Source organism: Vibrio sp. J383 (assembly GCF_023503985.1).
GTDB lineage: Bacteria > Pseudomonadota > Gammaproteobacteria > Enterobacterales > Vibrionaceae > Vibrio > Vibrio splendidus.
On the sequence record NZ_CP097293.1, the window covers coordinates 865,070 to 980,412 of the forward strand.

Here is a 115,343-nt window from a genome sequence, read left to right on the forward strand (position 1 = left end):
ACAAATGTATGTTGATGTACCAATGCTGAGATACAGTAAAGCCCATCACAGAGGACTAATGCCGATCGTTTAAGAAGACTTGAACGATCTTGCAGTTAGCAGATAATCCCCATCAACAACGTTGATGGGGATTTTTTATGCTTGAACAAGAATTAGCAATGGCACACGAGACCATTGAAGATGCCGACAATTATGAATCTGTCGTCGACGCCATTCAGATTGAGTGGATAGAACAAGCTCTTCTTGAAACCAATAAAGCGAGCATAAGACGACGTCGGCTTCCCGCTCAGCAAGCTGTCTGGTTAGTTATTTGGATGGGGCTGCAACGCAACATGTCTATCAAAGAGGTATGCAGTTCATTAGACATTGCGCTTCAGCCTAAACCTGAAGATAGCTGGTCTCGTGTTGCACCTAGTGTCCTAACTGATTCACGCCGACGTCTAGATGAGAGTCCATTAGCGGCTTTGTTTCACACAACGGTAAAGGCTTGGAATGGAGATATCCTTCAACAAGATAAAGACTTAGAGCTTAATGTTCTTGCTGTGGATGGAACTACATTTAGGTGCCAAGATTCCCCAGAGAACGCTGAAGAATTTGGGTTCATCTCTAAAAAATTGAAACCTTACCCTCAACTTCGTTTAGTCGCTTTGATGTCAACAGAAACTCGAATGATTATGGGGGCGGCTTTTGATGGCTGTCATGTCGGTGAAACGACCTTAGCTAAGCGTCTATTCAATGATATCCCCGCACATTCATTGACCTTATTTGATCGTTGTTATTTCTCGGCAGACCTTTTGTTGTCGTGGCAAGAGAGTGCGGAAAATGCTCACTGGTTAATGCCTGCAAAACGTAAGCTACGCTATGAAGTGTTGGAGAAATATGCGGAGAACGACATGCTCATCTCAATGCCCATCTCTCCTCAAGCTCAACGGCAGAATCCGAATTTACCCGCACGTTGGGAAGCCAGATTAGTCCTATATCAAGAGCCAAAAGGTGAGATAAAAGGTTTTATTACTTCACTTACAGACCCTAGTAGATACTCGCTAGAAAGCCTGCTGCGTATTTATTGGCAACGCTGGGAGATAGAAGAAGGTTATGGTGAAATTAAACAGACTCAACTGCAAAGTCACGTCACTTTACGAAGTCGTTTTTCTGCCGGTGTGAAGCAAGAGCTTTGGGGCGTATTACTTGCCTATAACTTAGTGCGATTAGAGATGGTTAAGATAGCTTCAGAAGCCGGGGTTCGAGCGACTAGGGTCAGTTTTACCGCCGCAATTAACCTTATTGATGCGCAATTACGTTGGTTAGCTTTAAGTCCAGACGGAACTCTACCTGTAAAACTGAAAAGGATGAGAGACAGTTTGAGTCACTTCATTCTTCCAGATAAAAGAAAGGACCGAACGTTTCCACGTTCAGTCCTCTTTGTCCCAGCCAAATATCCGTTCAGGTTCAAGCAATAATGCTTATCCGAACGGCATTAATCACAGAGGACGGGCTTTAGTCTTAATTTCCACGAATCACTGGGTGATTACGGGAGCAAGCGAAGTGTGTTTGGCTTGTTCTTTTGTCTCTCTATGAAGACGTGTCTCTTGTTATCAAGAGTCTGAAAGAACTAGGCGGTTTTGGTGACGCCTTTTGCTTCTTTTTCTTCTTCATCAGCAAGGTCGATATCGCCTTTGCCTTTTGAAATTTTGATAACGTAAGCCGCAATTCCGAATGCACTCACTACGCCGATGATGGTTGAAAGCTGCATTGGTAGACCGAAGCCCAGCTGGCTGTTGTTCAGGATGAATGTGATACATACAGATGTCATGAACACAGCTGGAACCGTTGTTACCCAGTGCAGTTTATTGTGACGAAGTAGGTAAGCCGAAGCTGTCCATAGCATCATGACTGCTGTTGATTGGTTAGCAAAACCGAAGTAGCGCCAGATGATGCCGAAGTCTACTTGAGTCAGGATGCCACCGATAACGAACAGTGGTAAAGCCATCAGTAGGCGGTTACGCAGTGTCTTCTGTTCCATGTTGAAGTATTCAGCAAGGATAAGACGGCTTGAACGGAACGCTGTATCACCAGAAGTGATAGGTAGGATAACCACGCCAAGGAAAGCAAGGATACCGCCAAATACACCCAGTAGGCCAAATGAAGCGCTGTATACCACGTTACCAGGGCCGCCGTTTGCAATCGCGTCAGACAAAGACTCAACTGAACCGAAGAATGACAGAGCAAGCGCACACCAGATTAGAGCGATGATGCCTTCACCAATCATTGCACCGTAGAATACGAAGCGACCATTTTTCTCGTTTTCCATGCAACGCGCCATTAGTGGAGACTGAGTTGCGTGGAAGCCAGAGATAGCACCACAAGCGATGGTAATAAATAGAGCAGGCCAAAGCGGTAGATCGTTAGGGTTCATGTTGGTGAACATGTCTTTCATCTCGAAGCCACCCATGATTTGGTGCTCGTCAGATAGACCAATCGCAGTGATTAGGCCAACAGACATAAAGATAAGCAGTGCACCGAACAGTGGGTAGAAGCGACCAATGATTTTATCGACAGGGACAATCGTTGCGATGATGTAGTAAGCAAAGATGATGACAACCATGGTGCTCGTCGACATTACGAAATCAGTTTGGTCGTTCACTAGGTTAGTGATCATGCCTGCTGGAGCAGAAACGAATACCACACCAACAAGAAGCAGTAGAACAATGGCAAAGATGTTCATAAAGTGTTTTGCGCCATTGCCTAGGTAACGTCCAGTGATAGTTGGAACCGAAGCACCACCATTGCGGATAGATAACATACCTGAGAAGTAGTCGTGTACGGCACCTGCGAAGATACAACCTAGCACGATCCAAAGCATTGCTGCTGGGCCGTAAAGGGCACCCATGATAGGGCCGAAGATTGGACCTACACCTGCAATGTTAAGCAGTTGAACTAGGTAAACCTTTGGCGTCGACATTGGAACGAAGTCCACGCCGTCTTGCTTGGTGTGAGCGGGTGTTTGACGCTTTTCATTGATACCGAAAATCTTCTCGATAAAGGCACCGTAAATAAAGTAGCCACCAATGAGTGCTGCAACACAGGTAAGAAACCACATCATAATTTGTTATCCCTGAATGTATTAATTAAGTCAGGGTGTATATTAAAGGAGTGTATGAGAAGAAACTTCCGCTATCAGAGTGAGTGGTCGAATAGCTAATTAAGTGGTGTTATAACTGATTGAGCGGTTTGTTCTCTTGCTTAAGAGGGCAACAACATACAATGAGTGGACATCAGTACGTGTTCAGCGGAGAATCGCCACAAAGGCAGCGCTTCGTCAGGAAGTGGTGAAGTAACAATATAAAGGATTGAAATGAAAAAAATAATAGCACTATTCGCCGTGGCATTTAGCCTTGCAGGATGCAGCGCCAATGTTCAAGATTTAGCGGCCGAAGGCAATTGGCAAGAGATTGGCTATCGTGACGGTATCAAAGGTAACACTCAACGTTCTTACCAAGAGATGACTAAGCTTGGAACGGTAGACCAATCAAGCTACAGCAAAGGATACTATCTAGGTGTTGCTGAATACTGCAATCCAAACCATGCTTATCAAATTGGCTTATCTGGCCAGGTTTATGAAGGCGTTTGTTCAGGTACGGAAGACGCTCAACGTTTCCGTATGGAATGGCAGCGTGGCTGGGATGAGTTTTCTAACGACTACTAAGCTCAAATTAGCGATTAGAAAATAAAAAGACCAGTGCCGCATGTGTACTGGTCTTTTTTTTTGTAGCGAGAGTAACGCTCACAACAGAATCTAGATTACTGATTATTCTCGACTGCTTTTCTCAAGAAGCCATTTTGTTGATCAAGTTGAGCCTTGGCCAGTTCTAAATCTAGCCCTGTTAGAATCATCAAAATAGATAGCTTCACATCATAATCGGTGGTTTTAAGTGTCGAAACTGCAAGGGCTTTGTCACACTCCGTTGCTTGGATTACGATACGAGCTGCGCGGGCAACCAATTTTTCATTGGTCGCTTTTACGTCGACCATCAAGTTCTGGTAGCTCTTACCAATACGAATCATGCTGGCAGTGGTCAGCATGTTGAGCACCAATTTTTGCGCAGTACCTGATTTGAGGCGTGTGGAACCGGTTAAGGCTTCTGGGCCAACCACTGGGCTTATCGCGATTTGAGCAATCTCAGCAATCGGAGATCCAGGATTACAAGACAGCGCAACCGTTACTGCTCCTATTTGATTAGCGTAGTTGAGTGCTCCAATTACGTAAGGTGTGCGGCCACTGGCTGCAATACCTACCACGACATCATTTTCTGAAAACTGAATTGCATTCAGATCTTCAATACCGAGAGTCAGCGAGTCTTCAGCGCCTTCTTTGGCTTTCAAAATAGCTTCGGGTCCGCCAGCAATGAGACCGATAACCATCTTGTCTGAAACGCCAAAAGTCGGTGGGCATTCTGAGGCATCTAACACACCTAATCGACCACTGGTACCTGCACCCATATAAATCAGTCGGCCACCGTTTTGAAAGGCATGAGCGATCTTATCAACCGCTTTCGCGATCTGTGGCAGTTCCGCTTCGATCGCTAAAGGCACTTGTTTATCTTGTTGGTTAATCTTTTCAACCACTTCGAGAGAGGTGAGCAGATCAATATCCATAGTGTCAGGGTTTCTCCCCTCCGAAACGAGGTGCGAGAGCGCTGATATGAGAGCGTCGTTACTCATAATGATCCTTAAATGATAATTCCAAAATGATGGTTCTAAAATTGTTTAGACAGCATCGCGAAGTCAGTATTGTTAATAAGTCAGCACGGCTATCAAGTTAATCGGCACGATATAGAACGCCTAGAGAGGCCACTCTGCTCGCGCCAGTCACTTCTGGTAAATTGCTTGGCAGTTGATGAACATGACGTTGAGCAAGCCATGCAAAGGCCATCGCTTCCATATAATCGGCATCAACGCCTTTACTGGTCGTTGAATCAACGTCCCAACTCGGAAGCAGTTCTGCCAACCTTTTCATCAACAATGGGTTTCTCGTCCCGCCACCACATACGTACAGCGCAGGTTGGTTACCCAAGCGATAAGCCTCTACTTCATTGGCTATCGTCAATGCGGTGTATTCACAAAGTGTGTGCTGAACATCTTCCGCTGCAAGGTCTTTAAATTCTGTAAGTTGTTGTTCTAGCCACGGTAGATTAAACAGCTCTCTACCAGTGCTTTTCGGTGGCAGTTGAGATAGATAAGATTCATTTAGAAGCTGTTCGAGTAAAGCTTGATTTAGTTGGCCTTTTAGAGCGAATTGCGCATCACGGTCAAACTTCTCACTCGTGTGTTTATCTACCCAAGCGTCCATCAACATATTGCCGGGGCCTGTATCATAACCAAGCGTAGGCTGATTCGGGCGCAGTACTGAAATATTCGAGATACCACCAATATTCAACACCACAACCGAGCTGTCTTTCGGGTGAAAAATAGTGTGGTGGAAAGCCGGTACTAACGGTGCACCTTGCCCGCCAAGCGCCATGTCTTTACGTCGGAAATCAGCGACTGTTTGAATCTGTGTTTTAGCGGCAATGATATTGGCATCACCCAACTGCATGGTAAATGGTGAATCACCCGTTGGTTGGTGGAATACCGTTTGGCCATGATTACCTATCGCAGTCACAGAGGATGCAGGTGTACCTGATTTGTCGAGAAGTTGCAGAACCGCATCAGCAAATAGATGACCAAGCTGGTGGTCGAGTTCACCAATGGCAATTAGATCCGTTTTCTGACCAATACAAACTTCAAGCAGACGGGCTTTTAGATCATCTGGCATAGGGAACTCATCATGAGCGAGTAATGTGATACCAGTGTCTTCTATCGAAACTAAGGCCGTATCAACGCCGTCCATACTCGTTCCCGACATCACACCAATGTATAACTCTGACTTCATTACGAGTCTCCTAAGTTGAGCTGATTAATCTTCTGGTTAGCCAATACTTCTGCGCCATCCAGAGCGTTCCCTTGAACATGTAAACTACGACCTTGAATCGCTGGTGAGAGACGCTCACGATAGAACTGTCCTAAGCTACCCAAGAACATAATAGGTAGCGTGTTGTTACTAGAACAAGCCTGAGAGAGCTGCTCTATTTGAGTTGTACCTTGTTCTATAATCGCTTTTGCCGTTGAACATTGTGATTCAATGTCGACCATAGCTCTTGCAAATTGAGCATAGTCAGTCGCGTTCGCTTGGCTAATCCATTCTAATATTTGGCTACGTTCGCTACCGGTTTTCTTCATGACTAAATCGCGAGTCAGGGATGACCCCTGACTGTCGAACTCGGTGAGGGTCTGTTGAACCGCTCGAAAGCCAAGCCAAGCGCCACCGCCTTGGTCACCAATTGGAAATCCCCATCCGCCAAATTGCAGGGTCTCATGTAGGGAGTTCAATTGAATGGCAACTGCCCCCGTCCCTACGGCGATACAATTGACGCCTTGTCCGGCATTGGCGCCAAATACTGATGCTTCCGCATCGGTTGTGATGTACAGGTGAGGACAATGCGCTAAAGCGGACTTTAACTTGGACTTTAACTGCGTATTACCCGCTCCCGCAACACCCAACACAATATAACATTGTTTCGGTATTATCTGGTTTGTCGCTAGAATTTCATCAATATAATGAGTGAGTTGAGTCACCGCAGCTTCACCGTATAGGGTCAATGAAGTCGCCGGTAAAATGAACTCCTCAATCAGTGTTGATGTGGGCTCTATTTTCTTAAGCCTGACGGCGGTTTTTGTACCGCCGCCATCGACTGCCAAAGTGTGTGTAATCATCCACTAGACCGTTTGTAGCTTGTTGACTTCTTGAGTCTGTTTTTTACCTGCTAGACAGACAACCAACGAGACCAAGGTACCAATACATAATTGATAAGGGAAAGCCAATCGAACACCAACCCAGTCAGCGTTAATCACGCCCATCACGCTATCCCACACGTAAGCCTGCATCAGCAATGTCGTGAAGAAACCGGCGATAAGGGCTAGAGCAACCGAGGTTTCGTTGCCACGTTCAGTAAAGATTGCAGTGAAGTACACGCCCAGTAAACCAGTGTAAGCAAACACCATCACACTCAGTGCAAATGATAACAATGGCATGTCGGTGTATTGCTGCCAGTAGTAACACAAGATGCCCATGCTACCCAGAGCGACTGCTGCTACAGCCATACCAACGCGTCCAGCTTTCACGTAATGGAAGTCATCTTGCTCTCCTTCTCGTGCTTCTAACCAAGGCTTGTAAATATCTTGCACCGCAACCGAAGACATAGAGTTTAAGCCCGAGTTTAACGTTGAAAGCGCTGCTGCAACGACCCCAACAGTCACTAAGCCTCGAAGACCTGCTGGCATTTCATTTAGCACGTAGTACATGAAGATCGTTACGTTTTCGCCATTAAAGTTTTGCACGACTTCTTTGCCTTCCACACCCATTAGCTCAGGTTTTTGGTAGAAGACATACAAGAGTAGGCCAATAGACATGAATACGAGTACAACTGGAATCGAAAAAATGATTGAGTTGATCATCGCCTTTGAACCTTGTTTGGCATCTTTACACGTCAACACACGTTGAGTCATGTCTTGATCAAGACCAAATGCACCAATGTTCAACAGGACAAAACCAGTGATACATGCCCAGAAACTAAAGGTGCCAGCAGGGCTAAAGTCGAGAGTGAAATCGAGTAAGGTCAGCTTAGAAGATTGGCCTTCGCCAGGGTTTGCTAGTACTTGAGCTATTTGGCTGAAGTCGGCTGGAATTTGCCTCAGTAAATAGATGATTACAGCAATGGCTGCGCCGACATAAACCACAAGTTGAATTAGGTCACTCCAGATAACCGAACGAATGCCACCCATGTAAGTATAAGCAAGGCCGATGGCTACTAAAATGACAACCGAAGTCACCACGCTGCTAGGGTCAATATTGGTAAACAGAATCATCGAGACTGCAATCGCTGCCATGTAGAGGCGGGCACCTGAAGCGAACACTCGGCCGACTAAATACATCACGCCTGCACGCTGTTTGGTTTTCTCGCCAAAGCGCACTTTCAGTAGTTCATAAACGGTTGATACTTTGTTTTGGTAGAAGCGAGGGATAAGTACCAAGGCAACGAAGATGGCACCAATAATACCGCCAATGTTGGTTGCTAAGTAGGTTAAGTCACCACGGTAGCTAGATTCTGGCCCGCCTAAGAACGTCGCTGCAGATTGTGATGTCGCGAGCACCGAGATAGCCACGACCCACATTGGCATCGAATTACCACCTAAGAAATAGTCTTTAGTGCTCGTTATTTTTGTTCGGCTGAAGTGCCAACCTGTAAAAGCAATGATGGCGAAATATATCGCAAATACGGCCCAGTCCAGTGAGGTAAATAGTGAATTCATAGCAGCTCCGTAGCATGAATAGGGTAGAGGGTACTTATAATTATTTTTTCAGAATGTCAGTTTGAATAATGAGTTTCAAAATCTATTCCTTGGTGGAATAGTGACCAATGATTTTCTTTGACCATGCTCCCAGAAGGCTGTGTTAGCTATTCCATATGGGAGGATTCGAAGGAATAATTATTCCAATGAAAATACAAAACTCGTTATGATAACGAAGAACTGGTAGAGGTAAGGGGAAGGGCATTTAGTGAAAGGCATTGCGAAAGTAAAAGCGCTGTTACCCAAGTTGTCTCCATCTGATGCGCTGGTGGCGCGATATGTTCTTGATCACCCACAACAGTTGAAGCAACTATCTTCGCCCGAGTTGGCCAAAGCGGCCGGGGTGAGTCAGTCAACGATAGTGAAGTTTAGTCAGAAGCTTGGTTATAAAGGGTTTTCAGAAATGAAGGTCAAACTCTACCAAAGCGACATGACTTATCAGCCGGTATCTCAACGTGGCATACATGGCACGATCACGCGTAAAGATCCGCCCGACATAGTGATGGACAAACTTCTTGCAAGCAAAACACAATCGCTTGAGCGCACTGTGTTATTAAACGAAGGTGAGCAGCTAAACCATGCCGCAGATGTTTTGCATCTTGCGCGTAAGGTGCAGATCTCAGGCGTAGGTGCTTCATCTTTGGTGGCGAAAGACCTTGCTTATAAGCTGATGAAAATTGGTCATGCTGTCAATGCAGAGCAGGACGCCCATATTCAAATTGCCAATGCCGCTTCTCTTTCTGAAAGTGATGTGTTGATTGCGATTTCTTATTCTGGAAACACCAGAGAAGTGGTGAAGGTTGCTCAGCTAGCCAGATCGAAAAAGGCCAAGGTGATAGTGATTAGTCAGTTATCGCCTTCTGCTTTAGACAAATACGCTGATATTAAGTTGATATCAGCAGCCGACGAAAATCATATTCGCAGTTCATCTATCACAGCTCGTGATAGCCAACTTTTTATTACTGACTTGTTGTTCATTGCGTTAACTCAGCAGGAAGAGCAAGCAGACCAATTAATTGAACAAAGCAAATCTGCAGTAGCAGAATTTAAGCAATAGAAGGATATTGTATGGGACCGTTGTGGGTAGATGTTGCGGGCTATGAGCTAACAGCTGAAGACAGAGAAATTTTAGAGCATCCAACCGTTGGTGGTCTCATCTTATTTGCTAGAAACTACCACGATAGCAAACAGCTTTCGGCGTTAAACAAAGAGATCCGCAAGGTAGCGAAACGTCCTATTTTGATTGGTGTTGACCAAGAAGGTGGCCGAGTGCAGCGCTTCCGCGATGGATTTTCAATTATCCCTGCCGCTCAAGAATTCGCGACTAAGAATAATGGTGAGCAGTTAGCAGAACAAGCCGGTTGGTTGATGGCAGCGGAATTGATTGCCCATGATATCGATCTGAGCTTTGCGCCTGTATTAGATAAAGGTCACGACTGTAAAGCGATTGGTAGCCGAGCGTTTGGTGAAGATATTGATACCATCGTTCGCCACAGCAGTGCTTTTATTAAAGGCATGAAATCGGTTGGCATGGCGACAACAGGGAAGCACTTTCCTGGACATGGTGGCGTGATTGCTGACTCTCACTTAGAAACGCCTTACGATCCTAGAGACGACATATTTGAAACCGACATGGCCATCTTCAAGGCTCAAATTGAAGCTGGAATATTAGATGCGATGATGCCTGCGCACGTGGTTTTTTCGCACTATGATGATCAGCCAGCGAGTGGCTCTGAGTATTGGTTGCAGAAAGTATTGAAGCAACAGCTTGGATTTAAAGGCTTGGTGTTCTCTGATGACCTAACTATGGAAGGTGCTGCGATTATGGGTGGGCCAGCCGATAGAGCGAAGGCTGCTCTGAATGCGGGGTGTGACATGGTGTTGATGTGTAATAAGCGAGATGCACAAATTGAGGCTCTTGATCACTTAGCGATTCAAGAGGTGCCTTTAGCCAACTCATTGCTTAAAAAGCACAGCTTTGATTTATCGACGCTTCACTCGGATAGTCGATGGAAAAAGGCCTCAGAGCAAATTAAGCGAATGTTAAACGCTGGGTGATAAATAAACACTCTATAAGTTTGAAGAAGGCGATATGAGAAATATCGCCTTTTTTGTATGTGTGGGGCGCGGTTTAAACTGGTTTGTGTATCAGAGTGAATTAAAGAGAGTGTGTAAATTTTAATTTACAGTAAATGTTTTTCATTGTTTACACTTGCAATCGTTTTTGTAGCTGTTATTGTGTTTTTAAAGATTGCTAGCCCAAATGTAAATGTTGGGTGTAAAAATAAATATACAGGTTGAGTTATGCAGAAAAGTGAATTAAGCAATGTCAATATCATCGACGAACAGGTACTGATTACTCCAGAGGAGTTAAAAGCAAAACTGCCTTTGAGTGATAATGCTCGTCGTTTCATTCAAGAGTCTCGTGAAACTATAGCAAATATCATTCATAAGAAAGATCATCGCATGCTTGTAGTATGTGGCCCATGTTCTATCCATGATATTGAAGCTGCGAAAGAGTACGCGAAACGCTTAAAAGATTTATCTGAGCAGCTTAGCGACCAACTGTATATTGTAATGCGTGTTTACTTTGAGAAGCCTCGTACCACTGTTGGTTGGAAAGGCTTGATCAATGACCCACATCTAGATGGTACGTTCGATATTGAGCATGGTCTGCATGTTGGTCGTGAGCTTTTAGTTGAGTTAGCTGAGATGGAAATCCCACTAGCGACCGAAGCGCTAGACCCAATCAGCCCACAATACTTAGCAGATACATTCAGCTGGGCTGCGATTGGCGCACGTACTACTGAATCACAAACCCACCGTGAAATGGCGAGTGGCCTTTCAATGCCAATCGGCTTTAAGAATGGTACAGACGGCAATCTAGGTACTGCAATCAATGCAATGCAGGCGGCTTCTTCTAGCCACCGTTTCATGGGTATCAGCCGTGAGGGTCAAGTTGCACTATTAACGACGCAAGGTAACCCAAATGGTCACGTAATTTTACGTGGCGGTAAGCAGACGAACTACGATTCAGTATCTGTACACGAATGTGAGCAAGAGCTGGGTAAGTCTGGCTTAGAGGCGGCACTAATGGTTGACTGTAGCCATGCGAACTCTCGTAAAGATTTCCGTCGCCAACCGCTGGTGGCTGAAGATGTCATCCATCAGATTCGTGAAGGTAATAAGTCGATTATCGGCCTGATGATTGAGAGCCATATTAACGAAGGAAACCAATCTTCAGATATACCTCTCAATGAGATGAAATACGGTGTATCTATTACCGACGCGTGTATCAATTGGGATTCAACTGAGGCACTATTGAAACATGCACATACGGAATTAGTCCCGTTCTTAGAGAACCGCTTGAAAGGTTAGTCAGAGTTTAAATTTAAGTGCCTCATCTAATGGGGCATTTTCAGATCTGTTGCTAACGAACCTGCATCAGTGCAGGCTTATAGATTAGTACGGGCTTATAGATTAGTAAGGAATAAAATGGCCGTTGAACTGAACGAATTACGCGACCAAATCGATGCTGTCGATAAACAAATGTTGGATTTACTCGCTCAACGACTGGCTCTAGTAGAGAAAGTCGGAGAAGTAAAAAGTGAACATGGTTTACCTATTTATGTACCAGAGCGCGAAGCCGCGATGTTGGCATCTCGTCGTCAAGAAGCCGAGAAAATAGGGGTTCCGCCACAGTTAATCGAAGATATTTTGCGTCGTACTATGCGTGAGTCTTATGCCAGTGAGAAAGATTCTGGTTTTAAGTGCCTTAACCCAGAGTTGCGTTCAGTGGTTATCGTTGGTGGTAATGGCCAGCTTGGTGGTCTGTTTGGACGTATGTTCAAGCTTTCTGGTTACGAAGTTAAAATCCTTGGCAGCCAAGATTGGGATAGAGCCGACGAGATTTTAGATAATGCTGGCCTTGTAGTTGTAACGGTTCCAATTCACCTGACAGAAGGTGTGATTGCGAAGCTGGGTAATCTACCAAGCGATTGTATTCTTTGTGATTTGACGTCGATTAAATCAAAGCCTCTACAAGCAATGATGAACATGCACCAAGGCCCAGTGGTTGGGTTACACCCAATGTTTGGTCCTGATGTTCCAAGCCTTGCGAAACAAGTGATTGTTTACAGTGATGGGCGTGGCTCTGAAAGCTACCAATGGTTACTGAATCAATTTGGTATTTGGGGCGCGAGCCTTTGCCAGATGGATGCTGCTGAACACGACCATGGCATGACTCTGATTCAAGCACTACGCCACTTCACCTCTTTTGCTTACGGCTTGCACCTAAGTAAAGAGAACCCGAACATTGATCAGCTTCTGAAGCTAAGCTCGCCAATCTACCGACTTGAGATTGCGATGGTTGGTCGTCTGTTCGCTCAAGACCCGAACTTGTACGGTGATATCATTCTTTCTTCAGATGAGAACATTGAGATGATTCGACGTTTCCATAGTCGTTTCGGTGAAGCATTAGAAATTTTGGATGGGAAAGATAAAGCCAAATTCGTTGATAGCTTTAATCAAGTCAGTGATTGGTTTGGCGACTACTCGCAGCAGTTCTTGCAAGAGAGCCAAAATCTTTTAAAGCAAGCGCATGACTCGATTCATCGTGGCTAATTACGATTTGAAATCATAAAAAAGAGCGACCTGATGGTCGCTCTTTTTGTTTGTGCTGAACGCTATGAAAGCATTTGGCTTACAGTAGGCTAAAAGCAGTTAGATCATCATAGGCCAAACCAACTGGCCCTAATAATCAATAGCTAATAACCAACAGCTAATAACTAGTTAGTCGTGATAGGTTTTTTACTCTCTTCACTCGATACGGTGTCGATGGTCGAGCTAATGTAAGGCACATTCGTCAGGTTGATTTGCAAGCGAACCACATTATCAATCAGTTGAACCAGTGGACCCCACTTAACCTTTTTCTCTTTCTCGAACACGTAGTTGAAGTTCTCCGGTGTCCAATCCATCAAGTATTGAGGGTTCAGTGAACGACCAAGGAAGCGTACTTCATAATGCAAGTGTGGCCCGGTTGAGTTACCTGAGTTACCACAACTCGCAATCACATCACCTTTACTCACAAACTGACCGCTGCGAACTTTGAATTTTTGTAGGTGCGCGTAAGAACTCATGAAGCCGAACGAGTGACGCATAGTAATAAAGTTACCGAAGCCTTTTTTACTTGGGCGTACCGTTTCAATGACTCCATCTGCGGGCGCTACAATATCTTCACCACGCTTACACGTCAGGTCGATACCAGTGTGTACATGGCGTTTACCTGAAATAGGGTTAGTGCGGCTACCATAAGAAGAAGATATACGTTGATAAGCCATAGGACTGTCGTTTGGAATCAAGCGAAACATCGTGGCTCTTACTGCTGAATCTACCGCAGCCGCATCAATGCGATCTTCTAAAGAGACATCATCGGTAAGCAGTTCTTCATCAGCAAGACCCAGCACGGATTCAACATCGAATACACGCTTACCAAGCAGTTGAATGGTGCCTTCTTTTTCTGTCAGTGTTTGCGATAGCGAATGGTTGGTTTCTACCTGCTCAGCGTAAAGAAACTCGGTTTGCTCTTTTTCAACAATCAGCGTTTCAATCAACTGTTGTGCATCGCCTGCTTGCATCGCGAGCTCTTGTTTACCTTCGAAGTGCATGTATGCAGCTCCGCCAATTAACAGTGGCACTGAAAAAATGGCAGTGGTGCACATGAGCACGGCTTTTCGGCCGAAGTAAAACGTCTGTTCCCCTTGGTTAGAGGGAATAGTAATGGAAATTTTTTTAGACATGGTTCTGTATTAACTAAATGCTTCTAATAGAAAAAGGTAATGGAGATATTATTCCTTACCCAAATCGGTAAGGTGTTCAATCTCTCTGTAAAGCAGTTCATCGTCGCCGACATTAAGCTCAACAAGGCGCTTAAGGTGGCTAATACTATCAATATCTAAATGCTCTATGCGTAAACGCATTGAGGTATTGATGGTAGAGACTATCGTTGCTTCTAACTGAATATTGATATCACTGTTGGTGAGCTTAAAGCTGACTTGAACAGGAGCATCGTGGCTGAGTTGCTGCCATTTATCACACTGAATGAGTAAACCATGAAGAGATAAGTCTTGCACCGAGCCTGATACATTTACTTGTCCTTGTGAGATCTCAGTCGGGACTTGATAAATAACTCGTGAAAATTGACGTCTTTCAAGCATAGGTAATTTCTCTATATCAATAGGTAAATAGTAAGCCAGATATATCAAAGGCCGCTATTATCGCGGCCTTTGTTCAAAATACAAGCTAATTTACTTAGCAATACGCTTGTACTTGATACGGTGCGGTTCAGCCGCTTGTGCGCCCAGAGTCTTTTTCAGCCACTCTGTGTATTCAGTATAGTTACCTTCGTAGAAGTTAACTTGACCTTCATCACGGTAGTCTAAGATATGGGTCGCAATACGGTCAAGGAACCAACGGTCATGCGAGATAACCATTGCACAGCCAGGGAACTCAAGCAGCGCTTCTTCAAGTGCACGTAGAGTTTCGACATCAAGGTCATTGGTTGGTTCATCGAGTAGCAGTACGTTGCCGCCCGCTTTCAGCAGTTTCGCAAGGTGAACACGGTTACGTTCACCACCAGAAAGCTGACCGATGATTTTCTGTTGGTCGTTGCCTTTGAAGTTGAAACGAGAACAGTAAGCACGTGCAGGGATTTCGAAGTTGTTGATCTTAATGATATCAGCGCCTTCAGAGATCTCTTGGAATACTGTTTTGGTGTCGTCCATGCTGTCACGGAACTGATCAACAGAAGCAAGCTTAACCGTTTCGCCTAATTCAACTGAACCTGAATCTGGCTGTTCTGCGCCGCTTAGCATCTTGAATAGTGTTGATTTACCTGCACCGTTGGCACCTACGATACCCACAATAGCGCCTTTAGGCATGCTGAATGATAGGTCATCGATAAGAACGCGATCACCAAATGACTTCGTTAGGTTCTTAACTTCAAGTACCTTGTCACCTAAACGCTCACCTGGCGGGATGAACAGTTCGTTGGTTTCGTTACGCTTCTGGTATTGGCCAGTTGTGAGTTCTTCAAAACGAGCCATACGAGCTTTAGACTTCGCCTGACGGCCTTTAGGATTCTGACGAACCCACTCAAGTTCTTTCTCAATAGTCTTTTGACGTGCGCTTTCGCCTGATTTCTCTTGCTTCAGACGCTCATCTTTCTGCTCTAGCCAAGATGTGTAGTTACCTTCCCATGGAATACCTTCACCACGGTCAAGCTCAAGAATCCAACCAGCAGCGTTGTCTAGGAAGTAACGGTCGTGGGTAATTGCCACAACAGTACCGCTGTAATCAACAAGGAAGTGCTCAAGCCAAGCGACTGATTCTGCATCCAAGTGGTTAGTTGGTTCATCAAGAAGCAGCATGTCTGGCTTCTCTAGAAGTAGACGACAGATCGCAACACGACGACGTTCACCACCGGATAGGAGTTCGATTTTCGCATCCCACTCAGGAAGACGAAGTGCGTCAGCTGCGCGCTCTAGAGCTGTCTCTAGGTTGTGGCCGTCTTTCGCTTGGATCAGAGCTTCAAGCTCGCCTTGTTCTTTAGCAAGAGCGTCAAAATCTGCATCTGGTTCAGCGTAAGCTGCATATACTGCATCGATACGCTTAAGTGCGTCTGCAACATCAGAAACCGCTTCTTCTACGATTTCACGCACTGTTTTTGATTCGTCTAGTACAGGCTCTTGCGGTAGGTAACCGACTTTAAGACCTTGTTGTGCACGAGCTTCACCATCAATATCAGTATCAATACCAGCCATGATACGTAGTAGGGTAGATTTACCTGAACCATTTAGACCCAAAACACCGATTTTAGCGCCAGGAAAAAAGCTAAGAGAAATGTCTTTAAGAATTTGACGCTTAGGTGGAACAGTTTTGCTCACCCGAGACATGGTATATACGTATTCAGCCATTGCCGATCGATCCTAATTTATTGTTCAAAATTGTCGTCTATTTTATACCAATATCCCCAAAGATGTTACTCCTAGGGCAGAAAAGCCATTCTTGAACTAATCCTTACTTATTATTGTCACATTAGTTATTAAAACTATATTTAATATGCTTCTGAGGCGAAGTGTTAAATATTAATAATATTTACACTCAAACTCTTTACATTTGATGTGATGTCGGGCGTAAATAGACTTCACGTATTCATACACGCACTAAGGAAAGAGCGAATGTTTTTCCGCATTGGTAATACGAAAATTGCTGTGGCTGCATCGGCAATTTTGTCTTCATTTTCACTGGCTCCGATGGCTATGGCTAGCAATGCCTCCGAGCTTGAAATGCAGCGTGATGTTTATGACAGAGCGCAAGAGGTTTTAGACAACCGTGATCTAGAAGCTTACTCTGCGCTACGTAACAAAATTCAAACATATCCGTTAACGCCTTACACTGATTATCGCGCCTTCTTATTAGGCTTAGGTGATCGCACACCTGCTGAAGTGGATGCCTTTATTGAAGAGAATAAAGCCCTACCATTTTCGAACCGTATGCGTGCGCCTTATTTAGATTTATTGGCGGCTCAAAAACAGTGGAAGACGATCCTTGAGTTTCAAACCAAAGAGCCTGTTGGTGAAAAATATCAATGTATCTACTACCGTGCGAATTATGAGCAAGGAAACAAAGAGCTCGCCTTCAAAGGTGCGAAACAGCTTTGGTTGAGTGGCAGTGGTGTCGATGATAGCTGTGATCCGCTCTTCGAAAGTTGGGATGAAGCGGGTTTAAGAACGGATGAGCTGATATTACAGCGAATGCTATTGGCGTTTGATAAACGAAACGGCAAGTTAATGACCTATCTGATCAAGCAATTGGATCATGATGAGTCAATTGCTCAAGCTAAGCAGATGAAGGCGTTGTACAACAAGCCTGAAAATGTACTCGCGTTTGCTAAGAAGCACCCAGCGAATGAATTCTACCAAGCTCAAACCGAATTTGGTTTTAAGAAGCTCGCAAGGAAATCAGCAAGCAGCGCTCAAGAGGTTTTTGATGATGTTGTGAAAGCTCAAAAGTTTTCGAAAGAAAAATCCCAAGAGCTAGCGGATTACTTAACGTTCCGCTTGATCAATACCGACTCTGAAGAGTTGATGGCGTGGCGAGACAAAATGCTCGCGAGTTCATCAAAGCAAGTCTTGTTGGAAAGACGTGCTCGCTTAGCGATTCAGCATGCAGATTGGACAGGCTTGAAAGAGTGGATTGCGCGCTTAGATGATAAGCATCAGGCTTCGCTTCGCTGGCAGTATTGGCAAGGTAGAGCAGAGATAGCACTCGGTGATACTGCTAAGGGTAACAAACGACTGTCAGATATCTTGGGCCAGCGTAATTTCTACAGTGTGGCTGCGGCTAAGCAGTTAGGTAAGCCAGTTCAGTACCCAACATCGACACTCAAATACAACGCTGAAACAGTAAAGCCATTTGAGACTTCTTTGGTTCGAATCAGCGAGCTGATTGATCGAGATAAAATTGCGGCAGCGAAGAGTGAATGGCGTTGGTTGTTAACCAATGCTGATAAAGATCAGAAATCAATGCTCGCAGCTCATGCTGCGACGCAGCGTTGGAACCACTTTACAGTGACAGCGAGCATCTCTGCTAAGATGTGGGACAACATAGACCTACGCTTCCCTGTTGCTCATAAGTGGTGGTTTAACTTCTACGCCGAAAAGCACGATATAGACCCGATTACCTTAATGTCTTTAGCGAGACAAGAGAGTGCGATGGATTCAGAAGCTCGCTCTCCAGTTGGCGCGCGTGGCATCATGCAAATTATGCCAAAGACGGCGCAATATACGGCGAACAAACATAAGATTAAATATCAGGGCAGCGATGATCTTTATGATGTCGGCAAGAACATTGAGATTGGCAGCCACTATCTAGATGGCCTATTAGCTCAATATGATAACAACCGTATTTTTGCATTTGCTGCTTATAATGCAGGCCCGAGTCGTGTGAAACAATGGCGTTCACGCAGCGATGAAAAGCTCGATGCATTTGCTTTTATCGAAATGATTCCATTCAAAGAGACTCGTGGCTATGTTCAGAATATCTTGATGTTTGAGACCTACTATCGAGATATCTTGGGCGAGAAAGGGATGTTTTTAGCGCCCCATGAGGCCGAAACGAAATACTAGGGGTTCGGTACTTTCTCTGAAACTGAGTAATATTAAAGGCAGTGAGTGCGAACCAGTTCCACTTGCTGCCTTTTTACATTGGATCAAAGCAAGTGTTTCGGTATAAAGTGTTAAACGCTTTCAATCATTAAGCGGCTACTTCAAGCCAAAATTTAAAAGTAAGTGTAGAGATATGGCATCACAACCTGAATATGAGAATTGGCAACAACTAATGGATTTGGTAAAAACAGCGGCTGAGAAAGATCAGCATGAACTGTTGTTGACCATGATGATGACACCTGATGAGCGAGATGCTTTGGTCGCTCGAGTCAATATTCTTTGTGAACTCATGAAAGGGGACATGTCACAAAGACAGGTGAGCCAAATGTTAGGTGTGGGTGTGGCTACGATCACGCGAGGCTCTAATGAGCTAAAGGCTAAATCTGAGCAAGAGAAAGCGGCAATTGTAGAGCTGTTACTCAAGTAAGCATTTAAACAGTAAGCCTTAAGAACTTGATAAAAACGCTAACCATAGGTTAGCGTTTTTTTGTTTTTATCCCGCTTAATGTTATTACCTCTAGAGAGGCGAAATATCGTGTTTCTTAAACAAGACTAAGCAGGGAAGTGCTTAGGGTTAACAAATGGGATCAGCGCTAGGATTAAAGCCTGGCTATATACAGAACTGCGAGATAGTTGGTTATGTGTCAATAAGCTAATCGCACCGCCTTTTTGTTTTATGTTGTCGGTGCCGAAGACTTCATCCATCACATCACCTAGCTCATTCGCATGCTGGAGTTTATCAAGCACAACGGGTGGCAGCATCAAGCTTGCAGATCGAGATTCTCCGCGCTGACCGTTTGCTTCAACGACCATCCAAGCAAATGTAACCTTTCCTTCTATTCCAGACTCTAATCCAACATAAAAATCCGCATCAGGTTGAGCTTGAGTTGCGTTGTGAACGCGATTTACCGCACCTTGATAGGTCTCGTCGTTGCTCATCGGTTGATCGGAGACACCGCTAGGGACGCTGATGCCTTTGAAATCAAATTCAGTATCAGGAAAAGCAGATAAGAATGCACTTTTAACGGCGTTAATTTTAGCTGGGTTCAGCGATGCGATGATTACAGATTTCATGTGTTGGATTCTTTTTGTTATCGATTAAATTGAGTTGATGTTGTCGGTACCAATCACTCAGTTCTTCTAATGGCATAGGTTTACCGAAGTAATAGCCTTGCAGCATATCGCACTGTGCTTCTTGCAACCACTGATGCATGCTTTCAGTTTCGATGCCCTCGGCTGTGACCTTCTTACCCTGAGCATGACATAACCCGATAACCGGTTTCACTATGTTCTGATTATCGGTCTCAATTAAGGTGTCTAAAAAGGCTTTATCGAGCTTAATTTTTTGAGTTGGATACTGCACCAGTTGAGTGATGGAGGTGTAGCCAGATCCAAAGTCATCAATGGCTAATCGATATCCCATATCAGAGAGTTCGTTAAGCAGCGGAAAACCTTCAGAGTTTGAGTAAAAGGTTTCGGTAATTTCAAAATCAATCAAACTTGGCGGAATTCGATTTAAATCGGCGTGCTCTTTGATGAAGTCAGCAAGATCAGTCGTTTCAATCCCAGCAGAAGATAAGTTAATCGACAACTGAATTGCGTGATCAAACTGAGCCTGAAGTCGATGAAAAGAAGCAAATGCATTCTGAATGACCCACTGATCAACCTGATCGAATAATCCTGTTTGCTCGGCAATTGGAATGAATTCATCAGGTGGAACCAAGCCTAGTTGCTCCGAATTCCAACGTAATAACACCTCAACACCAATAACATGGGTTCCTGTTGAATCCATGTACGGCATATAAACGAGCCTAAATTCATCGTCAAAGTTCTTGTCTCTGAGTGCGCGTTCAATGTTTGCTTGGCGTTGAATCGCTTTGTCTAAATCTCGTGAATAGTCAGCAAATTGGTTTTTACCTGCGCGTTTGGCTTGGTACATCGCGGTATCAGCGTTCGACAGTAGCTTTTCGATGGAGTGGCCATCGTTGGGGTAGGTCGCAATACCAATACTGACCGTGATCGGAAAGCTCCCTGATTCTGTGATAAAGCCTTTTTGTAGTGGCGTCAGTAAGCTATCAGAGAATCTATGCGCGATATTCCCTTGGCGAGTAGGGGCGTTAATGTACACAACGAACTCGTCTCCAGAAAGTCGGGCTGGCATACAATGAGCGTCAAATTCTGTTTTATAGTGACTACAAATATCGGAAATACGCTGAGCAAAACTGACCAGAATGGAGTCGCCGATTTGATGCCCATATTTGTCGTTCACAAACTTGAAGTTATCTAGGTCAAAGTAGAGAACCCAGGTTTCGGTATTCGAGCTAGGCTTGGGTAATGATTGCTGAACGAAGGTTTGAAATTGATGCCTATTGGCTATTTGGGTTAATTGATCATTCTCGGCCAATAGTTTGGTCTGTTGGTAGGTGTTATCTAACTCTTGGTACATGTCATAAAAACGCTGTGATAGGCGGCCAAGCTCATCACGAGTGCCTAAACGTTCGATGTTCTTACGTTGTTTTTTCTCGACTTGCTGCAGTTGTCGGTCGAGTCGTGTTATTGGGGATATCACACTGCGAGACAAAAGCATGAGTAGCAGAGCAACCGTCACAAACGCGGATAGTGCAAAGGACAAACTCAGCTTATTCCAAATTGATTCGAGCTTGTTTTCCAATAGGAATGGCGCCGGGTCAACTGTGGCGTATAGTTCTGGTGCAAGCTTAACTGAGTGGGTGACATTATTTTCCAGAGAAACCGCTATAGATGTGAAGAATAAGCTGGTTTGGTAGTCGAACTCTATCTGTTTTCTCAGCGCATTAAATTTATCGAGAGAGACTGACACAACAACAAAGAACACATCGTCGGGGTGATTGTTTACGGTTGGGAAAATCGTTTTTTTGTCTACCTTCTCGTAGTGAACCAACATCCCTTCACCTTGAGAGTTTTGAATATAGTTGGTACTTGATGCTGCTAAGGTGTCTTGATAGTACTGATCCACAAAATCCAATATTTTGATGTCAATCTGAGTGCGTGAGTCGCTGTTATTATCAGCGTAATAACTCAATTTTCGCTGACTATTGAGAAGCGCTAACCCGGTATAGCTTTCATCGTCATCTTGCAAGAAGTGTATGGCTTCTCGAAGGTTACTAACCAGTTCAAGATCGCGAGATAGGTTTTGTTCAGTGAGAAAGTAACGCTTCACCATGTCACTTTGGGTCAAGGTGTAAGAGTAGCTATTTAGGAACGAGCGAGACTGTCGAAAGTATCCTGCCAACTTTTCCATGTTTAGCTGAAGTGCGTTGTCTTCGCGTTTGATAAAACTGCTTTTCTGCGTTGAATAAATAATATAGCTAGAAGCTGCGGTACTGATCAGTATCACAGGGGTTATCAGTAGTAAGATTTTAGTACTTAGCTTCATAGTTAATGACAACACTATTTATAATTTAAGCGCGTAAGTTTATGTTACTTAATACTTACTCGCTATTAATTACACGTAGTTCGATGATTTCCTGTGAAGGGGGTAAGGTTTTGTCTTTATTGATAAAAAAGCCACTAATGAGTTTTTTGTTAAGAAGGTGTTGAATGGTGTGGGTTAGAAGGCATGTACAGCCAGTGAAATAATCGAGTCATGTCTCAGGAATATGTAGTGTGAGTATTCCTGAGTACGAGTTATTCCACTAGCCGCAGGTTTTAGCATTTGGCCTACTGTAGGCCAAATGCTTATAGCAGATTTAAACTTATGCCAGCTTTAAACGTTTGTTCGTTAAAAACTTATGTTTGCCAAAAGCTTATGTTCACCAAAGCTTATATTCGCTGAAAACTTATGTTTGTTAAGAGCTTATGTTCGCTAAAAGTTTATGTTCGTTAAAAGCTATGACAACTTAACCTGCGTCGCTTTGATGTTCTCACTTGGATAACAACCCAACACTTTAAGATGACGAGTAATGGCAGTTAGTTCCGCTATCGCTTGCTGCATATTATCTGCATCCAAATGTGCTTCTAAATCAACGTAGAACATCTCTTCCCATGGGTTGCCCATGATAGGACGAGATTCCAGCTTAGTCATGTTGATCCCCAAGCGTTGGAGGATTAGTAGAGTTTCTACCAAAGAACCCGCCTCTTGAGAAGTCGACATGATCAGTGTCGTTTTGGCTGGGATTTGAGTTGATACTTCTACCGGTTTACGCGCCACAACGATGAAGCGAGTGTGGTTTTCAGTTTGGTTTGCAATGTTGCCTTGGATTGGCTGAAGCCCATAAAGCTTGCCGCTCGATGCATTGCCAATTGCTGCCACATCATCGCCCTCCAGATCTTTAACCTTCTTCATTGCATCAGCTGTACTTGCGCAAGACTCAAGGCTGACACCTTTAAGACGACTCAAAAACTCACTGCACTGTTGGTGAGGTTGTGGGTGTGAATAGAGGGTTTTGATGTCTTCTAAACGAATATCATTTTTCGCAACCAAGCAGTGTTCGATTGGTTGAGACAGTTCACCTACGATATAAAGCGTTGTGTGTTGCAGTAGGTCGTAGACCTCGTTGATTGAACCTGAGCTGGTGTTCTCAATCGGCAACACACCGTAATCTGCATGACCAGATTCCACCGTCGATGCCACTTCTTTGAAATGATTGCAGTTAAGCTCTATCAATTCCATATTCTTACGGCTGAAATATTCACGGCTAGCAAGATGAGAATATGATCCCTTAGAACCTAAGAATGCAACGCGAGCCAGAGGTTTACGGCTTTGCGGGTTCGCTAGGTTTTGTAAGTATGACTGCTGTAGTAAAACGGAATCTTCGATGATGGTGTGAAACAGTTTAGTAATGTACTGCGCATCAAGCTCATATTTATCTTTACCGTTGTTGATCAGCTTAACCAGAAGCTGCTGCTCACGAACGGCATCGCGTACAGGCTTTGATGTTTCTACCTTGCTTTTCGCAACTTCGATACTGAGTTTGCGACGTTCGGAAAGTAAACTCAGCAGTTCGTCATCTAAATCATTAAGACGAAGGCGGATATCATCCAGTGAAATTGAGCGGTCAGTCATAAATGTGTCCTTATAAAAAAGCCTCCCTAGTGTGGGAGGCTTCTTGTTCGTTTTTGACTTGTTTTTCTAAAACGACTCAGCCTCCGATTTACGGAAGAAAAAAGAAGTCAAAAATAAACAAAGATTGAGTGTGCATAAAAAGTGATTGTTTTATGAATGTTTAAACACAATAAGCAAGCGAGCTACGAGCGTCAAGCAAAAAAATAGCGCCCTGAGGCGCTATTTTTTAATCTGTTCTCTTTCCTTATTCTACTTCAGCTTCTAGCTCTTCGATTTCAGGCTTTTCAGCGCGGCGCGCTTCAGGTTTATGGCGTAGCTTGTTGAGTTGACGCTCTAGTTTTTGTTCTACTTCGTTGATAGCTACGTAGAGGTCGTCATGGATTGATGAAGCAACAAGTTGGCCTTTTGGTACGGTTAGAACCGCTTCAAATTTTTTCTTCTTGTTTGGTTCTTCACTAAAGCTCGCTTGGCAGCCAATGATGTCTACTTGCCATTTATCCAGCTTTTTAAATTTGCTTTCTATGTGATCACGGATTGCAGAGGTAATGTCGATGTTTTTACCAGTGATGTTCATTTTCATAGAAGTTTTCCTCTGTTGTATCCCTCATGGGTTAACTTCAGATTACGACTTTTAGGAATAAAGAATGTGATCTAGATCTTGTTTTGGTTGGGTGGGATAAGCATTAAAATCAAATGTGATCTCACGCAAGTCTTAGTATCTTTTTGGCGAAAAATGCTTGTTATCTCTATGAAAAACGATAACTTGGAGGCAAGGCTTCGCTAAAAATTAAACCAGTTTTTAGGGGCGTCTTACAGCTTATTGAAAGTGTTTGATTGAAATTTACTCAATAGTGTTTTGTGATGTAGATCTCGTGATATATATCGCTATATAAGCTTTCTCTGAATTTGATAAGCAAAAGCCGCATAAGTTTTCTTATGCGGCTTTTGTGTTTTTAATTTGCCTTAGTGCCTTAGTGCCTTAGTGCTTTAGCTCCCCTGGCTCTTAGGGTTGAAGACAAACTAATCGTTGGTTTTGAGTAGTCTGGCTGTCCCATTTTCTCGGATAGCATTGATAGCTTGTAACTGCTTATAGATTACAAAGTAACGGTTGATGTTGGCGACATAGGTCACCGGTTCTTTGCTCACGTATTTACGAGTGATGATTTCTACGTTTTTAAACCAGATGTTTGGGTTGTAACCTTTCTGCTTGGCAATGCGCCTCATCTTTCTGATCTTAGCAGGACCAGCGTTGTAAGAAGCCAAAGTGAAATAGATTTGGTTATCTGGCGTAATCGCAGGGTCGTCAAAATACCTGTCCTTAATGAAACGCATGTATTTCACGCCCGCATGGATGTTGTTATCCACCTTATGTATGTTTTTGATGTTGACGTTTTTGTCTTTGGCGGTACTTGGCAATACCTGCATCACACCAATAGCTCCACGGTGAGAAACCCGGCTTTGATCCAGTCCTGACTCTTGGAAACCTTGTGCAGACATCATCAAAGGGTCGAATTCGTATTGACTCGAATACTTTTCAAAAACATCTGACAGCTTAGCCACTCGGTCTATTTTATTTGGGTTGAGCGCTCTACCTAACCAGCGAGTGTTGTCGATGTATTTCTGATAGATAACATTTCCAAGTAGGGTACCTGTTCGTGCCGTCTTGACGTATTTGTTGATCTCTTTTTTTAGTTGAGGGCTGTTTTTTCTTAATGCCCACGCTATTTGGCCATTTTCACGTAAGGGTAAATCGTGATGGACCTGAATGTTTTCCATTACGTCAGTCCATAACTTTGCTTTATGGCTATCTAGGATTGTGCCTTGTATATAGCCTTGGTTGACCAACTCTATCAGCTCGTAGTCTTGTAATGACTCCTCAATAAAGTGGACATGCAGCGGTGGTAAGTCTAATTCATTCAGTTCTTTATTGACTCTTTGTACACTCTCGAAGTAACTCGAACTTGCACGGATCCAAACCTCTTTACCGCTCAGTTGCTTGATTTCGGTGATAGGGGCTGAATTCTTTCCTGTGATAATCAGTTCTTTTCCATCTTTAATCATTGGATCGGAAAAATCGATGATTCGTAATCGCTTGTCGGTGATCGTCAGGTTCGCGACAGCGACGTCTCCATAACCAGATTCTAATGAGGGAAGTAGATCATCTCGCTGCACTGGGATAATTTGAACATTAAGGTAGGGATGCTTCTTACGAAGGCTCTTCTCAAAGTGGTAGAGCATTTCAGCCACGATGCCTTTTGGTTTGCCATCCTCGATATAATAAAAACCAAGATCAGCAGACACGAGCACTCTAACCGTTCCTTTGGTTTTGAGCACATCTAAGTCACCCATGTAAGGCTCGTTGCTTAACGGGGACAGTTCTAATGCGTAGGATAATTGGCTAAATAGCGATATCCAGATAAATAATAACAACCTACTCACATCCACACTCCATGTTGATGTTTTGTTAAAAGTTATCTTTTGAAGATACCGTGTATTATGCGATTCATCAAGTTTACGAAATTAAGTTCAAAAAAAACGCGCTAATAAATTAGCGCGTTTTCGAATGAATATGACAACGTTGATTAAGGCAGTGGGTTTAACTCAATCAATTTTTCTGTTCTTGAAGCTGCGTCTTCTAAACCTAGTTGTTTATAAGCTTCTAACTGAATATCCAAAGACTTACGTGCAGCAATTGTGTCTGGGTAAGTCTTCTGCAGCTCTTGTGTTCGGTTTACAGCTGCAATCCAAGCTTCACGGCGTAGGTAGAAATCAGCGGTTGCTAAGTCATACTCTGCGAGGCGGTTCTTAAGTGCGAACATGCGTTTTTGCGCATCTTCCGCATAAGGGCTGCTAGGGAAGCGTTCCAGTAGTCGTTTGAAGTCAGCAAACGCGAGTTTCACTGGCTCTGGATCTCGGTCACTACGGTCGATATTAAAAATGTCGTGCATGAAGTTACGGTCTTGTGCCATGTGCGTTAGGCCGCGCATGTAAAGCACCCAGTCTTGTTTTTCATGAGTCGGGTTTAAGCGTAGGAATCGAGAAATGGTGGCAAGGCCTAACGCCAAGTCATCATTTTTGTAGTACGCGTAAATCAGATCTAGCTGTACTTGTTCCGAATAGGCGCCGAATGGGTAACGAGAGTCTAAGGCTTCTAGCTTTTCGATTGCAGAAAGCCAGCTACCGCTCTGTAGGGACTCTTGAGCGTCAGAGTAAAGAACCGATGGTGGTACATCCGGTACTATTTCTTCAGTACTTGAACAGCCAACTAAGAGTGATACGGCTAATAGACCCGATAAAGTAAGGTGTTTCATGTCAGGCGTCGATTCCTTGAATTAAATATTTCGTAAGCTTCCGTTACTTTCTAACCAGTAACAGATACAATGATGCAATTATTCTATTTTATCCATACTAATGGGTATTAGTCTCACGGTTTTTAAAAAAGTTCGATATGGCTCAGCAGATAACATTAACAGACACAGTAAAAAGCAGCCAGTTAGGTCAACGTTTAGACCAAGCTGTCGCTGAACTATTTACCGATTTTTCTCGCTCTCGTATTAAAGAGTGGCTTCTTGACGGCAAAATCCAAGTGGATGGCGAAGTTATCACTAAACCGCGCACCATAGTTTTGGGCGGTGAAGCGATCATCCTACAAGCGGAGCTTGCAGATGAAGAGCGCTGGGAAGCACAAGATATTCCGTTAAACATTGTCTATGAAGATGATGATTTATTGGTTATCAATAAGCCTCGCGATCTGGTTGTACACCCAGGTGCAGGTACGCCGGATGGAACCATACTAAATGCATTGCTTTTCCATTATCCTCAGATTGCAGAAGTACCTCGTGCGGGTATTGTGCACCGTCTTGATAAAGACACAACCGGTCTTATGGTTGTGGCTAAGACGGTTCCAGCTCAAACTCGCCTTGTACGTGCACTTGCTAAACGTCGTATCACTCGTGAATATGAAGCAATTGCTATTGGTAAAATGACCGCGGGTGGTGTGGTTGAGAAAGGCATTAGCCGTCATGCAACTAAACGTACTTTAATGGACGTGAATGAATTAGGTAAGCCTGCGGTAACTCACTACCGTGTTGCGGAGCACTTCCGCGAACATACTCGTATTCGTCTACGCCTAGAAACAGGTCGTACTCACCAAATCCGTGTTCATATGTCATACCTTCAGCACCCTCTGTTAGGTGATATTGCATACGGTGGTCGTGCACGTATTCCAAAAGGTGCATCTGAAGAGCTGACGACAATGATTCGTTCTTTTGATCGCCAAGCGCTGCATGCTGTAATGCTTAAATTTGTTCACCCTATTACTGGTGAAGAAGTTGAGTTCCACGCACCTGTTCCAAATGACATGGTTGTGATGGCAGAAGCATTACGTGTTGATGCTCGCGAAAATCACGAAGACGACATTTAATCATGTCAATGATCATCCCTGACTGGAACGCTCCTCAAAACGTGAAAGCATTTGCTTCGACTCGTTTCGATGGTTGTTCTACAGGTGCTTATCAAGGGTTAAACCTCGGTATGCACGTTGGGGATGATACTTCGCTTGTTGAAAGCAATCGAGAATGGCTAAAGCAACAATTTAAGATGCCCACGGCTCCAGTATGGCTAAATCAAACTCACTCAACGGATATCGTTACAGTTTTAGAACCGGTGACGAATGTTCTTGATGCTGATGGTGTATTTACCTCTGCAAAGGGTATTGTGTGTTCAGCGATGACGGCAGATTGCTTGCCAGTACTTCTTACCGATACCAAAGGCACTCAAGTCGCGGCTGTTCATGCGGGTTGGCGTGGTCTTGCTGGTGGCATTCTTGAAAATGCCGTCGCAAAGTTTTCAAATCTAGATTCAGATAATCAGATCATGGCTTGGCTTGGCCCTGCAATTGGCAAAGATGCATTTGAGGTTGGCAACGATGTGTTGGAAGCTTTTGTTCGTTTTGACCCTCAAGCTAAATTAGCATTTCAAGCCAAAGCTAAACCGGGCAAATGGCTGGCAAACATGTCTCAACTCGCGACTCAACGATTAATGAAAGTTGGCGTGACTTCAGTGACAGACTCGAATCTATGTACATACGCAGATTCAGATGCTTTCTATTCTTATCGCCGTGATGGTATTACTGGACGTCAGGCTACATTTATTTGGTTAGAGTAATCTCTGGCTAGCACAACCACTCATCCAGCTCATTTATATTTTCATATAAGCTCTATTCTTCACTCTTATCCCTTGAAAATCCGCGTTACCGTATCCATCTTCTAACCATAAGATAAACATATCTAAGAGTAGGAAGGTTGGCATGCGTCTCGATCGGTTCACTAGTAAATTCCAAATTGCGATATCTGATGCTCAGTCGCTCGCATTAGGTCGTGATCACCAATATATAGAACCTGTGCACCTAATGGTGTCTTTGCTTAATCAAGATGGCAGTGCGATTCGTCCATTGCTTACTATGCTGAACATTGATGTTGTTCAATTGCGTTCTAAATTGAGCGAAATATTAGACCGAGTGCCGAAAGTAAGTGGTATCGGTGGTGATGTTCAGCTTTCGAATGCCATGGGAACGTTGTTCAACCTATGTGACAAGGTCGCGCAAAAGCGCCAAGACAGTTACATATCTTCAGAAGTATTCCTACTCGCTGCAATTGAAGACAAAGGTCCTTTAGGGAACTTACTTAAAGAGTTAGGCCTTACTGAGCAAAAACTATCTCAAGCTATCGAGCAAGTTCGTGGCGGTCAAAAAGTCGATGATCCGAATGCCGAAGACAGACGCCAAGCATTAGAGAAGTTCACCATTGATCTGACTGAAAGAGCAGAGCAAGGCAAGCTAGATCCTGTGATTGGTCGAGACGATGAAATCCGTCGTACTATCCAAGTACTTCAACGCCGTACTAAGAATAACCCCGTTATTATTGGTGAGCCTGGTGTCGGAAAAACGGCAATCGTTGAAGGTTTGGCGCAGCGCATTATCAATAATGAAGTACCGGAAGGCTTGAGAGGGCGACGAGTTCTTTCATTAGACATGGGCTCTTTGATTGCAGGTGCTAAATATCGTGGTGAATTTGAAGAGCGCTTGAAATCGGTTCTCAACGAATTATCGAAAGAAGAGGGCAACATTATTCTCTTCATCGATGAAATTCACACCATGGTCGGAGCAGGTAAAGGCGAAGGCTCTATGGACGCCGGTAATATGCTGAAACCAGCATTGGCTCGTGGTGAGCTGCATTGTGTAGGCGCAACGACACTCGATGAACATCGTCAGTATATAGAGAAAGATCCTGCATTAGAGCGTCGATTCCAAAAAGTGATAGTTGATGAGCCAACCGTTGAAGACACAGTTGCGATTCTTCGTGGTTTGAAAGAGCGTTATGAACTTCACCATCATGTAGAAATTACTGACCCAGCTATCGTAGCGGCGGCAACGCTATCTCATCGATACGTTTCAGATCGTCAGTTACCAGATAAGGCGATTGATCTCATTGATGAAGCGGCTTCGAGCATTCGCATGCAGATCGATTCAAAACCTGAGTCGCTAGATAAGCTCGAGCGCAAAATCATTCAATTGAAGATCGAGCAGCAAGCTCTCACGAATGAAAATGATGAAGCCAGTGAAAAGCGCCTGCGCACGCTGCAAAGTGAACTTTCTGAGAAGGAGCGGGATTTTGCAGAACTTGAAGAAGTTTGGAACGCTGAAAAAGCGGCGCTTTCCGGGACTCAACATATCAAATCAGAGTTAGAACAAGCTCGTATGGATATGGACTTTGCACGACGTGCTGGCGATCTTAACCGAATGTCTGAATTGCAATATGGTCGAATCCCAGAGTTGGAGAAGCAGTTAGACCTCGCGACTCAAGCTGAAATGCAAGAAATGACCTTATTACGTAATAAGGTAACTGACGCTGAAATTGCAGATGTTCTTTCAAAGCAAACCGGCATTCCGGTTTCTAAAATGCTAGAGGCAGAAAAAGAGAAGCTTCTGAAAATGGAAGGTGTTCTGCATAAGCGGGTTATTGGGCAAGCCGAAGCGGTAGAGGTGGTATCGAATGCGATTCGTCGTAGTCGTGCTGGTTTATCCGATCCAAATAAGCCGATTGGTTCTTTCTTATTTCTTGGTCCAACGGGCGTAGGTAAAACCGAGCTGTGTAAAACATTGGCTAACTTCATGTTTGATAGTGACGATGCCATGGTTCGTATCGATATGTCTGAGTTTATGGAGAAACACTCAGTGGCTCGTTTGGTTGGTGCTCCTCCAGGTTACGTTGGGTATGAAGAAGGTGGTTACTTAACTGAAGCTGTTCGTCGAAAACCTTATTCTGTGATTCTGCTTGATGAGGTAGAGAAAGCGCACCCTGATGTTTTCAATATTCTATTGCAGGTTTTAGATGATGGACGATTAACCGATGGACAAGGTCGCACGGTTGATTTCAGAAATACTGTAGTGATCATGACATCTAATCTTGGCTCTTCGAGAATTCAAGAAAACTTCAATACGCTCGATTACCAAGGAATAAAGAATGAGGTGATGGAAGTGGTAGGTAAGCATTTCCGCCCTGAGTTTTTGAACCGTGTTGATGAAAGTGTCGTGTTCCATCCATTAGGTCAAGCTCACATCGAGTCAATAGCCTCTATTCAGCTTGAGCATTTGAAGAAACGAATGGAAGACAATGGCTATGAGCTTGAAGTTTCGGACAAAGCACTGAAGTTGATCTCTCAAGTCGGTTTTGATCCTGTCTATGGTGCGAGGCCTCTTAAAAGAGCAATTCAGCAGAGTGTTGAGAACCCATTAGCGAAAGCGATACTTGCAGGGAAAATCAATCCGGATAAGAAAGTGCAGCTATTAGTGAATAACGACCGAATTATTGCTCACCAATAATTAAGGTAAGAACGATAGGTACGATTAGTCGAAATTAAGACGTAATCGTACCTATTTTGAACGCTTTGTGTGAATAGTGTCCGAACGATCGCCTGCTGCGGTCTTTTTTCGTTTTTGGCCTTGTGCAAAGGGGGATTCTCTCTATAATGCGCCTCCGTTGCCAGGGATAACTAAGCGGTTTGAACTAAGTAACGAGACGACATTAAGCATTTAAGATGCTTTGAAAAATTAGCTGGAAAAAGTGTTTGACACTGGAACCCAATTCGCTAGAATGGCCGTCCACTTAGAGAGGCTCCTTACTAAAAGGAACGCTCAATAAGTAAAGCTCTTTAACAATTTAAACCTATCAATCTGTGTGGGCACTCGTTGATGAATATCAAAACGTTTTATCTTCCCTTTTAATTAAGAGAAGTAAAACAGATTCTTCGGAATCAACTTTGGTTTCAATGAACTGAGTGACCAATACGAATAACTACTTTCTCTTGTAGAAAGAAAGTATTTGGCACAGTCAATTCATTACCATTCTGTTGGAATGGTAATAGCTTTAAAATTACACTCTTTATTTATAAAGAATAGTTTTGAAGTCAGTATTCGTTGAGCCGACAAAATCTTAAATTGAAGAGTTTGATCATGGCTCAGATTGAACGCTGGCGGCAGGCCTAACACATGCAAGTCGAGCGGAAACGACATTATTGATTCTTCGGAGGATTTAATGGGCGTCGAGCGGCGGACGGGTGAGTAATGCCTAGGAAATTGCCTTGATGTGGGGGATAACCATTGGAAACGATGGCTAATACCGCATAATGCCTACGGGCCAAAGAGGGGGATCTTCGGACCTCTCGCGTCAAGATATGCCTAGGTGGGATTAGCTAGTTGGTGAGGTAATGGCTCACCAAGGCGACGATCCCTAGCTGGTCTGAGAGGATGATCAGCCACACTGGAACTGAGACACGGTCCAGACTCCTACGGGAGGCAGCAGTGGGGAATATTGCACAATGGGCGAAAGCCTGATGCAGCCATGCCGCGTGTATGAAGAAGGCCTTCGGGTTGTAAAGTACTTTCAGTTGTGAGGAAGGGGGTAACGTTAATAGCGTTATCTCTTGACGTTAGCAACAGAAGAAGCACCGGCTAACTCCGTGCCAGCAGCCGCGGTAATACGGAGGGTGCGAGCGTTAATCGGAATTACTGGGCGTAAAGCGCATGCAGGTGGTTCATTAAGTCAGATGTGAAAGCCCGGGGCTCAACCTCGGAACTGCATTTGAAACTGGTGAACTAGAGTGCTGTAGAGGGGGGTAGAATTTCAGGTGTAGCGGTGAAATGCGTAGAGATCTGAAGGAATACCAGTGGCGAAGGCGGCCCCCTGGACAGACACTGACACTCAGATGCGAAAGCGTGGGGAGCAAACAGGATTAGATACCCTGGTAGTCCACGCCGTAAACGATGTCTACTTGGAGGTTGTGGCCTTGAGCCGTGGCTTTCGGAGCTAACGCGTTAAGTAGACCGCCTGGGGAGTACGGTCGCAAGATTAAAACTCAAATGAATTGACGGGGGCCCGCACAAGCGGTGGAGCATGTGGTTTAATTCGATGCAACGCGAAGAACCTTACCTACTCTTGACATCCAGAGAAGCCAGCGGAGACGCAGGTGTGCCTTCGGGAGCTCTGAGACAGGTGCTGCATGGCTGTCGTCAGCTCGTGTTGTGAAATGTTGGGTTAAGTCCCGCAACGAGCGCAACCCTTATCCTTGTTTGCCAGCGAGTAATGTCGGGAACTCCAGGGAGACTGCCGGTGATAAACCGGAGGAAGGTGGGGACGACGTCAAGTCATCATGGCCCTTACGAGTAGGGCTACACACGTGCTACAATGGCGCATACAGAGGGCAGCAAGCTAGCGATAGTGAGCGAATCCCAAAAAGTGCGTCGTAGTCCGGATTGGAGTCTGCAACTCGACTCCATGAAGTCGGAATCGCTAGTAATCGTGAATCAGAATGTCACGGTGAATACGTTCCCGGGCCTTGTACACACCGCCCGTCACACCATGGGAGTGGGCTGCAAAAGAAGTGGGTAGTTTAACCTTTCGGGGAGGACGCTCACCACTTTGTGGTTCATGACTGGGGTGAAGTCGTAACAAGGTAGCCCTAGGGGAACCTGGGGCTGGATCACCTCCTTATACGAAGATAGTCACGATGAGTGTCCACACAGATTGATTAGGTTTAAAAAAGTTAAGAGTAAAGAATATTTTTCCAGATGGGGCTATAGCTCAGCTGGGAGAGCGCCTCGCTGGCAGCGAGGAGGTCTGCGGTTCGATCCCGCATAGCTCCACCATCTTTAAGTGTTCTTATTTCTTTAAATAGAAAATAGAATCTTTAAAAATGGTTCCCTTCTTTTAATAGAAGTTGAATCAAGCTCTTTAACAATTTGGAAAGCTGACTGATTGATTTACTTACGAGTAATTCAATCAAATTTAAAAGTTCTCAATGTTTATCTTTCATTAGATAGACACAACAAACACATTCAAGTGTCTTGTATTCGAATCAATGTTTACATTGATTCACAATTGAGTCCGGCAAACAGTTATCAAGAATTAACCCTTCTTGATGACAACCAAAAACCTTGGTTAGTTGCCATACGCTAAGACCCTTTCGGGTTGTATGGTTAAGTGACTAAGCGTACACGGTGGATGCCTTGGCAGTCAGAGGCGATGAAAGGCGTAATAACTTGCGATAAGCCCAGATTAGGTAGTAATAACCTTTTGAGTCTGGGATTCCTGAATGGGGAAACCCACTTGCATAAGCAAGTATCCTGTTGTGAATACATAGCAACAGGAGGCAAACCGGGGGAACTGAAACATCTAAGTACCCCGAGGAAGAGAAATCAACCGAGATTCCGAAAGTAGCGGCGAGCGAAATTGGATTAGCCCTTAAGCTTTTAATGATGCAGGTGAAGAGTCTGGAAAGTCTCGCAACAAAGGGTGATAGCCCCGTAACCGACACATCATAATCAGTGAAAACGAGTAGGGCGGGACACGTGATATCCTGTCTGAATATGGGGGGACCATCCTCCAAGGCTAAATACTACTGACTGACCGATAGTGAACCAGTACCGTGAGGGAAAGGCGAAAAGAACCCCTGTGAGGGGAGTGAAATAGAACCTGAAACCGTGTACGTACAAGCAGTAGGAGCACCTTCGTGGTGTGACTGCGTACCTTTTGTATAATGGGTCAGCGACTTAATTTTAGTAGCAAGGTTAACCGTTTAGGGGAGCCGTAGGGAAACCGAGTCTTAACTGGGCGTACAGTTGCTAGGATTAGACCCGAAACCAGGTGATCTAGCCATGGGCAGGTTGAAGGTTGAGTAACATCAACTGGAGGACCGAACCGACTAATGTTGAAAAATTAGCGGATGACTTGTGGCTAGGGGTGAAAGGCCAATCAAACCTGGAGATAGCTGGTTCTCCCCGAAAGCTATTTAGGTAGCGCCTCGGACGAATACTACTGGGGGTAGAGCACTGTTAAGGCTAGGGGGTCATCCCGACTTACCAACCCTTTGCAAACTCCGAATACCAGTAAGTACTATCCGGGAGACACACGGCGGGTGCTAACGTCCGTCGTGGAGAGGGAAACAACCCAGACCGCCAGCTAAGGTCCCAAAGTATAGCTAAGTGGGAAACGATGTGGGAAGGCTCAGACAGCCAGGATGTTGGCTTAGAAGCAGCCATCATTTAAAGAAAGCGTAATAGCTCACTGGTCGAGTCGGCCTGCGCGGAAGATGTAACGGGGCTAAGCTATACACCGAAGCTGCGGCTACGTACCTTAGGGTATGTGGGGTAGGGGAGCGTTCTGTAAGCCGTTGAAGGTGGTCTGTAAGGGCTGCTGGAGGTATCAGAAGTGCGAATGCTGACATGAGTAACGATAAAGGGAGTGAAAAACTCCCTCGCCGGAAGACCAAGGGTTCCTGTCCAACGTTAATCGGGGCAGGGTAAGTCGACTCCTAAGGCGAGGCCGAAAGGCGTAGTCGATGGGAAACGGGTTAATATTCCCGTACTTCTTACAATTGCGATGGGGGGACGGAGAAGGCTAGGTGGGCCTGGCGACGGTTGTCCAGGTTCAAGTACGTAGGCGGAAAGTTTAGGTAAATCCGGACTTTCATTAACGCTGAGATACGATGTCGAGCTACTACGGTAGTGAAGTCATTGATGCCATGCTTCCAGGAAAAGCCTCTAAGCTTCAGATTGTAAGGAATCGTACCCCAAACCGACACAGGTGGTCGGGTAGAGAATACCAAGGCGCTTGAGAGAACTCGGGTGAAGGAACTAGGCAAAATGGTACCGTAACTTCGGGAGAAGGTACGCTCTTATCAGTGAAGTCCCTTGCGGATGGAGCAGACGAGAGTCGCAGATACCAGGTGGCTGCAACTGTTTATTAAAAACACAGCACTGTGCAAAATCGTAAGATGACGTATACGGTGTGACGCCTGCCCGGTGCCGGAAGGTTAATTGATGGGGTTAGACTTCGGTCGAAGCTCTTGATCGAAGCCCCGGTAAACGGCGGCCGTAACTATAACGGTCCTAAGGTAGCGAAATTCCTTGTCGGGTAAGTTCCGACCTGCACGAATGGCGTAATGATGGCCACGCTGTCTCCACCCGAGACTCAGTGAAATTGAAATCGCTGTGAAGATGCAGTGTACCCGCGGCTAGACGGAAAGACCCCGTGAACCTTTACTACAGCTTGGCACTGAACATTGAACCTACATGTGTAGGATAGGTGGGAGACTATGAAATTGCGTCGCTAGATGTGATGGAGTCGTCCTTGAAATACCACCCTTGTAGTTTTGATGTTCTAACGTTGGTCCCTGAATCGGGATTACGGACAGTGCCTGGTGGGTAGTTTGACTGGGGCGGTCTCCTCCCAAAGAGTAACGGAGGAGCACGAAGGTGGGCTAAACACGGTTGGACATCGTGTGGTTAGTGCAATGGCATAAGCCCGCTTGACTGCGAGAATGACAATTCGAGCAGGTGCGAAAGCAGGTCATAGTGATCCGGTGGTTCTGAATGGAAGGGCCATCGCTCAACGGATAAAAGGTACTCCGGGGATAACAGGCTGATACCGCCCAAGAGTTCATATCGACGGCGGTGTTTGGCACCTCGATGTCGGCTCATCACATCCTGGGGCTGAAGTCGGTCCCAAGGGTATGGCTGTTCGCCATTTAAAGTGGTACGCGAGCTGGGTTTAGAACGTCGTGAGACAGTTCGGTCCCTATCTGCCGTGGGCGTTGGAAAATTGAAAGGGGCTGCTCCTAGTACGAGAGGACCGGAGTGGACGAACCTCTGGTGTTCGGGTTGTCATGCCAATGGCATTGCCCGGTAGCTAAGTTCGGAATCGATAACCGCTGAAAGCATCTAAGCGGGAAGCGAGCCTTGAGATGAGTTTTCCCTGGCACTATAAGTGTCCTAAAGGGTTGTCGTAGACTACGACGTTGATAGGCAGGGTGTGTAAGTGCTGCGAGGCATTGAGCTAACCTGTACTAATTGCCCGTGAGGCTTAACCATACAACACCCAAGGGGTTTTGTGGACTCAAAGAAATACCAAACGCTTGAATGAGTTTGAAGAGAAATAACTTTTAGATAAGCTTTCCGAATTTTAAAATTTGTTTGGCGACCATAGCATTGTGGACCCACCTGATTCCATGCCGAACTCAGAAGTGAAACACAATAGCGCCGATGGTAGTGTGGGGTTTCCCCATGTGAGAGTAGGACATCGCCAGGCTTTAAATTAAATCTTTAGGTTGACCAACCTGGAGATATGGACGCTCACTTAGTGAGTTGACCACTGCGGAGTGGTAGTTCAGTTGGTTAGAATACCGGCCTGTCACGCCGGGGGTCGCGGGTTCGAGTCCCGTCCACTCCGCCACTTATTCAGAGGTTCAGCTCTTTAAAACTGAAATAGGGGTGTAGCTCCAATTGGCAGAGCAGCGGATTCCAAATCCGCGTGTTGGGAGTTCGAATCTCTCCACCCCTGCCATATTTAAGGCTCTAGCAGAAATGCTAGAGCCTTTTTGCTTTCTGAATCTAACATATGCCATTAGCAGAGTAGCGGATTCTCCTACTTACCAAAACAGCGCGTGTTGGGAGTTCGAACGCCAGCCCTGTCGAATCTCCGGAGTGCCGGCTCAGTCCCCCCTGCCATATTAAAGGCTCTAGACTGCGAGTCCCGGCAGAAATGCTCGAGCCTTTTTGTTTTCTATTATTTGGACATTAACCATCTCTCCAAATAAAAACCTCTCTTTATCTTCAAAATATCATCCTCGATATGCACCTATTTCCTAATGACGACTAGTATGAAAATAGAGAACATTTATTTGGAATTGTTATGAGGTTATTTTGTACATCAGCTCTTATCTTTTGTTCGTTTTACGTATCGGCAACTCCATGGGAAAAAGAAAAGAGCCCGACAAGAAATTCAACCTCATCTATCGGTAGTTACGCTAATGGCTGTCTAGACGGTGCGCAGGCTTTGCCAATTGACGGTCAAGGTTACCAAGTGATTCGTCCTCAGAGAGAGCGCTACTATGGACATACAGAGGCCATTCAGTTTATTGAAAGGCTAGGTGTGACCGCGAGCGAACAGCTCAACACTAATTTATTGGTTGGTGATATTTCTCTACCTCGAGGAGGGCGCTTTTCGTCTGGTCATTCAAGTCACCAGACTGGCTTGGATATTGATATATGGTTAAGGCTTACTGATAAGAGGCTATCCGAAAATGAACTCGCTGTTCCTAAGCCAATCAGCGTTGTCGATCTTACCAACTACAAATTACGCAAATCGAATTGGACAGATGATCACTTCCAAGTCATTCGCTATGCCGCGAAAGATGAAAAAGTGGTGCGTATTTTTGTCCATCCAGTGATTAAACAAGCCCTTTGTGAACAAGAAGATCCTGATGCCAATGATAGAACCTGGTTAGGCAAAATCAGACCTTGGTGGGGGCATCATTCCCATTTTCATGTTCGTTTAAAATGCCCTAAAGGCAGTTCTAACTGTATCGCTCAAGCAAATCCGCCAAAAGGTGATGGTTGTGGCGATGAACTTGCAAGTTGGGCTCCGCAGACCATTCCAGTTCCTCCACCTAAAAAGGTGGTTAAAACTAAGAAAAAAAAGAAAGTTAAAGTTATGCCGAGTCAGTGTTTGGCCTTGATATCGAATAGGTAATGTATTTATCGAGGTGTTTTACAGTGGTAATGCCACTGGTTTTCTCGACTCTAAAACTGGAGAAATGTCACACTTTTGTCTAGAGTTTATAAACACGTAATTAAGAACATCGTTTGATATCAAAACAAACGAATAACGACAACAGCAAAAACAACGATCAATTTGATAATGCTTAGTCAGGGATGGCGTGTTTCTTGGGTGAAAGATGCGGCTTATGTGCAGTATATGAAAATCAGAGTCTGATACCCGTCTATAAAAATTCCAAGGATAAGACAATGACTATGATTTGCGCGAGGGAATTCTCTAAATGGTTAAGACATAGATTCAGTAGTGAAAATGTCGGTATTTCAATTTCTAGAGAAGATATAAATCACCTAACAGGTCGACAGCGATTAGACCCTAGCTTTGTGAATGATGTTCATTATGAATTGATGCAGCATGGATTGGCGTTTGTCACTGATACCAGTCGGGAGCACTTTTATTTGGTACCGGTATCTCAAGCTAAAAACTGGCGAGAACAACTCGAATATCAATTTGAGAAAGAGATGTTCTGCAACATATACCCCATTGAAAAATCGGGTTAAAAAAAAGGTTCAACTTGATGATTAAGTTGAACCTCTTTTCTTTTAGGTCAAGCCTTGAATGATGACAAACTTTTCTAATAATTCGTCGTCAGTTTCAATATGGTTTGGGTCAGTGATTATGCACTTTGTAATAGGGCACACTGACTGACATGTTGGCTTCTCATAGTGACCTTTACACTCAGTACATAAATCAGGATCGATTTCGAAGATACTGTCACCCATCGTGATTGCGCCATTTGGGCATTCTGGGTCACACATATCGCAGTTTATGCACTTGTCAGTTATTAACAGAGCCATTGCTTTCTTCTCAGTAGAGTTTCTAGGTAAAGTTATTTACCTGAAGCGTTACGTGTATCTTGGCCTGCGCTCAAGTTACGCATTAACAAACCAAATTCTAGGTCAAGATCAGCCGGTACTGGAATGAATACAAAATGACCGTTACCTTTTGCGTCATCTACTGGCTGAGATTTACGGTTCTCCATAACTTCTAATTTGAAAACGATGTTACCTTTTGGTGTCATCATTTCTAAGCTATCGCCAACTAGGAACTTGTTCTTCACTTCGACTTCCGCTAAGTCACCACGGCGGTTGCCAGTGAATTCGCCTACGAATTGTTGAGTATCTGAGATTGAGTAACCGTACTCGTAGTTTTGGTATGTGTCGTGAGTGTGACGACGCAAGAAACCTTCAGTGTAGCCACGGTGAGCTAGGCTCTCTAGCGTACCCATAAGGCTCTCATCAAATGGTTTGCCTGCAACAGCATCGTCGATAGCTTTACGGTAAACCTGTGCTGTACGTGCACAGTAGTAGAAAGACTTAGTACGACCTTCGATTTTCAGAGAGTGAACGCCCATCTTAGTTAAACGCTCAACGTGTTGAATTGCGCGAAGATCTTTTGAGTTCATGATGTAAGTACCATGCTCATCTTCAAACGCTGCCATTTTTTCTTCAGGTTTGTGTGATTCAGAAAGTAAAACGACTTCATCAGTTGGTTTACCAAGGCCTAGCGTGTTATCAGGGCGCTCGTCTTGAACTTCAATACCTTGAGTTTCTACTTCTTGAATAGCAACACCTGTTGGGTTTGCTTCAACGATCTGACCGTTTTCGTCTTCTTTCGCAGCTTCGGTTTTGTATTCCCAACGGCAAGCGTTAGTGCAAGTACCTTGGTTCGGGTCACGTTTATTCATGTAACCTGAAAGTAGGCAACGGCCCGAGTAAGCCATGCATAGAGCACCGTGAACAAAGATCTCTAATTCAGTCTCTGGGCAGTGCTCGCGAATCTCTTCGATCTCTTCAAGTGATAGTTCACGAGACAGAATTACACGTTCAACACCTTGGGTAGACCAGAATTTTACAGTCGCCCAGTTTACAGCGTTTGCTTGAACTGAAAGGTGGATCGGCATTTCAGGGAACGATTCACGTACCATCATGATAAGACCAGGATCTGACATGATAAGAGCGTCAGGGCCCATCTCAACAACTGGCTTAAGGTCGCGAATGAATGTTTTTAATTTAGAGTTGTGTGGCTGAATGTTACATACAACATATAACTTTTTGCCTTGAGCATGAGCTTCATCGATACCGATTTGTAGGTTTTCGTGATTGAACTCGTTGTTACGAACACGAAGGCTGTAACGTGGCTGGCCAGCGTAAACTGCATCTGCGCCGTAGGCGAATGCGTAACGCATGTTTTTAAGGCTTCCTGCCGGTGATAATAGTTCAGGTACAAATGGTTTTTGTGTAGTCATTGCTTCGTTCTCTAATCTGATCTCAAGTCAGGTTGATACCACCAAGTGATATCAAAGGGGCGCAAATTTTACGCTAAAATGAGTTTGGTTGATAGCCCTAAAGATAACAATGGTATTGCGAAGAGTGTTGTTAGGTGTTGATAAGCGGGGTGGAGAAGAAAACAAGCTCAGATATCGTCGACACCTGAGCTCTAAATCGGAACAATTAAGCGTTAGGTTGAGTTAACCCGCCTAATGATTCGAATAGGTTTGGTAGGAAAACACTGAACTCACCACAAAGTAGAGAGAAATCTGCATCAAAACGGGCAGCTTGATCTTCGCGAGGAATGTCGTCGTTTTCGTCTTTTAGTTCATCACTGAATTTAAGGCGTTTGATACTGCCATCTTCTGCAAGAATGAACTCAATGCGATCTTGCCAGTTGATAAGAAGCTTAGTCACAACTTTGTTGGCTTCGATGTGGTTTTTAATCTCATCAGCTTCTAGTTCTTGCTTCTTAACTCGAACAATACCGCCGTCTTCTTGAATAGACTTTAGCTCTGCTTCATCGAGCATGGTGATACCTTGAGGCGTATCACCTGATTTCACCCACTCTGTCAGAGTCGTTTCAATCGCTTGCTCTGGAATAGCTGGTACTACTGGCAGGCTACCCATCGTTTTACGTAGTAATGCTAGTACGTCTTCTGCTTTTTTGTAGCTGCTAGCATCAACCACAATAAAGCCTTCTTTCGGCATGATCAGTGCGTAAGTGAAGTTACTGCGGCTGAAAGCACGAGGAAGAAGATCGATGATGATGTCTTCTTTTAGGCTGTCTTTCTCTTTCTTTTTCAGAGGAGTACCAGACTCTGCCTCAAGCGTTTCTACTTTTGCATTCAATGAATCTTTGATCACAGAAGCTGGAAGCATTTTCTCTTCTTTCTTTGCACAGATGAGAATGCGGTTTTCTGATACGTGCGTCATCATATCGCCGTGTCTACCCATCGCGTTTACCCAACCAAACTTCTGTTTGTCTTGGCTACCACAAGGGGTAAAACGGAACTCTTCAAGTTGTTTCTCTAGCTGATCTGCGTTGAAGTCTATATCACGATTAAAGCGATAGACGAGGCAATTCTTAAACCACATAAATATTTCTCATACCTTTATCTGAAGACGCTCATCATAGGAGATTTCGATCCATTTGTCTTATACCTGCAATAAAAATTAAAAGTGAAATGTTTGAGACAGTTATATGAAAATTTGTTTTCAAAGGTCACAAAAGTGTCATAATTAAACCAGATAATGCAATGCGTTGATTAAATACTAAGGCTATTCAATTATGTCGAGAAGGATTCTGGTCGTTGAAGATGAAGCACCTATTCGTGAGATGCTGTGTTTTGTACTTGAACAAAAAGGCTACCAAGCAGTAGAGGCTGAAGATTACGATACAGCGGTAAACAAGCTATGTGAACCTTTCCCAGATCTAGTATTACTAGATTGGATGCTACCTGGTGGTAGCGGGATAAACTTTATCAAGCACATGAAGCGTGAAGAGTTAACTCGCAACATCCCAGTGGTGATGCTGACGGCTCGTGGCGAAGAAGAAGATAAGGTACGTGGTTTAGAAGTGGGCGCTGATGATTACATCACCAAGCCATTTTCACCAAAAGAGCTTGTGGCTCGCCTGAAAGCGGTTATCCGCCGTGTAACGCCTACTGCACTAGAAGATGTGATTGATGTACAAGGCCTTAAGCTAGACCCAGTATCTCATCGTGTTACAGCAAGCGAAGGTCCAGTTGATATGGGACCAACAGAGTTCAAAATGCTGCATTTCTTTATGACTCACCAAGAGCGTGTGTACAGTCGAGAGCAACTACTGAACAACGTTTGGGGTACCAACGTTTACGTTGAAGATCGCACTGTTGATGTACATATTAGACGCCTGCGTAAAGCACTTGAATCTGCAGGTCACGATAAGCTAATCCAAACGGTTCGCGGCGCGGGCTACCGTTTTTCTACAAAGGCTTAATGTGGCTTCGCTACCCAGTTTACGGAGTCCTGAATGGTTGAAAAGTTAACCTGGAAAAAGCTGGCTTGGGAGCTGGCTTTTTTTTACGCACCTTGGGTTTTAGTCGGTTGGATATTCGGCTACTTACCTTGGTTACTGCTGGCTGCTACGGTATTGCAGCTCGGCTGGCATCTACATTATCAAATGCGTTTATCCGCTTGGTTATGGGATGAAAAGCGTTTAACACCACCATCAGGTTCTGGAAACTGGGAATCTCTGTTTAACGGTATTTATCGTATGCAGCAGAGGCAGCGTCGCAAACGCAAAGAACTGACTAACCTGATCCGCCGTTTCAGAAATGGTGCTGAATCCTTACCCGATGCCGTTGTGGTGTTTCGTGGTGAAGGAAACATCGTTTGGTGTAACAAGCTTGCTCAATATTTACTGGGCTTTCGCTGGCCAGACGATTCTGGGCAACCTATCTCCAACTTGATCCGCACGCCGGACTTCATCAAGTACCTTAATAAACAAGATTTCTCAGAGCCGTTAGAGATGCCGTCGCCACTTAATGTGGAGCGCATGCTCGAGCTGCGTATCGTGCCGTATACCGAGGGCGAACACCTCATGGTAGTACGTGATGTTACTCAGCTAAAACAGCTAGAAGGCATGCGTCGTAACTTTTTCGCTAACGTTTCTCACGAGCTACGCACTCCAATGACCGTACTTCAGGGCTATCTTGAAATGACGGAAGATCCAGACATGGTCGTTGGGCCTATGTGGCCTAAGGCTCATGGTGTGATGACCGAGCAGTTGAATCGCATGAACAGCCTAGTGAATCAGCTTTTAACACTTTCAAAAATCGAAGCTGCACCGATGCATGAGCTCGATGAAGTGGTGAATGTTCCGGCTATGCTTGAGGTTCTTGAAAAAGAAGCCGCAAGCCTAAGTGGTGATCGAGAACATAAGCTTGAATTTGATATCGACAAGAGTCTACGAGTTCTAGCTGATGAAGATCAGCTGAGAAGTGCGATATCGAATCTGGTTTATAATGCAGTTAAATACACACCACCGGGCGCAACGGTTAAAGTGCGTTGGTACCAAACCAGTCAAGGCGCGTGTTTGGACGTGTCAGACACCGGAGACGGTATTGAACCACAGCATTTACATCGACTTACAGAGCGTTTCTACCGTGTTGATAAAGCGCGTTCACGCGATACTGGTGGTAGTGGTCTTGGGTTAGCGATTGTGAAGCATGCTCTTAGCCATCATGACTCACATTTAGAAATTCAAAGTGAAGTTGGCGTTGGTAGCCGATTCCATTTCACGCTACCTAATCGATTGACCGTGTCATGAGTTTTTTGACTCGCAGGATGCGTTTACCCGTAAGCTTATTGTTAACATTTGCTTTGGTTAACCCAGTTCATGCCGAGCAGGGTGTCGACTCACTTCCTGATTACGCTAAAGTTCCGGGTATTTCAGGGAGCCTATTGTCTGTTGGTTCGGATACCTTGGCGGGTATGACGACATTATGGATGGAAGAGTTCAAGTCTTACTACCCGAATGTGAATGCCCAAGTTCAAGCTTCTGGTTCTTCTACTGCCCCTCCAGCGTTAACGGAAGGCACTGCTCACCTTGGACCAATGAGTCGTCCAATGCGCCTACGAGAGGTCGAAGCGTTTGAAAGAGAGCATGGCTATAAGCCGACAGCACTGAGAGTTGCTATCGATGCGATTGGACTTTTTGTGCATCGTGATAACCCTATTGAAGGGCTCAACTTTCACCAGATTGACAGTATATTCTCAGAGACATTGCGCTGCGGCGCGACTAAGCCGCTAAATAATTGGCAAGATTTGGGCATTGACCAGCCGTGGGCAAAACATCGATTCCAACTGTTTGGTCGTAATTCCGTTTCGGGAACCTACGGCTATTTCAAACAAAATGCACTGTGCGGCGGTGATTTTAAGAACCGAGTTAATGAGCAGCCAGGTTCTGCATCGGTTGTACAGTCGGTTGCTTCATCAATCAGCGGGATAGGGTACTCAGGTATTGGTTATCGAGTGGCCGGTGTTAAGTTAATTCCTATCGCAGAGTATGGTTCTGATTATGTAGAGCCGACTCGAACGAATATCTTGAGCGGTGATTACCCTCTATCTCGCTTTCTTTATGTGTATGTGAATAAGCACCCAGATAAACCACTTTCTCCTGTTGAGAGGGAGTTCCTCACTTTTGTGTTCTCAAAGCAAGGGCAAGAACTGGTAGAGAAAGATGGCTATTTAGCTATACCGTCAGAGTTCGCTGAGCAAGAATTGGCAAAAATCGGACTCTGATTTAGGTACTATGAACGTAGAAATTTAACGTAGAAACCTAACGTATAAACAGCTTGCTAGCCGCAGGCTGTTTTTTATTTTGTCGGCGCATCATTCAAGCTTCAACGACCATCCAACATCTTGCCAGCGTCGTTGTTCTTCTTTGAGTTCATAATCAAGCAGTTGATTTTCAGCTAACCAGTCGATGGTATCTCCTTCTAAACACCAATTCTCATCTTGCTCAATGGTTAATTTTACATTCGGTATTGGCGATTGGTTTCGCTGTCGATTGAGCAGGATTGCTATCCTCAGTATTCGAATTAACAACGCTATCTGCCCTGTATTGAATAGCGTGAGATCCGGTAAGTCACTAAGCTTAATTACTTTTCTTTGATAGCGAACTAATGCTGAGATCAGACGCTGCTGCTCAGTATTGAAACCGGGCATAGTCGTATGTTTAAGCAGATAAGCTGAATGACGGTGATAGCCTTGGAATGCGATGCTTTGTCCCACTTCATGAAGCAATGCAGCCCATCCAATCAGATCATAAAGTTCATTATTTACCGCAGTACTCACCTGAGGTTGAGCTTGTTTCAGTAATGAAAGGGCGAGTGCTGTGACTTTCTGGCCATGAACTACGTCAACATGGTATCGAGAGACAAGCGTTTCGGCGGTTCTTGTTCGAACATCAATATCTTTAAACCGATCTTCCATGTCATAAAGCACCCCTTCTCTTAAGGCACTATCGGAGAAATGCAATTCATTGATGTTTAGCATATCCATAGCTGCTGAAAGAATCGTGACGCCAGCGGCAAACACCGGCTTTCTTTCATCGCTTAAACCTGAAAGGTCTAATCCCTTAGATGATGGAAATTCACATAAGTGGTTCTTCAAATAGGATAGGCGTTGCGGCGTAATGAGACCATCGGTGAACCCTAAGCCAATGAGTACCTCTTTTATTGATTTGGCGGTACCTGATGAGCCAAAGGCAACTTCCCAAGAGATTTGTTTGTATTCTTCAATTAATGGCATCAACAAGCGAGTAGCTGAGACATAAGCATCGGAGAAGTGCTGTGATGTCAGCCCTCCATCGGCAAAGAAGCGCTGAGTAAAACTGACGCATCCCATCGGTAAGCTATGCATTATTTGGGGTATAAAGCCTTGTCCTGCGACTAATTCAGTACTCCCTCCACCTATATCAATAACTAATTTGGATTCGGAAGCGGCTTGAGTGTGCTCTACGCCGTTATAGATAATTCGAGCTTCTTCTTGACCTGAGATGATCTCTATTGGAAAAGGAAACAATGGTTTGGCTTGTTCTAAGAAGTCTTTGGTGTTTTTGGCCTTTCTCAAGGTATGAGTCGCGACGACTCTGACATCATCAAGTTCAAAATCCGCTAGTCGTTCTGCGAATACCTTGAGGCACTCCAATCCCCGCTCGATAGCGCTTTTGGATAAGAAGTTACGCTCATCCAACCCATCGCCTAACCTCACTTTCTGTTTATGTCTGCTGACTAATTGCAGGTGTTGGTCGAATACTCGGGCAACCACCATATGAAAGCTGTTCGAACCTAAATCGATAGCGGCAATACATCGAGAATGTTTGTTATCAATTAGCGGCATGATTTCTTCTCTTGTTTGTACTTCTTGCGAGCAAGTTTCTCCATACGTTTAATATAGTGGTAAGTGGAGAGTTGTGACGTCGGGTAATCAAGTGGGTTTGCTGGTGGTTGTATGTAAGGGTTGCTCATCGATTGCTCTAGCACTCGGGCTTTGTTGCTGTCATCGAAATGAAACTCGGTGATATCGATAATGGTTTGCTTGATCTTTGGATCTAAAATTGGGGCTGCAACTTCGATGCGATGATCAAAGTTTCGTGTCATCCAGTCGGCAGAGGAGATATAGACTTTTGGATTTCCAGCGTTACCAAAGATCATCACTCTTGGGTGTTCGAGAAAACGATCGACCACACTAACAATCTCAATCTGCTCACTGATGTTGGGGACTCCTGGTACGAGAGAGCACATACCACGAATGACCATTCTCACTTTTACATTGGCTTGGCTGGCCTGATAGAGCTTCTCAATGATCTCTCGGTCGACCAAATTGTTGAGTTTTAGAGTGATGCTTGCAGGCTTGTTCTCTATCGCGTTTTGTATTTCATTATCTATCAACTGATACAGGCGTTTCCTTGTATTCTTTGGTGACACAATCAGTTGTTTGAACTGTGATTTTTGATAAGGGTTTTCAATATACTTAAAGACTTGTCTCACCTCTTGGGTCAAATCTTCATTCGCAGTGAGCAGAGAAAAATCGGTATACACGCGCGCTGTTACTTCATGAAAGTTACCAGTGCCAATATGAGCGTAATGCGCCGTATGCTTGCCTTCTTTCCGTTTAATGAGCAGCAGCTTAGAGTGGATTTTCAAACTTGGGATGCCATGGATGACTTTTATACCGGCTTCTTGAAGTTTCTTGGTCCATTGAATATTGGCTTGTTCATCAAAGCGGGCTTGCAGCTCAACGACGACAGTTACTTTTTTACCATTGTGTGCCGCATCGATGATCGAGCTAAGGAGTTTTGAGCCTTCTGCAACACGGTAAACGTTTATTTTTATGGAGGTTACTTTCGGGTCAAAGGAAGCCTGCCTCACGAGTTCGGTAATGTGATTAAAGGTGTGATAAGGGTAATGCAACAAGATGTCACGAGCTTTGATCGCTTCGAAATAGTTTGGATGGTGGCTAAAATGTGCGCACTTAATCGCGGGAAGTGGGCGATTAACTAAATCACGTCGATTAAGGCTTGGGAATTCGCAGAAATGCTTGAAGTTATGATAGCGTCCACCCGCAATGACACTGTCATAGTCAGACAGCTTAAGTCTGACTTGTAAGAAGTGGAGCATTTCAACAGGCATTTCTGACTCATAGATAAGGCGTATCGGTAGTGCCGTCAAGCGCTGTTCTAAACCCAACGACATAGATTCTAGTAGACTATTTTCATTGCTCTCTTGAAGGTCATAATCGGCATCACGCGTCATTTTTACAGCAAAGCAACGCACGGAGTCATACTCAAAGAATCCTTTAAGCAAGTCATCTAAACAAAATCGAACTATATTATCTAATAAGATCAAAGTCGTACGCTGTGAACCCGAAGTGTCTGGTAACTTAACAAATCGAGGGAGAGCTTCAGATGGGATTTCGAGTAACACGTATTGAGAAGATGTCTCTTGCTCAATGTCGATCGCCAAGTAGCTTTGTTCATCTTTGATAATATTGAGTAACTGGCTATCTTCGTTCAAGAGAAACGGAGTTAAATGTGGCAGCACTTTTTTCTTAAAGTACTTTTTGATCCACTCACTTTGTTCTTCGCTGATTTGCTGTTCGTTGACCAAAAAAATACGATTGCGCGCCAGTTCCAACAATAGATCGTTATACAACTCATGGAATCGAGCATCGAGCTTACTTGCTTTACTCTGCATTTGAGTGAGTAGGGTTTTCTGCGAGTTGGCAGGTAATTGAGGATCTTGAAGTAAGATCTTTCGTTTCACGTCAGCAAATCGGACCTTGTAAAACTCATCGAGGTTTTTTGAGTAAATACCTAAAAAACGAACTCTTTCGATTAAGGGAACTGACTTGTCGGCTGCTTCTTGGAGCACTCTTTCGTTGAAGGATAACCAGCTAAGTTCTTTTGTGACATAGTCTTTTTCCATCGAGATGATAATCCTTGAGTGCTGTCTATAGAGCTGATTACTTTAATTTAGAATGACAAAATTCACAAAATCTATGATCTTACTTTAAGAAATATGGTCAACAAACTTGTTATTAGTTTCAGTTGTTTAACGTAACTTGTAATATAATTGTCATCTAACGTACATATTATGTCAGTAGCTAAAAAAAGGTAGATAAACAGATGGCTTCAGCCCAATTTTCATTGAAAGAGCGTGACAAAAAAAGATGGTTGAAAGATCGTCTCGTCCGTTTTTCAGTGACATGTGGTGCCGTCAGTGTTCTAGCTGCTCTGGTATTGATCTTTGTTTACTTGGCGATGGTCATTTTACCGGTGTTTTCTGATACTGGTTTAGAGACAGACCAAGCCGTAAAGACCGTTGCTGTAGAAAAGCCTATCGCCTTATCTGTTGATGAATACGGTCAGCATGCATTTACTATCGAAAAATCTGGCTTGGTGCAGTTTTGGGATTTAGAGTCTCAAAATACACACTCTTACTTTGAGCGAAATGTTTTAGCCAATCCTGTTGCCTTCTCTCGAAATACCCCATCAGAAAACTGGTTTGCCTTTGCCGATAGTGCAAGCAACCTTACTTTTTTCTATCCTGAGTATAGTGCGCCTGTGCTGCAAAAGGGCAGTGAAGCCGATCCTAAAATTGAGCAAATCGATCTCCCTGAACCATTTTTAAATGATGAATCGTCAAATGGGACGACAATCGAAAAATTCGCGTTCTCGAAGAATGGACGTGGTATCACGGTTGCCGCTCAGCTAAGTGACCAACGAGTCTTAGTGAAGTGGTACCAAAGTGATGTTACGGGTCAGTATGTTTTTCAGAAGAGCCAATGGTTATCGGATAAGTTGGGCTTGCAGCAACAGTTGTTAGTCACACCTGATGGCCAAACCTTATATCTCCGAGCCCAATCGGATTTAGTGGTTTTGAAGTTATCCGATAGCGGCTTCAATGTTCGTGAAGTGATTGATCTTAGCTTGAATGATGCGAAGCACTCGGTGAAAAGTATCGATTTACTGTCTGGAGCTTATTCACTGTTGGTTACGCATGAGGACGGACAGGTTTCTCAGTGGTTCGATGTACTCAAAGATGAAAAGCGTAGCCTGACCCATATTCGAGACTTCCAACTTGCTGAACAAGTGCAATTTATTTTGCCTGATACTTATAGAAAGGGTTTTTATAGCTTCTATAAGAACGGCACATTACAAAGCCACTATACGACCAGTGAAAAGCTGTCGCTGTTCGAGCGCGCATTTGATAAATCACCACAATTAGCGGCTATGTCTGCCAATGAACTGCATCTTGCGACGCTGATTGATGGCACCATCAGTGTGGCTAAGGTCGATAATGAATACCCGCAAATATCATTCTCATCGCTTTGGCAAAAAGTCTGGTATGAAAGCTACCCTGAGCCACAATATGTTTGGCAATCAACCTCGGCGAATGATGACTTTGAAGAGAAATTCAGTTTAGTACCCATTACGTTCGGTACCATTAAGGCCGCTCTGTTTGCGATGATGTTTGCCGTGCCGGTTGCTGTGCTCGGAGCCATTTACACCGCATACTTCATGTCTCCACGAATGCGAAGAGTGGTTAAGCCTTCGATAGAGCTGATGGAAGCGCTTCCAACCGTCATCATCGGATTCTTGGCTGGCCTTTGGTTTGCTCCAATTGTCGAAACGCATTTAACGGCTGTCTTTTCATTAATGGTGTTATTACCGTTGAGTACATTGTTGACGGGGTTTGTTTGGTTCTGCTTGCCGAAGATGGTGACGAGTCGTTTCTCTAACGGTTGGCATGCCCTAATATTGATCCCGGTACTGGTGATTACGGTGGTGGCTGTCTTTGCTGGTGGAAACAGCATTGAAGCCTTGTTGTTTGGTGGTGATATTCGAACTTTCTTAGCGAGTTATGGTATCGACTTTGACCAACGCAATGCGCTGGTAGTTGGTTTTGCTATGGGTTTTGCTGTCATCCCAACGATTTTCACTATCGCCGAAGACGCTATTTTCTCTGTGCCTAAACATTTATCCGATGGCTCATTAGCGTTGGGTGCGACGGCGTGGCAGACCCTTATTTATGTGGTGTTATTGACGGCTAGCCCAGGTATCTTTTCAGCGGTCATGATGGGACTAGGGAGAGCCGTTGGCGAAACTATGATTGTCTTGATGGCTACAGGTAACACACCAATTCTTGACTGGAATATTTTGGAAGGGATGAGGACGCTATCCGCAACGATTGCTGTCGAGCTACCAGAATCAGAGGTGGGTGGTTCTCACTTCCGCTTGCTGTTCTTAGCGGCACTCTTGCTGTTTATTTTCACGTTCGCGGTGAACTCAGTCGCAGAGTGGGTTAGACAAAGATTGAGAGATAAATATCGTGCGCTGTAGTTTTAAAGGTTCACCTCAATGTGTCTCAATGGCTTTTAGTTGTTTGGCTAGCGTATCTCGCGAACTTGGCTGTTTCTTGGTTTCAGCACGTCAACAGCAAGGTCGATCATGATGAACAAATTGAAGTCATTATTATCTTGGGTTAAATCGGGATCTCCGTGGATCTGGCTTACGGGCGGGGCGGTGAGCATCAGTATGCTTTCTGTTCTTGGTCTTATGTTGTTGATTGGCTGGAAGGGCTTAACCTATTTTTGGCCTGCTCCTTTGTATCAATGGCAAGTCGACTCCAAAGACTTATCGTTAGTGGTTGATCTGGACGAAACCGTATCAAAACAAGATGTATTGATTGGTCAGTTGTATGAACGTAAATACATCCCGATAGAGCAAGTGCCACAAGTACACGACCTGTTGTCGCCTCAAAATCTGTCGACGGGACTAATTCAGCGCTTAAGTATCAAAGTCGCCAACAGAGAACTGTACCCTGCGGACTTTGTTTCCATTCTGGATGTTAACTTACGTGAACCAACAACGCCGCTTGATTGGATTGTGATTGAACGAAGTCGAGGTGGTTATTTCTTTGGTAAGCCTGTGGGTTTTAAAACCGCTTCTGGCACCTTTGATTCGAACATAGACCAAAAGCTCGAACAAGGCTTGGCGTTCGCTGATACGTTACGTAAAGAAACGTCGCGTGTTGTGAACCAAGAAATCCGCAATATCAGTTGGCAATTGGAAAATCTGCGCTTAGAAAAACGTAAGCTTGAACTCAATGAGTCAGTGAGCGATGAATACCTTAAAACCTACACTCGAACTAAACTGGAACTAAATCGCCAGTTAGCGGAAGCTGAAGTAAAGCTTGAGCATCTTAGAACACAGCTCAATGTCGAAAGTTTGTTGGTGGAAGATATGACAGGAGAGCAGGTTGAAATTTCGCTCAGTCATATCTTGGATTATTGGTACCCGAATAATATGTCTTATCTTGAAAAGGTTGGGCATTGGGGCAAACAAGTTTGGAAGTTCTTATCAGAGAACCCACGAGACTCAAACTCTGAAGGTGGGGTGTTTCCTGCCATTTTCGGCACTGTGCTGCTGGTTATTCTCATGTCGATCGTAGTGATGCCACTTGGTGTAGTTGCTGCGATATATCTTCATGAATATGCAAGAAACAACGCACTAACACGTTTGATTCGTATTGCCGTGATTAACTTAGCGGGTGTACCGTCGATTGTGTATGGCGTATTTGGCTTAGGATTCTTTGTGTATACCATCGGTGGCTCAATCGATTCCTTGTTTTACGCAGAGCGATTACCCGCTCCGACATTTGGTACACCGGGCCTATTATGGTCTGCTCTGACCTTAGCGGTATTAACATTACCCGTTGTTATTGTAACTACGGAAGAGGGCTTAACGCGTATTCCTAGTTCGGTGAGGCACGGCTCATTAGCGCTTGGGGCTACTCAATTTGAGACGCTTTGGCGTATTGTTTTACCGATGGCAAGCCCTGCAATTATCACCGGTTTGATATTGGCAATCGCGAGAGCTGCGGGGGAAGTGGCCCCACTTATGCTGGTGGGTGTAGTGAAATTAGCATCAAGTTTGCCAGTGGATGGTCAGTTTCCATATCTACATTTAGAAAGAAAGTTCATGCATTTAGGCTTTCATATCTATGATGTTGGTTTTCAAACTTCTAATATCGAAGCAGCACGACCTTTAGTGTATGCGACTTCATTTTTACTGGTTACGGTGATTGTTGGCTTGAACTTAACCGCTATCAATATCCGTAATAACTTGCGTGAAAAATACCGAACCTTAGGACAAGATTAGATGTTCTCGATTAATGAAACCTTGGGTTACCAAGCACCACTTGATGTACACAACCTGAAGGATGAGCAAATCGCTATCTCGATTGAAGGGTTGAATCTTTATTATAAAGAGAGCCAAGCACTCGATGATATTTCAATGCAGATCCCTAAGGGGCAGGTGACCGCGTTTATCGGCCCGTCAGGGTGTGGTAAGTCGACTCTGCTGCGCTGTATTAATCGCATGAACGATCTTGTTGAAGGCTGTAAGGTTTCCGGGAAAGTGAAGCTTCATGGCAAGAACGTGTATCACCCTAAAGTGGATGTTGCGACCTTAAGACGCCGTGTCGGCATGGTATTTCAGCGACCGAACCCTTTTCCTAAATCTATCTATGAGAATGTGGTTTATGGTTTGAGGCTACAAGGCGTGAGCAACAGTCGAGACCTTGATGATGCGGTTGAGCGCTCTCTGCGTGCAGCTGCGTTATGGGATGAAGTGAAAGACCGTTTGCATGAGAACGCCTTTGGTTTGTCGGGTGGTCAACAGCAGCGTTTGGTTATCGCTCGTGCGGTTGCTATCGAACCTGAAGTGCTTTTATTAGATGAGCCGACCTCGGCACTCGATCCGATTTCTACTTTGACGATTGAAGAGTTGATCAATGAACTGAAGACCCAATACACCGTGGTTATTGTTACTCATAACATGCAACAAGCGGCGCGTGTGAGTGACCATACTGCCTTTATTCATATGGGCAAATTGATCGAGTACTCAGATACGGACTCAATTTTTACGTCTCCATTGAAAAATCAAACGGAAGACTACATTACTGGTAGATATGGCTAACCTCTACAGAGGCGTCATCTAGAGCTAAGTCACTCTACAAAAACGGCTTTATTCATTTATTTTAAGGAGCTGACATGCATTTTGGTCGCCACATCTCAGGACAGTTTAATGTCGAATTAGAATCTATCCGTACACACGTATTAACCATGGGTGGATTGGTAGAGCAGCAGTTGTCCTTTGCGATGCAAGCTCTGCATAAAGATGACGCGGAACTGGCCAAGAAAGTGATTCGTGATGACCACAAAGTGAATGCGATGGAAGTTTCAATCGATGAAGCATGTACTCGTATTATTGCGAAGCGTCAGCCGACCGCAAAAGATCTGCGTTTGATTATGGCGATCATCAAAACCATTACCGACTTAGAACGTATTGGCGATGTTGCCTCTAAAATTGCTCAAGGCGCGATCGAGATCCCTTCGACCAAAGAGCAAAAATTTCATGTCTCATTAGAGCCTCTTTGTCGTCAGGCAATCACCATGCTTCACCAAGTATTAGATGCGTTTGCTCGTATGGATGTCGATGCTGCGGCAGAAGTTCATAAACTTGATGATAAGTTGGATGCGGAATACGAGGCAGTCATTCGTCAGTTAATGACGTATATGATGGAAGATCCTAAGAACATCCCAAATATTTTACAGGTTATGTGGTCAGCTCGTGCGATTGAGCGAGTGGGAGACCGTTGCCAAAATATCTGCGAATACATTATTTACTTTGTGAAGGGTAAAGATGTACGTCACCTAGGCGATCAAAGCCTTGATGACGCACTGAAGTAGGTCGAGCCTTTAAAAGCTAATAATGGCACCAAGGTTGAAATTGACCGTCGTGTCGTAAGGCACAAAGGTTTTATTGTGATCAAAAATATTCATATCAACACCTGCACGTAGTCCAAGCATTGGTGTCGCTTGGTACACGTAGGCGCCGCCTAGGCTTAAACCATGTGCTGTCTTCTCTTCAACTTCGCCTGAGCGCGTTTTTGTACCGTCATAGCTTGCCACACCAATTTCAGCCTGAAAGCCGTGGTTTTGGTTTCTTCCAAACATGTTCTGGATACCAACGCGATACGCATCAACCGTTTCATCATATCGATCGCTGTCATACCAAATATGAGAGTAGCTTAGGTAAACGGCACCTAAACTGGCCACATCAGTAATACCCGCCTGAACTCCAAAGCCATGATAAGAGCCAATCTTTAGTCCTGGGGATAAATGAAGAGCACTTGCTGAAACGGAAGTGGAGAGGACAGAAAGTAAAAGCAGGGAAGTTTTTATCTTCATAAAAATACCTAAAGCAATTAGCCGTCCGTGGCTGCAATGAATTTTGATTCGAGAATTGTTCAAAAGTGAGTCAACTTTGATGAGGTGTTAAAACCCAGCAATTGACTGATCGCAAAAAAAACAGTTTAGACACTGGCTTTTTCAATCTATTAGAAGCGGTAACCGACAGTCCATGAGAATGTTTCGTAATCTACGTCATCGTAGCTCGCGAATTCAAAGCGCATGTCAGTGTATAGGTGTGGTCCGAATTCAGCACGACCACCTAGGCCAACAACAAAGCTGGTATCGTTGTATGATTCAGTCCACTTCTTGTCTAGGATGCTAATTGAATTATCTTCACTTTGACGAGCTAGGCCCAGAACACCATAAGGTTTCAAAGAGAAGCCATCTAATTCAAATTTATAACCGATATCAGCATCAACTTGGAATTTGTAACCATCGATCTCGGCTTTTATACCTTCAACGTTTTCGTCGTCACTATTCGTTGCGTAAGAAACATTGATACCTACGATACGGTTAAATTCATAACCATATTCAAGTTTGATACCGTTACCCCAATCAACTGTGTCATCGGTTAGCCAATCGTCTACCTGAGTTTGGTTGTAACCAATACCCACACGGTGTTGGCTGTCAAAGTTGTTTGCAAGAACTGGAACAGAAAGTAGTGAAGCTGAAATTAGGGTAGTAAGTGCAATTTTCATATTAGTCTCTATTTAGGGTTAACTTAACTGCACGATCCTTCGTAGTTCAGTATCCGTTTTGATAGGGCTAATATTAAACAGTGTTTTATTTTTCGGCTAAGTAGATATTGGTATCTCTATAATAAGCATTACTTATTAACCTGAGTTGATAGTGCTTTTTGTATTAACTCAAATAGCCAATTGGTAATAGGGGAGTTTCTGTTTTTAGTATGTAAATGGCAGTAAACAGGAGTTTTGGAAGGCTCGCCATCTATCACAACATCGATTCCGCGTAGGGTTGGGTAATTATCAACGAGGAAAAGATTCGAATGTGGCATGTACATATCTGTGTGTTGAATGACATCAATGACCGCCATAATTAGCTCACTACGGAAACCAACATTATGTTCAACGGAGAGATCAGTTAGGATATCCGATGCCAAACTATGGTTGTCGTTCCAACCGGGTGTGACTAGTGAAGCGATATCGTAGCCTGCCACATCGTAAGGTGTAACGATTTCTTGCTTTAAAGGGTGGTCTTTTCTTACAAAAATACGCCCTGTTAGTTCAATTAACTTTTTCGTATAAACTTCTTTACTCGTTTTACTGCCAAGGTAACTGATCCCCATCAACACCTCACCTTTCTGAATGTCAGAAACAGAAGCATTGGTCCAAGAGACTAATTCTAGATTCGCATTCGGTGCTTGCTCTCTTATCATTTTAAATAAAGAACCAGATAAACAAGATAGCACGATAGGTGATAGCGCTATTTTGAGTGTGTAATCGATCTCTTTTGGATCAAAAGTGTTTGATGTATTGATCGCGACAGATAGACCGTCCATGAACGGCTTTATTTCATTGGTGAGTTGTTCTGAGAAAGCGGTAGGCTGCAAACCTCCATGAACTTTAACGAAAAGGTCATCGTTGAAGTGGTGTCTTAGCTTTTGCAGGGCTTGGCTAACCGCTGGCTGAGAAACGAATAAACGCTCCGCAGCCTTTCTGGTGTTTTGTTCTTGATAAACAATCAGAAATGTTCGTAACAGGTTTAAGTCAAGAGAGCTGAATAAGTCTTTAGCCATGTCTATCCATGAAAATTTTCTGCGCTATTTAATCTAATATACGTCAGTCAGTTAGATTAGTCAGCGAGGTTCTCTGGATTTGTGTTAGCGACTATTGCCCTAAGCGATGAGAGCGGCTCTCACACTGGATATCTTGCTAGCATCAGTTACTGGTATCTGATAGTCATCAATATCATCACTGCCCATTTGAGCGCTTGAGTTGCTTTCCATTAGGCTCGGTCTTGTCGATTTACCTGAAAGGTGAAGTGCAGGTACTTGGGTGGTGCTTTGAATCATCTTAGCATTCGTTGCATTGACGCCAGCTCCAGCCATGATATCGATTCTGCCATCGGCTTGTTTGACCATATCTGCGAGCACATTGATGCCTTGCTCAGCATTAACAGCAAGCCCTGATGTTAGGATTCTTTCACATCCAAGTGTGATGACCTGTTCTAATGCTGTTTGGTAATCAGAGCTTTTATCAATAGCTCTATGAAACGTCATTCCAAGCTTCAATGAGTGCGCTTTGTCAGCCAGTTGCTGCATTTTTGGCATATCAATACTTCCGTTCGACGCTAACACACCAAGTACGACCCCATCCAAGCCTGCACTTGCACAAGCTTCAATATCTTCAAGCATACAGAGCATATCGTCATTATCGAAAATGAAGTCGCCTTGTCTTGGTCGTATCATCGCGTAGACAGGAACAGACGAAATTTTTGCGGCTTGCTTCATCATTCCGAAGCTTGGAGTTAACCCGCCAAGTGCCAATGAAGAGCAAAGCTCAATTCGATTCGCGCCACCAGATAGTGCGTTATGTAGAGATTCTAAGTTATCGATACAGACTTCAATTTCGGTGTTCATCATGTTTATCCGTTCAAAAAGATACTGATGAAATCATAGCAATCTAGATACGGATATGAATAGGTGGTCGCAGAGGAAAATAGGGGTAAAGTTTGTTTTTGTAATTACCTCTATTAAATGTTGCAGAGGGAGCTTTGGGGAAATGAAAGGCCGTCGAATAGATATGAAAAAAGCCCGAAGCGTTAACTTCGGGCTTTTAATAGGACTTTACTTCTTAACTGATTGGCGGTGCGCTTTGCGCTATTAGCTTATGCTTTATTTCTCTTTATAGAGAGTCTTCCAACCATTAACCTGAGTTGAGTTCAGGCTTAAGAGGTAATTACTTGCTTAGGTCGTCAGCGTGCTCAGATAGGAACGCAGCAACACCTGTTGGTGATGCGTCCATACCTGCTTTGCCTTCTTCCCATTGTGCAGGACAAACTTCACCGTTCTTCTCGTGGAAGTTTAGTGCGTCTACCATGCGTAGCATTTCGTCGATGTTACGACCTAGTGGAAGATCGTTAACTACTTGGTGACGTACAAGGCCGTCAGCGTCGATTAGGAAAGAACCACGGAAAGCAACGCCTGCTTCTGGGTGCTCAACATCGTATGCTTTGCAGATCTCGTGCTTAACGTCAGCAATTAGAGGGTACTTAACTTGACCGATACCGCCATCAGCGATAGCAGTGTTACGCCATGCGTTGTGAGAGAATTGAGAATCGATTGAAACACCGATTACTTCAACGCCTTTAGCTTGGAAATCTTCTAGACGGTTGTCGAAAGCGATTAGCTCTGAAGGACAAACGAAAGTGAAGTCTAGTGGGTAGAAGAAAACTACAGCTTTCTTACCTTTAGTGAATTCTGCGAAGTTGAAGTTATCAACGATCTCACCGTTACCTAGAACAGCTGCTGCAGTAAAGTCAGGGGCTTGACGACCTACTAGTACCATTTGGAATCTCCTAAAAAATTAGTTGGCCCAACACATCTTTGTTTGGGCTCCGTTTCTACGGGACAAACTATAGTACAATCGGTACTATAGAAAAAAGCGAATTAAATAGATTAAGTTAATCGAAAAAAGCGATGAGCTTAATCTTTGCCCAGTCCTTAGGTCTGCTGACCTTTACTTAACTTATCCTACTCATATTACAAAGTAATTTCATGAATAAATGGCCAAGTCTTAAGCAGCTTCACTATCTTGTTACTCTTCACGAAACTCGTCACTTTAGTGATGCAGCTGATCGTTGTTTCGTGAGTCAATCCACGCTAAGTAAAGGCATTCAAAATCTTGAAGAGCTGATTGGTTGTCCTCTTTATGAGAAGAAAGATAAAAAGAGCCCACTCGTTTTCACTCAAGCGGGTGAGCTGGTGGTCAAGCATGGTCGAGAGTTGTTGGCGAAGGGGCAAGACTTGGTTGAACTCGGAAACCTATGTAATGGGGATGCGATGCAAGGGCAGTTGCGAGTAGGGTGTATTCCTACCATTGCGCCATTCCTTCTGTGTGATTTGGTTCAAGAAGCCAATCATCGTTTCCCACAATTGAACTTACTGTTACGTGAAGATACGACGACCAACTTATTGGCAGCATTACGTCACGGTGAGTTAGATGTGTTGATTCTGGCTCTGCCTGTCGATATCGACAACATGGAGAGTAAAGTTGTCGGGCAAGACCCGTTCAGAATGGTGATCAGTCGTAATCAAGCTGATGGCATTCGTGTCCCGATTAAATACGATGACCTGCCAGACGAGTCTGTATTTCTGTTGGAGAACGAACACTGCTTAACCGAGCATGCGGTATCAGCTTGTAAGTTAACAGACAAAGAGAAGATCAACCCGTTCACCGCCACAAGCCTACATACATTGGTTCAAATGGTGGCCAATGGTTTAGGAACCACCTTTATTCCGCAGATGGCCATCGACCATGGTTTACTGGAAAATCAAAACCTAGTGGTTATTGATCCTCCTGGCCAGCAAGCGTACCGAGATATCGGCCTTGTATGGCGACCAAGCTCATCACGCCGTGAAACCTTCCATCAACTAGCCGATGTGGTTTCTGAGTTGTTATAAAAAACCTAGAACATCAAAACAAAAAGAGCGGCCATTTTAGCCGCTCTTTTTGTCTGTTCATTTGAGAAGAAAAACGCCACAAACTGTGGCGTTGGAAATTTATCTACAGCGTTAGATTTTGAAAAAGCTCAGTAAGTCTTTTTGTTTCACTGCTAATGAAGATAGCTCTTCACTCGCTTGCTTGCTTTGTTCAATTCCTGAGACATTTTGGTGAACGATATCAAAGGTCAAAGAAACATTTTGTGAAATGTCTTGTGTGACTCCAGATTGTTCTTCAGATGCTGTTGCTACTTGTGTGTTCATATCTGAAATCAAGCCAACAGACTCCGTAATTGATGCAAATGCCGTTCTAAGCTGCTCACTATAATTACGAGATTCGACGGCTAGGGAAAGGTTAGATTGCATGAACTGGTTGGCATCTTTCGCTTGCGCTTGAAGTCGAGAGATTATCTCTTGAATGTCGACAGTTGATTGCTGTGTTTTAGCGGCCAGAGAACGAACTTCATCAGCAACGACAGCAAAGCCTCGCCCTTGCTCACCAGCTCTAGCGGCCTCAATGGCGGCGTTGAGTGCTAACAAGTTAGTTTGCTCGGAGATGGAGTTGATCACTTCAATAACCGTGCCGATCTCTACCGAGTACTCTTGTAGTTGATTGACGATATTTGATGTCTCTTCGATTGAATCTTCAACCTTGCGAGATATATCATCTGAGGCATCGAGTGAAACCCCTCCTTCTTTGACATTGGAAGTTGCACCAGTTGCTGCGTTCTCAGCACTAGCTGCATTATGGCTAACCTCATTCGCCGTACTAGAAAGCTCATTGATGGCCGTTGCGATTTGCTCCATTTGACTCAGTTCTTGTTGAGCGTTCCCTTCTGTTTGACTCATCACGGCCGTTAGCTCGACTGAAGCCGCTGAAACATTATCTGAAATTTGATGGAAGCCATCGATGATACGGCGTAGTTCTTGGCGCATCTCTAAAATGTTTGCGTATATACCCGTTTCTTTACCTGTAATTGGAATCTGCTTTGAAAGGTCACCGGAAGCGACTTCTTCTACAATCGCTTGAATGTCGCTAGGCTCTCCCCCTACAACTTTCCAGACGCTACGGTAAATCGAAATTGCAATACCAAGGGCAATGGCGATAACAACGATTGAAAGCGCTCCCAAGATAAATTGAGCATTTGAAAATCGCTCAACCATGCTTGGACCAACAGAGTCTTGTTTTGACTTGGTAGACAGTTTTATTTCTTCAATTGTTTTTGCTGCATTGCTACCAGCAATATCAAGGGTCCCAGAAACGATACTGTTTCGTTCATTTATTGTGTTAACGACTTTTGAAAATGTAGTGCTATAGGTTTTAAAGGCGTTATTGAAATCAGTTAAATACTGAATTTGCTGTGTTGACATTAACTGAGACTCAATGGTTTCTGCGAGTAATTCAGCTGACGCAAACTCTTTTTCAGCTCGTTGAGCATCTTCTGTTTTGTTACTAGTCAGAAATTTAGAAGCATACAGTCGAGATAACAATACATGTTGCTGAAGTTGTCCTGAACTGACAGCAACCTCTAAATCTTCCTCAGTAGAAGCTTGGTTCATCAGGTTAGTTACTGCTTTTCGCATGTTTAAACCTGATGGGTCTAAATCTTCTTTGACTAAGTTGTTCCTAGTGTTTACCAGTTGAACAACTTTTTTGAATCCTTGGCTGTATTGCTTAAGCTGCTTCTCTATCGCTAAAAATTCATTTTTATGTAGGTCGTCAATATGAGAGTCCAACACACCTTCGATCAATTGAATTGATGTCGTGATACGTTTATCTAGCTCTGACGCATGAGATGGAACAGGGTTCTTTATGTATTTTAACGCAGATAAACGGGCTTCCAGTATGTTGGCTTGGATTCGTCCAGTGGATACACTCGTGAGTGCGAGAGATCGGTAGGTATTAAATCCATCACTAGATTGATAAAAGCGCAATGAAGCTACAACTGAAATAACCAAAATTAGCGCAAGAATTACGCCAAAACCCAAGGACAGCAATTTCTTTAAACTCATAAGTATCATTCCTAGAAAGGCAGTTTGTTTTTATTGTTAACAAATTTTTACATTATCCAAACGATAGATATATCAATAAATCGAATTAGATCCTTACATTCTCATATGTAAGAACGATAAGTCAGTTAGGTTTGCTGAGGTGATCGATTTTTGGAACTGGTCTCTAATAAGGCATGACGTGTTGAATTAATTACACAATGAATATGTGAGAATTGAGACACGTGAAGAGCCTTGGATTTAAAGGCTCTCAAGATTGTAGTTAGCAGAATAAAGCGAGTTAACTTTTTATTTCTTCAGGTTCGACTTCTTCAGGTTCTACCTCTTCTTGTAGCTCAAGTAAGTTGATCGCTATCGTGACGAAATCACTGTCAGTGATAATGCCCACTAATTCATGATTTTCTACGACAGGTAAACAGCCCACTTTGTGTTTCTGCATATAAATAGCCGACTCTTTTAATCCAGCTCGTGGCTCTACCGACATAACACTTTTGTGCATGATGTCATTAAGTGGTGTAGCAAGAGTAAATGATTGAGCTTGTGGTATGTTTTGTAGGCTAGATTCTTGAGCGGCAAGAACGTCTCGTTGTGTGACAACGCCTAATAAATTTCTGTCGGCATCAACCACTGGAATGTGGCGGATATCAAGCGCTTCCATCATGTGCTTAGCATCGGCCAGTGAATGTGAGCGCAATAGAGTATGAGGGTTGCGAGTCATCATATCTTCAACCTTGATCATACGAACCTCCTTATTTTTTATTTGTTGCTATTACTATAGTTTTTTATCTAAAACATAACTGAGAGCTAACGCATTTTTGGGCGAGTTTTATGCAACTAATTATCGAAATTAAAGAGTCTAATCGGTAGCATTATTTTACGCCTCTTTACAATAATCCGTTGTCGTAAACCTTGCTATTGCGGCTCGTGTGCCTATACTAGCCCACTGCGAAATTTTTAGTCGCGCCAGTGATCTGCTTACGGTAGCTGTTTCCTTGCTGTAACGGTTTATTAGTGGCTGCGATTTTTGATTCGTCAACGACACAAATCTCATCAACTAAGACAAGACTAGACACATGCAAGTTTCAGATTTTCACTTTGACCTACCAGATGAACTCATTGCTCGTTACCCTCAAGAGGAGCGCACAGCAAGCCGCCTGCTTAAATTAGATGGCAACAGCGGCAACCTAGCTGATGGTTCGTTTAAAGACGTTTTAGACTTGGTTGAGCCAGGCGATCTTGTCGTTTTCAATAACACTCGAGTTATTCCTGCTCGTGTATTCGGTCGCAAGGCATCAGGCGGTAAGCTTGAAGTGCTAGTGGAGCGAATGCTCGATGAGAAAAGTATTCTGGCGCATGTTCGTTGTTCTAAATCACCTAAGCCGGGCACTAAGCTATTCCTTGGTGAAAATGATGAATATGAAGCTGAAATGGTGGCGCGTCATGATGCGTTATTTGAAATCCATTTCACCTCCGATCAAAGCGTTCTAGAGATTCTTAACAGTGTGGGTCACATGCCACTGCCTCCTTACATCGATCGTCCTGATGAAGATGCAGATAAAGAGCGTTACCAGACAGTCTATAATGAGAAACCGGGTGCCGTTGCTGCGCCAACTGCGGGTCTTCACTTTGATGACAAGCTGATGGCTGACATGAAGGCAAAAGGTGTCGAGTTTGCTTATGTGACACTTCACGTAGGTGCGGGCACATTCCAACCGGTAAAAGTAGATAATATCAATGATCACCATATGCATGCTGAGTACGTTGAAGTACCGCAAGAAGTAGTTGATGCCGTTGCAGCCGCGAAAGCGCGTGGCGGACGTATTATTGCCGTTGGGACCACCTCTGTACGTTCATTAGAAAGTGCGGCTCAAGATGCATTGAAGAATGGCACTGAGTTAGTTCCTTTCTTTGGTGATACTGAGATCTTCATCTTCCCTGGTTATGAATACCAGTTGGTGGACTGCTTGATTACCAATTTCCACTTACCAGAATCAACACTGATCATGTTGGTGAGTGCATTTGCTGGCTATGACAATGTGATGGGCGCATACGATCACGCAGTGAAGAGCGAATACCGTTTCTTCAGCTACGGTGATGCGATGTTCATCAACAAGAAAACCAGTTAATTTAAACTGGTTATAAACGATATAAGCAGAATTTACGGGTGCTAGCAGTAAGCTAGGAGTCGGGCAGGGTGTCTGTCTAATCTCTCGCAAGGAATACGCGACCGCTCCTCATAGAACTTGCTAGATTGAACTTATGTTTAGCTTAAGGTTCTGAATTATCAGTCAGATTGTTTCTCTGGCATATTGGAGGCTTCGTGAAATTAAAATACGAACTTAAAAAAACAAACAGCGGCGCACGTCGTGGTCAACTTCAGTTTGAACGTGGTAGCGTTGAAACACCAGCATTCATGCCAGTAGGTACTTACGGTACGGTTAAAGGCATGACTCCTGAAGAAGTGAAAGACACCGGTGCTGAAATCCTGCTAGGCAACACGTTCCACCTGTGGTTACGTCCTGGTCAAGAAATCATGAAACTGCACGGAGACTTGCACGATTTCATGAACTGGAAAGGACCTATCTTGACTGATTCAGGCGGTTTCCAAGTATTCAGCCTAGGTGCGACGCGTAAAATCACTGAAGAGGGTGTTCACTTCCGTAACCCTGTAAACGGTGACAAGATCTTCATGGACGCTGAAAAGTCGATGGAAATCCAAAAGGATCTAGGTTCAGACATCGTAATGATCTTTGACGAATGTACGCCTTACCCTGCGACGCATAAAGAAGCTAAAGACTCAATGGAGATGTCTCTTCGTTGGGCTCAGCGTTCACGCAATCACTTTGACAAGCAAGAAAACCCGAACTCACTATTCGGTATCGTTCAAGGTGGCGTATACGAAGACCTTCGTGACGTATCCGTTAAAGGCCTAACAGAAATTGGTTTTGACGGTTACGCTGTTGGCGGCCTAGCAGTAGGCGAACCAAAAGAAGACATGCACCGTATTCTTGAGCACACATGCCCTCAACTACCTGAAGATAAACCACGTTACCTAATGGGCGTAGGCAAACCTGAAGATTTGGTTGAAGGTGTTCGTCGCGGTATCGACATGTTTGACTGTGTAATGCCAACGCGAAATGCACGTAACGGCCACCTGTTTGTCACTGAAGGTGTGATCAAGATCCGTAATGCGAAGCATAAAACAGATACAACGCCACTAGATTCAGATTGTGACTGTTACACTTGTAAGAACTACAGCAAGTCGTACTTGCACCATTTGGATCGTTGTAATGAAATCCTAGGTGCTCGACTGAACACGATTCATAACTTGCGTTTCTATCAACGAATTATGTCAGACATTCGTCAATCTATTGATGAAGACCGTTTTGAAGAGTTCGTTGCTGAGTTCTACGCAAGAATGGGGCGTGAAGTGCCACCGTTAGGTAAAGAATCTTAGTATTTCTTTTTTGCGAGCCCCATCTCTATTCCTAGAGATGGGGCTTGAAAATAAAGGGATACGACCCAATTAGACAAACAATTACCAAAATATAATAGAGGATGTTTTTAATGTTTATTTCTCAAGCTCACGCAGCAGTAGAAGGTGCACCAGCAGGCGGCGGTTTCGAAATGCTTATCATGCTAGGTATGTTCGCTGTGATCTTCTACTTCATGATCTACCGCCCACAAGCTAAGCGCGTAAAAGAGCATAAGAGCCTTATGTCTTCTATGGGCAAAGGCGATGAAGTTCTAACAAGCGGCGGTCTAATCGGTAAGATTACTAAGATTGCAGAAGACAGCGACTACGTTGCTATCGAGCTAAACGCAAACAACGAAGTCGTTATCAAGAAAGACTTCGTTACAGCAGTGCTACCAAAAGGTACTCTGAAATCACTATAAACAGCTAGAGGATCCTCGCTGTGCTAAACCGTTATCCGTTATGGAAGTATTTGATGGTGGTGTTTGCCATCGCTATCGCCGCGTTGTACGCACTTCCGAATATATACGGTGAAGATCCGGCAGTTCAAGTTACAGGGGCGCGTGGCGCCTCTGTAGATCTGTCTACGCTGGATGCTGTCACCGATGCTCTTGAAGCAGAGAACCTTTCTACTAAATCCGTTGCTCTAGAAAACGGTTCCATTCTTGTTCGCTTTAACGATACAGATACGCAAATTAGTGCCCGTGATATCATCACAGAAGCACTAGGTGATGACGTTATCGTTGCTTTAAACCTAGCGGCTTCAACTCCTGATTGGCTTGAATCTATTGGTGCTGCACCAATGAAACTGGGTCTTGATCTACGTGGTGGTGTTCACTTCTTAATGGAAGTGGATATGGATGCTGCGATGCAAAAGCTAGTTGGCCAACAAGAAGAAGCGTTCCGTAGCGAGCTTCGTGAAGAAAAAATTCGTTACCGTGCTATTCGCCCATCAGGTAAAGATGCCGTTGAAGTGATTCTACGTAACGAAGAGCAGCTTGCTGAAGCGAAATCGCTACTGCAATCTAAGCACCAAGATATGACGTTCGTAGATTCAGAATCTAATGGTCGTTTCTCTTTGGTTGCTCGTTTTACAGATGCTCGTCTTCAAGAAATCCGTAACTACGCAGTAGAGCAAAACATTACCATTCTACGTAACCGTGTTAACGAACTTGGTGTTGCTGAACCTTTGGTTCAACGTCAAGGTGCTAGCCGTATCGTAGTGGAATTGCCTGGTGTTCAAGACACGGCGCGCGCTAAAGAAATTCTTGGTGCAACGGCGACGCTTGAGTTCCGTGAAGTTGATAGTAGTGCTGACTTAGCCGCTGCCGCTTCTGGTCGTGCCCCTGCGGGTAGCGAAATCAAGCAGGACCGTGATGGTCGCCCTGTGGTACTTAAGAAGCGCGTTATTCTAGGCGGTTCAAGTATTACTGATGCAAGCTCAAGTGTTGATGAATATGGTCGTCCACAAGTTAACATCTCGCTAGATAGCGAAGGTGGTAGCAAGATGTCTACATTCTCTCGTCAGAATATCGGTAAGCTTATGGCTACGGTATTTGCAGAGTACAAAGACAGTGGTCGTAAAACACCAGAAGGTCGAGTGATCTTAAGTAAGCACGAAGAAGTGATCAACCAAGCGACGATTCAATCTGCGCTTGGCCGTAACTTCCGTATTACGGGTATCGACTCAACGGCTGAAGCTCATAACTTGGCACTTTTACTACGTGCTGGTGCATTGATTGCACCTATCTCGATTGTAGAAGAACGTACGATTGGTCCATCTATGGGTCAACAAAACATCGATATGGGTATCATGGCGATGGTTTGGGGTATGGCTGCAGTAATGTTGTTTACTCTGCTTTACTACCGTACTTTCGGTTTGATTGCGAACGTTGCTCTTATGGCTAACTTGGTGTTGATTATCGGCGTTATGTCGATGATTCCGGGAGCTACTATGACTCTGCCAGGTATTGCCGGTATCGTATTGACGGTTGGTATGGCGGTTGATGCTAACGTACTTATCTTTGAGCGTATACGTGAAGAACTTCGAGATGGACGCAGTCCACAACAAGCGATTCACCAAGGTTATGCGAACGCATTTAGCACCATCGCCGATGCCAACATCACCACACTACTGACAGCAATCATTCTATTTGCTGTAGGTACAGGTGCAATTAAGGGCTTCGCGGTAACGCTGTCTATCGGTATCTTAACTTCAATGTTTACAGCTATTGTCGGAACACGTTGTATCGTGAACCTGATGTATGGTGGCAAACGCGTTAAGAAACTGTCGATCTAAGGCTAGGAATTAATATGTTTCAGATTCTAAAAGCAGAAAAAATGATCGACTTTATGCGTTGGTCAAAGGTTGCCTTTTTATTCTCTATCTTGATGATTGGTACCGCTATCTTTACTCTAACAACGAAATCGTTGAATTGGGGTCTAGATTTTACCGGCGGAACTCTGATTGAAGTGGGTTTTGAGGAGCCAGCAAACCTACCTGATATCCGTAGTGCACTAGAAGCGGAAGGTTTCGGTGATGCAACGGTACAGAACTTTGGTTCTGCGCGTGAGGTGATGGTTCGTTTACGTCCGCGTGATGGTGTTGCTGGCGAAACGCTTGGTAACCAGATCCTGTCTGCGATTAAAGATGGTACTGGTGAGCAAGTTGAGATGCGTCGTATCGAGTTCGTTGGTCCTAATGTAGGTGACGAGCTAACAGAAGCGGGCGGCCTTGCTATCCTTGTTTCTCTGATCTGTATCTTGATCTATGTGTCAGTGCGATTCGAATGGCGTTTGGCGGCAGGTGCGGTACTAGCACTGGCGCACGACGTTATCATCACTCTAGGTGTGTTCTCTCTAATGCAAATTGAGGTAGATCTTACTATCGTAGCAGCCTTGCTAACGGTAGTCGGTTACTCCCTCAACGATACCATAGTAGTATTTGACCGTATTCGTGAGAACTTCCGTAAGATGCGTAAAGGTGAAGCTCCTGAAGTACTGAACAGCTCAATCACACAAACATTGAGCCGTACACTGATTACTTCTGGTACAACGTTATTCGTAGTTATCGCGCTGTTCGCTCAGGGCGGTGCTATGATTCACGGCTTCGCGACTGCACTTCTATTGGGTATTACCGTTGGTACTTATTCTTCAATCTACGTTGCCTCTGCACTAGCTATGAAGTTGGGTATTGCGCGTGAACACCTAATGCCACCACAAGTGGATAAAGAAGGTGAAGAGTTTGACGAAATGCCTTAGGCCTTGGCTTAACAATTTTCGCTGAACCAAAAAAACCGCTAGGCAACTAGCGGTTTTTTTACGTCTGTATTCTGTCGATAAGCTCTACGCAACTTATTGGCGAATTGCGTTGTGCTCATCGCAACTAACCGCCATCTTGCTCGTATCGCAGATACAAAAAAGCCCCGCAATAGCGAGGCTTTGAAAATCTTCTGCTCTTAACTAAAGAGCATTAACGTAAGGTCTGAATTACTTCAGCATACCTTCGTTAGAGTTCTCACGAACGTGCTTAAGAATAGACTTAACACCACGTGCGCTTGAAGCAACAACATTACCAGACGTCATGTAATCAGTACCGCCAGCAAAGTCAGTCATGATAGCGCCAGCTTCACGAGCGATTAGGTCGCCAGCTGCTAGATCCCATGGCTTAAGGCCTAGTTCTAGGTAACCGTCAACACGGCCAGCCGCTAGGTAACATAGGTCAAGTGCTGGAGAGCCAGTACGACGGAAGTCCGCACAATCAACGAATAGACCAGAGATGATCTTCATGAAAGATTCAGAGTGTTGTTTTTGCTTGAATGGGAAACCAGTCGCTAGAACAGTACCTTGAAGGTCTTTAAGTTGAGTAACACGCATACGAGCGTTGTTAAGTTGAGCGCCAGAGCCACGTTGAGCTGTGAATAGCTCGTTTAGCATTGGGTCATAAACACAAGCAACTTCTGTACGACCGTTCATACGAACAGCAATAGATACAGAGAAGTGAGGGAAACCTTTTACAAAGTTGTTGGTGCCATCTAGTGGGTCAACGATCCATTGTACGTCAGAATCTTTACCTTCAGTTAGGCCTGACTCTTCAGAAATAATGCTGTGCTCTGGGTAAGATGATTTGATTGTCTCAATAATCATGTACTCAGCTTCTTGAGCAATGTTAGTAACGTAATCGTTGTTACCTTTTAGAGACGATTCGATCTTATCAGTTGTTTCTAGAGATTTAGCAATATGGTTGCCAGCTTTACGCGCAGCGCGTATCGCAATGTTTAGCATTGGATGCATATGGTTTTTCCCACAAGATGTTAAAGAACAATTTAAAGCGGCGGCGAGTATACCAAAGTTTCCCCAAAATGGAAGTGGTTATTTTTTGAACTCTTAGTTTCACATTCCGAGAAGGGTCTGACCATTTTACTTTGCTATGTGTTAATATCTCGCGATTATTTTTAAAGTGGTGTCATATAGCATGTTAGACAATGTAAAAGTCGTTCTGGTTGGTACGTCTCATTCAGGGAATATCGGATCAGCAGCTCGCGCAATGAAAGTGATGGGTTTGAGTCAATTAGTTCTTGTAGACCCTCAATGTGAAGTTGACGAGCAGACCTTAGCACTGGCTGCGGGTGCAGGTGACATCGCAGAAAACGCGACCATTGTGTCTACACTGGATGAAGCAGTAAAAGACTGTGGTTTGGTGGTCGGCTCAAGTGCTCGTTCAAGAACACTTGAATGGCCAATGCTTGAGCCTCGTGAGTGCGGACAAAAGTTTGCAATTGAAGGTCAAAAGCACCCAGTCGCATTAGTCTTTGGTCGTGAACGTACGGGGCTAACGAACGATGAGCTTCAGAAGTGTCATTTCCACGTATGTATCCCCGCTAACCCAGAGTACAGCTCATTAAATCTAGCGATGGCAGTACAGACACTGAGCTATGAAGTTCGCGTAGCACACCTTGATATGGTGGCTAGCCAGTACCAGCCGCAGCAACAAGATGACTACCCTCGTCACGAAGAACTAGAAATGTTCTATGAACACCTTGAAAAAGTGATCATTGATACCCAATTTATCTCTAAGGATAAGCCGGGTCAGGTGATGAACAAGCTACGTCGTTTATTCAGCCGAGCTCGTCCTGAACTGCAAGAGATCAATACTTTACGTGGTATTTTGACTTCAATTGAGAAGATCAAAAACGACAAATAAAATCCACCCTACTTGTAGGGATGAATACCTGACTAAAATAGTCAACTAAATACTTGACCAATTTAGTCGGGTATGGGAAGATTCCAACCACATAAACAATGTGGATACGGTGTGATATGAAACTTACATCTAAAGGAAGATATGCGGTAACAGCTATGCTAGATGTAGCACTGCATTCGCAAAAGAGCCCAGTTCCTCTGGCTGACATTTCAGAGCGACAAGGCATCTCGTTATCTTACTTAGAGCAACTATTTTCTAAGTTACGTAAGGCTGGCTTAGTTGCTAGTGTTCGTGGTCCTGGCGGTGGTTACCGTCTAGGTGCTGAAGCGAGCGACATCGCTGTCGGAACTGTGATTGCTGCAGTAGACGAATCAGTTGATGCAACTAAGTGTCACGGTCGAGCAGATTGCCAAGGTGGCAGTCGTTGTTTAACTCACACTTTATGGCGTGATTTAAGCTCCCGAATCAGCAGCTTCTTAAACGACATTACGCTCGGTGAGTTAATGAAAGATAACGAAGTTTTACAGATTTCTGATCGTCAAGATATCGATCTTGCGGTTAATAATGGTTTTGCACATAAAAATACGAGCACTACAACGATTAGTGCAGCACCTCACGGTGTTAATGCCCGCTCTTAGCGGTCAGTTTTTACATTGGAGTAGAAAATGAAACTGCCTATTTACTTTGACTATTCAGCTACATGCCCAGTCGATCCACGTGTTGCTGAAAAAATGGTTCAGTGTATGACGATGGACGGTAACTTCGGTAACCCTGCATCTCGTTCACACCGTTACGGCTGGCAGGCAGAAGAATCAGTAGATAATGCTCGTGAGCAAATTGCCGATCTACTAAATGCAGACCCACGTGAGATTGTTTTCACGTCAGGTGCTACTGAGTCAGACAACCTTGCTATCAAAGGTGCAGCGCACTTTTACGAGAAGAAAGGTAAGCACGTAATCACGTGTAAAACAGAACATAAAGCAGTTCTTGATCCATGTCGCCAATTAGAGCGTGAAGGTTTTGAGGTGACTTACCTTGAACCTGAATCTAACGGCATCATCGATCTAGACAAGCTACAGGCAGCAATGCGTGAAGATACTGTTCTTGTTTCTATTATGCACGTAAACAACGAGATTGGTGTGATCCAAGATATCTCTGCAATCGGCGAATTATGTCGTTCACGCAAGATCATCTTCCACGTTGATGCGGCTCAGTCTGCGGGCAGAATCCCACTAGATGTAAAAGAGATGAAAGTTGACCTTATCTCTCTTTCTGCGCACAAAGCATACGGCCCTAAAGGCATCGGCGCTTTGTACGTTCGTCGTAAGCCACGTATTCGCCTAGAAGCGCAAATGCATGGTGGCGGTCATGAACGTGGTTTCCGTTCTGGTACGCTTGCTACTCACCAAATCGTGGGTATGGGCGAAGCATTTGCTATCGCTAAACAAGACATGCAGAAAGATTACGATCACGCACTAGCTCTTCGTGAACGCCTACTTAAAGGTGTTCAAGATCTAGAAGCAGTAACCGTAAACGGCGACTTAGACCAACGTGTACCACACAACCTAAACGTGAGCTTTGCTTTCGTTGAAGGTGAGTCTCTGCTTATGTCTTTAAAAGACCTAGCAGTATCATCAGGTTCTGCATGTACATCAGCAAGCCTAGAGCCTTCATACGTTTTACGTGCTCTTGGTTTGAACGATGAACTGGCACACAGCTCAGTACGTTTCTCATTCGGCCGTTTTACAACGGAAGAAGAAATCGACTACGCGATTGCTCAAATCCGCGTGGCGGTAAACAAATTACGCGACATGTCTCCTCTATGGGATATGTATAAAGAAGGGATTGATTTGAACACTGTTGAGTGGGCTCATCACTAATCTCACGGAAATAGAGGATTCGAGGTAACTATCATGGCATATAGCGAAAAAGTAATTGATCACTACGAAAACCCACGTAACGTAGGTTCGTTTGATAAAGAAGACCCAAGTGTAGGTAGCGGTATGGTTGGCGCACCAGCTTGTGGTGACGTGATGAAACTGCAAATCAAAGTATCTGCAGAAGGTATTATTGAAGACGCAAAATTCAAGACTTACGGTTGCGGTAGCGCAATCGCTTCTAGCTCACTAGTAACTGAGTGGGTTAAAGGTAAAAGTATTGATGAAGCGGCTGCAATCAAAAACTCTGAAATCGCAGAAGAGCTTGAGTTGCCACCAGTGAAAGTTCACTGTTCAATTCTTGCTGAAGATGCAATCAAAGCAGCGGTTGCAGATTACAAAAAGAAGCACTAATCGCTTCAATACCGTAATCACTACGAAAGATAAGTAATATTTGGGAGCACCCTTTGTGCTCCCCCTGAGTTCTCAATTTATATAAAACACAAGGTTGTAGTATGGCCATCACCATGACAGATACGGCAGCAAGCCGAGTTCAAGCTTTCCTAGATAACCGTGGTAAAGGTCTCGGGTTACGCTTAGCAGTAAAAACTACTGGCTGTTCGGGTATGGCGTATGTACTAGAGTTCGTTGACGAGCTTAACGAAGAAGACGAAGTGTTTGAGCATTCAGGTGTTAAGGTCATCATTGATCCAAAGAGTTTAGTATACCTAGATGGTACTGAGCTCGATTATGTAAAAGAAGGCCTAAACGAAGGTTTTGAATTCAACAACCCTAACGCGAAAGGCGAATGTGGTTGTGGTGAGAGCTTCAATGTTTAAACGCTTGAATCGTTAAGCGTTGTAAGCGAAGAATAAAATTAGGCTCTGAACAAAGAGCCTAAACTTAGGACCACCTTTACATGAATCATTTCGAATTATTTGGGCTACCACTTCAGTTTCAACTGGATGGTAGCCTTCTTTCTTCTCAGTTTAGAGATCTGCAACGCCAATTCCATCCTGATAAATTTGCGATAGCTTCTGAGCGTGATCGCTTATTAGCCGTGCAAAAAGCGGCACAAATCAATGATGCGTACCAGGTATTGAAGAATCCAATCAGCCGAGCAGAATACTTGTTAGTTCAACACGGTGAAGACATTCGTGGCGAACAACAAACCATGCAAGATCCGATGTTCCTGATGGAGCAGATGGAATTGCGTGAAGAGCTGGAAGACATCGCAGACAGTTCTGACCCTGAAGGTGCGCTATTTGCATTTGAAGGCAAGGTTAGCAAAATGTATAAACAACAATTAAGCGCTATCCAACAAGAACTCGAAAGTGAAGCTTGGCTAGAAGCTGCAGACCGAGTAAGAAAGCTTAAGTTTATTGCAAAATTAAAGAATGAAATCGAATTAGTTGAAGATCGTTTGATCGGCTAGTTTGTATAACAAGGATACCTCCATGGCACTACTTCAGATTGCAGAACCAGGGCAAAGCGCCGCTCCTCACCAGCATAAGCTTGCTGTGGGTATTGATTTAGGTACAACAAACTCGTTGGTTGCTGCAGTACGCAGTGGCGAGGCGAGCACACTCGTTGATCAACAAGGTCGAAGTATTCTTCCTTCCGTTGTTCACTATACGACAGATTCGTACACTACTGGTGATGAAGCGCGTGCAAATGCACAGACTGATCCTAAAAATACCATTATCTCAGTTAAGCGATTAATCGGTCGTTCACTGTCAGATATTCAACAGCGATACCCGTCTCTGCCATATCAGTTTGAAGAAAGTGATAATGGTTTGCCTGTGATTCGCACAGAGCAAGGCAACAAGAACCCAATTCAAGTATCAGCAGATATTTTGCGAGCGCTAGGTCAACGTGCTGAAACAACACTAGGTGGCGAGCTAGCTGGTGCTGTTATTACCGTTCCTGCGTACTTTGATGATGCACAGCGTGCCGGTACGAAAGATGCGGCGCAACTTGCTGGTCTTCACGTGTTACGTCTTCTTAATGAACCCACGGCCGCTGCGATTGCTTACGGTCTGGATTCAGGTAAAGAAGGGGTAATCGCTGTTTATGACTTAGGAGGTGGTACGTTTGATATCTCTATCCTACGCCTATCTAAAGGTGTCTTTGAAGTTCTAGCAACTGGTGGTGACTCTGCATTAGGCGGCGATGACTTTGACCATTTAGTTGCGGAGCATTTCCTAGAAAAAATGGGCTTAGCAGAGCTCACAGCAGAACAGAACCGTATTCTTTTAGACGCTGCAACTGAAGCTAAAATTGGTTTGTCTGAAGCTGAAAGTGTTGATGTTGAAGTACTGGGTTGGTCTGGTTCGTTAACTCGTGAAGAGTTCGAAGATATCATCAAGCCGCTGGTTAAGAAAACGCTACTTTCATGTCGTCGTGCATTGAAAGATGCTGAAGTTGACGCAGACGAAGTTCTAGAAGTGGTTATGGTTGGCGGTTCAACTCGCACCTTGCTTGTTCGTGAAATGGTGGGTGGCTTCTTTGGTCGTACTCCATTAACTAGCATTAACCCTGATGAAGTGGTTGCGATTGGAGCGTCGATTCAAGCGGATATCTTAGTCGGCAACAAGCCTGACTCTGAGATGCTGCTATTGGATGTTATCCCTCTGTCACTTGGTATCGAAACCATGGGTGGCTTAGTAGAAAAGATCATCCCTCGTAACACCACGATCCCTGTTGCTCGCGCACAAGAATTTACCACGTTCAAAGACGGTCAAACTGCAATGACAGTACACACCGTGCAAGGCGAGCGTGAAATGGTGGACGACTGTCGTTCATTGGCTCGATTTGCTCTGAAAGGCATTCCACCAATGACAGCAGGTGCTGCGCATATTCGCGTAACTTACCAAGTGGATGCTGATGGCCTGCTATCGGTTACCGCGATGGAGAAGAGCACTGGCGTTCAAGCTGAAATCCAAGTTAAGCCTTCTTACGGTCTAAGTGACAACGAAGTGGCTAGTATGCTGAAAGATTCGATGACGTTTGCAAAAGAAGACATGCAAGCACGTGCTCTTGCTGAGCAACGCGTAGAAGCGGATCGCGTTATCGAAGGCCTTATTGCTGCAATGCAAGCCGACGGCGATGAGCTGCTAGATGAGCAAGGCAAGCAACAACTTGTTCAAGCGATTGAAGCACTGATTGAAGTGCGCAATGGTGACAATGCTGATGCCATTGAACTCGAAATTAAGAATACCGACAAAGCGAGCCAAGACTTTGCTTCTCGTCGTATGGATAAATCAATTCGTGCTGCACTGTCAGGTCAGTCAGTCGATAATATTTAATAGTTAGAGAATAGATAAACATGCCAAAGATTATTGTTTTACCTCACGAAGATCTATGTCCAGAAGGCGCTGTTTTAGAAGCAAAAGCTGGTGAGACGGTTCTTGATGTTGCACTGAAGGCCGGTATTGGTATTGAACACGCATGTGAAAAGTCGTGTGCATGTACTACATGTCACGTTGTGATTCGTGAAGGCTTTGATTCATTAGAAGAAAGTGATGACCTAGAAGACGATATGCTTGATAAAGCATGGGGTCTAGAAATGGAATCTCGTCTTGGTTGCCAAGCTAAAGTGGCTGATACTGATCTTGTTGTAGAGATTCCAAAGTACACGCTGAACCTAGCTTCTGAAGAGCACTAAGAACTCAGCTCGACTAAAACTGTTAGTAAAACTAGCATAGAATACAAATCATGAAGATGATAAATCGTCGCTGATAAATATAAGGAAGTGTTATGAGCTTGAAATGGATTGATTCGCGAGATATTGCGATTGAACTATGTGATTTATACCCAGATACCGATCCTAAAACGGTGCGTTTCACGGACTTGCATCAGTGGGTATTAGATCTTGAAGATTTTGATGATGAGCCTAATAACTCGAATGAGAAAATTCTAGAGGCCATTATTTTGTGCTGGATGGATGAGATGGACTAACCCTCTTGTTCTATAATTTGGCTGTTGGTTGGAATTTATCCAATATAAAATACAGCCAAGTTAACAATTCTTACTAAAAAAAGCGGACCTTATGGTCCGTTTTTTTATCAAAATGACATTTTACCCTTACATAATGCTAACATCAGTGCGCTAATAAAAAACAATCTGAATCACACTCTCAAAGTGGTTCATGACAAGGAGAAATCATGTCTACACAGATGTCAGTATTTTTAAGTCAAGAAGCTGCCCAGCCTCAGTGGGGAGCAAGAGCTATTTTATCGTTTTCTGAAGCGGGAGCGACAGTTCACATTGGTGAAGGCCACGATTTAGGCGCAGTTCAACGTTCTGGACGTACGCTTGACGGACAAGGTATCGCATTCGTTTCACTTCGTGGTGAAGGTTGGGATCTAGAAAGCGTTTGGGCTTTCTACCAAGGCTACCGTGGACCAAAGAAAAAGAATGCATTGGAATGGGATGCACTTTCAGAAGCCGACCAAGCAGAGCTAGAAGCGCGCATTCGCTCTACTGATTGGACTCGTGACATTATCAACAAAACCGCTGAAGAAGTGGCACCTCGCCAATTAGCGACGATGGCTGCGGAATACATCAAGTCAGTGGCTCCTGCGGGCACAGTTAAAGCGAAAATCGTTAAAGACAAAGACCTACTAACCGAAGGTTGGGAAGGCATCTACGCGGTAGGCCGCGGCTCTGAGCGTACTTCTGCAATGCTTCAACTGGACTTCAACCCTACCGGCGACGAAGACGCACCTGTATTTGCTTGTCTGGTTGGTAAAGGTATCACTTTCGACTCAGGCGGTTACAGCATCAAGCCAGGTCAATTCATGACAGCAATGAAGGCTGACATGGGCGGCGCAGCAACTATTACGGGTGGTTTAGGTCTAGCGATTGAACGCGGCCTGAACAAGCGTATTAAGCTTATTCTATGTTGTGCAGAGAACATGATCTCGGGTCGTGCATTGAAGCTTGGCGACATCATTACTTACAAAAATGGTAAGACGGTTGAGATCATGAATACTGACGCTGAAGGTCGTTTAGTTTTAGCTGATGGCCTGATGTTCGCAAGCGCACAAAACCCAGAATTGATCATCGACTGCGCAACGCTAACTGGTGCAGCGAAGAATGCACTAGGTAACGACTACCATGCACTATTAAGCTTCGACGATGAACTGTCTCACCAAGCGCTAACGGCTGCGAACCAAGAGAAAGAAGGCCTATGGCCACTGCCTCTTGCTGATTTCCACCGTGGTATGCTGCCTTCAAACTTTGCTGATCTTTCAAACATCAGCTCTGGTGATTACACGCCAGGTGCTAGTACCGCTGCTGCATTCCTTTCTTACTTTGTAGACGACTACAAAAAAGGTTGGATTCACATGGACTGCGCGGGTACTTACCGTAAGTCATCAAGTGATAAGTGGGCTGCAGGCGCGACCGGTATGGGTGTTCGTACACTGGCTCGTCTTCTTATCGACCAAGCCAAATAATAATAAGAGTGAGCGGTATTTCGATACCGCTTATTCATCAACTCAGATCGAATGATCTCAGTAATTTCAGTATTTAATAACAAAAAAATGAAGTGAAGGAATCCCTATGGCTCTAGAAAGAACGTTCTCAATTGTTAAGCCGGATGCAGTTAAGCGTAACCTTGTTGGTGAAATCTACCACCGCATTGAAAAAGCAGGCCTACAGATTATTGCCGCTAAAATGGTTTCTCTTACTGAAGCGCAAGCAAGTGGTTTCTATGCAGAACATGAAGGTAAAGAGTTCTTTGGACCACTAAAAGAGTTCATGACTTCTGGTCCTATCATGGTTCAAGTACTTGAAGGCGAAAATGCGATCGCTCGTTACCGTGAACTTATGGGTAAAACTAACCCAGAAGAAGCGGCATGCGGCACTATCCGTGCTGACTACGCAATCAGCATGCGTTACAACTCAGTACACGGCAGTGATAGCCCTGAATCTGCTGCACGCGAAATCGAATTCTTCTTCCCAGAATCTGAAATTTGCCCGCGTCCAGCTGAATAAGCAGACAGCAGCAAGTATCAATAAAGGCTTCACTTCGGTGAAGCCTTTTTCGTATGTGGACTTTGCATTCTCGATAATCTATTTAGTCGTCATTCCCGAGAGCGACGTAGGAGTGTAAGCGGAATCTCTGTTAGTTGTTGGAGATTCCAGATACCTCGTTCCTCAGTTCTGGAATGACGGGCTTTGAGGAGTTCATGACCTGATAGCGATGGATGGCGGGAGCCACAATCTTGTGGTAAGTATTGGTGAGCTTGTGGAGATTATTTACGTCATTCCCGAAAGCGACGGAGGAGCGTAATCGGGAATCTTTTCTTTAATTTAGGTATTCTCAGACCGAACAAAACAATTGTTCAAGTTTTAATCGCTTAACTTTGAATGTCTTAATAAACACAGGGTTTTACAGCGCTTGTTGAAGTTGCGTAAAGCCTGTACAATTCGCGCCCTTAATTATTGTTCCGTCATTGAGAGGCATCATGACCACAGCTAAAGTCAATCTACTCGATTTTGATCGTAAAGGTCTTCGTAAATTTTTCACAGAAGAACTGAATGAGAAAGCGTTTCGAGCAGAGCAAGTGATGAAGTGGATTTATCACTTCGGTGTCGATGACTTCGAACAAATGAACAACATCAACAAAAAATTACGTGAGAAATTGCTGCATCGCTGTGAGATTGTTGCACCTATCGTTTCTGAAGCTCAGCACTCTGCAGATGGCACCATTAAATGGGCTATGAGCGTTGGTGACCAAGACGTTGAGACGGTATACATCCCTGATGGTGACCGTGCGACGCTATGTGTATCTTCACAGGTTGGTTGTGCACTAGAATGTAAATTCTGCTCTACGGCTCAACAAGGCTTCAACCGTAACCTGAAAGTTTCAGAGATCGTTGGTCAAATCTGGCGCGCTGCACGTGAAATCGGTTTAGAGAAAGATACGGGTCGTCGTCCAATTACTAACGTCGTAATGATGGGTATGGGTGAGCCTCTGCTTAACATGAAGAACCTAATTCCATCATTAGAGCTGATGCTTGATGATCTAGGATTCTCACTGTCTAAGCGTCGTGTGACAGTATCAACATCTGGTGTTGTTTCTGGTCTTGATCAGATGACAGACAACATCGATGTAGCTCTGGCGATTTCTCTACACGCACCAAACGATGCACTACGTAGCCAAATCATGCCAATCAACGACCGTTGGGATATCCAAGATTTCCTAGCATCGGTTCGTCGTTACATTGCTTCTTCAAATGCTAACCGCGGTAAAGTAACGGTTGAGTACGTTCTATTGGATCATGTGAATGATGATATGGACCATGCTCGTGAACTTGCTGAGCTAATGAAAGAGACGCCTTGTAAGATCAACTTGATTCCATTCAACCCTTATCCGGGTTCGCCTTACAAGAAGCCAAGCAACTCTCGAATTGATCGCTTCCAAAAAACGCTGATGGAATACAACTACACAGTAACGGTTCGTAAAACACGTGGTGATGATATTGATGCCGCATGTGGCCAGCTGGTTGGTGATGTCATTGATAGAACCAAGCGTACTAAAATGCTGAAAGCCGCCTCTGAAGCTAACTTAATCGCAGGTGATGTGATTCAAGTAAAAGCGGTTTAAATACCATTTAGAACTAAACAAGCCAGAAGGAATCCTTCTGGCTTGTTGCTTTTCTGGAAGGTGAATTTCCAATAATTGGATTTTTTCCCCACGCTTTCTTACATTTTTCGTTAAATTTTGGACAAAACCATGAGCTGACGGTAAATTTTGTCGAAAGTGTTTTTGCCTTGTAATGGCATTAGCTTATGATTAAATAATCTTAAATTAATTTAAGTGCTCGCTTGTTACCCGATAATCGTCAATGTGTCTATTTAGGTTGGCTACTTGATAAACTAGCTTCCTGAGAAAGTCGCTCACCAACAGTGTGTGGTTTTCTACTTTAAGGGTTGATGAACCGGGTGACAGGAAAAATTCCACATAGTAGGTTGTAAGATTGAGCTTAAACGAAAATAAAAAATGCTCTCATCAACCTGCAATAATACTTTAGAAGTTCACTCTCTATGAACACAGAACAAGAAACACAAACGCAAGAAACTGTCGCTCCAGCAATTGAAGCGGGAACGCTGCTCAAAAATAAACGAGAATCTCTTGGTTTAACACAAAAGCAGATCTCTGATCGCTTGAAGTTACGCGTTACGCTTATCCAGCAAATTGAAGAAAACCAATTCGAGTCAGATCAGGTTGCCACCTTTATGCGTGGTTACATTCGTTCATACGCGAAATACGTCAATCTTGATGAAAAAGTCGTGTTGAACGCGCTTCATCATTCTGGTGATGCCCAACATCAAGAACAAGAAATGTTGAGCTTCTCTCGTAAGACTAAAACCGAGAAGCACAACAGCCGTATTATGCTCCTTACTTGGAGTATCTTTGCTGTGATTGTGGGTATCTCCTCACTTTGGTGGTGGCAGAATCAACAGCAAGACACCTTATCTCAATCTTTAGCCAATACTGAAAGCTCGGAAGAGCTAGTGGTAGAAGAGTCGCTTGATCCTGAACTGACTTCACTCGAAGTGATTGAAGCAGAACAAAACACAGAGACATCTCCTGTTACTGAAAACTCTGATGAGCTTACTGAAATGAGTTCAGCTGAAGGTTCAGTAACTCTTGACCCTGTTGAAGTCCTTGAAGAAGCACCAGAAGCAGCAGACGTTGCTTCGGTTACTGCGGAACCTGAGACTGTAGCGCCTGAAGCTGTGGTTAACGAGCTAGTGATGCAGTTCTCTGCTGATTGCTGGATCCAAGTGAAAGATGCTTCGGGCAAAACGTTATCTACCGGCATTAAAAAAGCAGGCCAGACATTAAATCTTTCTGGAACTGCACCATATAAAGTGATTCTGGGTGCGCCTGAAGGCGTATCGATGACATTTGCAAGTGAACCTGTCGACCTTTCTGGGTATACTTCAGGCAAAGTAGCTAGAATAACCTTACCTTAGAGTTAATATGCAACACGAATCTCCTATTATTCGTCGCAAATCAACCCGTATTTATGTGGGTGATGTGCCGATCGGTGATGGTGCACCAATTGCAGTGCAATCCATGACCAACACAAGAACAACAGATGTCGCCGCGACCGTCGCTCAAATTAGAGCTTTGGAAAAAGTGGGGGCAGATATCGTTCGCGTATCTGTACCGACTATGGAGGCCGCTGAAGCTTTTAAGCTAATCAAGCAGCAGGTCTCTGTTCCTTTGGTTGCTGACATTCACTTCGACTACCGTATCGCTCTTAAAGTGGCAGAGTATGGGGTTGACTGTCTGCGTATCAACCCAGGTAACATCGGTAACGAAAGCCGCATTCGCTCTGTTGTGGATTGTGCTCGTGATATGAATATCCCGATTCGTATTGGTGTTAACGGTGGTTCTCTTGAAAAAGAGATCCAAGAGAAATACACAGAGCCTACAGCAGAAGCGCTGGTTGAATCTGCAATGCGTCACGTCGATATCCTAGACCGTCTGAACTTTGATCAATTCAAAGTCAGCGTGAAGGCTTCTGATGTATTCCTAGCCGTCGGTTCTTACCGTTTGCTTGCTAAGCAGATTGACCAACCACTTCACCTAGGTATTACTGAAGCGGGTGGAGCACGTGCGGGTTCTGTGAAATCGGCTGTAGGTTTAGGCATGTTATTGTCTGAAGGTATCGGCGATACGCTGCGTATCTCGCTAGCAGCAGATCCAATCGAAGAGATCAAAGTTGGCTTTGATATTCTCAAATCTTTGCGCATTCGCTCGCGTGGTATCAACTTCATTGCGTGCCCAAGCTGTTCTCGTCAAGAATTCGATGTTATCAACACCGTTAACGCCCTTGAAGAACGCTTAGAAGACATAGTGACTCCAATGGATGTCTCTATCATCGGTTGTGTCGTTAACGGCCCTGGTGAAGCTGAAGTGTCTCACTTAGGCCTTGCGGGTAGTGCTCGTAAGAGTGCCTTCTACGAAGACGGTAAGCGTCAGAAAGAGCGTTTTGACAACGATGACCTTGTCGACAAGCTTGAAGCGAAGATCCGAGCAAAAGCATCGGTGCTTGATAAAGCAAATCGCATTGATGTAGAAAACTTAGAAGATTAATACAACGCGATGGGGTGTGATTGTCTATTCGCACTAACACCTGGTCGTGAGAAATTACGGAATAAATACTGTGGCTAAAAATATCCAAGCAATTCGAGGCATGAACGACTGCCTACCAACTCAATCACCACTGTGGCAGAAAGTAGAAAGCGCAGTTAAAAGTGTGGTGAGTGCATACGGTTACAACGAAGTACGTATGCCTATCGTTGAAGAAACGAACCTATTTAGCCGTGCGGTTGGTGAAGAGACAGACGTTGTTTCTAAAGAGATGTACACCTTTGATGACCGTAATGGCGACAGCCTAACGCTGCGTCCAGAAGGCACAGCAGGTTGTGTACGTTCATGTATTCAAAACAGCCTTATCAACCGTGATGAGCAGCGCCTATGGTACATGGGTCCAATGTTCCGTCACGAGCGTCCTCAAAAAGGTCGTTACCGTCAATTCCACCAATGTGGTGTGGAAGTGTTTGGCCTAGACGGTCCAGACGTTGACGCAGAACTTATCATGATGACAGCACGTCTATGGCGTGAACTCGGCATCGATAAGCACGTTCGCCTCGAGCTGAACTCAATCGGTTCTCAAGAAGATCGCGTAAGCTATCGTACAGCGTTAGTGGCTTTCCTTGAGCAACACATTGATGTGTTAGATGAAGACTGCAAACGTCGCATGCACACTAACCCTTTACGTGTACTTGATACTAAGAACCCAGATGTTCAAGCGATCTTAGGTGACGCACCTCGACTATCTGAATATTTAGGTGAAGAATCGAAGCAACATTTTGCTGGTTTGTGTGAACTTCTTGACGCTGTTGGTATCGAATACCAAGTTAATGAGCGTCTAGTGCGTGGCCTAGATTACTACAACCGCACAGTATTTGAGTGGATCACTGATAGTCTTGGTGCTCAAGGTACAGTTTGTGGCGGCGGTCGTTACGATGGTCTTGTTGAGCAACTAGGCGGCAAAGCAACCAATGCTGTTGGCTTCGCAATGGGCCTAGAGCGTCTGGTTCTTATGATGGAAACGCTAGAACTAACAGAAGTTCGCCGTAGCGTTGACGTATACGTGGTTGCTGCTGGCGAAGGTACTATGATCGCAGGCATGCAGTTAGCGAATCAATTACGCGACACCGTTGAAGGCGTACGCGTAATGAACCACTTCGGTGGTGGTAACTTCAAGAAGCAATTCAAGCGTGCTGACAAAGTAGGTGCTGTTGTAGCACTGGTACTTGGTGAGAACGAAGTTGCTGACAATACAGTTGTGCTAAAAGATCTGGTTGGCGGCGAGCAAGAAACCGTGTCTCAAACGGAAGTTGCAGAGAAAGTTGCTGCGTTAATCTAATTAGCCATTGAGCAAACGCTCATCATGAATATCAACGTCAGCACTATGCTGGCGTTTAAAGAATTAAAGAGGACAGGAAGTGGAACTTTACGATAGCGAAGAGCAACAAGTTGAAGCCATTAAAGATTGGTGGAAAGAGAACGGTAAAGCCGTAATCTTTGGTGCAGTTATTGGTTTAGGCGGTCTATTTGGCTGGCGCTATTACCAAGATTCAGTCGTTGAAGCGCGTGAAGTCGCTTCAGAAGGCTACACTTCTGTAATTTCAGCTCTTGATGCTAAGGGCGTTGATGCTCAATCTGATATTCAAGCTTTTATCGACGCTAACAAAGACGCTGAATACTCTGTACTTGCTGCTATGCAATTAGCAAAAGCGCAAGTTCAAGCGGGTGACCTTGCAGCTGCACTTGAACAGCTTGAGTGGGCAAAATCGGCAACTAAGGATTCGGCACTTACGCCACTACTGACTTACCGTGCTGCACGTATCAAAGCTGAGCAAGGTGAATTTGACGCAGCATTGACTGATCTTGAAGCGATGACTGACGAATCTTGGACTGGCCGTGTTGCTGAACTGCGTGGTGATATCTCACTTCGTAAAGGCGATACAGATGCGGCTTACAGTGCTTACTCTGAAGCACAACAAGCAGCTGATGCGAGCCAAACGCTTCAAATCAAACTTGACGACCTAGCTAAATAAGGCGCTTTGAATGAAGAAGATGTTTCCAAAAGCGGCGTTGTGTGCGATTGCTCTTGGCCTATTGGCTGGCTGTGCGGGTGAAGAAGACACCGTAATCATGGCACCAGTACCAACAGTAAATAGCGAGTTCACTCCTAGCCAGGAATGGTCTACGTCGGTTGGTGATGGTGTTGGCCACTACTTTTCAAAACTAACGCCAGAATTGGCTTACGACAAAGTGTTTGTTGCGAGCCGTGAAGGTATGGTTAAAGCGCTTGACCCTGAAACAGGTAAAGAGCTGTGGAAAGTCGATCTTGAGAAAGAAGTACTGGCTCGTTTATCGGGTGGCTTAACGGCGGCTTACGGCAAAGTATTTGTTGGTTCTGAAAATGGCGAAGTGATCGCGATGGATGAATCAACCGGTGAAGAGCTGTGGCGTGTATCAGTGAATGGTGAGGTGCTTGCATCCCCAGCAACTGAAAGCAACATGGTTATTGTTCATACCAGTCGCGGTATGTTGATCGCGTTAGATCAAGAAACCGGCGAACAAAAATGGACGATTAGCACTGAAGTTCCAAGCCTAACACTTCGTGGCGATAGCTCGCCTGTTGCGGTTTCTGGTGGTGTATTCTGGGGGACTGCAAATGGTCGTTTAGCAGCCGCTATTGTTGACCGTGGTCAGCTTATTTGGCAACAGCCAGTAGGCACACCAAAAGGTGCAACGGAAATCGATCGCTTGGTTGATGTTGATGCATCACCGATTGTTCTTGGCGGAACCCTGTATACCGTAGGTATCAATGGTCAGCTAATCGCTATCGATCTTCGTTCTGGTAAGCCAATTTGGAAGCGTAACTACTCGTCAGCGATTGATTTAGCGAGTGATGGTAGCCGTTTGTTCGTTGTTACCGACAAAGACCATGTGGTTGCGGTTGATGCGCGTAGTGGTACTGAACTTTGGAGTACTCCATTGTTAGAAAACCGCTTACTGACAGCACCTGCTATTATTAATGGTTATGTAGTTGTGGGTGATACAGAAGGTTATCTGCACTGGTTAGATCGTTCATCGGGTGAGTTTGTTGCTCAACAGCTCGTCGATGATAGCGGCTTTGCGGTTGCGCCAATTGAAATGCCTGAAGGCTACTTAGTGACGACTCGCAATGGCGATGTAAAGAAACTAACGATTAGCCAATAAAAGCGTGATACAATTCACAGTCGGCTCCTGGTTGGTAACAGCTAGGAGCCGTTTTGTTGTTATGAATTAATAAACCGTGTGGTTATAGGTAAGAGTTTAAACTTGCGATCAAGTGCTTACCTATAACTACATTTAGAGAAGAAATTGTAGAGGTTGTTATGGTACCTGTTGTTGCTCTAGTAGGGCGTCCGAATGTAGGTAAATCTACGTTATTTAACCGATTGACTCGAACTCGTGATGCATTGGTTGCGGATTTCCCTGGCTTAACGCGTGACCGTAAATACGGTCATGCTCACTTTAGCGAGCATGACTTTATTGTTATTGACACTGGTGGTATCGACGGTACCGAAGAAGGTGTTGAAACTAAAATGGCTGAACAGTCGCTAGCGGCGATTGATGAAGCTGATGTCGTTCTATTTATGGTAGATGGCCGTGCGGGTCTAACACCTTCAGATGTGGCTATTGCTAAGCACCTTCGTCAACTAGAAAAGCCTTCAATGCTAGTAGTAAACAAGGTTGATGGTATCGACCCTGATGCTGCAAGTGCTGATTTCTGGCAACTAGGCGTAGAAGACATGTACCAAATCGCTGCAGCGCACGGTCGTGGCGTGACAGCGTTGATTGATCTTGCTCTTAACCCATTCGCAGAAGCGCTAAAAGCTGAGAATGGCGAAGTAAGCGATTTAACTGAGTTTGAAGACGAAGAAGAAGAGCAAGTTGATTTCACTGAAGAAGAAGCTGAAGAAGAATTCAAGCGCCTTCAAGATCAACCAATTAAGCTAGCGATCATTGGCCGTCCTAACGTTGGTAAATCAACACTAACTAACCGTATTCTTGGTGAAGAACGTGTTGTTGTTTACGATATGCCAGGCACAACTCGTGACTCTATCTACATTCCAATGCAGCGTGATGAGCGTGAATACGTTCTGATTGATACTGCAGGTGTTCGTCGTCGTAAAAATATCAACGAAACAGTAGAGAAGTTCTCAGTGGTTAAAACACTGAAAGCAATTGAAGATGCTAACGTTGTATTGCTGCTTATTGATGCTCGAGACAACATCTCTGATCAAGATTTAAGCTTGTTAGGCTTTGCGTTGAATGCTGGTCGTTCAATTGTTATTGCAGTAAACAAGTGGGATGGTCTAGACAGCGATGTTAAAGATCGCGTTAAGAAAGAACTAGACCGTCGTTTAGGTTTCGTTGATTTTGCACGTATTCACTTTATCTCTGCACTTCACGGTACAGGTGTTGGTCACTTGTTTGAATCTGTTCAAGAAGCTTACAAGTCAGCAACGACTCGTGTTGGTACTTCTGTGCTAACTCGTATCATGAAGATGGCGACTGATGATCACCAACCGCCTATGGTTCGTGGCCGTCGTGTTAAATTGAAATACGCGCACGCTGGTGGCTACAACCCACCGATTATCGTTATCCACGGTAACCAAGTACGTAACTTGCCAGATTCATACAAACGATTCTTGATGAACTACTACCGTCGTTCACTAGAGATTATGGGTACACCTATTCGCATTCAATTCCAGAACAGCGAGAACCCATTTGAAGCTAAGACAACCAAGCTGACAATTTCTCAAGAACGTAAACGTAAGCGTATGATGAGCATGGTTAAAGGTCGTAAGTAAACCTTTCCAATAGATTTGATACCCGAGCCTGTCTCGGGTATTTTTTTAAGCAAAATTCACGTTAAGCCATAACCTCATATCTCCATATCGTGATGGGTTAACGAATTAGACTCAATTTCAAAAGAAGAACGATATGACCACTAGCGATTCAATGACACCGGCGACATCCATCAAACCAATAATAGTTATCACACCAACCATTACTCCATTTTGTCATCAGGCTTGGCAGATCAATGCAAAGGCGTTGTACGTTGAAAACGATAACAGCAAAACCTACTTGATCACCGACATGACACCTTTCCACCCAGTGAGTCATATTTGGCCAGACCACCCAGCAGACCAAGGCTTTGTGAATGTTGGTGACGTGCAATATCCCGTTGAAGACTGTCTTGTTGGGGCAATAGAACAATCTACTGGCAAGCTTCATATCGCAGCAGATATCCCTGTTAAGCGTGATGCGGAAGGGTGGGCGTTTGTGGTGGTCCACCAGCTACCAGTATCTGCTTCTATGATTAAGGTTAACGACGAAGTCATGTTGTCGGTTGATAAAGAGTATCAAGCTAGTTTGAGCCGTGGTCACAGCGCTGGCCACATCGCTTTCCTAGCCTTGAATAAAGTATTGGCTGAGAGCTACTGGCGTAAAGATGCAGATAGAAAAGATCCACTCGGCAGCTACGACTTCAATAGCTACGCTCAAGTCACCAGCTTTGTGACGCCAGAATTATGTACAGACAAGTATCGTTTGGGCAAAACCCTGAAGAAACGCGGTTTGAACGTTGCAGACATGCTAACCAATCTTGATGGTATCGAAGCCGACATCAATCAGATGATTAAAGGTTGGCTCGCAGACTCAACGCCAGTAGCAATGAGACTGGAAGGTGAGGCATTAACAGACTCTCGCTATTGGGAATGGCAGTTGGATAGCGACACTTTAGTGTCTATTCCGTGTGGTGGTACTCACATCGAGAATACGTCAGAGCTTAAGTCTTTATCGGTTAAGTTAACCCAGTTAGATGACCAGCATATTGAAATGCTGACGCATGTAATACGATGATTTAGACTACAGATCGAAATGGCTTGTGCTGTTTATTTTGTTTTCATATGTAACTTTCAATATAAATGACCATTTAAAATTGAAATGCAGCACATGTAACTTATGCTTTCGGTGTGTGGTGATATAAATATTCTTTTTGGGGTAGATCGCTGATCAAAATAGATAAAGCGAAAGATCAACCTATGATCTTCGATTGTGTGTACGGCTTATTTAGTGTGTTATTATTAACCAATAGCAAGCTTGCATAAGAACAAGCTGTACCCTATTACACAATTGAAAGCTTTAGTGAATGGAACAACAATTTTTATTAGAAGGCCACCGAGCCGTCAATAGTTTGCTGCGCAAGCTTGCTCTTGGGATGGATCGCAAAGATTTAAACCATAAGATCATTCAGCTTACCGAGCAGATTTTTGGGCAGCGTATGGCTTCAATTTTACTGCTCAACTCAGAGTCTAAAACTTTACACCTTGAATATGCCCCAAACCTGCCTGATTTTTACAATCAGCAGATAGAAGGGGTTGGGATTGGTGCAGGGATTGGTTCTTGTGGCGAGGCGGCTGCGCTTAAGAAAGCGGTGATGGTCTCCAACATAAATGCACACCCAAACTGGGCACCTTTCTTAGCCTTAACCAATCAAGCCAATTTACATGCCTGTTGGTCGGTACCTATCATCTCATCGCACGGTCATGTACTGGGTACCTTTGCCATTTATAGCCAGTACATCTCTGAGCCACATGAATTTGAGCTTGAGATCTTAGAACTACTGGCTTCCCTGTATTCGGTAGCACTAGAGAAGTTTGAGCTAGAGAATCAGCTTAACTTTTTCGCCAATCGTGATTCTCTAACTCATTGCCTGAATCGTCGTGCACTGTTCAATGAAGCCGAAAAAGTGTTGGCTAAGCGATGTTTTTCAGAAAAGGTGATGGCGTGTCTGTTTGTGGATGTCGATAAGTTCAAATCAATAAATGATACCTATGGCCATAGTTTTGGTGATGATGTTCTGTTGGCGGTTGCAAAAGTCCTCGATGAGGCTACCACAGCATGTGCCAAGATAGGCCGTTATGGTGGCGATGAGTTTGTGGTGTTCTGTTGCTTTGATGATCAAGAAAGCGTTGTTAGCTTCTACCACAGCTTAGAGAAAGCACTGCAACAAGCGCTTTATATCAATGATGTGCAGTTCTCAGTGAGTGTTGGGTTGTCTTGTGAGAAAGATCCTCAAGGATTAGACCAGTTGATCGCACAAGCAGATAAGAACATGTACCAAATCAAGCAAGCGAAGTCTCAGCGGTAGTAGATTGTAAAAATAGTAGTGAATTAGGAAATGCTAATGAGTGAAAATATCTGCCCTAAGTGTCAGTCTGAGCTAGCTTGGGATGGCAAGTATCACTGTGAAAGTTGTCAGGCTCACTTTACTAAAGTTGGGTTTTGCCCTGAGTGCAGCAGCCAACTTGAGAAGCTTCAAGCCTGTGGTGCGGCGAGCTATTTTTGTAATGCCGATTGCAACGAATTGAAGTCTAAGTCGAGAGTAAAATTCGAATTCCAACCAGCGGAATAGCCTTAAACAGCATGGTTTGAACGACCATCGGTGATGTTATACCAGAGACCCAATACCAAAGTGTTGGGTCTTTTTTGTATCTGATGAACAGGAATGTGTCATCTTGGTTCATTCTCATCGTCACTGCACCAGTATGAAACATAGTGACATGATTGCTATGCACTTTATTGGTGTGGATTGCTATTAAGTTTAATTAATACAAAAGCTTATAAATTTATTGATTGCTTTTTAAGTTTGGCACTCTTCTTGTAACTCTGTAATTGAATAACAAAAATACAATTATGGAGTAATATCATGAACAAGGTGTTCAATTTATCGCTAGCTGCACTGTGTACAACACTTTCATTTTCTTCTGCAACAGTGTTTGCTGCTGATGAGACCATCAAGGTCGGTGTTCTACACTCACTCTCTGGCACTATGGCGATCAGTGAAACCACGCTAAAAGATACCGTGCTAATGCTTATCGAAGAGCAGAACAAAAAGGGCGGTTTGCTTGGCAAGAAGCTAGAGCCTGTCGTGGTTGACCCTGCGTCAAACTGGCCGCTATTTGCAGAAAAGGCGCGTGAGCTTATCGAAAAAGAGAAAGTGGATGTGGTGTTCGGTGGTTGGACATCGGTATCACGTAAATCCATGCTGCCTGTTTTTGAAGAACTCAACAGCATCCTTTTCTACCCAGTACAGTATGAAGGCGAAGAGTCTTCTAAAAACGTTTTCTACACCGGTGCCGCGCCAAACCAACAAGCGATCCCTGCAGTGGATTACTTGATGGAAGAGCTTGAAGTTGAGCGTTGGGTACTTGCAGGTACCGATTACGTTTATCCACGTACTACCAATAAGATCCTTGAAGCCTACCTAAAAGATAAAGGTGTCGCAGAAGAAGACATCATGATCAACTACACACCGTTTGGTCATTCTGATTGGCAATCTATCGTTTCAGACATCAAAAAGTTCGGCGAAGCAGGCAAGAAAACCGCCGTTGTGTCTACTGTGAATGGCGATGCAAACGTACCTTTCTATAAAGAGCTTGGTGCTCAAGGTGTTTCATCTGAAGATATCCCAGTTATTGCATTCTCGGTTGGCGAAGAAGAACTATCGGGTATGGATACTGAACCTCTAGTGGGTCATTTAGCGGCATGGAACTATTTCATGAGCGTCGATACCGAAGTCAATGAAGAGTTCGTTGAAACATGGCAGTCATTTATTAAGAGTGACAAACGTGTAACGAATGACCCGATGGAAGCACACTATATTGGTTTCAATATGTGGGCTCAAGCTGTAACTAATGCGGGCACAACCGATGCTGAAGCGGTGCAAGATGCATTGATTGGTGTTTCTGTTCCAAACCTATCTGGTGGCTACTCAACCATGCTACCAAACCACCACATAACTAAACCTGTATTGATTGGTGAGATTCAAGATGATGGCCAGTTTGACACCGTTTGGGAAACCACAGGCCTTGTTGCAGGTGATGCTTGGTCTAACTACTTACCTGAATCAGCAAAACTATTCTCTAGTTGGTCTAAGCCATTCTCATGTGGTGCGTTTAACGTCGAAACTAAGAAGTGTTCTGGCGGTAACTAGAGCGTTAATTTAGGAATATTGAGCCTTCTTGTTTGGGAAGATCACCTCTGTTTAAGAGGTGAAGCAAGCGGGAGGCTCATCGTTTCAACTCACCATAATTCTCCACATGTCCACCGAGCAAAAATAACAATATCTAACTTGGTTGGTTAAGGAAGCAGGGATGAAAAACGTATTGAACGTATTTAAGGCGCTATTGCTTATGGCAGTCAGTGCTCAGTTGGCTTTTGCTGGAATAACGGATGAAGCTAGCTTTACCAAGGCGCTAGTTGGTAAGAAAACATCGGATAAAGAATTGGCTATCGATTGGGTTATTGAGTCACAAACGGAAGACGTGTCGAAACCTATTTTGGATGGCTGGTTAAACGGTAATCTCTATTACTTTAATGACAAACAGAGCGAGCAATACAAACAGCTCTACCTCATTCAAAGCATCAAAACAGCGACGTCAGCTCAGTCAGTATGGGATGATTCAACGCTTAATATCGAGAATGCGAGACAGTTTAAAAAGGTTCGTGTGAATAACAAACTTCGCGGCATCTTGCGCGGGGAAATAGCCTCGATTGGACTGAACAGCAGTAACCCAGAGGTGCGCTATAAAGCGGTTCTGGATCTGTTAGGAACCAAAGATTCTGCCATCATCGAACGACTCACTGAACTCAGAACAAATGAATCAGATGGCAAAGTAGCCGAGCTAATGGATTTGTCGTTAGCCATTTTCACCTCTCTTAATAACAGTGCCACCACTGAAGATCGTGTGGCTTCAATTGAACGAGTTGGCGACTTCAAACATTCCGTGGTTCTGAAAACACTGAATCAACTACTGAGCAGTGAGCAAGACACAAAAGTCTTGGCAGCGGCAGAGCGTGCGATGGACGGTTATCAACAGAGCCAAGCACTCTATTCAGGGGTAGAAACGGTATTCTTTGGTTTGAGCTTAGGTTCGGTATTGGTGCTGGCGGGCATTGGCTTGGCGATTACCTTTGGTGTTATGGGCGTTATCAACATGGCTCATGGTGAGCTGATCATGATTGGTGCATACACCACCTATGTAATGCAGTTGTTGATGCCGAATCATATTGGTTTAGCGTTGATATTTTCTATTCCTGCGGCATTCATTGTTTCTGGCTCAGTGGGCATTGTGATTGAGCGAAGCGTGATTCGTCATCTTTATGGTCGTCCATTGGAAACCTTACTCGCGACCTTTGGTATTAGCTTGATCTTACAACAAGCCGTTCGCTCTATTTTCTCTCCTTTGAACCGATCTGTGAGCACGCCTGAATGGATGTCTGGCGCACTTCAATTGAACCCGATGTTGTCTCTGACCTATAACCGACTTTATATCATCTTGTTCTGTGGTTTGGTGTTTATGGGCTTACTGATGGTTCTGAAAAAGACACCACTAGGTTTACAGGTTCGTGCGGTTTCTCAAAACCGTGGTATGGCTCGTGCGATGGGTATTCGATCGGAACGTGTTGATGCGATGACCTTCGGTTTAGGCTCTGGCGTCGCAGGTGTTGCGGGTGTAGCGCTTTCTCAACTGACTAACGTTGGCCCAAATATGGGGCAGGCATACATCATCGACTCATTCATGGTCGTGGTATTCGGCGGCGTTGGCAACCTATGGGGCACGCTAGTCGCAGGCTTAAGCCTTGGTCTGTTCAATAAGATTTTAGAACCATGGGCTGGTGCGGTTCTCGCCAAGATTCTGGTACTGGTTTTCATCATTCTGTTTATTCAAAAACGCCCACGCGGACTCTTCCCGCAACGTGGTCGTGCGGCTGAAGGTTAAGGACAACATCATGCAGTCAAAATCATTTGTACTTTCGGCAATGCGTGGTGACAAAGGTGGCCAACTGACCATCCTTGCCATTCTTGCGGCCGTCATTCTTATCCCACTGGCTAACACCATGTTACCAAGTGGACACCCGCTCCATGTAGAGACTTTCACTATCTCGCTGATGGGCAAATACCTAAGCTACGCGATGTTGGCGTTGGCACTCGATCTGGTGTGGGGTTATCTCGGAATATTGAGCCTCGGCCACGGTGCTTTCTTTGCGCTTGGTGGTTATGCGATGGGCATGTACTTAATGCGCCAAATTGGTGACCGTGGGGTTTATGGTGATCCAATCCTGCCTGATTTTATGGTGTTCCTTGATTGGTCGGTGTTGCCGTGGTTCTGGCAGGGCTTTGATCAGTTCTGGTTCGCGTGCTTAATGGTGGTGTTGGTGCCGGGCGCGTTGGCTTACTTGTTTGGTTATCTTGCTTTTCGCTCTCGCGTGTCAGGGGTTTATCTTTCTATCATGACTCAGGCGTTAACTTACGCATTGATGTTGGCGTTTTTCCGCAACGAGATGGGCTTTGGTGGTAACAATGGACTGACAGATTTCAAAGACATCATCGGCCTGAGCTTGCAGAGTGATGCGGTCAAGATAGGTCTGTTTGTCGCGACTGGCATTGCGCTCATCTTTAGCTACATCGCTTGTCGTATGGTGGTGACCAGTCGATTAGGTCGTGTGGCATTAGCGATTCGTGATACAGAGTCACGTACTCGCTTTATGGGTTACGACGTCGATGGGATCAAGCTGTGGGTCTTCGTTCTTTCTGCGGTTATCGCGGGTATTGCCGGGGCTTTATATGTTCCTCAAGTTGGCATCATTAACCCGGGTGAATTTGCTCCGCTTAACTCGATTGAGATTGTGGTTTGGGTTGCCTTAGGCGGTCGTGCCACCCTGTTTGGCGCCATTGTTGGGGCATTGATCATCAACTACGCCAAGAGCTGGTTTACGGTTGAGTTCCCAGAGGTGTGGTTATTTGCTCTGGGTGGATTATTCGTTCTTTCGACCATGTACTTCCCACAAGGTGTAATTGGCTTTGTCAGTGAAAAATGGCAGCAGCTACGCAAGGCATCAAATGGGAAAAACCAAGATAAAGATAAGGATGATCAGCACAAAGCCAAGGAGGTGATAGCATGACCACATTTAATAGCGTAAAGGAATCGGTTCAGGCGTTCACTCGTCGAGACCAAGTCTTTGATTACCTTAAACCTGATATTCACCCCGCTATCGATACTCGCCACAACGTGCTGTTGTATGTGGAAGGCGTCAACAAAAGCTTCGATGGTTTCCAAGCGATAAACGACCTCAACCTCTACATCAATGAAGGAGAGCTTCGCTGCATCATTGGCCCTAATGGCGCAGGTAAAACCACCATGATGGACATCATCACAGGTAAAACTAAGCCAGATACTGGCGAGGTGTGGTTGGGTTCGAACATCAACTTATTGAAGATGAACGAAGCTGAAATTGCCAATGCAGGCGTTGGGCGTAAGTTCCAAAAACCGACCGTGATTGAGTGTTTAACTGTGTGGCAGAACCTTGAGTTAGCGATGGCTGGTGACCGTTCAGTGTGGGCGACGTTCACTGCTGTGATGTCTGGTGAGCAGAAAGACAAGTTGACCTCGGTACTTGAGCTGATTCATTTAAAAGACGAAGCGGCGAATTTGGCAGGTAACCTGTCTCACGGTCAGAAACAGTGGTTAGAGATAGGCATGTTATTGATGCAAAACCCTAGGCTATTGCTGGTGGATGAACCCGTTGCAGGGATGACTCACCAAGAGATGGATCGTACCTCTGAGTTACTCAATTCACTGGCAGGTAAGCACTCGGTTGTGGTAGTTGAACACGATATGGATTTCGTTCGTTCTATCGCAAGCCATGTCACCGTGCTTCATCAAGGTCATGTGTTGGCTGAAGGCACCATGGATCAAGTGCAGGCTCACCCTGAAGTTAAACAAGTTTATCTCGGAGAATAGGATGCTAGAGGTTAAATCAGTTAATCAATATTACGGTGAGAGCCACACGCTGTGGGATTTGGATATGCAGATCCCAGAAGGTAAATGCACGGTGCTAATGGGGCGTAATGGCGTCGGTAAAACCACGTTGCTGCAATGCATCATGGGGTTGGTTAAGGTCGAGAGCGGTGACATTTCGTTATCGGGTGAGTCGCTTTTGAAAACCGATGCGGAAGAGCGTGCTCGCCAAGGTATCGGTTATGTGCCGCAAGGCCGTCAGATCTTCCCGATGCTCACGGTTCAAGAAAACTTAGAAGTTGGCTTGCCGATTAGAGAAAAGGGCGACCGTAAGATCCCTGAGTTTATCTTCGATATATTCCCAGTATTAAAAGAGATGTTGCATCGTCGCGGTGGGGACTTATCCGGTGGTCAGCAGCAGCAACTCGCGATTGGGCGTGCGCTGGTGGTTAATCCAAAGCTATTAATATTGGATGAGCCGACCGAAGGTATTCAACCCAATATTGTGCAAGAGATTGGCGACATTATCCGAATGCTCAATGAGAAGATGGGACTCACGGTTCTGCTTGTGGAACAGAAGCTGCCATTTGCGAGAAAGGTCGGTGACCGATTTTGCATTCTCGACCGCGGTCGTCAGGTAGCAGAAGGTGAAATGAAAGGGCTCAATGAGTCCTTAATTAAGGAGTACCTAACCGTATGAATACTCTCTTTTCTCCGAATGAAGTAAGCAATGCTTCTTTAGTCGAAGCTTTGTCTCTGAATGAGACCATCGAGCAAGATATCCGAGACGGTTGGCAAGCGAGCTTAAACCTCACCTTTGTTGACCGTGGTGATAAAACCGTTTTAAAGAATCGTCAGCAGTCTGGTCCGCTTGCGGTGCAACGTCCCTTGTATCCTGATAGGGAAACGTGTCACACCTACTTACTTCATCCCCCCGGCGGAGTGGTAGGTGGTGACACTCTCAACATTGAGGCAACTGTAGAAAGCGGTGCGAATACGTTGATCACCACACCCGGTGCGACCAAGTTTTACCGCTCAAACAACAAGTACGCCAAGCAGAAGCAAACGCTTCGAGTGAAGAAAGGTGCGCGCTTGGAGTGGATGCCGCAAGAGAACATCTTTTTCCCTAATGCACACGTTCGTTTAGACACTGAAATTCGCCTAGAAAAGGGTGCACAATTTTGGGGTTGGGAGATGCACTGTTTTGGACGCCCTGCACAGAATGAGGGATTCGAGCATGGTCACCTCGTTGGGAAAACAGAAATCTATCTTGATAATCAAAGGCTTCTGACTGAAGGTTTTAATTTTCACGGTGGCGATAAGTTTATGATAAATATGGGGTTACTTAATTATTCAATGATGGGAACCTTTTATATTACCTCAAATGAGAAGCAAGATTTAGAGTTGGTACAGAGCTTGCTCTTATCTATTACACAGCAAGCTTCACAGCAATCAGTTACATCCAAAACGTCGAGTGAACCTACATTAATAATGGGTGCAACGCAGATAGAAGGATTGATTGTGGTGCGAGCCTTGGGTAATTGGAGTGAAGATATCCTCCAGGCCTTTGGTCAGATTTGGCAAGCAACTCGCTCTCATTTATGTGGTACGACTCCGGATTTACCGAGGATTTGGGCGACTTAGCGATTAGCCCTTTTGTACCTAGGGTGACTTCCGGCTCTAGGTACATTTTTTCAAGCTTGCTGTGTTTGAACCCCACTTACTGCTCATGCGTTTTTGGGCTCTAAGAAAATAACACTAACAGCGGGCGGCTAAATGGAATTAACACCAAGAGAAAAAGATAAGCTACTTATCTTCTGCGCAGGAATACTTGCACAGCAGCGCAAACAAAAAGGCTTAAAACTCAACTATCCAGAATCTATTGCACTGATCAGCAGTGCCATTCTAGAAGGTGCCCGTGAGGGAAAAACCGTTTCGGAATTGATGGATTTTGGACGCACACTGCTTACCGTCGATGACGTTATGGAGGGGATCCCTTCCATGATCCCTGATGTACAAGTCGAAGCCACTTTTCCTGATGGCACCAAGCTGGTGACCGTTCATGAACCTATCGTGTAGGGAGAAGTAATATGGCTGGTTCCACAAAACAATACTCAGGATTCGTTCCCGGAAAAGTAGAAACCGCACCGGGTGATATCACTCTCAATGAAGGCCGAGACACGACGTCCGTTAAGGTAAAAAACATTGGCGATCGTCCTGTTCAAATTGGCTCTCATTATCACTTCTATGAAGCAAACCCTTCGCTGATCTTTGACCGAGAAGCTACTAAAGGCTTTCGACTCAATATCCCTGCGGGCACCGCAACCCGCTTTGAGCCGGGTCAGTCGCGTAGCGTCGAGTTAGTGCGTTACGCCGGTAAGTTAGAGATCTATGGCTTCCAAGGAAAGGTGATGGGCAAGCTCTAAGCGCTCCCACGGAATAATGAAAATAACAAGGATTGAACATGGCGACGATATCCAGACAGGCTTATGCCGAAATGTTTGGGCCAACAGTCGGTGACCGAGTGCGTCTTGCTGACACTGATTTATGGCTAGAAGTTGAAAAGGATTACACGGTATACGGCGACGAAGTGAAATTCGGCGGCGGCAAAGTTATCCGTGATGGACAAGGGCAAAGCCAACGTCCAAGTGCCGAAACTCCAGATTTGGTGATCACCAATGCGATTGTGTTGGATTACTGGGGCATCGTAAAAGCCGATGTCGCAGTCAAAGATGGTCGAGTTCAGGCATTGGGTAAAGCGGGCAACCCAGATGTTCAACCGGGCGTTGATATTGTGATTGGCCCGGGCACGGAGATTTTAGCGGGCGAAGGTTCAATCCTGACTGCTGGTGGCATTGATTCACACATCCACTTTATTTGCCCACAACAGATTGAAGAAGCACTGGCGTCGGGTGTGACAACCATGATCGGCGGCGGCACTGGGCCAAACACTGGCACTAACGCAACCACATGCACTCCGGGGCCTTGGAACATGCACCGCATGCTGGAATCGCTCGATCAATTCCCAATGAACTTTGGTTTGTTAGGCAAAGGTAATGCCAGCCAGCCAGAAGCTCTACGCGAACAAGTAGCGGCAGGTGCAGTGGGTTTGAAGTTGCACGAAGACTGGGGAACCACTCCCGCTTCAATCGATACCTGCTTGAGTGTGGCTGACGAGATGGACGTACAAGTCGCGATTCATACCGACACTCTGAATGAATCTGGTTTTGTTGAATCAACACTTGGCGCTATCGGCGATCGTGTGATTCATACCTATCACACCGAAGGTGCGGGCGGTGGTCATGCTCCCGATATTATTCGTGCTGCAGGTGAGCCGAACGTTTTGCCCTCCTCAACTAATCCAACACGACCTTACACCATCAATACAGTCGATGAGCACTTGGATATGTTGATGGTGTGTCATCACCTTTCACCATCGATTGCTGAATCACGTATTCGCCGTGAAACCATTGCTGCAGAAGACATTCTTCATGACTTAGGCGCATTCTCGATGATCGCTTCGGATTCACAAGCAATGGGTCGCGTAGGCGAGGTCGTAACACGTACTTGGCAAACCGCACACAAGATGAAAGTGCAGCGTGGGAGCCTAAAAGAAGATTCCGACTACAGTGATAACTTCCGCCTAAGACGTTATGTCGCTAAGTACACCATTAACCCTGCGATCACGCACGGCATGTCTCATGAAATCGGTTCTATAGAAGCAGGGAAATTAGCTGACCTAGTGTTGTGGAAGCCCGCTTTTTTTGGTGTGAAACCAAGCGTGATTTTGAAAGGCGGCATGATCGCCATGGCGCCGATGGGTGACCCAAATGCTTCAATCCCAACACCTCAGCCAGTTCACTACCGTTCAATGTTTGGTAGCTACGGCAAGGCATGTCAAAACACATCAATGTTGTTTGTCTCTAAGGAAGCCAAGGCGCAGAACATTGATAAGCAATTGGGTTTGCAGAGCTTGATTGGTGTTGTGAGCAACTGCCGAAATATCAGCAAAGCCGACATGAAGCTCAACGATTGGATGCCGAAGATTGAGGTGGATTCTCAGACGTATCAAGTACGCGCCGATGGTGAATTGCTAACTTGTGAGCCTGCTGAAGAACTACCAATGGCACAACGGTATTTTCTATTTTAAGAGCTCGGCTGAAGGCTCCTAATTTAAACGTTATAAATCTCACAAGGAGATTGAGGTAATAGCATGATTGAACTGACTCAACTGAATACTCAAATACAAAATGCACCGGACGGCTACTTAAGCCTGCCGATCGATAGCCGCATTAAGAGCCGTCTTAAGGTGATGCTCGATGACGGGCGCAATGCCGGACTGTTTCTACCACGAGGTCATATCTTGCGTGGTGGCGAACAACTGTCGAGTGAATGTGGCTTGGTAGTGGAAGTGAAAGCGGCACCGGAAACCGTTTCGACTGTTTACTGTGAAGACTTGCTCCTGTTAACACGAGTGGCATACCACCTTGGTAACCGTCATGTTCCACTGCAAGTGGAAGCGGGCTGGGTTCGTTATCAACACGACCATGTTTTGGATGAAATGGTTGAAGGCTTAGGCGCGAAAGTGACCACCGAGAAACAACCGTTTGAACCAGAAGGCGGTGCTTATGGCGGTCGCTCTGGTGGACATCATCACCATCATTAATCGAGTCATTGATGACTCACTAAACGATTTATATAACAACAAATATTAATAACTATAAACGCAAGGAACTCGCGATGAACTTTAAAACAGCTGCAGGCTTATGCACTTTCACAATAGCTTCTCTAACAACATCAACATTGGCTTTCGCTCACCCAGGACATGGGGCGCATTCAGTTCATGAGTCTCACTCGTTTATGTCTGGCTTAACTCACCCTGTGACTGGCATGGATCATCTTATCATGCTGATCGCTTTCGGTTTATTAATTGGCGCACTGTCATTTTCCACCAAGACAAAAGCAGCTCTGATTGGCGGTGGATTGGCGTCTTTGGTGGTCGGACTCATCGCAGGTCAAGCCCTAGGTTTCTCTGTGATTGTTGAGCCTGCCATTATCGCTTCTCTGTTTGTCGTCAGCTTATGTTTATGGCATGTATTCTCACCATCAACCAAGCGTGTAAACAGCGTATTAGTTGCTTCGATTGCTATGTTGTTCTTCCATGGTTACGCACACGGCGTTGAAGCCGCGAGCAATCTGACTCAGTTCGCAACCGGTATGAGCATCAGTGCCTTGGCATTAATGGTTATCGGTACTTTTGTTGGTCGCGCGGTTTACTCTAAATGGTTGTCAGTCGGCGTGGCTTCAGCAAGCGCACTATTGCTGTTAGGCGCGTAGGCTCTCGAACTTATTTGATTCTGGAAGACTGAGGGCACGATTATGACCACAACAGAAAATGTAGCCGTCTATCGTCTGTTTCAATTGATCAGTCCATCGTTGCCGATTGGTGGGTTCACTTATTCGCAAGGCTTAGAGTTAGCGGTTGAAGCGGGGTGGGTGACCGATCGCAACAGCATGGAACAGTGGCTTAATACCATCGTCAGTTCCAGTGTCGCAACTTTGGAATTACCTATCTTAGAGCGTCTTTATCACGCGCTAGAAAAGGGTGAAATCGATGAGATTGAGCATTGGTGTAACTACTTATACTCAAGCCGTGAAACCAGTGAATTGCGAGCGGAAGAAAAGCAGCGTGGGCATGCATTGAACACCTTGTTGAAGCGCTTGGATATCGATATTTCGCTGGTGGATTCTGTTGATAGTCATCCAAACCAATTGTTGGGCATGTGTATGGCGGCTCAGCATTGGGGCATTGATTTAGAGAGCCTCAAGCAGGGTTATTTATGGAGTTGGCTTGAAAACATCGTTACCGCAGGGGTCAAGTTAGTGCCTTTAGGTCAAACCGATGGTCAGTTGGCACTGATTAATATCACCAATACGTTTCCCGAGATCATTGAGAAAGCACGCACGATAGAAGATTGGATGATAGGCAGCTTTTCGCCATCAATGGCATTAGCAAGTTCACTGCACGAAACACAATACACGAGACTATTTCGTTCGTAGCGGTTAGCACGAACGAGGTAGCAAGAAAAGAATATAAGGAAGTAGATCATGGAAAGTTATAAGCAACCCCTTCGAATTGGTATTGGCGGCCCAGTAGGGTCTGGTAAAACAGCCTTGTTAGAGGTGCTATGTAAGGCGATTAGAGACAAGCTCAACATTGCCGTAGTAACCAATGATATCTACACCCAAGAAGACGCAAAGATACTCACGCGAGCAGAAGCGCTGGAACCAGATCGTATCATTGGTGTTGAAACAGGTGGCTGTCCGCACACCGCGATCCGTGAAGATGCGTCGATGAACTTAGCTGCGGTAGAAGAGCTTGCTAAACTGCATAAGAACCTCGATGTGGTATTCGTCGAAAGCGGTGGCGACAACCTCAGTGCCACGTTCAGCCCTGAGTTAGCCGACCTGACTATCTATGTAATCGATGTGGCGGAAGGGGAGAAGATCCCACGTAAAGGTGGCCCGGGTATTACACGATCCGATCTGTTAGTCATCAACAAGATCGATTTAGCACCGTATGTTGGTGCGTCACTTGAGGTAATGGAGCAAGATACGCAGCGCATGCGTCCAACCAAACCATACGTGTTCACCAACCTAAAAGAGAGCCAAGGGTTGGACTTCATCATCAACTTTATTGTGACGGAAGGAATGCTGACCATGAAGGAGCCTTCTACGACTGAGTCGTGAGTAGGGAGTAAGGTTTGAATCCGTTCGTTTGCTTTTGAAGCCAATAGACACAAAAAAGCCCTGTCGATTATTCGATAGGGCTTTCTGGTTTTAAATGATTTTTAACGTCCTAGTTGAATCTAAAGCTCACTCTTCGCGACTCTTGTTGTCACTTGCGACTCAATTACACCGTCTTCAACTTGGGTGGTGATCACTTCACCAACTTCGACATCGTTGATTGATGACACGGTCTTGCTCGATGCTGAATGAGTAATGCTGTAGCCACGCTTTAACGTGGCGAGTGGACTAACGGTCTCTAACTTCTCGGCAGCCATGGCTAGCTGGTGGCGAGTGGTTAGCAGTGTTTTATCCATCGCATCTAATAGCTTTTGCTCTGAACGTTGTAGATGCAGTTTTTGTTCACCCAAGCGCTTAACAGGCGAGTTCAATTGAAGCTGGTGCTGTTTACGTTCAACACGCTGTGCATGTTGTTTTAGGTATTGAGTCATACCACGACGCAAACGCATGTCTAGGTCATCAAGCTGCTGACTCTGCTTTTGCAGTTGGTAGCTCGGGTGTTGTTTCTCTAAGCGGTACTTCAACGTTTGAGTTGATTGCGCTCGTTTGATTAACACATGACGAATCGCACTGACTAAACGAGCACGTTTAGAGGCATAAGCTTGCTCTTTATGACTGTTGTCACGGCTAACCAATTCAGCGGCTGCTGATGGCGTTGGAGCACGCATATCTGCCACGAAATCGGCGATAGTGACATCAACTTCATGGCCAACGGCGCTGATAATCGGTATTTGGCTTGCTGCAATTGTGCGAGCGACGATCTCGTTATTGAAACACCATAAGTCTTCTAATGAACCGCCGCCACGACCAACGATCAATACGTCACACTCATTGCGCTCATTGGCACGTCCAATCGCTTGAGCGATCTGAATCGAAGCTCCTTCACCTTGAACCATGGTCGGATACACGATGACTGGTAATGACGGATCGCGCCTTTTCAGTACGTCTAGAATATCAAACAACGCAGCGCCGGTTTTCGAGGTGATGACACCAACGCACTTAGGATGTTCTGGCAGAATCTGCTTACTGGATTGAGCGAACAAGCCTTCCGCCGCCAAGTTCATCTTAAGTTTTTCAAATTCTTGCTGAAGCTTACCATCACCCTCTGGCTGCATGCTTTCGATAATCAGCTGATAGTCACCGCGTGGCTCATAAAGAGACAGACGTGCTTTGACTAAAACTTGATTACCGTTCTGAGGCTTAAACGTCACACGGCGATTATTGCCACGAAACATAGCGCACTTAACTTGAGCGCGAGAGTCTTTAAGCGTGAGGTACCAGTGACCAGAGACAGGTGCAGAGAAATTTGAGATTTCACCAACGAGCCAGACTATTCCCATTTCGTTTTCTAATAGGAGACGAACCTCTGAGTTGAGGCGAGAAACAGTAAAGATGTTTGGATTAGTCATAGAAGCACTATCTTTCCTTGAAGGAAGGTCTTTCTTGGAATCTCACAGGGCGTGAGTATGGAAGATAGCGGCAATATAATACATAGCAAGGGGGTAAATGCAAATTAAAAATACAAAAATGTGTAGCCAAGCGATTTCGTTGGCCGTATAATCCGTCCGCAATATCTAATCCAAATGCAGTTTGATTTTCCTTAATTGGCTGCCCTCATTAGGCGAAACGATGAGATTGGATTGTTTCTTTTTACTCCTATTATTGTGAGATATTGCAAATGCTAAGAATTGCCAAAGAAGCGCTGACATTCGACGACGTACTGCTAGTGCCAGCACACTCCACCGTTCTCCCTAATACAGCTGATCTTCGCACTCAGCTGACGAAGAATATTTCCCTAAACATCCCAATGATCTCTGCATCTATGGATACTGTGACAGAAGCTCGCCTAGCGATTGCACTGGCACAAGAAGGCGGAATAGGCTTCATTCATAAGAACATGTCTATTGAACAGCAAGCTGAAATGGTTCGCCAGGTTAAAATTTACGAAGCAGGTGTGGTTTCTCACCCTGTTACTGTAAACCCTGATGCGACAATCGCTGATGTTGTAGCCCTTACTCAAAAACACGGCTTTGCCGGTTTCCCTGTTGTTACTGAAACAAACGAACTTGTTGGTATTATTACTGGCCGTGACGTTCGCTTTGTGACTGACCTTTCTAAGAAAGTTGATGTAGTAATGACGCCTAAAGCTCGCCTTGCTTCTGTTAAAGAAGGTGCAACTCGTGAAGAAGTTCAAGAGAAAATGCACGAAGCGCGCGTTGAAAAAGTTCTTGTTGTAAATGATGACTTCCAACTAACGGGAATGATCACTGCAAAAGATTTCCATAAAGCAGAACGTAAACCAAACGCTTGTAAAGATGAGCGCGGCAGCCTACGTGTAGGTGCAGCTGTTGGTGCTGGTGCTGGTAACGAAGAGCGCGTTGCTGCTCTTGTTGAAGCTGGCGTAGACGTTCTACTTATCGACTCTTCACACGGTCACTCTGAAGGCGTACTTAACCGTATCCGTGATACGCGTGCTGCATACCCTGATCTACAAATCATCGGTGGTAACGTAGCAACTGGCGCTGGCGCTCGTGCTCTTATCGAAGCGGGTGTTAGTGCGGTTAAAGTAGGTATCGGCCCGGGTTCAATCTGTACGACTCGTATCGTTACTGGTGTTGGTGTTCCTCAAGTAACAGCAATCGCAGACGCAGCTGAAGTGGCTAACGAATACGGTATTCCAGTAATCGCAGATGGCGGCATTCGCTTCTCTGGCGATATCTGTAAAGCTATCGTTGCTGGCGCATCTTGTGTGATGGTTGGTTCAATGTTCGCGGGTACTGAAGAAGCACCGGGTGAAGTTATCCTTTATAACGGTCGTTCTTACAAGTCTTACCGTGGTATGGGTTCTCTTGGCGCTATGTCTCAAGGTTCTTCTGACCGTTACTTCCAATCTGACAATGCTGCAGACAAGCTTGTTCCAGAAGGTATTGAAGGTCGTATCGCATACAAAGGTCGTCTAAAAGAGATCGTTCACCAACAGATGGGCGGTCTACGCTCAAGCATGGGCCTAACGGGTTCTGCAACTGTTGAAGATATGCGTACTAAAGCTGAGTTTGTTCGTATCTCTGGTGCGGGCATGAAAGAATCTCACGTACACGATGTTCAAATCACGAAAGAAGCACCTAACTACCGTTTAGGTTAATAATACGTCCAAACGTTTGAATAATGTGCTGATTTAGTCGGCACATTATTTTATCTACCGTTTGTTTTGTTAAAAGTCCGATTTTCTCAAAACACGTGGTTAAAGATATCTAACGAAAACGTTTGCTTTATTTCTTGAAGAGTTAATCAGAGGTGAGTAAACTCGCCTCCGTTTTATCACATAGCCAATAAGACTGCTTACAATGACTAAAAATATTCATGACCAACGTATTCTAATTCTGGACTTCGGTTCTCAATACACACAGCTAGTAGCTCGTCGTATTCGTGAGATCGGTGTTTACTGTGAACTTTGGAGCTGGGACGTAGAAGAAGCGGATATTCGTGAATTCAATCCAGACGGTATCATCCTATCTGGTGGCCCTGAAAGTGTAACGGAAGAGAATTCTCCACGTGCACCTCAGTACGTATTTGATTCAGGTGTTCCTGTCTTCGGTATCTGCTACGGCATGCAAACTATGGCTGAGCAACTTGGCGGTAAAGTAGCAACGTCTACTGAGCGCGAGTTCGGCTACGCAGCGGTACAAGTAACGGGTGAATCTGCACTTTTCGCTGACCTTGAGACGACTCAAGATGTTTGGATGAGCCACGGTGACAAAGTGGTTGAAATCCCTGCTGATTTTACAAAAATCGCAGAGACAGACACTTGCCCATACGCAGCAATGGCAAACGAAGATAAGAAATACTACGGTGTTCAATTCCACCCAGAAGTAACACACACTAAAAACGGCCTAAAAATGCTTGAGAACTTCGTTCTTAACGCGTGTGGTTGTGAAGGTCTGTGGACTTCAGCGTCTATCATTGAAGATGCAGTTGCACGCATTAAAGAACAAGTAGGTGACGACGAAGTTATCCTTGGTCTTTCTGGTGGTGTTGATTCATCAGTAGTAGCGATGCTTGCTCACCGTGCTATCGGCGACAAACTAACATGTGTATTTGTTGATAACGGCCTTCTTCGTTTAAACGAAGGCGAGCAGGTTATGGACATGTTTGGTGACAAATTCGGCCTTAACATCATTAAAGTTGATGCTGAAGAACGTTTCCTTAACGCTCTGGAAGGTGAAGCTGAACCAGAAGCGAAACGTAAGATCATCGGTCACGTATTCGTAGATATCTTCGACGAAGAGTCTAAGAAACTGAAGAATGCTAAATGGCTTGCTCAGGGTACTATCTACCCAGACGTCATCGAGTCTGCAGCATCTAAGACTGGCAAAGCACACGTAATCAAATCTCACCACAACGTTGGTGGCCTTCCTGATGATATGGAAATGGGCCTTGTTGAGCCTCTACGTGAGCTGTTTAAAGATGAAGTACGTAAGATCGGCCTAGAGCTTGGTCTTCCATACAACATGCTTTACCGCCACCCATTCCCGGGTCCAGGCCTAGGTGTTCGTGTACTTGGCGAAGTGAAGAAAGAGTACTGTGATTTACTGCGTCGCGCTGATGCTATCTTCATTGAAGAGCTTCACGCTGCTGACCTTTACCACAAAGTATCTCAAGCATTCACGGTATTCCTACCAGTACGTTCAGTTGGCGTAATGGGCGATGGCCGTAAGTACGATTGGGTTGTATCTCTACGTGCTGTAGAAACTATCGACTTCATGACTGCTCACTGGGCACACCTACCATACGACTTCCTAGGTAAGGTTTCTAACCGTATTATCAACGAAGTTAACGGCATTTCACGTGTTGTTTACGATATTTCTGGTAAGCCACCAGCAACTATCGAGTGGGAATAATCTCTTAGAGATTTAACCAGTTTTGATTTAACTATTATTTGACTTAGCCATGATTTGACTTAGTTATTAAAAGCCTCGAACTCAGTTCGGGGCTTTTTTATTTCTGACTCAGGGTATTAAAAGCTTATAGCTGACAACTAAACACCAAATCAGTTGGAAACTAGATATCAGCTCAAGAAACCATGAGACGCTTTGTTGTGTTGAGCTATATATCAAAAAGATCACTCGCACTTTTTATAAATTCATACCGCTACAGCTAGGCCATTTCACATGTGAAGCATACTCTTTGATGGACTTATTAAGGACAGATAAGAGAATCCATCATGTTAAAAATCAAATATTTGGCGACAGTGCTCGGCTGCACATTGGCAGCGCAAAGTTATGCGTCTTTGAACATCCAACCTGATCCGCAAAACCCGAATGGTTACCTTGTTGAAAAGTCGGCCCTACAAGCTGCTGAACAAGCGAAAACATCCGATCCTATGTATGCGATCTGGTCACAAGCATTACAGACTCGTCCCAATAGTATTGTTGAAGCGATAGAACCGGGCTTAGCCTCGAATCCTGAAAACGTGAAACGAGTCGAGCGTGTATTCCCCCAATCTGAATGGGATTTCCTCACTCAGATGGCAGCGCCAGAATATACTTACACTCGCTTCTTACGTGCGATTGGCAAATTCCCAGCCTTCTGTGGAGAGTACACCGACGGCCGTGACTCCGACGCCATTTGTAAAAAGTCCATCATTACGGCCTTTGCTCATTTCTCACAAGAGACGGGCGGTCACATCGCGATAGAGAACACCTCTGATAACCCATTAGCTCTAGAAGAGTGGCAGCAAGCGCTGGTGCACGTTCGTGAAATGGGTTGGTCTGAAGGCCAAGAAGGTTATACCACGGGTTGTGGTCAGAACGATTGGCAGAATGCACGTTGGCCATGTGCCGCGGGGCAGGGTTACTTCGGACGTGGTGCTAAACAGCTTTCTTACCATTTTAACTACGGCGCGTTCTCGGAAGTGATGTTTGATGGTGATGCGACGGTTCTATTGAATAATCCGGGTTTAGTGGCGGATTCTTGGTTGAACTTGGCTTCTGCTATCTGGTTCTTCCTTACTCCTCAAGCACCTAAACCAGCCATGCTGCATGTTATTGACCGTACTTGGACACCCTCTCAGCGCGAATTGGATGCAGGAATTGGCTATGGATTTGGTACCACGATCAACGTGATTAATGGCGGTATCGAGTGTGGTGAGCAAAATAAAGACAAAGGCCAGCCAGTTAACCGTATTCGTTACTGGGAAGGGCTAGCGGCGCACTATCAAATTCCTGTAGAGGCGGATGAAGCCAATACTTGTTGGCAACAAACGCCTTATGGAAGTTTGAACCTCAACGGCGCAACTGATGTGTTGTACACTAACTGGGATGGCAACTGGAAATACTACGCAGACCGTCCTGAAGGATACTCATTTGAATGTGAGTTGGTTGGTTTCCAAACTGCATACTCAGCCTTGGTTGCTGGAGATTACGAGAAGTGTGTGACCAACTTTTATGGGTCTCATGCGAGCTGGCCTGAAGTAAAAGTGGTCGATAAGCTTGATCCGGTAGACCCTGGGACTGATCCGGGTGGTAACGGTTGGAGTGCGACCAAGGTTTACAACGCGGGCGACCAAGTTACTCACAACGATGCAACCTACGAAGCGAAATGGTGGACACAAGGGGATGACCCTGCCAATGGCGGCCCTTGGAAATTAGTAGCGGGTGAGCCAACACCACCCGTAGTGACAGATCCACCGCCAGTTGACCCCGGACCTGTCGATCCTGCTCCGGTAGACCCAACACCTGTTGACCCACCAATCACAGAACCGCCTGTTACTGAGCCACCCGTTGTTGTCGATCCTTCCGTGTTTATTACGTGGCAAGCGGGCGTTAGCCAAGTAAGCAATGGCGATAAGGTGACACATAACGGCAAGTGCTTCGTAGCTAAAAATGGTCCTGGTGTTTGGGAAAGCCCTGTTCAATCGAACTGGTTCTGGGATGAAATTAGCTGTAATTGATCGTTTTAATACTGAAAAGCGGTCTAACCGACGAGTTCAGTAGTACGACCATAATGATATAAATAATCAAAAGCCGAAAGTTTCTACTTTCGGCTTTTTTTCGTTTCGAACTTGGCTATCTAAGGAGGGCTGTTGGTCTATTTGGCTATGTTGAAGCGCATTTAAAGACTAATTATCCAGTTAGAGGATAAAGTTCTGTACAAATGGTGATTGTGAATTTATATTCAAATTTAATTTATATTTATTCTTTTATTTTAGGGTTAAGGTGTACCTATGGAACAGACAGATATCACGTCACTCATCCCCATTGTGATTACTTTGGTGTTGTCGTTGGCGACAAGGAATGTAGTGATAGGCCTATTTGCAGGCGTGCTGAGTGGTGTGGCAATGCTCACTGGTATGTTTAGCGAACTTAACCCGCTTGATACGTTTGGTACCATGGTGAAAGGTTACTTAGTCCCTCAACTTACCGACAGCTATAACGCAGGTGTGATCATGCTGTTGGTGTTCATCGGTGGCTTTGTCGCTTTGATGGAGAAGTCGGGTGGTGGTGTGGCGTTTGCAAAACGTGTTACTCAATGGGTAAGCAACAAATGCCAAGCTCAAATCTCAGCATGGTTGGGTGGAATCGTGATATTTTTCTCAGACTTAGGCACCCCTTTAATTGTTGGCCCTGTTTTTCGCCCCCTTTTCGATAAACTGAAACTCTCAAGACAGAAGCTAGCATTCATCATCGACTCAACCTCGTCGCCCGTCGCTATTCTTATCCCTTTCATTGGATGGGGCGTTTACATCATGAGTCTTATCCAGAAAGAATTTACTGCGTTGAATGTCAACATGTCTGATTGGGATGCCTTCATCGGTGCGATTCCTTTTCAGTTCTACGCATTCCTCGCGATTTTCATCGTCCCGTTAGTGTCCGTTAAAGGTTTAGACTTTGGGCCAATGGCAAAAGCCGAGCGTGATTGCCAAGCGGGAATTAACTCTGGCGTGAATAACGAATCACTAAATCCGTTCTCGCATAAAAATGCAAAGGCATCTTTTGTCTGGGCACCATTGTTAGTGATGCTGGTGGTGTTGTGTGCGATGTTAGTTCCTCAAGGCTTCCCGTTCCAAAAGGTCGCGGGTTCATCGTTCAGAGCGGCATTATCATCGGCTTACTTCTTTGCCGCGATTACCTTAATCTCGCTAATGGCTTACTACGGTGTAAGAAAGCTGTCTGATGGTGTTTCAGTGTATTTAAAAGGCATGGGAAACATGATGCCCGTAGCAATCATCTTAGTATTGGCATGGGCGTTAAGCACAGTCGGTAAAGAGTTGGGCGCAGCCGCTTATATTGCCGAGCAAGCACAGAGTGGTTTTCCATACTGGTTAGTACCAGCGGTCGCTTTTTTGTTGTCGGCGATTATTTCATTCGCAACAGGATCGTCGTGGGGAACCTTCGCGATAATGATGCCATTGGTTATTCCAACCGCGATTGCTATTGATGCACCGCTACTCGTCGCAATTGGCGCTGTGTTGTCTGGTGGTTTGTTTGGTGACCATTGCTCACCGATCTCTGAAACAACGATTCTTTCTTCAACCGGGGCAGGGTGTGACCAGTTTGAACACTTTAAGACACAGCTTCCCTATGCGTTGATGAACGGCTCTATCGCTTTGGTTAGTTTTGTAGTGGCAGGCTTTACTGGAAGTTCATGGGTTGTGTTGGGCGCTCTTGTTGCTCAGCTTATCCTTGTGACTCTGTTAGCTAAACGAGATGCGAGTAAAAACGCTTCTTCAGAAGTTCAATCTCAAGTGTCTGAATCTAAACCACAACAAGCGTAATTTAAGATTACAAACGAGGGATGAGATTCCAGATATCTCGTCCCTCGATTCTGGAATGACGATCTAATGAATAGATGCGGGATACGAGTAAAGAAAAGCTCGCCCTCTGTTACCTACGTTTGCTATTAAGGGGCGCTTACTCAAATCTAAAGACTCTTTTCGCATCCCGAATCTCGTTACCCGCATCTCTTTTACTCGTATCTAAGCAAACCTCGTCATTCCCTACAGTGAGGAACGAACGTGATAGGGAATCTCTGGCGTTTATCGTCGGTGTTTATGTCTAAGAAGAGATTCCAGATATCTCGTTCCTCGATTCTGGAATGACGACCTAATGAGTTGATACGTGATAGGGAATTCGTTCACTTATAGTTCCTGTGAATTAATTAGCGTTGTTATGAAACTAATTTTCCATAGGATCATTTACACAATCTTAGTTTGCGATAACTGGATTACCTAGTTGAGCGGTTTATAGATTAAAATTTTCTTACAAATTTTATCGATTTTTTTTAATCAACCACTTTAATAAGGTAAATTCGCAATGTCGACCAAACTAGCTAACCCAGCGCCACTAGGCTTAATGGGTTTCGGTATGACCACTATTCTTCTTAATATCCACAACGCAGGTTTCTTCCCAATGGATTCAATGATCCTTGCGATGGGTATTTTTTACGGTGGTTTGAGCCAAGTTATCGTGGGCACAATGTGTTTCAAACGTGGTGACACGTTCGGTACAACTGCATTTACTTCTTACGGCCTATTCTGGTTGTCTTTGGTTGGTCTAATTGTAATGCCATACATGGGCCTACCAGCAAGCCCAGCTGCATTCATGGGTTGGTACCTATTACTATGGGGCATCTTCACTGGCTTCATGTTCATCGGTTCTCTATGCTACCCAGTTGCGAAGCAAGTAGTATTCGGTTCACTAACTATCTTGTTCTTCCTACTTGCAGCTCGTGATTTCACTGGCAGCGAACTAATCGGCACTATCGCTGGTTTTGAAGGTATCTTCTGTGGCGCTTCAGCTATCTACTTTGCTATGGCACAAGTAATCAACAACGAATACGGCCGCACAGTACTGCCTGTTGGTGAGAAGAAAGCACCTCAAATGGCAACACAAGAAATCGCTGCTTAATGCTCTAACTTGGGAACAGTTAGTTTGTTATAAGCCGTTTATTGGTTATGAATAAAACAAAAGGGGTTAGCCGAAATGGCTAACCCCTTTTTTATGCGTTATTAATAGCGCGAGTTAAAGCGATCTATTTATTAAAGCAATCTATTTGTTAAGGTAATCTTAAGCTGAAGGTTGCTCTACAGGTTTAGTGTCTGCAGCTTCTGCTTCAGGAGACTTGCCTGTTTTACGCTTGTACTTCTCTTCCCAGTAAGTAGCACCTTTAATGCCTAGTTTTATAGGGTTGAATGTGTACTCAGTTACGCCTTGTTTCTGCTGTTCTTCGTAGTCTGCTAGAGCTTTAAGCGCAGGCTTAGACATGAAGAAGATGATCAGAATACCTACGATGTTTAACCATGCCATCAAGCCAACACCAACATCACCCATTGCCCATGCAAGGTTAGCTGTTTTGACTGTGCCATAGAAAACCGCAGTGATAAGAACAAGCTTAAGTACGAACATCATGCCAGGGATCTTGATGGTACGACGTAGGTAAGCAATATTTGTTTCTGCGATGTAGTAGTAAGCAAGAATCGTTGTAAATGCGAAGAAGAACAGAGCAAATGCGATGAATGGCTTACCAATGCCTGGTAGTGCACTTTCAATAGCAAGCTGTGTAAATACAGGACCATTCGCACCAATGTTTGCTGCTAGGTTCTGAACAAGGAACACACCTTCAGCGCCGCCGTGAACGTTGTAAGCACCAGTGATGATGATCATGAACGCTGTAGCAGAACATACTAGAAGTGTATCGATGTAGATAGAAAACGCTTGTACCAAACCTTGCTGAGCTGGGTGATCGACATTTGCCGCAGCTGCCGCGTGAGGACCAGTACCTTGACCTGCTTCGTTTGAGTAAACACCACGCTTAACACCCCAACCAATTGCAGCACCAAAGCCCGCCATAGGTGTGAATGCATCGCCAAGAATCATTCCGAAAACAGCGGGCACTTGGCCGATGTTTAGCAAGATGATAACGAACGCGATAATGATGTAAGCCAATGCCATGAATGGAACAACAATTTGTGTGAAGTTCGCAATACGTTTAACACCACCAAAGATGATGAAAGCAAGGATGATAGCAACAACAGTACCAGTAAAAATTTTAGCGAAACTGAATGTACCGATAGCTGTTTCAATCATATCACCTGAGCCAAATGCAGCTTCTACAGCATTACCAATACTGTTTGACTGAACACCTGGAAGCAAAATACCACATGCAAAAATAGTCGAGATAGCGAAGATCCATGCGTACCACTTTTGACCCATTGCTTTTTCAATGTAGTAAGCCGGACCGCCACGGAACTGGCCTTCGTCTTCTTCTTTGTAGATTTGCGCTAGCGTAGATTCTGCGTAAGCAGTCGCGGCGCCAAAGAAGGCTACAACCCACATCCAGAATACTGCACCTGGGCCACCGAAACCGATAGCGGCAGCAACACCAGCAATGTTACCTGTACCTACACGGCCAGATAGCGAAACGGCAAGAGCTTGGAAAGACGAGATGCCTTTTGCAGAGCTTTTACCTGATAGTAGCAAGCGCCACATTTCAAAGAAGTGACGGATTTGAACAAATCGAGTCATGATGGAGTAGAACAGACCTGCACCTAAACATAGGTAGATAAGTACTGGGCTCCAGATTATTCCATTCAAAAAATCAACGAATGACTGCATGAGTATTTTCCCTGTTAGTTTTACTTATGATTGTTTTTCGAACAACACAATACTTCACTTGTAACCCAAGTGTTAAATTATTTAACTGCGCATTAGGATTACTGTGACATAAAGCAAGTTACAGAGGGGGTTTGTTAACGCTTAGTTCTAATTCGATAATCGTTCTATTTAACTTAATATGCAACTGCATGTATTTGTTGGCGTTTTGCAGAGTGAATAAATAGTGATTAATACAAAAATAGAAATTTGAGCCATGCAGAAGAGACAAAATCGAGAGAAACAGCGGTTTAAATCGCTTAGCATGAACGGCTGATATATGAGTGGTGAGATGGATTTGATTGGAATATATCACCTGCATAGAGTGATCTCGCAGGCCTAAGAAACTGTGCATTTGAAGGCTCGAGAATTCTGGCCTTCATGTTTACTGAGTGAAAGTGGCTAGTTTGATACGTGTTTCAAACAACCACAAACCCTCGCTCCTCTAGTTCTTGAGCGAACTCAGACTGAGTATTTGGCTCACCGTGAATCAAATGCACCTCTTTCGGTGGTGTCGCGATGCCTTCTATAAATCGGTAGAGATCCTCTTTATCGGCATGAGCCGAGTAGCCAGACATGCCATGAATTTGAGCATTGACCTCAACGTCTTTGTTATCAATAGAAACCTGCATTTCGCCTTGTTGCAGTTCTCGCCCGAGCGTTCCGTGCGCTTGATAGCCCGCTAAAATGACATCGGTGCGTTTATCTGGAAGCAAAGCCGATAAGTAGTTCATGATCCTGCCGCCCTGACACATCCCAGAAGCTGCAACCACAATCGCGGGTTCACCTGTCGACTTGAGGCGGTTAACGATTTTCTTGTGCATTCTATGCCCATCAACAGTAATGCATTGCTCAAAAGCGAGTGGGTGGCGTTTCAGTTCAAGACGCTGCTTTGCTTCTTGTCCCCACAACTCTTTAAAGCGTCGGTATGAACGCGTCACTTTCTGAGCCATAGGTGAGTCGAGAATAATAGGAATATCGCTACTGAGTTGATGCTCAAAGATCAGGTGTTCGATATCAAACAACAGTTCTTGTGTTCTGCCGATACTAAAAGCTGGGATTAGAATAACGCCACCATCAAGTAGTGAACGATCAATAATGGCCTTGAGACGCTCAGATCGCGTAGCAATATCATCATGTGTACTGGTGCCATAAGTGGATTCGATAAACAGATAATCGGCTTGCTGTGGTGGCTGAGGATCCGGCAG

The 115,343-nt window shown here is 44.7% G+C and carries 95 protein-coding genes, 3 tRNA genes, 3 rRNA genes and 1 other annotated feature (1 of these 102 cut by a window edge); of the genes, 71 read left to right on the top strand and 30 right to left on the bottom strand.

The annotated features are described in order from the left end of the window. The first annotated feature begins 137 nt into the window (after positions 1-137). Entirely contained in the window at positions 138-1,460 is a 1,323-nt protein-coding gene (locus M4S28_RS03895) for an IS4-like element ISVbsp1 family transposase (protein ID WP_009845967.1), read from the top strand. Positions 1,461-1,612: 152 nt separating this feature from the next. Here M4S28_RS03895 and M4S28_RS03900 read toward each other — a convergent pair whose 3' ends face one another. After that, complete coding sequence (locus tag M4S28_RS03900) at positions 1,613-3,103, bottom strand: carbon starvation CstA family protein (RefSeq protein WP_017077728.1); 1,491 nt, start codon at positions 3,101-3,103, stop codon at positions 1,613-1,615. Between the two features lie 252 nt (positions 3,104-3,355). On the opposite strand from M4S28_RS03900, the gene M4S28_RS03905 reads away from it, so the two are divergent. Further along, on the top strand, positions 3,356-3,706 hold the full coding sequence (locus M4S28_RS03905; protein ID WP_017091341.1) for a DUF2799 domain-containing protein: 351 nt from the start codon (positions 3,356-3,358) through the stop codon (positions 3,704-3,706). A gap of 95 nt (positions 3,707-3,801) precedes the next feature. Here M4S28_RS03905 and murQ read toward each other — a convergent pair whose 3' ends face one another. The 4 genes from murQ to M4S28_RS03925 all read right to left on the bottom strand — a co-directional run bounded on the left by murQ (position 3,802) and on the right by M4S28_RS03925 (position 8,409). Continuing rightward, positions 3,802-4,722, bottom strand: a complete 921-nt coding sequence (gene murQ, locus M4S28_RS03910; protein WP_017077730.1) for an N-acetylmuramic acid 6-phosphate etherase — start codon at positions 4,720-4,722, stop codon at positions 3,802-3,804. Positions 4,723-4,819: 97 nt separating this feature from the next. Then, positions 4,820-5,932 (bottom strand): anhydro-N-acetylmuramic acid kinase, encoded by a 1,113-nt coding sequence (locus M4S28_RS03915; protein WP_249632337.1) that lies wholly within the window; start codon positions 5,930-5,932, stop codon positions 4,820-4,822. Continuing rightward, positions 5,932-6,813 carry a glucosamine kinase nucleotide-binding domain-containing protein gene (locus M4S28_RS03920; RefSeq protein ID WP_249632338.1) on the bottom strand — a complete coding sequence of 294 codons (882 nt, stop codon included), beginning with the start codon at positions 6,811-6,813 and terminating at the stop codon, positions 5,932-5,934. Before M4S28_RS03920 ends, M4S28_RS03915 begins: the two co-directional genes overlap by 1 nt. Positions 6,814-6,816: 3 nt before the next feature. After that, positions 6,817-8,409, bottom strand: a complete 1,593-nt coding sequence (locus M4S28_RS03925) for a sodium:solute symporter (protein WP_249632339.1) — start codon at positions 8,407-8,409, stop codon at positions 6,817-6,819. 247 nt (positions 8,410-8,656) lie between these two features. Between M4S28_RS03925 and M4S28_RS03930 the strand changes: the two genes are divergently transcribed. The 4 genes from M4S28_RS03930 to tyrA all read left to right on the top strand — a co-directional run bounded on the left by M4S28_RS03930 (position 8,657) and on the right by tyrA (position 13,071). After that, positions 8,657-9,505, top strand: coding sequence for a MurR/RpiR family transcriptional regulator (locus M4S28_RS03930; protein ID WP_249632340.1), 849 nt, complete (start codon positions 8,657-8,659; stop codon positions 9,503-9,505). An 11-nt stretch (positions 9,506-9,516) separates the two neighbouring features. Further along, entirely contained in the window at positions 9,517-10,506 is a 990-nt protein-coding gene (gene nagZ / locus M4S28_RS03935) for a beta-N-acetylhexosaminidase (RefSeq protein WP_004735045.1), read from the top strand. A 246-nt stretch (positions 10,507-10,752) separates the two neighbouring features. After that, a complete protein-coding gene (locus M4S28_RS03940; protein ID WP_004735044.1) occupies positions 10,753-11,826 on the top strand; it encodes a 3-deoxy-7-phosphoheptulonate synthase in 1,074 nt (357 codons plus the stop codon). A gap of 117 nt (positions 11,827-11,943) precedes the next feature. Next, a complete protein-coding gene (gene tyrA / locus M4S28_RS03945; protein ID WP_017084805.1) occupies positions 11,944-13,071 on the top strand; it encodes a bifunctional chorismate mutase/prephenate dehydrogenase in 1,128 nt (375 codons plus the stop codon). A gap of 164 nt (positions 13,072-13,235) precedes the next feature. On the opposite strand, the gene M4S28_RS03950 is transcribed toward tyrA, so the two are convergent. The 3 genes from M4S28_RS03950 to ettA all read right to left on the bottom strand — a co-directional run bounded on the left by M4S28_RS03950 (position 13,236) and on the right by ettA (position 16,421). Beyond that, complete coding sequence (locus M4S28_RS03950; protein WP_017091345.1) at positions 13,236-14,246, bottom strand: M23 family metallopeptidase; 1,011 nt, start codon at positions 14,244-14,246, stop codon at positions 13,236-13,238. A gap of 48 nt (positions 14,247-14,294) precedes the next feature. Further along, on the bottom strand, positions 14,295-14,663 hold the full coding sequence (locus tag M4S28_RS03955) for a PilZ domain-containing protein (RefSeq protein WP_004735041.1): 369 nt from the start codon (positions 14,661-14,663) through the stop codon (positions 14,295-14,297). A gap of 90 nt (positions 14,664-14,753) precedes the next feature. Continuing rightward, a complete protein-coding gene (ettA, locus tag M4S28_RS03960; RefSeq protein ID WP_004735040.1) occupies positions 14,754-16,421 on the bottom strand; it encodes an energy-dependent translational throttle protein EttA in 1,668 nt (555 codons plus the stop codon). 264 nt (positions 16,422-16,685) lie between these two features. Between ettA and sltY the strand changes: the two genes are divergently transcribed. Continuing rightward, on the top strand, positions 16,686-18,635 hold the full coding sequence (sltY, locus tag M4S28_RS03965; protein ID WP_215920873.1) for a murein transglycosylase: 1,950 nt from the start codon (positions 16,686-16,688) through the stop codon (positions 18,633-18,635). Between the two features lie 172 nt (positions 18,636-18,807). Next, a complete protein-coding gene (trpR, locus tag M4S28_RS03970; RefSeq protein ID WP_017077742.1) occupies positions 18,808-19,101 on the top strand; it encodes a trp operon repressor in 294 nt (97 codons plus the stop codon). A 125-nt stretch (positions 19,102-19,226) separates the two neighbouring features. Here the strand turns inward: trpR and yjjX are convergent, their stop codons facing one another. From yjjX to M4S28_RS04000, 6 genes are all read right to left on the bottom strand, one after another. Continuing rightward, complete coding sequence (gene yjjX / locus M4S28_RS03975; RefSeq protein WP_249632341.1) at positions 19,227-19,748, bottom strand: inosine/xanthosine triphosphatase; 522 nt, start codon at positions 19,746-19,748, stop codon at positions 19,227-19,229. Further along, positions 19,711-22,089, bottom strand: a complete 2,379-nt coding sequence (locus M4S28_RS03980; protein ID WP_249632342.1) for a putative bifunctional diguanylate cyclase/phosphodiesterase — start codon at positions 22,087-22,089, stop codon at positions 19,711-19,713. Before M4S28_RS03980 ends, yjjX begins: the two co-directional genes overlap by 38 nt. A gap of 453 nt (positions 22,090-22,542) precedes the next feature. Continuing rightward, entirely contained in the window at positions 22,543-23,718 is a 1,176-nt protein-coding gene (gene pheA, locus M4S28_RS03985) for a prephenate dehydratase (RefSeq protein WP_102501035.1), read from the bottom strand. Positions 23,719-23,730: 12 nt separating this feature from the next. Continuing rightward, positions 23,731-23,852 (bottom strand) — a sequence feature (Phe leader region). A 110-nt stretch (positions 23,853-23,962) separates the two neighbouring features. After that, positions 23,963-24,298, bottom strand: coding sequence for a ribosome hibernation-promoting factor, HPF/YfiA family (gene hpf / locus M4S28_RS03990; RefSeq protein ID WP_004735034.1), 336 nt, complete (start codon positions 24,296-24,298; stop codon positions 23,963-23,965). Between the two features lie 440 nt (positions 24,299-24,738). After that, on the bottom strand, positions 24,739-26,163 hold the full coding sequence (locus M4S28_RS03995; RefSeq protein ID WP_017077745.1) for a transporter substrate-binding domain-containing protein: 1,425 nt from the start codon (positions 26,161-26,163) through the stop codon (positions 24,739-24,741). 137 nt (positions 26,164-26,300) lie between these two features. Next, complete coding sequence (locus M4S28_RS04000; RefSeq protein ID WP_004735032.1) at positions 26,301-27,029, bottom strand: outer membrane protein assembly factor BamD; 729 nt, start codon at positions 27,027-27,029, stop codon at positions 26,301-26,303. Between the two features lie 137 nt (positions 27,030-27,166). On the opposite strand from M4S28_RS04000, the gene rluD reads away from it, so the two are divergent. From rluD to M4S28_RS04055, 11 genes are all read left to right on the top strand, one after another. Next, entirely contained in the window at positions 27,167-28,141 is a 975-nt protein-coding gene (rluD, locus tag M4S28_RS04005; RefSeq protein WP_017077746.1) for a 23S rRNA pseudouridine(1911/1915/1917) synthase RluD, read from the top strand. Positions 28,142-28,143: 2 nt separating this feature from the next. Next, the gene (gene pgeF / locus M4S28_RS04010; protein ID WP_249632343.1) at positions 28,144-28,884 is read left to right on the top strand and encodes a peptidoglycan editing factor PgeF; all 741 of its coding nucleotides are present in this window, start codon (positions 28,144-28,146) and stop codon (positions 28,882-28,884) included. A gap of 142 nt (positions 28,885-29,026) precedes the next feature. After that, a complete protein-coding gene (gene clpB, locus M4S28_RS04015; RefSeq protein ID WP_249632344.1) occupies positions 29,027-31,600 on the top strand; it encodes an ATP-dependent chaperone ClpB in 2,574 nt (857 codons plus the stop codon). A 612-nt stretch (positions 31,601-32,212) separates the two neighbouring features. Continuing rightward, positions 32,213-33,767: ribosomal RNA gene (locus M4S28_RS04020) — 16S ribosomal RNA — on the top strand. Positions 33,768-33,846: 79 nt separating this feature from the next. Beyond that, positions 33,847-33,922: transfer RNA gene (locus M4S28_RS04025), tRNA-Ala, on the top strand. Between the two features lie 328 nt (positions 33,923-34,250). Further along, a 23S ribosomal RNA gene (locus tag M4S28_RS04030) occupies positions 34,251-37,144 on the top strand. 101 nt (positions 37,145-37,245) lie between these two features. Beyond that, positions 37,246-37,361, top strand: a 5S ribosomal RNA gene (rrf, locus tag M4S28_RS04035). The 16S, 23S and 5S rRNA genes sit together here with 3 tRNA genes alongside, the layout of an rRNA operon. A gap of 67 nt (positions 37,362-37,428) precedes the next feature. Then, positions 37,429-37,505 (top strand) — tRNA-Asp (locus M4S28_RS04040). Positions 37,506-37,539: 34 nt separating this feature from the next. Continuing rightward, positions 37,540-37,616: transfer RNA gene (locus tag M4S28_RS04045), tRNA-Trp, on the top strand. Between the two features lie 348 nt (positions 37,617-37,964). After that, positions 37,965-38,804 carry a penicillin-insensitive murein endopeptidase gene (mepA, locus tag M4S28_RS04050; RefSeq protein WP_249632345.1) on the top strand — a complete coding sequence of 280 codons (840 nt, stop codon included), beginning with the start codon at positions 37,965-37,967 and terminating at the stop codon, positions 38,802-38,804. Between the two features lie 275 nt (positions 38,805-39,079). Then, complete coding sequence (locus tag M4S28_RS04055) at positions 39,080-39,388, top strand: hypothetical protein (protein WP_017079848.1); 309 nt, start codon at positions 39,080-39,082, stop codon at positions 39,386-39,388. A gap of 42 nt (positions 39,389-39,430) precedes the next feature. Here M4S28_RS04055 and M4S28_RS04060 read toward each other — a convergent pair whose 3' ends face one another. From M4S28_RS04060 to rdgC, 3 genes are all read right to left on the bottom strand, one after another. After that, a complete protein-coding gene (locus tag M4S28_RS04060; RefSeq protein WP_004735061.1) occupies positions 39,431-39,685 on the bottom strand; it encodes a YfhL family 4Fe-4S dicluster ferredoxin in 255 nt (84 codons plus the stop codon). A 32-nt stretch (positions 39,686-39,717) separates the two neighbouring features. Continuing rightward, complete coding sequence (trhP, locus tag M4S28_RS04065) at positions 39,718-41,136, bottom strand: prephenate-dependent tRNA uridine(34) hydroxylase TrhP (RefSeq protein WP_017087856.1); 1,419 nt, start codon at positions 41,134-41,136, stop codon at positions 39,718-39,720. A 205-nt stretch (positions 41,137-41,341) separates the two neighbouring features. Then, on the bottom strand, positions 41,342-42,256 hold the full coding sequence (gene rdgC / locus M4S28_RS04070; RefSeq protein WP_004735063.1) for a recombination-associated protein RdgC: 915 nt from the start codon (positions 42,254-42,256) through the stop codon (positions 41,342-41,344). Between the two features lie 193 nt (positions 42,257-42,449). Between rdgC and phoB the strand changes: the two genes are divergently transcribed. From phoB to M4S28_RS04085, 3 genes are read left to right on the top strand one after another with little or no spacing between them, the layout of a single operon-like run. Further along, the gene (gene phoB / locus M4S28_RS04075) at positions 42,450-43,139 is read left to right on the top strand and encodes a phosphate regulon transcriptional regulator PhoB (RefSeq protein ID WP_004735064.1); all 690 of its coding nucleotides are present in this window, start codon (positions 42,450-42,452) and stop codon (positions 43,137-43,139) included. Between the two features lie 33 nt (positions 43,140-43,172). Further along, the gene (phoR, locus tag M4S28_RS04080; RefSeq protein ID WP_004735065.1) at positions 43,173-44,471 is read left to right on the top strand and encodes a phosphate regulon sensor histidine kinase PhoR; all 1,299 of its coding nucleotides are present in this window, start codon (positions 43,173-43,175) and stop codon (positions 44,469-44,471) included. Further along, on the top strand, positions 44,468-45,445 hold the full coding sequence (locus tag M4S28_RS04085) for a PstS family phosphate ABC transporter substrate-binding protein (protein WP_243579401.1): 978 nt from the start codon (positions 44,468-44,470) through the stop codon (positions 45,443-45,445). The genes phoR and M4S28_RS04085 overlap by 4 nt, the downstream gene beginning before the upstream one ends. A 90-nt stretch (positions 45,446-45,535) precedes the next feature. Here M4S28_RS04085 and ppx read toward each other — a convergent pair whose 3' ends face one another. Beyond that, positions 45,536-47,047 (bottom strand): exopolyphosphatase, encoded by a 1,512-nt coding sequence (gene ppx / locus M4S28_RS04090; RefSeq protein WP_249632346.1) that lies wholly within the window; start codon positions 47,045-47,047, stop codon positions 45,536-45,538. Continuing rightward, the gene (gene ppk1 / locus M4S28_RS04095; protein ID WP_249632347.1) at positions 47,038-49,134 is read right to left on the bottom strand and encodes a polyphosphate kinase 1; all 2,097 of its coding nucleotides are present in this window, start codon (positions 49,132-49,134) and stop codon (positions 47,038-47,040) included. Before ppk1 ends, ppx begins: the two co-directional genes overlap by 10 nt. A gap of 200 nt (positions 49,135-49,334) precedes the next feature. Between ppk1 and M4S28_RS04100 the strand changes: the two genes are divergently transcribed. From M4S28_RS04100 to phoU, 4 genes are all read left to right on the top strand, one after another. Then, entirely contained in the window at positions 49,335-51,551 is a 2,217-nt protein-coding gene (locus M4S28_RS04100; protein WP_017087860.1) for an ABC transporter permease subunit, read from the top strand. Positions 51,552-51,662: 111 nt separating this feature from the next. Further along, entirely contained in the window at positions 51,663-53,372 is a 1,710-nt protein-coding gene (gene pstA / locus M4S28_RS04105) for a phosphate ABC transporter permease PstA (protein ID WP_249632701.1), read from the top strand. Then, positions 53,373-54,191, top strand: coding sequence for a phosphate ABC transporter ATP-binding protein PstB (gene pstB, locus M4S28_RS04110; protein ID WP_004735071.1), 819 nt, complete (start codon positions 53,373-53,375; stop codon positions 54,189-54,191). It abuts the gene before it with no gap. 74 nt (positions 54,192-54,265) lie between these two features. After that, positions 54,266-54,964 carry a phosphate signaling complex protein PhoU gene (gene phoU, locus M4S28_RS04115; RefSeq protein WP_004735072.1) on the top strand — a complete coding sequence of 233 codons (699 nt, stop codon included), beginning with the start codon at positions 54,266-54,268 and terminating at the stop codon, positions 54,962-54,964. Positions 54,965-54,973: 9 nt separating this feature from the next. On the opposite strand, the gene M4S28_RS04120 is transcribed toward phoU, so the two are convergent. From M4S28_RS04120 to M4S28_RS04140, 5 genes are all read right to left on the bottom strand, one after another. After that, complete coding sequence (locus M4S28_RS04120) at positions 54,974-55,465, bottom strand: hypothetical protein (RefSeq protein ID WP_249632348.1); 492 nt, start codon at positions 55,463-55,465, stop codon at positions 54,974-54,976. A 149-nt stretch (positions 55,466-55,614) separates the two neighbouring features. Beyond that, positions 55,615-56,166 (bottom strand): porin family protein, encoded by a 552-nt coding sequence (locus M4S28_RS04125; RefSeq protein WP_004735074.1) that lies wholly within the window; start codon positions 56,164-56,166, stop codon positions 55,615-55,617. 128 nt (positions 56,167-56,294) lie between these two features. Continuing rightward, entirely contained in the window at positions 56,295-57,224 is a 930-nt protein-coding gene (locus tag M4S28_RS04130) for a LysR family transcriptional regulator (RefSeq protein WP_249632349.1), read from the bottom strand. 99 nt (positions 57,225-57,323) lie between these two features. Beyond that, positions 57,324-58,067 (bottom strand): copper homeostasis protein CutC, encoded by a 744-nt coding sequence (locus M4S28_RS04135; protein WP_249632702.1) that lies wholly within the window; start codon positions 58,065-58,067, stop codon positions 57,324-57,326. A gap of 319 nt (positions 58,068-58,386) precedes the next feature. Beyond that, the gene (locus tag M4S28_RS04140; protein WP_004735077.1) at positions 58,387-58,995 is read right to left on the bottom strand and encodes a peroxiredoxin C; all 609 of its coding nucleotides are present in this window, start codon (positions 58,993-58,995) and stop codon (positions 58,387-58,389) included. Between the two features lie 209 nt (positions 58,996-59,204). Between M4S28_RS04140 and M4S28_RS04145 the strand changes: the two genes are divergently transcribed. Beyond that, a complete protein-coding gene (locus M4S28_RS04145; RefSeq protein ID WP_017090958.1) occupies positions 59,205-60,110 on the top strand; it encodes a hydrogen peroxide-inducible genes activator in 906 nt (301 codons plus the stop codon). Between the two features lie 111 nt (positions 60,111-60,221). Here the strand turns inward: M4S28_RS04145 and M4S28_RS04150 are convergent, their stop codons facing one another. Then, complete coding sequence (locus M4S28_RS04150) at positions 60,222-62,162, bottom strand: HAMP domain-containing methyl-accepting chemotaxis protein (RefSeq protein WP_102546101.1); 1,941 nt, start codon at positions 62,160-62,162, stop codon at positions 60,222-60,224. A 277-nt stretch (positions 62,163-62,439) separates the two neighbouring features. Next, entirely contained in the window at positions 62,440-62,898 is a 459-nt protein-coding gene (locus M4S28_RS04155) for a CBS domain-containing protein (protein WP_102465801.1), read from the bottom strand. A gap of 334 nt (positions 62,899-63,232) precedes the next feature. On the opposite strand from M4S28_RS04155, the gene queA reads away from it, so the two are divergent. From queA to secF, 5 genes are all read left to right on the top strand, one after another. Further along, entirely contained in the window at positions 63,233-64,285 is a 1,053-nt protein-coding gene (queA, locus tag M4S28_RS04160) for a tRNA preQ1(34) S-adenosylmethionine ribosyltransferase-isomerase QueA (RefSeq protein WP_249632350.1), read from the top strand. Positions 64,286-64,479: 194 nt separating this feature from the next. Next, positions 64,480-65,616, top strand: coding sequence for a tRNA guanosine(34) transglycosylase Tgt (tgt, locus tag M4S28_RS04165; RefSeq protein WP_004735086.1), 1,137 nt, complete (start codon positions 64,480-64,482; stop codon positions 65,614-65,616). A 110-nt stretch (positions 65,617-65,726) separates the two neighbouring features. Then, positions 65,727-66,056, top strand: a complete 330-nt coding sequence (gene yajC / locus M4S28_RS04170) for a preprotein translocase subunit YajC (protein ID WP_004735087.1) — start codon at positions 65,727-65,729, stop codon at positions 66,054-66,056. A gap of 20 nt (positions 66,057-66,076) precedes the next feature. Continuing rightward, positions 66,077-67,933, top strand: coding sequence for a protein translocase subunit SecD (secD, locus tag M4S28_RS04175; protein WP_076677791.1), 1,857 nt, complete (start codon positions 66,077-66,079; stop codon positions 67,931-67,933). A 14-nt stretch (positions 67,934-67,947) separates the two neighbouring features. Next, the gene (secF, locus tag M4S28_RS04180; protein WP_249632351.1) at positions 67,948-68,895 is read left to right on the top strand and encodes a protein translocase subunit SecF; all 948 of its coding nucleotides are present in this window, start codon (positions 67,948-67,950) and stop codon (positions 68,893-68,895) included. A gap of 228 nt (positions 68,896-69,123) precedes the next feature. Here secF and suhB read toward each other — a convergent pair whose 3' ends face one another. After that, positions 69,124-69,927 (bottom strand): inositol-1-monophosphatase, encoded by an 804-nt coding sequence (gene suhB / locus M4S28_RS04185; RefSeq protein ID WP_004735090.1) that lies wholly within the window; start codon positions 69,925-69,927, stop codon positions 69,124-69,126. 181 nt (positions 69,928-70,108) lie between these two features. On the opposite strand from suhB, the gene trmJ reads away from it, so the two are divergent. The 34 genes from trmJ to ureG all read left to right on the top strand — a co-directional run bounded on the left by trmJ (position 70,109) and on the right by ureG (position 102,430). Beyond that, the gene (gene trmJ / locus M4S28_RS04190; protein ID WP_102465221.1) at positions 70,109-70,837 is read left to right on the top strand and encodes a tRNA (cytosine(32)/uridine(32)-2'-O)-methyltransferase TrmJ; all 729 of its coding nucleotides are present in this window, start codon (positions 70,109-70,111) and stop codon (positions 70,835-70,837) included. Between the two features lie 116 nt (positions 70,838-70,953). Further along, the gene (gene iscR / locus M4S28_RS04195; RefSeq protein ID WP_017079865.1) at positions 70,954-71,475 is read left to right on the top strand and encodes a Fe-S cluster assembly transcriptional regulator IscR; all 522 of its coding nucleotides are present in this window, start codon (positions 70,954-70,956) and stop codon (positions 71,473-71,475) included. Positions 71,476-71,502: 27 nt separating this feature from the next. Then, positions 71,503-72,717, top strand: coding sequence for an IscS subfamily cysteine desulfurase (locus M4S28_RS04200; protein WP_076677793.1), 1,215 nt, complete (start codon positions 71,503-71,505; stop codon positions 72,715-72,717). A 33-nt stretch (positions 72,718-72,750) separates the two neighbouring features. Then, a complete protein-coding gene (gene iscU, locus M4S28_RS04205) occupies positions 72,751-73,128 on the top strand; it encodes a Fe-S cluster assembly scaffold IscU (RefSeq protein ID WP_004735094.1) in 378 nt (125 codons plus the stop codon). Positions 73,129-73,229: 101 nt separating this feature from the next. Beyond that, positions 73,230-73,553 carry an iron-sulfur cluster assembly protein IscA gene (iscA, locus tag M4S28_RS04210; RefSeq protein WP_004735095.1) on the top strand — a complete coding sequence of 108 codons (324 nt, stop codon included), beginning with the start codon at positions 73,230-73,232 and terminating at the stop codon, positions 73,551-73,553. Positions 73,554-73,633: 80 nt separating this feature from the next. Beyond that, positions 73,634-74,149: a co-chaperone HscB gene (gene hscB / locus M4S28_RS04215; RefSeq protein ID WP_249632352.1), complete on the top strand. Its 516-nt coding sequence runs from the start codon at positions 73,634-73,636 to the stop codon at positions 74,147-74,149. Positions 74,150-74,171: 22 nt separating this feature from the next. Beyond that, complete coding sequence (hscA, locus tag M4S28_RS04220) at positions 74,172-76,022, top strand: Fe-S protein assembly chaperone HscA (RefSeq protein WP_249632353.1); 1,851 nt, start codon at positions 74,172-74,174, stop codon at positions 76,020-76,022. Positions 76,023-76,042: 20 nt separating this feature from the next. Next, positions 76,043-76,381 (top strand): ISC system 2Fe-2S type ferredoxin, encoded by a 339-nt coding sequence (gene fdx, locus M4S28_RS04225; RefSeq protein ID WP_076644811.1) that lies wholly within the window; start codon positions 76,043-76,045, stop codon positions 76,379-76,381. A 92-nt stretch (positions 76,382-76,473) separates the two neighbouring features. Next, on the top strand, positions 76,474-76,674 hold the full coding sequence (iscX, locus tag M4S28_RS04230) for a Fe-S cluster assembly protein IscX (RefSeq protein WP_076677795.1): 201 nt from the start codon (positions 76,474-76,476) through the stop codon (positions 76,672-76,674). A 206-nt stretch (positions 76,675-76,880) separates the two neighbouring features. After that, positions 76,881-78,176, top strand: coding sequence for an aminopeptidase PepB (pepB, locus tag M4S28_RS04235; RefSeq protein WP_102516904.1), 1,296 nt, complete (start codon positions 76,881-76,883; stop codon positions 78,174-78,176). 106 nt (positions 78,177-78,282) lie between these two features. After that, the gene (gene ndk, locus M4S28_RS04240) at positions 78,283-78,717 is read left to right on the top strand and encodes a nucleoside-diphosphate kinase (RefSeq protein WP_004735101.1); all 435 of its coding nucleotides are present in this window, start codon (positions 78,283-78,285) and stop codon (positions 78,715-78,717) included. A 473-nt stretch (positions 78,718-79,190) separates the two neighbouring features. Beyond that, positions 79,191-80,333 carry a dual-specificity RNA methyltransferase RlmN gene (rlmN, locus tag M4S28_RS04245; protein ID WP_004735102.1) on the top strand — a complete coding sequence of 381 codons (1,143 nt, stop codon included), beginning with the start codon at positions 79,191-79,193 and terminating at the stop codon, positions 80,331-80,333. Positions 80,334-80,773: 440 nt separating this feature from the next. After that, positions 80,774-81,709: a cytoskeleton protein RodZ gene (gene rodZ / locus M4S28_RS04250; protein ID WP_249632354.1), complete on the top strand. Its 936-nt coding sequence runs from the start codon at positions 80,774-80,776 to the stop codon at positions 81,707-81,709. Between the two features lie 7 nt (positions 81,710-81,716). Next, on the top strand, positions 81,717-82,838 hold the full coding sequence (gene ispG, locus M4S28_RS04255) for a flavodoxin-dependent (E)-4-hydroxy-3-methylbut-2-enyl-diphosphate synthase (protein WP_004735104.1): 1,122 nt from the start codon (positions 81,717-81,719) through the stop codon (positions 82,836-82,838). Between the two features lie 70 nt (positions 82,839-82,908). After that, complete coding sequence (hisS, locus tag M4S28_RS04260) at positions 82,909-84,177, top strand: histidine--tRNA ligase (RefSeq protein WP_004735105.1); 1,269 nt, start codon at positions 82,909-82,911, stop codon at positions 84,175-84,177. A gap of 79 nt (positions 84,178-84,256) precedes the next feature. After that, a complete protein-coding gene (locus tag M4S28_RS04265; RefSeq protein ID WP_249632355.1) occupies positions 84,257-84,871 on the top strand; it encodes a YfgM family protein in 615 nt (204 codons plus the stop codon). A 10-nt stretch (positions 84,872-84,881) separates the two neighbouring features. Beyond that, on the top strand, positions 84,882-86,042 hold the full coding sequence (bamB, locus tag M4S28_RS04270) for an outer membrane protein assembly factor BamB (protein ID WP_249632356.1): 1,161 nt from the start codon (positions 84,882-84,884) through the stop codon (positions 86,040-86,042). A gap of 158 nt (positions 86,043-86,200) precedes the next feature. Continuing rightward, on the top strand, positions 86,201-87,682 hold the full coding sequence (gene der / locus M4S28_RS04275; protein WP_004735108.1) for a ribosome biogenesis GTPase Der: 1,482 nt from the start codon (positions 86,201-86,203) through the stop codon (positions 87,680-87,682). 133 nt (positions 87,683-87,815) lie between these two features. Beyond that, positions 87,816-88,736, top strand: a complete 921-nt coding sequence (locus tag M4S28_RS04280) for an alanyl-tRNA editing protein (RefSeq protein WP_249632357.1) — start codon at positions 87,816-87,818, stop codon at positions 88,734-88,736. A gap of 289 nt (positions 88,737-89,025) precedes the next feature. Continuing rightward, a complete protein-coding gene (locus M4S28_RS04285; protein WP_249632358.1) occupies positions 89,026-90,027 on the top strand; it encodes a sensor domain-containing diguanylate cyclase in 1,002 nt (333 codons plus the stop codon). A gap of 36 nt (positions 90,028-90,063) precedes the next feature. Continuing rightward, complete coding sequence (locus tag M4S28_RS04290) at positions 90,064-90,291, top strand: zinc ribbon domain-containing protein (protein ID WP_004735111.1); 228 nt, start codon at positions 90,064-90,066, stop codon at positions 90,289-90,291. A gap of 294 nt (positions 90,292-90,585) precedes the next feature. Further along, positions 90,586-91,872, top strand: coding sequence for an urea ABC transporter substrate-binding protein (gene urtA, locus M4S28_RS04295; protein WP_249632359.1), 1,287 nt, complete (start codon positions 90,586-90,588; stop codon positions 91,870-91,872). A 160-nt stretch (positions 91,873-92,032) separates the two neighbouring features. Then, positions 92,033-93,661 (top strand): urea ABC transporter permease subunit UrtB, encoded by a 1,629-nt coding sequence (urtB, locus tag M4S28_RS04300; RefSeq protein WP_249632360.1) that lies wholly within the window; start codon positions 92,033-92,035, stop codon positions 93,659-93,661. Between the two features lie 10 nt (positions 93,662-93,671). Beyond that, on the top strand, positions 93,672-94,844 hold the full coding sequence (gene urtC, locus M4S28_RS04305) for an urea ABC transporter permease subunit UrtC (RefSeq protein ID WP_108187839.1): 1,173 nt from the start codon (positions 93,672-93,674) through the stop codon (positions 94,842-94,844). Continuing rightward, positions 94,841-95,683: an urea ABC transporter ATP-binding protein UrtD gene (gene urtD, locus M4S28_RS04310; RefSeq protein ID WP_004735116.1), complete on the top strand. Its 843-nt coding sequence runs from the start codon at positions 94,841-94,843 to the stop codon at positions 95,681-95,683. Before urtC ends, urtD begins: the two co-directional genes overlap by 4 nt. A 1-nt stretch (position 95,684) precedes the next feature. After that, entirely contained in the window at positions 95,685-96,380 is a 696-nt protein-coding gene (gene urtE, locus M4S28_RS04315) for an urea ABC transporter ATP-binding subunit UrtE (RefSeq protein ID WP_017079878.1), read from the top strand. Then, positions 96,377-97,324 (top strand): urease accessory protein UreD, encoded by a 948-nt coding sequence (locus tag M4S28_RS04320; RefSeq protein ID WP_249632361.1) that lies wholly within the window; start codon positions 96,377-96,379, stop codon positions 97,322-97,324. Before urtE ends, M4S28_RS04320 begins: the two co-directional genes overlap by 4 nt. A 132-nt stretch (positions 97,325-97,456) precedes the next feature. Next, positions 97,457-97,759, top strand: a complete 303-nt coding sequence (gene ureA / locus M4S28_RS04325) for an urease subunit gamma (RefSeq protein WP_102438055.1) — start codon at positions 97,457-97,459, stop codon at positions 97,757-97,759. Positions 97,760-97,770: 11 nt separating this feature from the next. Next, complete coding sequence (locus M4S28_RS04330; protein WP_249632362.1) at positions 97,771-98,106, top strand: urease subunit beta; 336 nt, start codon at positions 97,771-97,773, stop codon at positions 98,104-98,106. Positions 98,107-98,144: 38 nt separating this feature from the next. Next, positions 98,145-99,830: an urease subunit alpha gene (gene ureC, locus M4S28_RS04335; protein WP_249632363.1), complete on the top strand. Its 1,686-nt coding sequence runs from the start codon at positions 98,145-98,147 to the stop codon at positions 99,828-99,830. Positions 99,831-99,893: 63 nt separating this feature from the next. After that, complete coding sequence (gene ureE / locus M4S28_RS04340) at positions 99,894-100,346, top strand: urease accessory protein UreE (protein WP_004735122.1); 453 nt, start codon at positions 99,894-99,896, stop codon at positions 100,344-100,346. A gap of 74 nt (positions 100,347-100,420) precedes the next feature. After that, positions 100,421-101,017, top strand: a complete 597-nt coding sequence (locus tag M4S28_RS04345) for a HupE/UreJ family protein (protein ID WP_249632364.1) — start codon at positions 100,421-100,423, stop codon at positions 101,015-101,017. A 42-nt stretch (positions 101,018-101,059) separates the two neighbouring features. Then, positions 101,060-101,740, top strand: a complete 681-nt coding sequence (locus tag M4S28_RS04350; protein WP_017079883.1) for an urease accessory protein UreF — start codon at positions 101,060-101,062, stop codon at positions 101,738-101,740. A 48-nt stretch (positions 101,741-101,788) separates the two neighbouring features. Further along, positions 101,789-102,430: an urease accessory protein UreG gene (gene ureG / locus M4S28_RS04355; RefSeq protein ID WP_004735125.1), complete on the top strand. Its 642-nt coding sequence runs from the start codon at positions 101,789-101,791 to the stop codon at positions 102,428-102,430. 119 nt (positions 102,431-102,549) lie between these two features. On the opposite strand, the gene xseA is transcribed toward ureG, so the two are convergent. Next, the gene (gene xseA, locus M4S28_RS04360; RefSeq protein ID WP_249632365.1) at positions 102,550-103,896 is read right to left on the bottom strand and encodes an exodeoxyribonuclease VII large subunit; all 1,347 of its coding nucleotides are present in this window, start codon (positions 103,894-103,896) and stop codon (positions 102,550-102,552) included. Between the two features lie 269 nt (positions 103,897-104,165). Between xseA and guaB the strand changes: the two genes are divergently transcribed. The 5 genes from guaB to M4S28_RS04385 all read left to right on the top strand — a co-directional run bounded on the left by guaB (position 104,166) and on the right by M4S28_RS04385 (position 112,392). Beyond that, positions 104,166-105,629, top strand: coding sequence for an IMP dehydrogenase (gene guaB, locus M4S28_RS04365; protein WP_004735127.1), 1,464 nt, complete (start codon positions 104,166-104,168; stop codon positions 105,627-105,629). Positions 105,630-105,831: 202 nt separating this feature from the next. Then, positions 105,832-107,385, top strand: a complete 1,554-nt coding sequence (guaA, locus tag M4S28_RS04370) for a glutamine-hydrolyzing GMP synthase (RefSeq protein ID WP_017079884.1) — start codon at positions 105,832-105,834, stop codon at positions 107,383-107,385. Between the two features lie 323 nt (positions 107,386-107,708). Continuing rightward, positions 107,709-109,436 (top strand): chitinase, encoded by a 1,728-nt coding sequence (locus tag M4S28_RS04375; protein WP_249632366.1) that lies wholly within the window; start codon positions 107,709-107,711, stop codon positions 109,434-109,436. Positions 109,437-109,709: 273 nt separating this feature from the next. Then, positions 109,710-111,260 carry a Na+/H+ antiporter NhaC family protein gene (locus M4S28_RS04380; RefSeq protein WP_017087881.1) on the top strand — a complete coding sequence of 517 codons (1,551 nt, stop codon included), beginning with the start codon at positions 109,710-109,712 and terminating at the stop codon, positions 111,258-111,260. A gap of 538 nt (positions 111,261-111,798) precedes the next feature. Then, on the top strand, positions 111,799-112,392 hold the full coding sequence (locus tag M4S28_RS04385; protein ID WP_004735131.1) for an acetate uptake transporter: 594 nt from the start codon (positions 111,799-111,801) through the stop codon (positions 112,390-112,392). Between the two features lie 159 nt (positions 112,393-112,551). Here the strand turns inward: M4S28_RS04385 and M4S28_RS04390 are convergent, their stop codons facing one another. Together M4S28_RS04390 and M4S28_RS04395 are read right to left on the bottom strand one after the other, a co-directional pair. Continuing rightward, entirely contained in the window at positions 112,552-114,099 is a 1,548-nt protein-coding gene (locus M4S28_RS04390; RefSeq protein WP_017079887.1) for an alanine/glycine:cation symporter family protein, read from the bottom strand. A gap of 455 nt (positions 114,100-114,554) precedes the next feature. Beyond that, a protein-coding gene (locus M4S28_RS04395) for an MBL fold metallo-hydrolase (protein WP_249632367.1) crosses the window boundary here: on the bottom strand, positions 114,555-115,343 show its 3' portion. 567 nt of this gene lie beyond the right edge of the window; 789 of the gene's 1,356 nt are visible here — the last part of the coding sequence; its start codon lies beyond the right edge, outside the window — the gene reads right to left on this strand; it ends in the stop codon at positions 114,555-114,557.

Coding starts and splice junctions, on each gene's coding strand:
- M4S28_RS04285 (WP_249632358.1), top strand. CDS start 89,026: ATGGAACAACAATTTTTATTAGAAGGCCACCGAGCCGTCAATAGTTTG.
- nagZ (WP_004735045.1), top strand. CDS start 9,517: ATGGGACCGTTGTGGGTAGATGTTGCGGGCTATGAGCTAACAGCTGAA.
- M4S28_RS04155 (WP_102465801.1), bottom strand. CDS start 62,898: ATGATCAAGGTTGAAGATATGATGACTCGCAACCCTCATACTCTATTG.
- sltY (WP_215920873.1), top strand. CDS start 16,686: ATGTTTTTCCGCATTGGTAATACGAAAATTGCTGTGGCTGCATCGGCA.
- yajC (WP_004735087.1), top strand. CDS start 65,727: ATGTTTATTTCTCAAGCTCACGCAGCAGTAGAAGGTGCACCAGCAGGC.
- hscB (WP_249632352.1), top strand. CDS start 73,634: ATGAATCATTTCGAATTATTTGGGCTACCACTTCAGTTTCAACTGGAT.
- rodZ (WP_249632354.1), top strand. CDS start 80,774: ATGAACACAGAACAAGAAACACAAACGCAAGAAACTGTCGCTCCAGCA.
- ureE (WP_004735122.1), top strand. CDS start 99,894: ATGATTGAACTGACTCAACTGAATACTCAAATACAAAATGCACCGGAC.
- phoB (WP_004735064.1), top strand. CDS start 42,450: ATGTCGAGAAGGATTCTGGTCGTTGAAGATGAAGCACCTATTCGTGAG.
- M4S28_RS04290 (WP_004735111.1), top strand. CDS start 90,064: ATGAGTGAAAATATCTGCCCTAAGTGTCAGTCTGAGCTAGCTTGGGAT.
- M4S28_RS04125 (WP_004735074.1), bottom strand. CDS start 56,166: ATGAAAATTGCACTTACTACCCTAATTTCAGCTTCACTACTTTCTGTT.
- M4S28_RS04100 (WP_017087860.1), top strand. CDS start 49,335: ATGGCTTCAGCCCAATTTTCATTGAAAGAGCGTGACAAAAAAAGATGG.
- M4S28_RS04150 (WP_102546101.1), bottom strand. CDS start 62,162: ATGAGTTTAAAGAAATTGCTGTCCTTGGGTTTTGGCGTAATTCTTGCG.
- yjjX (WP_249632341.1), bottom strand. CDS start 19,748: ATGAAATCTGTAATCATCGCATCGCTGAACCCAGCTAAAATTAACGCC.
- M4S28_RS04320 (WP_249632361.1), top strand. CDS start 96,377: ATGAATACTCTCTTTTCTCCGAATGAAGTAAGCAATGCTTCTTTAGTC.
- M4S28_RS04135 (WP_249632702.1), bottom strand. CDS start 58,067: ATGAACACCGAAATTGAAGTCTGTATCGATAACTTAGAATCTCTACAT.
- M4S28_RS04060 (WP_004735061.1), bottom strand. CDS start 39,685: ATGGCTCTGTTAATAACTGACAAGTGCATAAACTGCGATATGTGTGAC.
- M4S28_RS04055 (WP_017079848.1), top strand. CDS start 39,080: ATGACTATGATTTGCGCGAGGGAATTCTCTAAATGGTTAAGACATAGA.
- M4S28_RS04375 (WP_249632366.1), top strand. CDS start 107,709: ATGTTAAAAATCAAATATTTGGCGACAGTGCTCGGCTGCACATTGGCA.
- ureA (WP_102438055.1), top strand. CDS start 97,457: ATGGAATTAACACCAAGAGAAAAAGATAAGCTACTTATCTTCTGCGCA.
- M4S28_RS04140 (WP_004735077.1), bottom strand. CDS start 58,995: ATGGTACTAGTAGGTCGTCAAGCCCCTGACTTTACTGCAGCAGCTGTT.
- secF (WP_249632351.1), top strand. CDS start 67,948: ATGTTTCAGATTCTAAAAGCAGAAAAAATGATCGACTTTATGCGTTGG.
- M4S28_RS04380 (WP_017087881.1), top strand. CDS start 109,710: ATGGAACAGACAGATATCACGTCACTCATCCCCATTGTGATTACTTTG.
- rluD (WP_017077746.1), top strand. CDS start 27,167: ATGGCTCAGCAGATAACATTAACAGACACAGTAAAAAGCAGCCAGTTA.
- rlmN (WP_004735102.1), top strand. CDS start 79,191: ATGACCACAGCTAAAGTCAATCTACTCGATTTTGATCGTAAAGGTCTT.
- M4S28_RS04130 (WP_249632349.1), bottom strand. CDS start 57,224: ATGGCTAAAGACTTATTCAGCTCTCTTGACTTAAACCTGTTACGAACA.
- M4S28_RS04345 (WP_249632364.1), top strand. CDS start 100,421: ATGAACTTTAAAACAGCTGCAGGCTTATGCACTTTCACAATAGCTTCT.
- pstB (WP_004735071.1), top strand. CDS start 53,373: ATGTTCTCGATTAATGAAACCTTGGGTTACCAAGCACCACTTGATGTA.
- urtE (WP_017079878.1), top strand. CDS start 95,685: ATGCTAGAGGTTAAATCAGTTAATCAATATTACGGTGAGAGCCACACG.
- queA (WP_249632350.1), top strand. CDS start 63,233: ATGCAAGTTTCAGATTTTCACTTTGACCTACCAGATGAACTCATTGCT.
- ispG (WP_004735104.1), top strand. CDS start 81,717: ATGCAACACGAATCTCCTATTATTCGTCGCAAATCAACCCGTATTTAT.
- M4S28_RS04390 (WP_017079887.1), bottom strand. CDS start 114,099: ATGCAGTCATTCGTTGATTTTTTGAATGGAATAATCTGGAGCCCAGTA.
- der (WP_004735108.1), top strand. CDS start 86,201: ATGGTACCTGTTGTTGCTCTAGTAGGGCGTCCGAATGTAGGTAAATCT.
- pheA (WP_102501035.1), bottom strand. CDS start 23,718: ATGACTGACCGCTCAATTTCACTGGATGATATCCGCCTTCGTCTTAAT.
- ettA (WP_004735040.1), bottom strand. CDS start 16,421: ATGGCTGAATACGTATATACCATGTCTCGGGTGAGCAAAACTGTTCCA.
- M4S28_RS03940 (WP_004735044.1), top strand. CDS start 10,753: ATGCAGAAAAGTGAATTAAGCAATGTCAATATCATCGACGAACAGGTA.
- urtD (WP_004735116.1), top strand. CDS start 94,841: ATGACCACATTTAATAGCGTAAAGGAATCGGTTCAGGCGTTCACTCGT.
- urtB (WP_249632360.1), top strand. CDS start 92,033: ATGAAAAACGTATTGAACGTATTTAAGGCGCTATTGCTTATGGCAGTC.
- ppx (WP_249632346.1), bottom strand. CDS start 47,047: ATGCCGCTAATTGATAACAAACATTCTCGATGTATTGCCGCTATCGAT.
- M4S28_RS04145 (WP_017090958.1), top strand. CDS start 59,205: ATGAATAAATGGCCAAGTCTTAAGCAGCTTCACTATCTTGTTACTCTT.
- trhP (WP_017087856.1), bottom strand. CDS start 41,136: ATGACTACACAAAAACCATTTGTACCTGAACTATTATCACCGGCAGGA.
- xseA (WP_249632365.1), bottom strand. CDS start 103,896: ATGACTAATCCAAACATCTTTACTGTTTCTCGCCTCAACTCAGAGGTT.
- M4S28_RS04085 (WP_243579401.1), top strand. CDS start 44,468: ATGAGTTTTTTGACTCGCAGGATGCGTTTACCCGTAAGCTTATTGTTA.
- hscA (WP_249632353.1), top strand. CDS start 74,172: ATGGCACTACTTCAGATTGCAGAACCAGGGCAAAGCGCCGCTCCTCAC.
- mepA (WP_249632345.1), top strand. CDS start 37,965: ATGAGGTTATTTTGTACATCAGCTCTTATCTTTTGTTCGTTTTACGTA.
- M4S28_RS04000 (WP_004735032.1), bottom strand. CDS start 27,029: ATGAAACACCTTACTTTATCGGGTCTATTAGCCGTATCACTCTTAGTT.
- M4S28_RS04120 (WP_249632348.1), bottom strand. CDS start 55,465: ATGAAGATAAAAACTTCCCTGCTTTTACTTTCTGTCCTCTCCACTTCC.
- pstA (WP_249632701.1), top strand. CDS start 51,663: ATGAACAAATTGAAGTCATTATTATCTTGGGTTAAATCGGGATCTCCG.
- M4S28_RS03925 (WP_249632339.1), bottom strand. CDS start 8,409: ATGAATTCACTATTTACCTCACTGGACTGGGCCGTATTTGCGATATAT.
- M4S28_RS03955 (WP_004735041.1), bottom strand. CDS start 14,663: ATGCTTGAAAGACGTCAATTTTCACGAGTTATTTATCAAGTCCCGACT.
- rdgC (WP_004735063.1), bottom strand. CDS start 42,256: ATGTGGTTTAAGAATTGCCTCGTCTATCGCTTTAATCGTGATATAGAC.
- urtA (WP_249632359.1), top strand. CDS start 90,586: ATGAACAAGGTGTTCAATTTATCGCTAGCTGCACTGTGTACAACACTT.
- M4S28_RS03950 (WP_017091345.1), bottom strand. CDS start 14,246: ATGTCTAAAAAAATTTCCATTACTATTCCCTCTAACCAAGGGGAACAG.
- M4S28_RS03915 (WP_249632337.1), bottom strand. CDS start 5,932: ATGAAGTCAGAGTTATACATTGGTGTGATGTCGGGAACGAGTATGGAC.
- murQ (WP_017077730.1), bottom strand. CDS start 4,722: ATGAGTAACGACGCTCTCATATCAGCGCTCTCGCACCTCGTTTCGGAG.
- ndk (WP_004735101.1), top strand. CDS start 78,283: ATGGCTCTAGAAAGAACGTTCTCAATTGTTAAGCCGGATGCAGTTAAG.
- clpB (WP_249632344.1), top strand. CDS start 29,027: ATGCGTCTCGATCGGTTCACTAGTAAATTCCAAATTGCGATATCTGAT.
- tyrA (WP_017084805.1), top strand. CDS start 11,944: ATGGCCGTTGAACTGAACGAATTACGCGACCAAATCGATGCTGTCGAT.
- M4S28_RS04330 (WP_249632362.1), top strand. CDS start 97,771: ATGGCTGGTTCCACAAAACAATACTCAGGATTCGTTCCCGGAAAAGTA.
- hpf (WP_004735034.1), bottom strand. CDS start 24,298: ATGAAAATGAACATCACTGGTAAAAACATCGACATTACCTCTGCAATC.
- iscA (WP_004735095.1), top strand. CDS start 73,230: ATGGCCATCACCATGACAGATACGGCAGCAAGCCGAGTTCAAGCTTTC.
- M4S28_RS03920 (WP_249632338.1), bottom strand. CDS start 6,813: ATGATTACACACACTTTGGCAGTCGATGGCGGCGGTACAAAAACCGCC.
- fdx (WP_076644811.1), top strand. CDS start 76,043: ATGCCAAAGATTATTGTTTTACCTCACGAAGATCTATGTCCAGAAGGC.
- phoU (WP_004735072.1), top strand. CDS start 54,266: ATGCATTTTGGTCGCCACATCTCAGGACAGTTTAATGTCGAATTAGAA.
- iscX (WP_076677795.1), top strand. CDS start 76,474: ATGAGCTTGAAATGGATTGATTCGCGAGATATTGCGATTGAACTATGT.
- M4S28_RS03905 (WP_017091341.1), top strand. CDS start 3,356: ATGAAAAAAATAATAGCACTATTCGCCGTGGCATTTAGCCTTGCAGGA.
- ureC (WP_249632363.1), top strand. CDS start 98,145: ATGGCGACGATATCCAGACAGGCTTATGCCGAAATGTTTGGGCCAACA.
- trpR (WP_017077742.1), top strand. CDS start 18,808: ATGGCATCACAACCTGAATATGAGAATTGGCAACAACTAATGGATTTG.
- M4S28_RS04280 (WP_249632357.1), top strand. CDS start 87,816: ATGACCACTAGCGATTCAATGACACCGGCGACATCCATCAAACCAATA.
- M4S28_RS04350 (WP_017079883.1), top strand. CDS start 101,060: ATGACCACAACAGAAAATGTAGCCGTCTATCGTCTGTTTCAATTGATC.
- urtC (WP_108187839.1), top strand. CDS start 93,672: ATGCAGTCAAAATCATTTGTACTTTCGGCAATGCGTGGTGACAAAGGT.
- M4S28_RS04200 (WP_076677793.1), top strand. CDS start 71,503: ATGAAACTGCCTATTTACTTTGACTATTCAGCTACATGCCCAGTCGAT.
- iscU (WP_004735094.1), top strand. CDS start 72,751: ATGGCATATAGCGAAAAAGTAATTGATCACTACGAAAACCCACGTAAC.
- guaA (WP_017079884.1), top strand. CDS start 105,832: ATGACTAAAAATATTCATGACCAACGTATTCTAATTCTGGACTTCGGT.
- M4S28_RS03900 (WP_017077728.1), bottom strand. CDS start 3,103: ATGATGTGGTTTCTTACCTGTGTTGCAGCACTCATTGGTGGCTACTTT.
- phoR (WP_004735065.1), top strand. CDS start 43,173: ATGGTTGAAAAGTTAACCTGGAAAAAGCTGGCTTGGGAGCTGGCTTTT.
- ureG (WP_004735125.1), top strand. CDS start 101,789: ATGGAAAGTTATAAGCAACCCCTTCGAATTGGTATTGGCGGCCCAGTA.
- trmJ (WP_102465221.1), top strand. CDS start 70,109: ATGTTAGACAATGTAAAAGTCGTTCTGGTTGGTACGTCTCATTCAGGG.
- ppk1 (WP_249632347.1), bottom strand. CDS start 49,134: ATGGAAAAAGACTATGTCACAAAAGAACTTAGCTGGTTATCCTTCAAC.
- bamB (WP_249632356.1), top strand. CDS start 84,882: ATGAAGAAGATGTTTCCAAAAGCGGCGTTGTGTGCGATTGCTCTTGGC.
- M4S28_RS03980 (WP_249632342.1), bottom strand. CDS start 22,089: ATGAAGCTAAGTACTAAAATCTTACTACTGATAACCCCTGTGATACTG.
- iscR (WP_017079865.1), top strand. CDS start 70,954: ATGAAACTTACATCTAAAGGAAGATATGCGGTAACAGCTATGCTAGAT.
- pepB (WP_102516904.1), top strand. CDS start 76,881: ATGTCTACACAGATGTCAGTATTTTTAAGTCAAGAAGCTGCCCAGCCT.
- suhB (WP_004735090.1), bottom strand. CDS start 69,927: ATGCATCCAATGCTAAACATTGCGATACGCGCTGCGCGTAAAGCTGGC.
- guaB (WP_004735127.1), top strand. CDS start 104,166: ATGCTAAGAATTGCCAAAGAAGCGCTGACATTCGACGACGTACTGCTA.
- M4S28_RS04385 (WP_004735131.1), top strand. CDS start 111,799: ATGTCGACCAAACTAGCTAACCCAGCGCCACTAGGCTTAATGGGTTTC.
- pgeF (WP_249632343.1), top strand. CDS start 28,144: ATGTCAATGATCATCCCTGACTGGAACGCTCCTCAAAACGTGAAAGCA.
- M4S28_RS03895 (WP_009845967.1), top strand. CDS start 138: ATGCTTGAACAAGAATTAGCAATGGCACACGAGACCATTGAAGATGCC.